102 protein-coding genes and 1 other RNA gene (1 of these 103 running past the window's edge) are annotated in these 115,343 nt (G+C 50.1%); 66 read left to right on the top strand and 37 right to left on the bottom strand.

All coding sequences use genetic code 11. The features are described from left to right. Positions 1 to 302: 302 nt before the first annotated feature. Complete coding sequence (locus tag ACO0LE_RS07180) at positions 303 to 509, bottom strand: hypothetical protein (RefSeq protein WP_422959730.1); 207 nt, start codon at positions 507 to 509, stop codon at positions 303 to 305. After that, on the bottom strand, positions 499 to 810 hold the full coding sequence (locus ACO0LE_RS07175; protein WP_422959729.1) for a hypothetical protein: 312 nt from the start codon (positions 808 to 810) through the stop codon (positions 499 to 501). The genes ACO0LE_RS07180 and ACO0LE_RS07175 overlap by 11 nt, the downstream gene beginning before the upstream one ends. Before the next feature lie 256 nt (positions 811 to 1,066). Here ACO0LE_RS07175 and ACO0LE_RS07170 point away from each other — a divergent pair, with 256 nt between their 5' ends. Continuing rightward, the gene (locus ACO0LE_RS07170; RefSeq protein ID WP_422959728.1) at positions 1,067 to 1,504 is read left to right on the top strand and encodes a plasmid mobilization protein; all 438 of its coding nucleotides are present in this window, start codon (positions 1,067 to 1,069) and stop codon (positions 1,502 to 1,504) included. An 11-nt stretch (positions 1,505 to 1,515) separates the two neighbouring features. Then, complete coding sequence (locus tag ACO0LE_RS07165) at positions 1,516 to 2,877, top strand: hypothetical protein (RefSeq protein WP_422959727.1); 1,362 nt, start codon at positions 1,516 to 1,518, stop codon at positions 2,875 to 2,877. Positions 2,878 to 2,914: 37 nt separating this feature from the next. Here the strand turns inward: ACO0LE_RS07165 and ACO0LE_RS07160 are convergent, their stop codons facing one another. After that, on the bottom strand, positions 2,915 to 3,268 hold the full coding sequence (locus ACO0LE_RS07160; protein WP_422959726.1) for a hypothetical protein: 354 nt from the start codon (positions 3,266 to 3,268) through the stop codon (positions 2,915 to 2,917). Positions 3,269 to 3,349: 81 nt separating this feature from the next. Next, on the bottom strand, positions 3,350 to 4,504 hold the full coding sequence (locus ACO0LE_RS07155) for a site-specific integrase (protein WP_422959725.1): 1,155 nt from the start codon (positions 4,502 to 4,504) through the stop codon (positions 3,350 to 3,352). A 310-nt stretch (positions 4,505 to 4,814) separates the two neighbouring features. Between ACO0LE_RS07155 and ACO0LE_RS07150 the strand changes: the two genes are divergently transcribed. Both ACO0LE_RS07150 and ACO0LE_RS07145 read left to right on the top strand, forming a co-directional pair. Then, positions 4,815 to 5,438, top strand: a complete 624-nt coding sequence (locus ACO0LE_RS07150; protein ID WP_422959724.1) for a LysE family transporter — start codon at positions 4,815 to 4,817, stop codon at positions 5,436 to 5,438. A gap of 181 nt (positions 5,439 to 5,619) precedes the next feature. Then, complete coding sequence (locus ACO0LE_RS07145) at positions 5,620 to 6,795, top strand: acyl-CoA dehydrogenase (RefSeq protein WP_422959723.1); 1,176 nt, start codon at positions 5,620 to 5,622, stop codon at positions 6,793 to 6,795. A gap of 77 nt (positions 6,796 to 6,872) precedes the next feature. Here ACO0LE_RS07145 and ACO0LE_RS07140 read toward each other — a convergent pair whose 3' ends face one another. The 4 genes from ACO0LE_RS07140 to kynB all read right to left on the bottom strand — a co-directional run bounded on the left by ACO0LE_RS07140 (position 6,873) and on the right by kynB (position 12,103). After that, positions 6,873 to 8,702, bottom strand: coding sequence for a diguanylate cyclase (locus ACO0LE_RS07140; protein ID WP_422959722.1), 1,830 nt, complete (start codon positions 8,700 to 8,702; stop codon positions 6,873 to 6,875). 522 nt (positions 8,703 to 9,224) lie between these two features. Next, positions 9,225 to 10,097 (bottom strand): tryptophan 2,3-dioxygenase, encoded by an 873-nt coding sequence (gene kynA, locus ACO0LE_RS07135; RefSeq protein ID WP_422959721.1) that lies wholly within the window; start codon positions 10,095 to 10,097, stop codon positions 9,225 to 9,227. 88 nt (positions 10,098 to 10,185) lie between these two features. After that, a complete protein-coding gene (gene kynU, locus ACO0LE_RS07130; protein ID WP_422959720.1) occupies positions 10,186 to 11,442 on the bottom strand; it encodes a kynureninase in 1,257 nt (418 codons plus the stop codon). A gap of 7 nt (positions 11,443 to 11,449) precedes the next feature. Then, on the bottom strand, positions 11,450 to 12,103 hold the full coding sequence (kynB, locus tag ACO0LE_RS07125) for an arylformamidase (protein ID WP_422959719.1): 654 nt from the start codon (positions 12,101 to 12,103) through the stop codon (positions 11,450 to 11,452). 136 nt (positions 12,104 to 12,239) lie between these two features. On the opposite strand from kynB, the gene ACO0LE_RS07120 reads away from it, so the two are divergent. After that, positions 12,240 to 12,719, top strand: coding sequence for an Lrp/AsnC family transcriptional regulator (locus ACO0LE_RS07120; protein WP_422959718.1), 480 nt, complete (start codon positions 12,240 to 12,242; stop codon positions 12,717 to 12,719). A 116-nt stretch (positions 12,720 to 12,835) separates the two neighbouring features. Here ACO0LE_RS07120 and ACO0LE_RS07115 read toward each other — a convergent pair whose 3' ends face one another. Next, positions 12,836 to 13,297: a rhodanese-like domain-containing protein gene (locus tag ACO0LE_RS07115; protein WP_422959717.1), complete on the bottom strand. Its 462-nt coding sequence runs from the start codon at positions 13,295 to 13,297 to the stop codon at positions 12,836 to 12,838. A gap of 530 nt (positions 13,298 to 13,827) precedes the next feature. On the opposite strand from ACO0LE_RS07115, the gene glnA reads away from it, so the two are divergent. The 6 genes from glnA (at position 13,828) to ACO0LE_RS07085 (ending at position 20,349) form a co-directional block, all read left to right on the top strand. Further along, complete coding sequence (glnA, locus tag ACO0LE_RS07110) at positions 13,828 to 15,243, top strand: type I glutamate--ammonia ligase (protein WP_422955455.1); 1,416 nt, start codon at positions 13,828 to 13,830, stop codon at positions 15,241 to 15,243. A 194-nt stretch (positions 15,244 to 15,437) separates the two neighbouring features. Continuing rightward, the gene (locus ACO0LE_RS07105) at positions 15,438 to 15,938 is read left to right on the top strand and encodes a DUF4124 domain-containing protein (protein WP_422959716.1); all 501 of its coding nucleotides are present in this window, start codon (positions 15,438 to 15,440) and stop codon (positions 15,936 to 15,938) included. 97 nt (positions 15,939 to 16,035) lie between these two features. Beyond that, positions 16,036 to 17,097 (top strand): nitrogen regulation protein NR(II), encoded by a 1,062-nt coding sequence (gene glnL / locus ACO0LE_RS07100; protein ID WP_422959754.1) that lies wholly within the window; start codon positions 16,036 to 16,038, stop codon positions 17,095 to 17,097. An 81-nt stretch (positions 17,098 to 17,178) separates the two neighbouring features. Continuing rightward, on the top strand, positions 17,179 to 18,711 hold the full coding sequence (gene ntrC / locus ACO0LE_RS07095; protein ID WP_422959715.1) for a nitrogen regulation protein NR(I): 1,533 nt from the start codon (positions 17,179 to 17,181) through the stop codon (positions 18,709 to 18,711). Positions 18,712 to 18,805: 94 nt separating this feature from the next. Beyond that, complete coding sequence (locus tag ACO0LE_RS07090) at positions 18,806 to 19,297, top strand: arsinothricin resistance N-acetyltransferase ArsN1 family B (protein WP_422959714.1); 492 nt, start codon at positions 18,806 to 18,808, stop codon at positions 19,295 to 19,297. 224 nt (positions 19,298 to 19,521) lie between these two features. Further along, on the top strand, positions 19,522 to 20,349 hold the full coding sequence (locus ACO0LE_RS07085) for an HDOD domain-containing protein (RefSeq protein ID WP_422959713.1): 828 nt from the start codon (positions 19,522 to 19,524) through the stop codon (positions 20,347 to 20,349). 133 nt (positions 20,350 to 20,482) lie between these two features. On the opposite strand, the gene ACO0LE_RS07080 is transcribed toward ACO0LE_RS07085, so the two are convergent. Next, positions 20,483 to 22,105 (bottom strand): NAD(P)/FAD-dependent oxidoreductase, encoded by a 1,623-nt coding sequence (locus ACO0LE_RS07080; RefSeq protein ID WP_422959712.1) that lies wholly within the window; start codon positions 22,103 to 22,105, stop codon positions 20,483 to 20,485. A 179-nt stretch (positions 22,106 to 22,284) separates the two neighbouring features. Here ACO0LE_RS07080 and ACO0LE_RS07075 point away from each other — a divergent pair, with 179 nt between their 5' ends. After that, complete coding sequence (locus ACO0LE_RS07075; protein WP_422959711.1) at positions 22,285 to 22,926, top strand: glutathione S-transferase family protein; 642 nt, start codon at positions 22,285 to 22,287, stop codon at positions 22,924 to 22,926. A gap of 59 nt (positions 22,927 to 22,985) precedes the next feature. Here the strand turns inward: ACO0LE_RS07075 and rlmF are convergent, their stop codons facing one another. After that, entirely contained in the window at positions 22,986 to 23,975 is a 990-nt protein-coding gene (rlmF, locus tag ACO0LE_RS07070) for a 23S rRNA (adenine(1618)-N(6))-methyltransferase RlmF (RefSeq protein ID WP_422959710.1), read from the bottom strand. 32 nt (positions 23,976 to 24,007) lie between these two features. After that, positions 24,008 to 25,597: a glutamate--cysteine ligase gene (gene gshA, locus ACO0LE_RS07065; protein ID WP_422959709.1), complete on the bottom strand. Its 1,590-nt coding sequence runs from the start codon at positions 25,595 to 25,597 to the stop codon at positions 24,008 to 24,010. A 442-nt stretch (positions 25,598 to 26,039) separates the two neighbouring features. Between gshA and ACO0LE_RS07060 the strand changes: the two genes are divergently transcribed. The 6 genes from ACO0LE_RS07060 to ACO0LE_RS07035 all read left to right on the top strand — a co-directional run bounded on the left by ACO0LE_RS07060 (position 26,040) and on the right by ACO0LE_RS07035 (position 32,569). Next, positions 26,040 to 27,413 carry a PQQ-dependent sugar dehydrogenase gene (locus tag ACO0LE_RS07060; protein WP_422959708.1) on the top strand — a complete coding sequence of 458 codons (1,374 nt, stop codon included), beginning with the start codon at positions 26,040 to 26,042 and terminating at the stop codon, positions 27,411 to 27,413. 734 nt (positions 27,414 to 28,147) lie between these two features. Next, entirely contained in the window at positions 28,148 to 28,549 is a 402-nt protein-coding gene (locus tag ACO0LE_RS07055; protein WP_422959707.1) for a PRC-barrel domain-containing protein, read from the top strand. A 356-nt stretch (positions 28,550 to 28,905) separates the two neighbouring features. Then, positions 28,906 to 30,255, top strand: coding sequence for a DUF3422 family protein (locus ACO0LE_RS07050; RefSeq protein WP_422959706.1), 1,350 nt, complete (start codon positions 28,906 to 28,908; stop codon positions 30,253 to 30,255). A gap of 386 nt (positions 30,256 to 30,641) precedes the next feature. Further along, positions 30,642 to 30,944, top strand: a complete 303-nt coding sequence (locus tag ACO0LE_RS07045) for a DUF2471 family protein (protein ID WP_422959705.1) — start codon at positions 30,642 to 30,644, stop codon at positions 30,942 to 30,944. A gap of 117 nt (positions 30,945 to 31,061) precedes the next feature. Beyond that, positions 31,062 to 31,670, top strand: coding sequence for a type IV toxin-antitoxin system AbiEi family antitoxin domain-containing protein (locus ACO0LE_RS07040; RefSeq protein ID WP_422959704.1), 609 nt, complete (start codon positions 31,062 to 31,064; stop codon positions 31,668 to 31,670). After that, on the top strand, positions 31,667 to 32,569 hold the full coding sequence (locus ACO0LE_RS07035) for a nucleotidyl transferase AbiEii/AbiGii toxin family protein (protein WP_422959703.1): 903 nt from the start codon (positions 31,667 to 31,669) through the stop codon (positions 32,567 to 32,569). The genes ACO0LE_RS07040 and ACO0LE_RS07035 overlap by 4 nt, the downstream gene beginning before the upstream one ends. 53 nt (positions 32,570 to 32,622) lie before the next feature. Here the strand turns inward: ACO0LE_RS07035 and ACO0LE_RS07030 are convergent, their stop codons facing one another. After that, the gene (locus ACO0LE_RS07030) at positions 32,623 to 33,588 is read right to left on the bottom strand and encodes a PD-(D/E)XK nuclease family protein (protein ID WP_422959702.1); all 966 of its coding nucleotides are present in this window, start codon (positions 33,586 to 33,588) and stop codon (positions 32,623 to 32,625) included. Between the two features lie 101 nt (positions 33,589 to 33,689). Between ACO0LE_RS07030 and ACO0LE_RS07025 the strand changes: the two genes are divergently transcribed. The 10 genes from ACO0LE_RS07025 (at position 33,690) to ACO0LE_RS06980 (ending at position 49,909) form a co-directional block, all read left to right on the top strand. Next, on the top strand, positions 33,690 to 34,157 hold the full coding sequence (locus ACO0LE_RS07025) for a hypothetical protein (protein ID WP_422959701.1): 468 nt from the start codon (positions 33,690 to 33,692) through the stop codon (positions 34,155 to 34,157). Positions 34,158 to 34,331: 174 nt separating this feature from the next. Beyond that, the gene (locus ACO0LE_RS07020; protein WP_422959700.1) at positions 34,332 to 35,897 is read left to right on the top strand and encodes a recombinase family protein; all 1,566 of its coding nucleotides are present in this window, start codon (positions 34,332 to 34,334) and stop codon (positions 35,895 to 35,897) included. Beyond that, positions 35,894 to 36,796: a plasmid partitioning protein RepB C-terminal domain-containing protein gene (locus ACO0LE_RS07015; protein ID WP_422959699.1), complete on the top strand. Its 903-nt coding sequence runs from the start codon at positions 35,894 to 35,896 to the stop codon at positions 36,794 to 36,796. The genes ACO0LE_RS07020 and ACO0LE_RS07015 overlap by 4 nt, the downstream gene beginning before the upstream one ends. After that, positions 36,793 to 37,674 carry a plasmid partitioning protein RepB C-terminal domain-containing protein gene (locus ACO0LE_RS07010; protein WP_422959698.1) on the top strand — a complete coding sequence of 294 codons (882 nt, stop codon included), beginning with the start codon at positions 36,793 to 36,795 and terminating at the stop codon, positions 37,672 to 37,674. The genes ACO0LE_RS07015 and ACO0LE_RS07010 overlap by 4 nt, the downstream gene beginning before the upstream one ends. A 514-nt stretch (positions 37,675 to 38,188) precedes the next feature. After that, on the top strand, positions 38,189 to 39,064 hold the full coding sequence (locus ACO0LE_RS07005; protein WP_422959697.1) for a WYL domain-containing protein: 876 nt from the start codon (positions 38,189 to 38,191) through the stop codon (positions 39,062 to 39,064). A 66-nt stretch (positions 39,065 to 39,130) separates the two neighbouring features. Continuing rightward, entirely contained in the window at positions 39,131 to 41,026 is a 1,896-nt protein-coding gene (locus ACO0LE_RS07000; protein WP_422959696.1) for a hypothetical protein, read from the top strand. Continuing rightward, positions 41,023 to 42,558: a hypothetical protein gene (locus ACO0LE_RS06995; protein ID WP_422959695.1), complete on the top strand. Its 1,536-nt coding sequence runs from the start codon at positions 41,023 to 41,025 to the stop codon at positions 42,556 to 42,558. Before ACO0LE_RS07000 ends, ACO0LE_RS06995 begins: the two co-directional genes overlap by 4 nt. Further along, on the top strand, positions 42,552 to 47,963 hold the full coding sequence (locus ACO0LE_RS06990; protein ID WP_422959694.1) for an FtsK/SpoIIIE domain-containing protein: 5,412 nt from the start codon (positions 42,552 to 42,554) through the stop codon (positions 47,961 to 47,963). Before ACO0LE_RS06995 ends, ACO0LE_RS06990 begins: the two co-directional genes overlap by 7 nt. A gap of 41 nt (positions 47,964 to 48,004) precedes the next feature. Then, the gene (locus ACO0LE_RS06985; protein ID WP_422959693.1) at positions 48,005 to 49,045 is read left to right on the top strand and encodes a DUF262 domain-containing protein; all 1,041 of its coding nucleotides are present in this window, start codon (positions 48,005 to 48,007) and stop codon (positions 49,043 to 49,045) included. Between the two features lie 12 nt (positions 49,046 to 49,057). Beyond that, positions 49,058 to 49,909 (top strand): SIR2 family NAD-dependent protein deacylase, encoded by an 852-nt coding sequence (locus tag ACO0LE_RS06980; RefSeq protein WP_422959692.1) that lies wholly within the window; start codon positions 49,058 to 49,060, stop codon positions 49,907 to 49,909. On the opposite strand, the gene ACO0LE_RS06975 is transcribed toward ACO0LE_RS06980, so the two are convergent. From ACO0LE_RS06975 to ACO0LE_RS06955, 5 genes are all read right to left on the bottom strand, one after another. After that, a complete protein-coding gene (locus ACO0LE_RS06975) occupies positions 49,906 to 50,841 on the bottom strand; it encodes a hypothetical protein (RefSeq protein ID WP_422959691.1) in 936 nt (311 codons plus the stop codon). The genes ACO0LE_RS06980 and ACO0LE_RS06975 overlap by 4 nt on opposite strands. 62 nt (positions 50,842 to 50,903) lie before the next feature. Then, positions 50,904 to 51,743, bottom strand: a complete 840-nt coding sequence (locus ACO0LE_RS06970) for a phosphoadenosine phosphosulfate reductase family protein (protein ID WP_422959690.1) — start codon at positions 51,741 to 51,743, stop codon at positions 50,904 to 50,906. Next, a complete protein-coding gene (locus ACO0LE_RS06965; protein WP_422959689.1) occupies positions 51,736 to 55,074 on the bottom strand; it encodes an ATP-binding protein in 3,339 nt (1,112 codons plus the stop codon). Before ACO0LE_RS06965 ends, ACO0LE_RS06970 begins: the two co-directional genes overlap by 8 nt. Continuing rightward, the gene (locus ACO0LE_RS06960) at positions 55,067 to 55,996 is read right to left on the bottom strand and encodes a DUF4007 family protein (protein WP_422959688.1); all 930 of its coding nucleotides are present in this window, start codon (positions 55,994 to 55,996) and stop codon (positions 55,067 to 55,069) included. Before ACO0LE_RS06960 ends, ACO0LE_RS06965 begins: the two co-directional genes overlap by 8 nt. Before the next feature lie 489 nt (positions 55,997 to 56,485). Beyond that, positions 56,486 to 56,821 carry a DNA cytosine methyltransferase gene (locus ACO0LE_RS06955; RefSeq protein ID WP_422959687.1) on the bottom strand — a complete coding sequence of 112 codons (336 nt, stop codon included), beginning with the start codon at positions 56,819 to 56,821 and terminating at the stop codon, positions 56,486 to 56,488. A 122-nt stretch (positions 56,822 to 56,943) separates the two neighbouring features. On the opposite strand from ACO0LE_RS06955, the gene ACO0LE_RS06950 reads away from it, so the two are divergent. Next, positions 56,944 to 57,807, top strand: a complete 864-nt coding sequence (locus tag ACO0LE_RS06950) for a recombinase family protein (RefSeq protein WP_422959686.1) — start codon at positions 56,944 to 56,946, stop codon at positions 57,805 to 57,807. Next, positions 57,804 to 58,229: a LacI family transcriptional regulator gene (locus ACO0LE_RS06945; protein WP_422959685.1), complete on the top strand. Its 426-nt coding sequence runs from the start codon at positions 57,804 to 57,806 to the stop codon at positions 58,227 to 58,229. Before ACO0LE_RS06950 ends, ACO0LE_RS06945 begins: the two co-directional genes overlap by 4 nt. Before the next feature lie 48 nt (positions 58,230 to 58,277). Here the strand turns inward: ACO0LE_RS06945 and ACO0LE_RS06940 are convergent, their stop codons facing one another. The 10 genes from ACO0LE_RS06940 to ACO0LE_RS06895 form a co-directional block, all read right to left on the bottom strand. After that, on the bottom strand, positions 58,278 to 61,151 hold the full coding sequence (locus tag ACO0LE_RS06940; RefSeq protein ID WP_422959684.1) for a UvrD-helicase domain-containing protein: 2,874 nt from the start codon (positions 61,149 to 61,151) through the stop codon (positions 58,278 to 58,280). Positions 61,152 to 61,207: 56 nt separating this feature from the next. Continuing rightward, positions 61,208 to 61,972, bottom strand: a complete 765-nt coding sequence (locus tag ACO0LE_RS06935) for an AAA family ATPase (RefSeq protein WP_422959683.1) — start codon at positions 61,970 to 61,972, stop codon at positions 61,208 to 61,210. 35 nt (positions 61,973 to 62,007) lie between these two features. Then, positions 62,008 to 62,250, bottom strand: a complete 243-nt coding sequence (locus tag ACO0LE_RS06930; RefSeq protein ID WP_422959682.1) for a hypothetical protein — start codon at positions 62,248 to 62,250, stop codon at positions 62,008 to 62,010. Positions 62,251 to 62,263: 13 nt separating this feature from the next. After that, complete coding sequence (locus ACO0LE_RS06925; protein WP_422959681.1) at positions 62,264 to 62,767, bottom strand: RHS repeat domain-containing protein; 504 nt, start codon at positions 62,765 to 62,767, stop codon at positions 62,264 to 62,266. Next, a complete protein-coding gene (locus ACO0LE_RS06920; RefSeq protein WP_422959680.1) occupies positions 62,764 to 63,681 on the bottom strand; it encodes a transglutaminase family protein in 918 nt (305 codons plus the stop codon). Before ACO0LE_RS06920 ends, ACO0LE_RS06925 begins: the two co-directional genes overlap by 4 nt. A 550-nt stretch (positions 63,682 to 64,231) precedes the next feature. Next, positions 64,232 to 64,592, bottom strand: a transfer-messenger RNA (tmRNA) gene (gene ssrA / locus ACO0LE_RS06915). 54 nt (positions 64,593 to 64,646) lie between these two features. Next, positions 64,647 to 65,324 carry an HAD family hydrolase gene (locus ACO0LE_RS06910; RefSeq protein WP_422959679.1) on the bottom strand — a complete coding sequence of 226 codons (678 nt, stop codon included), beginning with the start codon at positions 65,322 to 65,324 and terminating at the stop codon, positions 64,647 to 64,649. A gap of 55 nt (positions 65,325 to 65,379) precedes the next feature. After that, positions 65,380 to 66,084 carry a bifunctional 2-polyprenyl-6-hydroxyphenol methylase/3-demethylubiquinol 3-O-methyltransferase UbiG gene (gene ubiG / locus ACO0LE_RS06905; RefSeq protein WP_422959678.1) on the bottom strand — a complete coding sequence of 235 codons (705 nt, stop codon included), beginning with the start codon at positions 66,082 to 66,084 and terminating at the stop codon, positions 65,380 to 65,382. A gap of 151 nt (positions 66,085 to 66,235) precedes the next feature. After that, positions 66,236 to 66,901 carry an outer membrane protein OmpA gene (gene ompA / locus ACO0LE_RS06900; RefSeq protein WP_422958057.1) on the bottom strand — a complete coding sequence of 222 codons (666 nt, stop codon included), beginning with the start codon at positions 66,899 to 66,901 and terminating at the stop codon, positions 66,236 to 66,238. Positions 66,902 to 67,186: 285 nt separating this feature from the next. Then, positions 67,187 to 67,873, bottom strand: a complete 687-nt coding sequence (locus ACO0LE_RS06895; RefSeq protein ID WP_422959677.1) for an OmpA family protein — start codon at positions 67,871 to 67,873, stop codon at positions 67,187 to 67,189. A gap of 273 nt (positions 67,874 to 68,146) precedes the next feature. Between ACO0LE_RS06895 and gyrA the strand changes: the two genes are divergently transcribed. From gyrA to cysM, 15 genes are all read left to right on the top strand, one after another. After that, positions 68,147 to 70,804: a DNA gyrase subunit A gene (gene gyrA, locus ACO0LE_RS06890; protein WP_422959676.1), complete on the top strand. Its 2,658-nt coding sequence runs from the start codon at positions 68,147 to 68,149 to the stop codon at positions 70,802 to 70,804. 5 nt (positions 70,805 to 70,809) lie between these two features. Further along, positions 70,810 to 71,913, top strand: coding sequence for a 3-phosphoserine/phosphohydroxythreonine transaminase (serC, locus tag ACO0LE_RS06885; RefSeq protein WP_422959675.1), 1,104 nt, complete (start codon positions 70,810 to 70,812; stop codon positions 71,911 to 71,913). Between the two features lie 220 nt (positions 71,914 to 72,133). Beyond that, on the top strand, positions 72,134 to 73,207 hold the full coding sequence (gene pheA, locus ACO0LE_RS06880; protein WP_422958053.1) for a prephenate dehydratase: 1,074 nt from the start codon (positions 72,134 to 72,136) through the stop codon (positions 73,205 to 73,207). Between the two features lie 153 nt (positions 73,208 to 73,360). Further along, the gene (gene hisC, locus ACO0LE_RS06875; protein WP_422959674.1) at positions 73,361 to 74,482 is read left to right on the top strand and encodes a histidinol-phosphate transaminase; all 1,122 of its coding nucleotides are present in this window, start codon (positions 73,361 to 73,363) and stop codon (positions 74,480 to 74,482) included. Positions 74,483 to 74,524: 42 nt separating this feature from the next. Next, positions 74,525 to 75,475, top strand: coding sequence for a prephenate dehydrogenase (locus tag ACO0LE_RS06870; RefSeq protein WP_422959673.1), 951 nt, complete (start codon positions 74,525 to 74,527; stop codon positions 75,473 to 75,475). A gap of 253 nt (positions 75,476 to 75,728) precedes the next feature. Further along, the gene (gene aroA, locus ACO0LE_RS06865; RefSeq protein WP_422959672.1) at positions 75,729 to 77,066 is read left to right on the top strand and encodes a 3-phosphoshikimate 1-carboxyvinyltransferase; all 1,338 of its coding nucleotides are present in this window, start codon (positions 75,729 to 75,731) and stop codon (positions 77,064 to 77,066) included. Next, positions 77,063 to 77,731, top strand: a complete 669-nt coding sequence (gene cmk, locus ACO0LE_RS06860) for a (d)CMP kinase (RefSeq protein WP_422959671.1) — start codon at positions 77,063 to 77,065, stop codon at positions 77,729 to 77,731. The genes aroA and cmk overlap by 4 nt, the downstream gene beginning before the upstream one ends. Before the next feature lie 206 nt (positions 77,732 to 77,937). Further along, positions 77,938 to 79,653, top strand: a complete 1,716-nt coding sequence (gene rpsA, locus ACO0LE_RS06855; protein ID WP_422958048.1) for a 30S ribosomal protein S1 — start codon at positions 77,938 to 77,940, stop codon at positions 79,651 to 79,653. 26 nt (positions 79,654 to 79,679) lie between these two features. Next, positions 79,680 to 79,985: an integration host factor subunit beta gene (locus ACO0LE_RS06850; RefSeq protein ID WP_422959670.1), complete on the top strand. Its 306-nt coding sequence runs from the start codon at positions 79,680 to 79,682 to the stop codon at positions 79,983 to 79,985. Between the two features lie 201 nt (positions 79,986 to 80,186). Further along, a complete protein-coding gene (locus tag ACO0LE_RS06845; protein ID WP_422959669.1) occupies positions 80,187 to 80,501 on the top strand; it encodes a LapA family protein in 315 nt (104 codons plus the stop codon). Between the two features lie 24 nt (positions 80,502 to 80,525). Further along, on the top strand, positions 80,526 to 81,701 hold the full coding sequence (gene lapB / locus ACO0LE_RS06840) for a lipopolysaccharide assembly protein LapB (protein ID WP_422959668.1): 1,176 nt from the start codon (positions 80,526 to 80,528) through the stop codon (positions 81,699 to 81,701). 55 nt (positions 81,702 to 81,756) lie between these two features. Next, positions 81,757 to 83,130 (top strand): UDP-glucose dehydrogenase family protein, encoded by a 1,374-nt coding sequence (locus ACO0LE_RS06835; RefSeq protein ID WP_422959667.1) that lies wholly within the window; start codon positions 81,757 to 81,759, stop codon positions 83,128 to 83,130. A gap of 5 nt (positions 83,131 to 83,135) precedes the next feature. Further along, a complete protein-coding gene (gene rfaE1, locus ACO0LE_RS06830) occupies positions 83,136 to 84,053 on the top strand; it encodes a D-glycero-beta-D-manno-heptose-7-phosphate kinase (RefSeq protein ID WP_422959666.1) in 918 nt (305 codons plus the stop codon). 175 nt (positions 84,054 to 84,228) lie between these two features. Next, positions 84,229 to 84,660, top strand: a complete 432-nt coding sequence (locus ACO0LE_RS06825) for a helix-hairpin-helix domain-containing protein (protein ID WP_422959665.1) — start codon at positions 84,229 to 84,231, stop codon at positions 84,658 to 84,660. A gap of 175 nt (positions 84,661 to 84,835) precedes the next feature. Further along, a complete protein-coding gene (gene cysM, locus ACO0LE_RS06820) occupies positions 84,836 to 85,738 on the top strand; it encodes a cysteine synthase CysM (protein ID WP_422959664.1) in 903 nt (300 codons plus the stop codon). Positions 85,739 to 85,869: 131 nt separating this feature from the next. Here cysM and ACO0LE_RS06815 read toward each other — a convergent pair whose 3' ends face one another. From ACO0LE_RS06815 to ACO0LE_RS06795, 5 genes are all read right to left on the bottom strand, one after another. Continuing rightward, positions 85,870 to 86,178, bottom strand: a complete 309-nt coding sequence (locus ACO0LE_RS06815; RefSeq protein WP_262835522.1) for a hypothetical protein — start codon at positions 86,176 to 86,178, stop codon at positions 85,870 to 85,872. Between the two features lie 291 nt (positions 86,179 to 86,469). After that, positions 86,470 to 87,606 carry a lytic murein transglycosylase B gene (gene mltB, locus ACO0LE_RS06810; protein ID WP_422959663.1) on the bottom strand — a complete coding sequence of 379 codons (1,137 nt, stop codon included), beginning with the start codon at positions 87,604 to 87,606 and terminating at the stop codon, positions 86,470 to 86,472. Between the two features lie 13 nt (positions 87,607 to 87,619). Continuing rightward, positions 87,620 to 89,683 carry a transglutaminase TgpA family protein gene (locus tag ACO0LE_RS06805; RefSeq protein WP_422959662.1) on the bottom strand — a complete coding sequence of 688 codons (2,064 nt, stop codon included), beginning with the start codon at positions 89,681 to 89,683 and terminating at the stop codon, positions 87,620 to 87,622. After that, the gene (locus ACO0LE_RS06800) at positions 89,680 to 90,669 is read right to left on the bottom strand and encodes a DUF58 domain-containing protein (RefSeq protein WP_422959661.1); all 990 of its coding nucleotides are present in this window, start codon (positions 90,667 to 90,669) and stop codon (positions 89,680 to 89,682) included. The genes ACO0LE_RS06805 and ACO0LE_RS06800 overlap by 4 nt, the downstream gene beginning before the upstream one ends. Before the next feature lie 50 nt (positions 90,670 to 90,719). Next, positions 90,720 to 91,640 (bottom strand): AAA family ATPase, encoded by a 921-nt coding sequence (locus ACO0LE_RS06795; RefSeq protein ID WP_422959660.1) that lies wholly within the window; start codon positions 91,638 to 91,640, stop codon positions 90,720 to 90,722. 272 nt (positions 91,641 to 91,912) lie between these two features. Here ACO0LE_RS06795 and ACO0LE_RS06790 point away from each other — a divergent pair, with 272 nt between their 5' ends. The 17 genes from ACO0LE_RS06790 to ACO0LE_RS06710 all read left to right on the top strand — a co-directional run bounded on the left by ACO0LE_RS06790 (position 91,913) and on the right by ACO0LE_RS06710 (position 110,176). Further along, positions 91,913 to 92,851: a histone deacetylase family protein gene (locus ACO0LE_RS06790; protein WP_422959659.1), complete on the top strand. Its 939-nt coding sequence runs from the start codon at positions 91,913 to 91,915 to the stop codon at positions 92,849 to 92,851. A gap of 117 nt (positions 92,852 to 92,968) precedes the next feature. Next, positions 92,969 to 94,672 carry a GspE/PulE family protein gene (locus ACO0LE_RS06785; protein WP_422959658.1) on the top strand — a complete coding sequence of 568 codons (1,704 nt, stop codon included), beginning with the start codon at positions 92,969 to 92,971 and terminating at the stop codon, positions 94,670 to 94,672. 1 nt (position 94,673) lies between these two features. Then, positions 94,674 to 95,903 carry a type II secretion system F family protein gene (locus ACO0LE_RS06780; protein WP_422959657.1) on the top strand — a complete coding sequence of 410 codons (1,230 nt, stop codon included), beginning with the start codon at positions 94,674 to 94,676 and terminating at the stop codon, positions 95,901 to 95,903. Positions 95,904 to 96,231: 328 nt separating this feature from the next. Next, positions 96,232 to 96,717: a type II secretion system protein gene (locus ACO0LE_RS06775; RefSeq protein WP_422959656.1), complete on the top strand. Its 486-nt coding sequence runs from the start codon at positions 96,232 to 96,234 to the stop codon at positions 96,715 to 96,717. 169 nt (positions 96,718 to 96,886) lie between these two features. Beyond that, complete coding sequence (locus ACO0LE_RS06770) at positions 96,887 to 97,318, top strand: type II secretion system protein (protein ID WP_422959655.1); 432 nt, start codon at positions 96,887 to 96,889, stop codon at positions 97,316 to 97,318. A gap of 246 nt (positions 97,319 to 97,564) precedes the next feature. Then, entirely contained in the window at positions 97,565 to 98,056 is a 492-nt protein-coding gene (locus ACO0LE_RS06765) for a pilus assembly FimT family protein (protein ID WP_422959654.1), read from the top strand. Then, positions 98,046 to 98,636 carry a type IV pilus modification PilV family protein gene (locus ACO0LE_RS06760; RefSeq protein ID WP_422959653.1) on the top strand — a complete coding sequence of 197 codons (591 nt, stop codon included), beginning with the start codon at positions 98,046 to 98,048 and terminating at the stop codon, positions 98,634 to 98,636. Before ACO0LE_RS06765 ends, ACO0LE_RS06760 begins: the two co-directional genes overlap by 11 nt. Before the next feature lies 1 nt (position 98,637). Further along, on the top strand, positions 98,638 to 99,486 hold the full coding sequence (locus ACO0LE_RS06755) for a type II secretion system protein (protein WP_422959652.1): 849 nt from the start codon (positions 98,638 to 98,640) through the stop codon (positions 99,484 to 99,486). 58 nt (positions 99,487 to 99,544) lie between these two features. Continuing rightward, a complete protein-coding gene (locus tag ACO0LE_RS06750) occupies positions 99,545 to 100,018 on the top strand; it encodes a hypothetical protein (RefSeq protein ID WP_422959651.1) in 474 nt (157 codons plus the stop codon). A 132-nt stretch (positions 100,019 to 100,150) separates the two neighbouring features. Next, positions 100,151 to 103,330: a DUF6701 domain-containing protein gene (locus ACO0LE_RS06745; protein ID WP_422959650.1), complete on the top strand. Its 3,180-nt coding sequence runs from the start codon at positions 100,151 to 100,153 to the stop codon at positions 103,328 to 103,330. Positions 103,331 to 103,436: 106 nt separating this feature from the next. Continuing rightward, positions 103,437 to 104,387: an agglutinin biogenesis protein MshI gene (locus tag ACO0LE_RS06740; RefSeq protein WP_422959649.1), complete on the top strand. Its 951-nt coding sequence runs from the start codon at positions 103,437 to 103,439 to the stop codon at positions 104,385 to 104,387. After that, positions 104,384 to 105,067, top strand: a complete 684-nt coding sequence (locus tag ACO0LE_RS06735) for a PilN domain-containing protein (protein ID WP_422959648.1) — start codon at positions 104,384 to 104,386, stop codon at positions 105,065 to 105,067. Before ACO0LE_RS06740 ends, ACO0LE_RS06735 begins: the two co-directional genes overlap by 4 nt. Continuing rightward, positions 105,064 to 105,807 carry an MSHA biogenesis protein MshJ gene (locus tag ACO0LE_RS06730; protein ID WP_422959647.1) on the top strand — a complete coding sequence of 248 codons (744 nt, stop codon included), beginning with the start codon at positions 105,064 to 105,066 and terminating at the stop codon, positions 105,805 to 105,807. Before ACO0LE_RS06735 ends, ACO0LE_RS06730 begins: the two co-directional genes overlap by 4 nt. Further along, a complete protein-coding gene (locus tag ACO0LE_RS06725; RefSeq protein ID WP_422959646.1) occupies positions 105,792 to 106,226 on the top strand; it encodes an MSHA biogenesis protein MshK in 435 nt (144 codons plus the stop codon). The genes ACO0LE_RS06730 and ACO0LE_RS06725 overlap by 16 nt, the downstream gene beginning before the upstream one ends. 28 nt (positions 106,227 to 106,254) lie before the next feature. Further along, complete coding sequence (gene mshL, locus ACO0LE_RS06720; protein ID WP_422959645.1) at positions 106,255 to 107,982, top strand: pilus (MSHA type) biogenesis protein MshL; 1,728 nt, start codon at positions 106,255 to 106,257, stop codon at positions 107,980 to 107,982. A 2-nt stretch (positions 107,983 to 107,984) separates the two neighbouring features. Beyond that, on the top strand, positions 107,985 to 108,878 hold the full coding sequence (locus tag ACO0LE_RS06715; RefSeq protein WP_422959644.1) for an ExeA family protein: 894 nt from the start codon (positions 107,985 to 107,987) through the stop codon (positions 108,876 to 108,878). Next, positions 108,875 to 110,176: a tetratricopeptide repeat protein gene (locus ACO0LE_RS06710; RefSeq protein WP_422959643.1), complete on the top strand. Its 1,302-nt coding sequence runs from the start codon at positions 108,875 to 108,877 to the stop codon at positions 110,174 to 110,176. The genes ACO0LE_RS06715 and ACO0LE_RS06710 overlap by 4 nt, the downstream gene beginning before the upstream one ends. Before the next feature lie 74 nt (positions 110,177 to 110,250). Here the strand turns inward: ACO0LE_RS06710 and ACO0LE_RS06705 are convergent, their stop codons facing one another. Then, complete coding sequence (locus ACO0LE_RS06705; protein ID WP_422959642.1) at positions 110,251 to 110,487, bottom strand: DUF2798 domain-containing protein; 237 nt, start codon at positions 110,485 to 110,487, stop codon at positions 110,251 to 110,253. 347 nt (positions 110,488 to 110,834) lie between these two features. Between ACO0LE_RS06705 and ACO0LE_RS06700 the strand changes: the two genes are divergently transcribed. Next, a complete protein-coding gene (locus ACO0LE_RS06700; RefSeq protein ID WP_422959641.1) occupies positions 110,835 to 111,317 on the top strand; it encodes a nuclear transport factor 2 family protein in 483 nt (160 codons plus the stop codon). Positions 111,318 to 111,331: 14 nt separating this feature from the next. Here ACO0LE_RS06700 and ACO0LE_RS06695 read toward each other — a convergent pair whose 3' ends face one another. The 3 genes from ACO0LE_RS06695 to ACO0LE_RS06685 form a co-directional block, all read right to left on the bottom strand. Next, positions 111,332 to 111,829, bottom strand: a complete 498-nt coding sequence (locus tag ACO0LE_RS06695) for a hypothetical protein (RefSeq protein WP_422959640.1) — start codon at positions 111,827 to 111,829, stop codon at positions 111,332 to 111,334. A 77-nt stretch (positions 111,830 to 111,906) separates the two neighbouring features. Beyond that, positions 111,907 to 112,173 carry a DUF2164 domain-containing protein gene (locus ACO0LE_RS06690; RefSeq protein WP_422959639.1) on the bottom strand — a complete coding sequence of 89 codons (267 nt, stop codon included), beginning with the start codon at positions 112,171 to 112,173 and terminating at the stop codon, positions 111,907 to 111,909. A gap of 91 nt (positions 112,174 to 112,264) precedes the next feature. Next, the gene (locus ACO0LE_RS06685) at positions 112,265 to 112,570 is read right to left on the bottom strand and encodes a high-potential iron-sulfur protein (RefSeq protein WP_422959638.1); all 306 of its coding nucleotides are present in this window, start codon (positions 112,568 to 112,570) and stop codon (positions 112,265 to 112,267) included. A gap of 352 nt (positions 112,571 to 112,922) precedes the next feature. Between ACO0LE_RS06685 and ACO0LE_RS06680 the strand changes: the two genes are divergently transcribed. The 3 genes from ACO0LE_RS06680 to ylqF all read left to right on the top strand — a co-directional run. Then, positions 112,923 to 113,501 carry a cysteine hydrolase family protein gene (locus tag ACO0LE_RS06680; RefSeq protein WP_422959637.1) on the top strand — a complete coding sequence of 193 codons (579 nt, stop codon included), beginning with the start codon at positions 112,923 to 112,925 and terminating at the stop codon, positions 113,499 to 113,501. A 41-nt stretch (positions 113,502 to 113,542) separates the two neighbouring features. Further along, positions 113,543 to 113,989: an SRPBCC family protein gene (locus ACO0LE_RS06675; protein WP_422959636.1), complete on the top strand. Its 447-nt coding sequence runs from the start codon at positions 113,543 to 113,545 to the stop codon at positions 113,987 to 113,989. Between the two features lie 427 nt (positions 113,990 to 114,416). Next, positions 114,417 to 115,343, top strand: partial view of a ribosome biogenesis GTPase YlqF gene (gene ylqF, locus ACO0LE_RS06670; protein WP_422959635.1) — the 5' portion only. The gene runs 18 nt beyond the window's last position; the window shows 927 of its 945 coding nt (coding positions 1-927); it begins with the start codon at positions 114,417 to 114,419; its stop codon lies beyond the right edge, outside the window.

Genomic DNA, 115,343 nt, shown 5'->3' with positions numbered 1-115,343 from the left:
GCAGCTTAGTTGCAGAGTAGTGCCCTCATCAATCAAAAATGCATTAGTTAATCGCTAAAGCAACCAGCCTTATATTAAGTCTAGCAAATAAATTTTTCGAAGCAATAGAACAGAAGCACTTAAACGAGTGCATTTTTTCTTTCTGCATTTTTTTCCCCATCCCTGCGGGAGCACCTACTTCATTTATGCGTTGCAAAATAAAGCAGGTCGATGAAATTCACTCTTACAACTGGCGCACGTAGTGGGAACGCTCCGCCGTTCTTCCAATATGTGAGGCCGGGGCCGGCACCAGCCAAGTGCGTTTAGTCAGAGCTATTTACATCAACAGCACCGGGAAGCAGTCTATTTTTTCTCACAACTGATTCAAGAATTATTTTCAGTTCCTGAATCTTTTGAGCATCACTTCCAATAGTAAAAGCTTGAACCAAGTCCCTCAAGTCTGCCACTGAAACAGTCAATTCATCAATTGAAGTGAGTTGGCTTTTGTCGTAGTTGAACTCAACTTTCATTTTTATTGGCATCCATTTTTGAAACATACTTTGATTTTTGGATCAGTGTTTCCTTGATCAATTGCTCTAGATTAGTTCCATTTTTAATCGCATATTCTTCAAGAGCCTTGCAGTTTTCTTCACCAATGAACTTGAAATAGACAGCAGCGCGAGCCTTTTTTTTCTTCTGCACATATTCACTCACTGCATTTCTAACTACCATTCCGAAGTTATCTGACTGCCCCGCAGTGATCAAGTAATCATCAATCCACTGAGCATCTTCGTTGCGAATAAACGCAGTTTTTTTCTTGCAACCCTTCATAAAGTTCCTCCTGTTTTTATGAAGCATATGAAATCAGATAGATAAAACAAGACCCATTCCGAGAGTATCAGCTATCGAGTTTTTTCATAATCGTGGACATTACTTTTTAATTTCGTAAAATTAAGAGTACAGAACAGCAAGACAAACAAACCATACCAGGAGAACCCTGACGGTTCTCCTTTTTATGGATTTGTCTCTTGCTGGGGTTCCCCCAGACCCCTAGTACAAATTACAAAAATAAGAAGGAGAAAATCCCATGAGCAACATTAAAAACATATCGTCAGAAATAAAATTACACCCAGGCCAAGCTGGTTCTGATGATGATTCCAGATTGAAAAGAACCAAAGTTCTTGAAGTAAATTTATCACCATTTGAATATGACAACCTCAAAGACAAGTGGAGAAAAACTAACTTTAATTCAATGGCTAAGTTTGCTAGATATAGATTATTTGGCGGAACTGAACATCAAATTGATTTGCATTTTGAAGAAAAAAGAGATGACAGAATTCTTGCTGCCAAATTTTTATCTGAGTTAAATAGGCAAGGAAAAAATTTGAATCAGATTGCAAAGCAATTAAATTCAAAAACCGATTTCACCAAACAAGAAGTTCAATTAGCACTCAAAGATTTGAATAAGGCTCTTAAAAACATTGAAGAAATCAAGGAAGAATTTTTCAATCACAAGAATAAATAAGAGCGAATTTAGTGATCAACGCCGTTCAAGGACATCGCACGAATTCAATTCAAGAAGCGATTAATTATCTAAAAAGTGACCATGACCACAACGGCGCTTTTAGAAATGTGAAGCCAAGAGACTTTGCAGGCAGTGCCCTTGATTGCGTCTATGCTGCTGAAAGCATCGACAGAAAACACAAGTATGTTTCTGGTTCATTAGCTTTTGAACCAAGTGAACGACCAACTGACAAAGAACTTTTGGCAGTGGTTGAAGCATTCAGAAAAACATTCATGGCAGGTCTAGAACATGGAGTCAACTTTGTTGACTACTGGAATATTCATGAAGATAAAGGCCGTATCGAGTTGAACTACATTATTCCCCTGACTGAATTAACCACTGGCAAAAGAATAAATCCATTTCCACCCGGTAAAGCAAAGGAAGATTTTAAGGATTCTTTTGACGCCTACATTAATCATCAGCTTGGATTTGACCAGGTAGTTCGTGATCCACTTAAAGCAACAAATTCAAAATTTGAAGCCAAGGTTTTACCTCACTCCAAATCAAAACTTGCAGAACAGGTTAGAGCTAACAAGCCAGATAAAGAAAACATTAGTGATAATGTGGCTTATCAAATTCATCAAGGTAAAATTTCCAACAGACAACAATTATGCGATTACTTGGAAAATTTTGGTGAAATCACCAGAGTGAACGATAAGTTCATTTCACTGAAAATTCACGGATCACAAAAAGCCTTTCGTTTAAAAGGTCCAGTTTATGAATATGGTGCTAATTTTCAAAAATTGAAACTTGAGTCTGCTACCAAAGAAGCACCACACAGAAAGAAGCTTAATGATTCTGACTTTCAAAAAGTTCGTGACACTCTCAAAAGATTGACTGATTCAAGAAAGGAATTTCATCAGAAGTTGATCAGTCAGCCTATGGTCGGTAGAAGCAACAAAAATCGTTTGTATGGCGCGAAGTCAATTCCTAAGCAGTCCGCACCAGTCAAAGAAGTTCAGCAGACACCACAGAAGGCCCCTACACAGGTTCAAGCACCATTGGTTAGCACAGTGCCTAAGCAAGTTCCTGAGATCGCTCAGAAGCAGCCTACAGCCGGTCAACCAGGAATGAAGGATTCACCAACTAAAGAAAGTGCTTCCTCTGGACCAACTTCAATGGGTAGCAGTTCAGATTCATCTATTGGAAATCTTCAAGCTCAATTGTCTGATTTGAGAAATCAAATTGCTAATGCCAAAGATCCAGCCAAAGCTGCATCTCTGAAAATTAGAGCTATGAAACTTGAACAGCAGATTGGTGCAGCAGTAGAAGCTGATCGCATTAGAAAACTCAAAGAATCAGAACGATTCAGTGGCATCAAGAAAAAGTATTGAATATTTTCTCAACAAAAAAGCACCCGAAGGTGCTTCTTTATTTTAGTCCTAATTTTTTTTGGCTGACTGATTGAGTAATGCAATTATTAAAATCTTCTTCAGATAAATTTATTCCGTTTAAGAACCATTCTTTTTTCCCATTTTGATATTCAATGGCGGGGCCATCCTCGCGATGCATTTTCCCATTTGTTAACCAATATTTATCACCTTCAGCTAATTCAATAGCTGGTCCATCCTCTCGATGATTTATTCCATTTATCACCCAATGTCTAGTTCCGCCTGCAAATTCAACAGCAGGCCCATCTTCACGATGAATAACACCATTTAAATACCATTTTTTATCACCATTTTTATTTACTACCAACCCATTCTCTATGACTTCATTTTTCATAATATTCTCTCCTTTATTAATAATTTTAATAAATCGAAAATAGAAGTCAAATGGAGAGTGCCAATATCTAATATATTATTATTATGCTTGAGCCCAAAGTTTTGCACCAATGTCACTATGCCTTAAAGTGGCATATCGTTTCAAAGTTCCCAATTCAATATGGCCTGAAATTTTGCTAATTTCAATGTCAGTCAAATTTGTATTCACAAAATACCAGCTAACAGCACAATGCCTTAAATCGTGAATTTTGAAGTTTATAACTTTGGCATTTTTGCAGATGACTTTGAACCGAGCAGCAAGAACAGAACTACTTTTCCAATAGTCACCAAACACCAACGATTGACCATCCTTCTTCAACTTCATAAGCCTGTCTTTAATGAAGTGGTAGAACTCTGGCCTTAGTGGAACCTTCCGATCTTCGGCATTCTTTTTGTCAGCAATTTTTGTGTTCTCTTTGGGAACAAAAATGTATGAGTGACTTGGATTTTTTTCATCCAAATGAATTTCATCCCACTTGATAAGAAGACTTTCACCGGCACGCATACAAGAATAATATTGCCAAAGAATAAGACACCTCAACTCTTCGCGCTTCACATACATTTTTTCTGTAGCAGCCAACAAGCTATCTAATTCACCAGCTTCAAGAATCCGATCCCTTGGAATCCAAGCTTTAGGAGGCGAATTCTCATCAAATGGCTTACGGTCAAACGTGTAATCATGGTGTTTGGCGTGCCACGCCAAAGAGGTTTTGATAGCGTAATAGAGCTTCCTGATAGTGCTTTCGCTGTAGGTCTTTTTGACCATCTCACCAGTTTTCACATCCAAAATTTTATGGCCAGCATAAAGAGGACTAGCTTTCTTTTTAGTCGCTTGATCTGGAACTTTTTGTTCCAGCTTGGTTTTCAAGTAGAGAGCAAACGTTCCAGATTTAAAATTTCCAAGTGGAACTTTTCCAATCTCCAACTTCAATTTTTCAAGGTCATACCGTTTACCATCGGCAACAGTGTTGTGCTTTAAATATTCGGTAAAAATTTGAGCCAAAGTCAGTTTCTTGATTTTGGTGATGTCTACCGATTCACCACGATCAATTTTTGACTTGACTTCACGAATGAATTTTTCAGCTTCTTTTTTGGTCTTGTAGGTCTTGCTTACAGCAACACCAGCTTCGCGCACACGCACCAAGAACGATACATCGCCATTGACGCCAACACGTTCAGTGATCAACTTCCCCGCCATCTTCACCACTCCTTTTAGAACGTCCAAGTTGGAACTTGGAACAAATTTGGAACATTGTGGCTAGAATAGCGTACATCTCCACTGTAAGTGGTTGCTGTATAAGGAGTTTTTCAACTTGTTAGTGTTCCCTCCTAAGCGTGGGATACAAGTTCGATTCTTGTCGGAGGGACCATACAGAAAATAGCTACTCAGTTCTATGCCCCAACACAAGTTTCTTTTTAACTAGACTTTGGATTTCGCTGCAACTCAACAAAATACTAATTTGTGCTAGTCTTTCTGCTCTTAAAGTCAGTCTCTGCAGGAGCGCACTATGTTTGGTATCGTCAGTTACCCCACCTTTGTACTCACGGTTTTATTATTCCTCGCGATACCCGGTCCCGGGCTGCTGGGGATCGTTGCTGCGACAGGGAAAAATGGCCAGCGCGCAGGTTTTGCCAGCACGCTGGGCGTCGTGGTGGGTGACTGGGTGCATATGATGCTGGCTGGGATTGGTGTTGCGGCGCTGTTGCAGGCTAATCCTCTAGTGTTCAAGGCGATTCAGTATCTGGGGGCGGCTTATCTTATCTACATCGGCGTGACTTTACTGCGGTTAAAAGTAGCGGAACCGTCTGCATCAGCGGGACAAAGTGTGGACGAGGGAGCCAGGCATTTCCGGCGCTTGTTTTTGATTACGCTGATGAATCCCAAAGCGATCGTGTTTTATATGGCGTTTTTCCCTTTGTTTATTAATCCTGCCGAACATCATGGCGCCTGGACTTTATTGGCAATGGGTATGACAGTGAGTTGCCTGACGATTCTGTTTTGCTTTGCCGTCGTGCTGCTGGTGAATGTGATCACGACACGTTTGAAGCAGAATGCATGGGTAAGCAGGATCGCACACAAACTTGCTGGCGTGACGCTGATAGGCTTTGGTATTAAATTGTCGACGAATTAAAGAGCCGAAATACCTGTGAGTCAATCTGGGTTGATATGCGACAAATCCAGATGGCAATTAAATCGCTTTCAAGGCAGAAGGTTTAGAATACGTAGCTAGAACGCAGCTAGAAAGTAGCTAGAACGCATCGATGAACGAAGTTAGTTCTGGCATTTTTATATTAATTAAAAGAGAGAGACAAATGGCGAAAGCATCATTTCAGTGGGACGATCCTTTATTGCTGTCATCGCAGTTAAGCGATGAGGAGCGCATGGTGCAGGAAGCGGCGCGGGTGTATTGTGAAGAGAAGCTGGCACCGCGGGTACTGGATGCTTTTCGCCATGAAAAAATGGACGCTTCTATTTTTCCCGAGATGGGTGCATTGGGTTTGCTGGGGCCGACTATTCCGGTGGAGTATGGCGGTGCTGGTCTGAATTATGTTTCTTACGGTTTGATCGCGCGCGAAGTTGAGCGGGTTGATTCCGGTTACCGTTCCATGATGAGCGTTCAGAGTTCTCTGGTGATGGTGCCAATCAACGAGTTTGGTAATGAGGAACAGAAACAAAAATATCTGCCTAAATTGGCGACTGGAGAGTGGATAGGTTGCTTCGGTCTGACTGAACCGAATCACGGTTCTGATCCGGGCAGTATGGAGACGCGGGCGAAGACGGTACCGGGCGGTTATTCGCTGAGCGGCGCAAAAATGTGGATTACCAATAGCCCGATCGCTGATGTATTTGTGGTCTGGGCGAAAACGGATGATGGTCGTATCCGCGGCTTTATTCTGGAAAAAGGCTGGAAGGGTTTATCCGCACCAGCGATTCATGGCAAGGTTGGATTGCGCGCCTCTATCACTGGTGAAATCGTGATGGATGAAGTCTTTGTTCCCGAAGAAAACATGCTGCCGAAAGTCGAGGGATTGAAAGGGCCATTCACCTGCCTGAATTCAGCGCGCTATGGCATCGCCTGGGGGGCACTGGGAGCGGCAGAATTCTGCTGGCATACAGCACGTCAATACACGATGGATCGCATGCAGTTTGGTCGTCCGTTGGCAGCAAATCAGCTAATCCAGAAAAAACTCGCCGACATGCAGACAGAAATTACGATGGCCTTGCAAGGTTGTTTGCGTCTGGGACGAATGAAGGACGAGGGTACGGCGTCAGTCGAAATTACCTCGATCATGAAGCGTAATTCTTGTGGCAAGTCTCTGGATATCGCCCGCATGGCGCGTGATATGTTGGGTGGCAACGGTATCTCGGATGAATACGGCGTCGCGCGTCATCTGGTGAATCTGGAAGTGGTGAATACTTACGAAGGCACACATGATATTCATGCATTGATACTGGGTCGGGCGCAGACGGGGATTGCCGCTTTCTGAATCCGGTGTGAGTTCATGCGATTAAAAACGGGGCGCACATTGTGCGTCCTTTTTTGTGGGTTTTTAAAATAGAGGGTTTAATGTCCGCTTAAGGTTTCGATACGGTTGCGTCCGCGCGATTTGGCCAGATACAGTGCCTGATCTGCAAGCGAGAGCAAAACTTGTGGCGAGGTCTCCTTACTTGGATGTAGTGCGGCGATACCCATGCTGACCGTGACATTGGGGCCGTTCTCGGAGGCGGGATGCGGAATCGCTTCGTCAGCCAGACGCGCTTTGATTCTCTCTGCAAATGCCATTGCATGTGGCAAGTCTGCATCCACCACCAGCACCACAAATTCTTCACCGCCATAACGCGCAATAAAATCACCGCTGCGTTGTGCCGTCTCTTTCAGCAAGGCACCGAATCGTCGCAGACATTCGTCGCCGCTTGCATGACCCGAAATGTCATTAATTAGTTTGAAAAAATCAATATCGATCATGATCGCCGCAAGCGAGTGTTTGCTGCGAGTGGCGCGCAGCCATTCGCTTTCCAGCGTTTCATCGAGTGTACGGCGATTGAACAGACGCGTCAGGGCATCGGTGCGTGAAAGCCAATGCAATTCGTTATTGGCGTGGATCAGTTGTTCGTTCAGACGTTCAGCGCGGTCTTGTTGCAGGCGCAGTTGTATTTCCAGTTCGGAACTGACATCGAGCAGTTTGTCTGCCATGCGATTGACAGAGTACGACAGCATGCCGAGCTCATCACGGGACGGATGTTGCATGCGACGTTTCAGATCGCCGCTGGCAATCATCACCGCGACTTCGGCCATGTGTAGTATCGGGAGAGTAAAGTAACTCGATAGCCAGACAGCGATCGCCGCTGTTACGATAAAAATCGCCAGCATCAATCCCAGCCAGAGATTGCGCTGATCACGCAGCGGTTTATACGCATCCTCCTGATCGATCTTGATGATGATGGTCCAGTTCGGTTGCGCCAGATTATGGGTATATGCCAGTACAGGAACGCCGCGATAATCTTTGCCGCTGAGCAGATGACGTTCTTCTGATGTGCCGGAACGCGGCTCGTGGATGCGGGTCAGCTTGGCGACCGGCACGTCCTCCAGCATGGCAAAACGCAGCGGTGTAATCGGGCGAGGCTCGCCGTTGGCACCCGTTTCGGTGATGATGAGCTCTTCCGAAATCCAGCCAGCGGCGCTGCCGCCTGAGATGACACGTAGCGGCTCCATGCTGGTTAGAATGACCAGAATACCGATGACTCGCCGTCCATCCATTAAAGGGCCGCCCGCCCTGATCAGTCGCCGTCCGTCTGCACCGACGACACTGGCAGTGATCAGTGGGTTGGTGAGTAAGGTGTCACGCGTCGTGACGTCGAGCTCTTGCGACTCCTGGCTGATTGCCGAGACGGAGGTAATCAGCTTGCCGTCTATGCCATACACCAGAACATTGTCGATAAATGACGCGCTGCGTTTAGCATCATTGAGCAGTTGATTGGTTTGCTCAAGGGCATCGCTGCCGCGATGATCGATATAGCTGCTGACGGATTTGCTGAGCTGCGTACGATTGCTCATGAGCTGCAATTCTGAGCGCAAAAAATTATTAAACTCATCAATACGCTGTGCGTGCAGGCGTGCGACGGATGCGAGGTGAGATTCGATGGCAATTTCCATCGAGCGTTGGCTGACAAAGAAAAAGGTTGCGACCGCGGCCAGCATGCACAGAATGGCGACACTCATGACTAATGCCATGAGTTTTTCGCGCAGACCAAACCAGCCGCGTGGAGGCAAGGGTGTCTGATGGGGAGGGATTTCGTCGCTATTGGCCGGATCGATATCGGCAATGGCCGATAGATTGCCCGTCACCATTCCAACATGTGGGGTTGGTTCTTGCTGTCTATCGCGCGTCGCCATGGCATCACCTTGCTAACACTGACCGCTACAATCTATCAGCGGTGCGGTAGGAATCGATATGGAACTGCTTGCTAGGGGTTATTACTAGGTACCTGATGAGGTCATTTACCTGATCAGCTTATATTATTTTGCTGACGCTCAAATCAAGTATGTTGGCAAATAATAAATCAAATTTTAATGAATGTGCGCAATAAATTGTCTTTTAATTCATTAATTTTTTTAATGAACATGACTGTGCTAGAAGCTATTCGCACTTTGCTGAGGGCAGATTGATGCGATATAAGAATGATGAATGAATATACTCCCCATTTTTCTATATCAAACATGTCTTATTGCGCATATTCTATATAGGGATTGAATTAATACTGTATGGGAGTATATTTTATTGGTTTAGCGCGCAATCTTGGATAGGAAGCGCTGCCGATGACCAGAGCCTAGCCATTGGTCACCGGAGTTGTTATGCAGAGGTTTACGCTGTTTTAGTTTTTTAGTTTTTTGGTGTTTTGGTATTTTGGTATTTTTTTACAGAGCCGTACGCAAAGAAAACAGTTCCGGAAATAACACCACATCAAGCATTTTGCGCAGGTAGCTGACACCAGCGGTGCCGCCTGTTCCAGTTTTAAAGCCGATGATGCGTTCAACCGTGGTCACGTGACGGAAGCGCCAGATGCGGAAAGCTGTCTCCATATCCACCAGCTTTTCTGCCAACTCATACAATACCCAATGCTTCTCAGGTGCCTGGTAGACCTGCAACCATGCAGCTTTGACAGACTCATTTGCCACCACGCCTTGAGTCCAGTCCTGATTCAGTCGCGCAGCATCAATCGTGAATCCTTGACGCGCCATGAGCATGATCGCTTCATCATAAATTGATGGTGCCAGCAGAGCTGCGTTCAATGCGGCATGCGCGTCAGGATTGCTTTCGTGGACACTGAGCATGTGTGCGTTTTTATTCCCAAGCAAAAATTCCAGTTCGCGATATTGATGCGACTGGAAGCCGGACGAGTTGCCGAGATACGGGCGAACGGCCGTGTATTCGCTGGGAGTCATCGTTGCCAGCACATCCCAGGCGTGTACGAGCTGATCCATGATGCGAGCAACACGCGACAGCATTTTAAAGGCCGGTGGCAGATCGCCGGCACGCAATTGCGTACGCACGGCATGCAGTTCATGCAGCATCAATTTAATCCAGAGCTCACTGGTTTGATGCTGAATGATGAAGAGCATTTCGTTGTGATTAGGCGAGCGCGGATGCTGTGCATGGAGGATTTGATTCAGCCCGAGATAGTCGCCATAGCTCATGTCGTTGCTGAAATCCATTTTTGCTCCATGCCATGACATAGGACATTTTGCCTGGCTATCGCCATTTTTATTTTGCTGATCTTGCGTGCTCATGATGGTCGCTTAATGACTGTATTTAATAATTGAATGATGGATAATTCGGTGATACGGCAGATATGGGCATTCTCTAACTGGCTGTATTTCAGGTAACCTCATTCCGTTCACCGCTGAGCGAATAGGCTTTGCTGTCGAGGATGTCACGCAAGCCTTCGGCTGCATCCCACACATCGCTGAAGCGGGTGTACAGCGGAGTAAAACCAAAGCGCATGATGGCAGGCTCGCGATAATCGCCAATGATGCCGCGAGCAATCAATGACTGCATCACGGCATAACCATGCGGATGCGTAAAACTGACCTGACTGCCGCGGCGCTCTTGTTCGCGCGGGGTGACTAATTGCAAAGGATGCGAGGCGCAGCGACTTTCCACCAGCTCGATAAACAGATCGGTGAGCGCCAGCGATTTTGTGCGTAGTGCTGCCATCGTTGTCTTGCCAAAAATTTCTAAACCAGATTCCACCATTGCCAGCGAGACGATAGGCTGAGTGCCGCAGAGCGCACGCCGTATGCCGGGTGTGCCGCTAAAGCTAGTCTGCATTTCAAACGGTTTCGCATGCCCCCACCATCCCGACAGCGGATGAGAAAAAACTTCCTGGTGGCGCTTTGGTACCCAGATAAAGGCCGGTGAGCCCGGCCCACCGTTTAGGTATTTATAGGTGCAGCCGACAGCGAAATCGGCTTTGGCGTCATTCAATTGCACCGGCACTGCGCCGGCGGAATGAGCAAGATCCCATAACATCAGCGCGCCTTGCGCGTGAGCATGTGCGGTGATCGTATTCATGTCATGCAGATAGCCGCTACGGTAATTCACATGGGTCAGCATCACCAGAGCAGTGTGTTTATCGATAGCCTTGTGGAGTTCTTCGGGGGTATCGACCAGCCGCAGCTGATAGCCGCGATCCAGCCAGCGCGTCAGTCCTTCTGCCATATAAATATCGGTGGGGAAATTACTGCGCTCCGTGACGATCACTTTTCGTTCTGCACTGGAAGGATGACTGGACTGAATATGCAGAGCCGCCGCGATCGCCTTGAATAAGTTAATCGACGTCGAATCGGTGACGACGACTTCATTCTGGCGTGCGCCGATCAGGGGGGCGAGCAGATTCCCCAATCGTGACGGCAGATCAAACCAGCCCGCGCTATTCCAGCTTTTAATCAGATCCGTCCCCCATTCCTGACGTATCACTTGCTGGGCGCGGCTTGCTGAAGATTTTGGCATGGCACCGAGTGAATTGCCGTCAAGATAAATCACACTGTCAGGCAAATCGAATTCTTGTCTTAGTCCGGCCAGTGCATCTTGTGCATCGAGATTCAGGCAGTGTTGGCGATCAATGGTGGTCATAGAAAAATCAAAGTGGAAGTGAACGGAGAATGGCGCGTACCGGGCTGGCATCGAGTCCGGCGAGTTTCAGCGGCAGGGCAATTAATTCGTAATCGCCAGCGCTGATGTCATCCAGCACAATACCCTCGAGTATTGCCATCTGATGCTGTTTGACAGCCCAGTGGCAATCCATGGTTTTAGAGGTTTGCGGATCGAGTGAGGGACTGTCGATACCGATCAGGCGCACACCATGGGTCGCCAGCAAGGCAATGGTCGCGGGTGCAATGTGCGGGAAATGATCGTCCCACTGATTTTGCGGTGCTCTGAAATAAGTGCGCAACAGAACGCGTACTGGTGTCCCGTTTAACTGGGCAGCAATATGTTCAGGCTCCACTGTCGTTCGGCCTATGCAATGGATCACGCGGCAGGTGCCGACATACGTCGTCAGATCGACCTGATCGATCGCGACACCCGACGCATCGTAATGCGATGGCGCATCACAATGCGCGCCGGTATGGGTGGACATGCTGATTTTGCTGACTTTGACCGGGCAGCCATCTTCAATTTGCCAGGTGGTATCGGACGCATACGCCGTGTCGCCAGGCCAGACCGGCATCCCGCTTCGCATGGTTGGTGTGATGTCCCAGATGTGTGAATCGGGCCTTGCTTCGGTGGCGGACATGAGATTTCCTCGGTGCTGTTGATAAGAATAATTTTATTCTGAAAGGGATGATGAGTTCTTGCAAATTGCAATAGATAATTGTATTTTTGTAGAATAAACTGCGAATAAATTTACAATTATTGATGGAATATGTGAAATGCAATTAGACGCGACCGATATTAAGATTTTGCACCTCCTGCAGAGTGAAGGGCGTATCAGTAATCAGGATCTGGCAGACAAGGTATTTTTGTCGCCGTCGTCTTGCCTGAGACGGGTCAGGATGCTGGAAGATGCCGGCATTATTAGTCGCTACAGCGCGGTACTCGATGCGATAGCGCTGGGTCTGGAAGTTGATGCCTTTGTGCAGGTGACCATGCGGCGCGATGTCGAGCAATGGCATGAGAATTTTTCAGCCGCACTGCAAAGTTGGCCTGAGGTTGTCGGCTCTTACATTATTACTGGTGATGCAAATTATTTATTGCGGGTGAAAGCGCGCAATTTGAAACACTACTCCTCGTTCGTGCTTGAGCGTTTATACAAGACGACCGGCGTTCTGGATATTCGCTCCAATATCGTATTGCAGACCTTGAAAGATACGAATGAGATCGCTATAGGTTTGCTGCAATCTGATAAGTAATTTGAAGGTGGGGGAGTGGGACAGAATCCACAAAGTGGTACCGGTGTTGCGATTGAGCTGTATGCCCGATTACACGTCAAATCACAATCCACACCATAATCCCAGCCAAACCTGAATTAGGCTCCAGCCCATGGAAGATTTTTTTGGCACCAGCCGCCGATGGATTTACGATGGCCATCAGCATCTTTATCCCCCTCAAACCCTTCCAGAATGTCAAAGCAGGCGGTGTAGCCATGCTCCGTTGCGAGCTTGGCAGCATGTCTGGAGCGGACGCCAGAGCGGCATAGAAACAATAAGGTAGCTGTCGTATCAGGAACTACGGCGTGTAATTCGGACATAAAGTCTGGGTTGGGTATGCCGCCGGGATAAGTGCTCCATTGCACCGCTTTGTGCTGTGTTTCAGGCAATACCACTCGCCCCACCCAATCGCGTTCCGCATTGGTGCGGACATCTATCAGTACCACACCAGTGCCCGTTTGTAATAAGGAAAGCGCTTCTTGCGGCGTCACAGCACCCGCATAAGGCAGACCTTGTTCCTGAGCGCGTTGACGGGCAATAGCGATGAGTTGAGTTGTCATAATAAAATGTTGATTGGTGAATGTGAGTCGATTGATTATGCATGATACCCACAATATCCAGCTGCGGAATCTGGCACAAAGAGGTATTTTATTCTCTCTCCGCCTATGCGAATGGTTGTTCCGCATTAAAACCAAATGCACCAAAAAAGACCAATAACACAGTATTTTTCATGAATTGCATCAATTTGGTGCGATAAGGTGAATTTGCATAGAAATGGTGCATTTGCTCGCTTTGTGATTTTTTGACGCACTGTCCCATTAAATTGAAAAGTGTCTAGAAAACAGAGGTTTAGCACTTTTACTCCGAACTTTGCGATTGTGAAGAAGATGGCATGGATTCTGCTATTATCCCCGGTGAGTTTTGCTAATAGCTTGGTGTACTATAGTTATGCGATTTTTTGTCCTGAACGTCAGATAAAGACAGGCAGGGCATGAAGATCAGCTTGGATTCACAGGTTCAGAGCTAAGTTGGTTAGCAGACCGCTCAGCATCTTACGAATTTATTTTTAGCTCTATTTGAGGAGTTTCACATGGCAATGACAGCCGCAGAAGTCTTGAAAATGGCGAAAGACAACGAAGTTAAATTCGTTGATTTCCGCTTTGCTGATACCCGAGGCAAAGAACAGCACGTGACTGTTCCAGTTTCCCAGTTCGGTATGGATAAATTCGAATCTGGCCACGCATTTGACGGCTCGTCTATCGCTGGCTGGAAGGGCATTGAAGCATCTGACATGTTGCTGATCCCAGATCCAAATACCGCCAATATCGATCCATTCATGGAAGAAACCACACTGTTCATGCAGTGCGACGTGATCGAACCGGCCGACGGCAAAGGGTACGACCGTGATCCACGTTCCATCGCCAAACGTGCAGAAGCGTATCTGAAATCCTCAGGCATTGGCGATACCGCTTACTTCGGTCCAGAACCAGAATTCTTCATTTTTGACAGCGTACGCTGGAAAATCGATATGTCTGGCTGCTTCGTAAAGATCGACTCTGAAGAAGCATCCTGGACAACAGGCGAAAAACTCGAAGGCGGCAATACTGGCCATCGTCCAACCGTTAAAGGCGGCTATTTCCCGGTTCCTCCGGTCGACAGCTTCCAGGACATGCGTTCTGAAATGTGCCTGATACTGGAATCTCTGGGTATTCCGGTCGAAGTGCATCACCATGAAGTAGCTGGTGCAGGTCAAAACGAAATCGGTACCAAGTTCTCTACGCTGGTAGAGCGCGCCGACTGGACACAAAACCTGAAATACGTTGTCTGGAACGTGGCGCATACCTACGGCAAAACAGCGACTTTCATGCCCAAACCTATCGTTGGCGACAACGGTTCTGGTATGCACGTGCATCAGTCAATCTGGAAAGATGGCAAAAACCTGTTCGCAGGCGACGGCTATGCCGGTTTGTCTGATTTCGCTCTGTACTACATCGGCGGTATCATCAAGCATGCCCGCGCTTTGAATGCGATCACGAACCCAGGTACTAACTCCTACAAGCGTTTGGTACCAGGTTACGAAGCACCGGTAAAACTGGCTTACTCTGCTAAAAACCGTTCTGCATCGATCCGTATTCCTTACGTTGCGAATCCAAAAGGCCGTCGTGTTGAAGCACGCTTCCCAGATCCTCTGGCGAACCCATATCTGTGCTTCTCCGCATTGATGATGGCTGGTCTGGACGGTGTTCAGAACAAGATTCATCCGGGCGAAGCCGCATCCAAAGATCTGTACCATTTGCCACCAGAAGAAGATGCACTGATCCCAACAGTCTGCCATTCTCTGGAACAAGCTCTGGAAGCGCTGGATAAAGATCGCGAATTCCTGACACGCGGCGGTGTGTTCAGCGACAGCATGATCGATGCCTACATCGAACTGAAAATGCAAGACGTACAGCGCATGCGTATGACGACACATCCTGCTGAATTTGATATGTACTACTCTCTGTAATTTTTAAAAAAAATTCAGAATCCGAAAAACGGGGTAATAGCCCCGTTTTTTTTCGTCTTTTTTATTGTATAAAGACACTTTCCGCTTTCTTGTTACCGATTGTCACATGTAAGTTCCCGATAAGCGTACTTGGCAATTGTGCTATGGGCCTGCTTGGAATACACTAAAGTCGTTAGTGACCAAACTTTGACAAAATGAATCAATTTTTACGTCGTGCAATTTTCGCTGCTGTAGCACTCAGCTCGCTCGCTTCTTCCGCATCGTTCGCGGTAGCTGATGGCGATGTATTTTTGTGTGTTGATGAGAACGGTAAAAAAGAATACAAAAATACTGGTGAGACTAAGGGGTGTAAGCGCGTTGAGCTTCCCGGAATTACGGTGATACCTGCACCAGTCTTGCCAAAAAAATCGGCCTCCAAACCCGCTTCAGCTCCCGCTGATTTTCCTAAAGTAGATGAAGGCACTCAAAAAGCGCGCGATTCAGATCGGCGTCAGATTTTGCAAGATGAATTGAAAACAGAGGAGCAAAAATTAGCGAATCTGAAGAAGGATTACAACAACGGTGAACCAGAGCGACGCGGCGATGAAAAGAACTACGCCAAATATCAAGAACGCACCATAATGATGAAAGATGACATCAGTCGCACCGAAAAAAACATCGAAGCACTGAAACGAGAACTCAGTAATTTGAAATAAATATTCAATGACTGAAAAATCAGCATTTCAGGCATGATGCTTGCGTAACAAGGTCGCACTATGCGGCCTTTTTTTATGGATCATTTTGACTACTCCTATGACATCGTTTGCCGGACTTGATTTGCTGACATCCGCCGTAATTGTGCTGGATGTCGACAGCTGTATCCTGTATGCGAATGCCGCTGCCGAAAGTATGTTGGACAGCTCGGCAAAATCTTTATCTCATTTAAAATTAACTGATCTTTTTCTGAACGGTGAAGAGTTATTAACCGTGTTCGAGCAGGCAGTTGCGCATCAGTTTGCTGATAAGCGGCAAGACCTGACACTGGAGCGTGCAGGTCGTGAACCTTTGCATGTGCACAGTATTGTGACTTCACTGGACAACCCTGCAACGCCAGTATTAATTGAACTGCGTGAGAACGTTCAGCAGCTCAAGCTAGACAGAGAAGAGCGCATGCTCGATCAGAGCAAGGCAAACAAAGAGCTGATACGTAATCTCGCTCATGAGATCAAGAATCCCCTTGGCGGTATCCGCGGCGCAGCCCAATTGTTAGAGCTGGAGTTGCCCGAACGTCAGTTAAAAGAGCTGCGTGAATATACCCAGGTTATTATCAAGGAAGCAGATCGTTTGCAGACTTTGGTAGACCGTTTATTGGCGCCGCATCGGTTGCCACACATCGTCGGCGACGTCAATATTCACGAGGTCTGCGAGCGCGTGCGCAGTCTGATTTTTGCTGAATTTCCTCAAGGCTTGAGTATTAAGCGTGACTACGATTTATCGATACCAGAATTCCGCGGCGACAAAGAACAGTTGATTCAAACGGTGTTAAACATTGCCCATAACGCGGCACAGGCCTTAAGTGAGCGGATTCGACATGGCGATGCTGAGCTGACTTTCCGGTCACGCGTTGTGCGTCAGATCACTTTGGCTAAGGTGCGCTACAGGCTGGCATTAGATTTGCATATCATCGATAACGGACCAGGTATTCCAGCCGAAATTCGCAATCGTATTTTTTATCCTCTGGTATCTGGACGAGATGGCGGTAGCGGTTTAGGACTGACTTTAGCGCAGACTTTCATTGAACAACATATGGGCGTCATTGAGTGCGAAAGTCGGCCGGGATGCACGGATTTCCGCATTTTAATTCCACTACCTTAAAGCAGGTAACTGGACAGCCGGAATATCAAAAGTGTTCCGATCTAATGCTCATTTTTCTTACGCAGGATGTAAAACGATTATATGAAACCAATCTGGATAGTTGACGATGATGATTCCATTCGCTGGGTGCTTGAGAAGGCGCTTGCACGTGAGAATCTCGCGACCAAGAGCTTCACGAACGCACGTGATGCGATGACAGCACTGCAAAGTGATACGCCGCAAGTATTGGTATCTGATATTCGCATGCATGGCGCATCAGGGCTGGAGCTGTTGCAAGTCGTTAAAGCAAAATATCCGGGATTGCCCGTCATCATCATGACGGCATTTTCTGATCTGGAGTCAGCAGTAGCGGCTTTTCAGGGTGGCGCTTTTGAATATTTAGCCAAGCCATTTGATCTGGATAAGGCCGTTGAATTGATCCGCCGTGCGCTGGACGAAAGTCTGCGTGAATCCAATGTTGAACAGAACGTTTCTGAAACGCCGGAGATTCTTGGACAAGCACCGGCGATGCAGGATGTATTCCGCGCTATTGGCCGCTTATCTCAATCGAATGTGACCGTGTTGATCACCGGCGAATCGGGTAGCGGTAAGGAATTAGTCGCACGTGCGCTGCATAAACACAGTCCCAGATCTGCTCAGCCTTTTATCGCCTTAAATACGGCAGCTATTCCTAAGGACTTACTGGAATCGGAATTATTTGGTCACGAGCGCGGCGCGTTCACTGGTGCGCAAGCAACCCGGCGCGGACGCTTTGAGCAGGCCGAGGGTGGCACGCTGTTTCTTGATGAAATTGGCGACATGCCCTTTGATTTGCAGACACGATTATTACGTGTCCTGTCAGATGGACATTTTTATCGTGTAGGTGGTCATCAGCCGATGAAGGCGAATGTGCGCGTGATTGCAGCAACCCATCAGAATCTGGAATCGCGTGTAAAAGATGGATTGTTCCGCGAGGACTTATATCACCGTCTCAACGTGATTCGCTTACGCTTACCTAGCTTGCGTGAGCGCCGTGAAGATATCCCCTTACTGACCAAGTTCTTCCTGGCCCAGAGTGCTAAGCAACTGGGTGTTGAAGTGAAGCGCATGTCAGAAGCGGCGTTGCAGTTTTTATCTGGACTGGAATTCCCCGGCAATGTCCGTCAGTTAGAAAATTTGTGTAACTGGATCACGGTCATGGCACCCGGCCAAACGGTAGAAGTTCCCGATCTGCCTCAGGATCTGATCCCCGCAGCTAGTCAAATCGTATCACTGAGTTCGCCAAGTCAGGCCAGCGATGTGCAGGCACGTCATATGGAAGCGAGTTCAGCAAATCCAGGGACTGTTAACAACGGTCTGAATTTTGCAAACGGCAGTACGCCTGAAGTACAAAGTTCGCATAAAGCGGAAAGCTGGATGAGTTTACTAGAAGCGGAAGCGACTGCGATGCTGACCCAAGGTCAATCTGAGGTGATTGATAAATTAGGAAGAAGCTTTGAGTCCATCGTGATTAAAGCCGCGTTGAAACATACTCATGGCAGAAAAAACGATGCGGCAATCCGGCTGGGAATTGGTCGTAATACGATTACCAGGAAAATTCAGGAGCTCGGCATTGATGGTGCAAAAGACGAATAACGTACTAATCGATGGTTTTTATTTTTAGTCGTAAATAAGTACTCAGGCTGCGGCTGCAGATAATTCGGTAGCCGCAGTTTTTTCTGGAGTGTTGATGATGTCCGGTTTGCGTATGGTCAGTCTTGATGATGCAGAAGCTATCTGTCGTATCTATAACTATTACGTAGCAAATAGCACGATTTCTTTTGAGGAAGAAGAGGTTGGTGTAACAGAGATGACGCGAAGGATTCTGGATGTCACCAATGATTATCCCTGGTTAGTTCTGGAGAGAGAGGGGATGGTGATTGGCTATGCCTATGCAACTAAGTGGAAGCCAAGATCAGCCTATCGATTTTCAGTAGAATGTTCTGTGTATCTGTCGAGTGATGCCGTTGGACAGGGGGCAGGTACTCTCTTATATGAAAGCTTGTTTGAACAGTTAAGCACGCTAGGTGTTCACAGCGTCATCGGTGGTATTGCTCTGCCGAACTCTGCCAGTGTGGCCTTACATGAAAAGCTAGGTTTCTCCAAAGTTGCCCATTTTTCTCAGATTGGATTTAAAAAAGATCGCTGGGTTGATGTCGGTTACTGGCAAAAAGCGCTTTAGTACAAAATATATTTTGTTACGAATGCAATGTTCGTGACATATGTCATAAAAAAATTGTTTTCTTTGATTAAGGTATCAGAGTATTATTTTCCATAGTGAATGCGATCTGTTCCAGCGCTCACTTCCCTTGAAGGATTCTTTCGGTCTTCTTCGTGCATATAAAATCAATTAAGAGCTGTAACAGTATCGATACTGTCGCACATCGTCTTTAAAGGAGATGCTATATGAATTTCGACGCACTTTTCCAGCAACAAAATGCATTGCCAACTATTCCAAAAGTGGTTCAGGAAGTCATCGATAGCTTCAATAACGAAGACGTGTCGATCGATGAGATTGCGAAGAAACTCTCCGCAGATCAGGTGCTTAGTGCCAAATTATTACGGCTGGCAAATTCCTCTTATTATCATGCATCCCGAAGTGTCGGCACCGTTGATGATGCTGTGCTGATGCTGGGTTTTATGACAGTACGTACTCTGGTTGTCAGCAGTGGATTGACCAGTGGTTTTAAAGCGATGCCAGGCGTGGATTTGAAAAAATTCTGGCGTTACAGCCTGCATACTGCGATCATCGCAAAATGGCTGGCGAAACAGTTAAAAAGCAATTCTGATTTTGCTTTTACCGTCGGGATGATGCATGCGATCGGTCAGCTTGTTATGCATGCGGCTATGCCAGAAAATATGCTGCAAATAGATAAAGTGGCGAGTCCATATGATTCGCGCCGTCTGGACGTCGAGCGGACTTCTTTCAACTATAACTTTTCAGATGTCGGTGCCGAGCTGGCAAAACGCTGGCGCTTCCCTGATAATTTTGCCTCAGTCATACTGGCGTTTCCAGAGCCTTTATCGGCAACGGTTTTTGAACCGATGGCTGCGGTGATTCATCTTGCTGCGTGGCGTTCCCGGGCTCTGGAGAATAATTATTCCGACGAAGAGTTGCAAGCTACGTTCCCTGAAGATGTCGCTAAAAAACTCGGCATTTCAGCAACAGTCATGCTCAACGATATGCCGCCAATTGCAGAGCTGAGCGAGGGCATGGAAGATTTAATCGCTTAAGGTATTTACGGAATCTTATTTTCCTTAATCAGTTAAGCGATCTCCGCAAAATTGTAGATAATTGTAGATATCAGACGGTCCGGTAAAGTGAGACGCAAAGACCGGCCCGTTTGATATTTCCGGCAAGGTCAGATTATTTTGCTGGCGGCTGCATGTGATGCTGCATATCCAGCGCAAGCGCTTCAGCGACCCGGATGCCATCAATCGCCGCAGATAAAATACCCCCTGCATAGCCCGCGCCTTCTCCTGCAGGATATAAACCTTTTGTATTCAGGCTCTGTAAAGAGTGATCATCGCGCTTGATACGGATCGGTGATGACGTTCTGGTTTCTACGCCGGTGATCACGGCATCATTCATTGCAAAGCCTTTGATCTGCTTATCGAATTCGGGCAAGGCCTCACGAATTGCCTCAATGGCAAAAGCGGGAAGCGCCTGTGCCAGATCTACCAGCGTAATACCTGGTTTGTAGGAAGGCACAACAGTCCCTAATTCTGTGGATGTTTTTTTCGCTAAAAAATCACCGACCAGCTGACCAGGTGCATTGTAATTTTCACCACCCAATTGATAAGCCAGTGATTCCAGTTTGCGCTGGAAATCAATCCCCGCCAAAGGATGTTCCGGATAATCTGCCGGCGTGATACCAACCACGATGGCGCTATTCGCATTTCGCTCATTACGTGAATATTGGCTCATCCCGTTTGTTACGACACGACCTGGCTCTGAGGTCGCAGCAACGACCGTACCGCCGGGGCACATGCAGAAGCTATAAACGGAGCGTCCGTTACTTGCGTGGTGTACTAACTTGTAATCCGCAGCACCGAGGATTTTATTGCCGGCATTTGGACCGAAGCGCGCTTTATCAATGACCGATTGAGGGTGCTCAATACGGAAGCCAACTGAGAAGGGTTTTGCTTCGACATAAATGCCGCGCTGGTGCACCATCTGGAATGTATCGCGTGCACTATGTCCGACGGCGAGTACCAGATGTCTGGTCGGGATGTATGAGCCATTCTCAAGCTGCACACCTTTTACCTGACCATCCTCGATATCAATATCAGTCACTTTTTGCTGAAAGCGTATTTCGCCGCCAAGCGCTTCAATATTGGCGCGCATTTCCTCAATCATTTTGACCAGACGGAAAGTACCGATATGCGGTTTGCTAACATACATAATTTCTTCAGGCGCACCGGCCTTGACGAATTCTGTGAGGACTTTACGACCATAATGTTTTGGATCTTTGACCTGACTCCATAATTTGCCATCCGAGAAAGTACCGGCACCACCTTCACCGAATTGCACATTCGACTCTGGCTGCAGCTCACGTTTGCGCCACAGACCCCAGGTATCTTTGGTGCGTTCACGTACCTCTTTGCCGCGTTCCAGAACAATAGGTCGAAAGCCCATTTGTGCCAGAATCAGGGCAACAAATAAACCGCAGGGACCAAATCCAATAACGATGGGGCGTAATGCCGGCGGGGCTTCCGCATGAGTGACAAAGCGGTAGCTGGTATCAGGAGTGATCGTGATATTTGACTTATTTTTGATGCTGGTGAGCAGTTGATCGCCTTGCCTGGTCTCTACGTCAATCGTGTAAATTAATACAATCGCAGATTTTTTGCGTGCATCGTAGCTACGTCGAAAAATAATAAAACTGACCAGATCTTCTTCGGCAATGCCGAGTCGCTGCAATATCGCCGCTTGAATAGCGGATTCAGGATGATCAAGAGGGAGTTGTATGTCAGTCAGGCGTAGCATTTACAGTATTCCAGATAAAACAAAAATCAAGGTGATGCCAGCAAGGTAAAATTGCTGACTAATCCAGTATTTTACCCTTAAGCGTCTGCTTCATTAAACCTGATCGATACGCCGCTCAGATCGTCTGGGGGATTGAGATCATTATTGCCGTCGAAAACCACCGAAAGAAAGCAACCTTCATGATTCAACTTTATTACTTTCCAGGCAATGCCAATCTAGCGCCGCATATGATTCTCGAAGAGATGGGCCTGCCTTACGAGCTGGTGTTGGTCGATACCGAGAAGAAAGAGCATCAGGCGGCTGCTTATCTGAAACTGAATCCGACCGGCAAGATACCGGCATTATTGGACGACGGTTTGGTTTTGACAGAAACTGCGGCGATTTGTCTGCATCTTGCCGATAAATACTCTCAGGGCAAGCTCGTACCTTCTTTGGGGACGCCGCAACGCGCGCAGTTGTATCGGTGGCTGATGTATCTGACGAATACCTTGCAGGCCGAGCTGATTACGTATTTTTATCCACACCGACTGGCGACTGACGATGCCGCCATTGCGCAGGTAAAAGCGCATGCAGAGGCGCGTGTTGCTGAGATGATCGATTTGTTAGAAAACAATCTGGCCCTGTCAGGCGGCAACTATTTATTAGGCGAGCAATTCAGCATACTCGATCCTTATTTATTCATGCTGTGCCGTTGGACACGCAATATGCAGAATCCGGCACGAGATCGCGAGCATCTGGGGAAATTTTTGAACCTGCTGGCAGAGCGGCCTTGCGTTCAGCGGACTTTTGACATGGAAGGTCTCACGATGCCGTACTTTTGATACGGACACACTAGCCTGACCGGTGAGTCTCCGAGATTACACCGTTCTGTGAGCCGGACTCAGGCTTTTGACCAGCGTAATTTGCGCCACGCGCCTTGTTGCGCCGGATTCAGAAATGTCCATGCCAGAAAACGACTCTGTTTTTGTCCCTGACTCATCGAGATTGTTTTGCTGTCGTACACGCCCGCTTGCTTTAGGCTCGCCTGAAGGCCAGGCAGGTTTGCTGATTTGGATACCAGCGTAGTGAACCAAAAACTGCGCGTGGCGATCTCTTTGCTCTCTTTTATCATCCGTTGGATAAACGCGGCTTCACCACCAGGACACCACAATTCTGTATCTTGTCCACCAAAATTGAGTGAGCTGTTGTGTTTAGCAGCGTCCTTTCCCAGATTGCTCCACTTGCGTTGAGTACCTTCTGCAGCCTCTTTTGCTGAGCCATGAAATGGCGGATTGCACATGGTCAGGTCGAACCATTCATCCTCCGCAACAACACCTTTAAAAATAGTATTTTTCGATGTTTGATGACGGAGTTGTATCGCTGATTTTGCCTCAGGATTAGCGTCCAGTATTGTCTGCGCATTGCCCAGTGATGCTGCACTGACGTCAGTTCCGACAAATCGCCACTGATATTCCTTGCAGCCGATCAACGGGTAGATGCAATTTGCACCGACCCCGATATCCATGACTTGTATCGAGCCACCTTTGGGAATTTTGCCGCCATTGCTGCTTGCCAGGAGATCAGCCAGATAATGCAGGTAGTCAGCGCGACCTGGTATGGGTGGGCAAAGATGGTTCGCTGGAATATCCCAGGCGGTAATGCCGTAATGTTGTCTGAGTAAAGCGCGATTCAATGCTTTGACCGCGTCGGGATCCGCAAAATCAATACGGTCGTCACCACCGATACTTTTCTGGATAAATTCAGCCAGAGAAGGTTCTGCCGAGATCAACTGACGAAAGTCGTAGCGACCCTGGTGACGATTGCGCGGATGCAGCTTGCCGTCAACATCGGTATGGCGGTCAGGTTTTAATGCAGAAGGTTTCACGGGCATGGCAAACTCAGCTATGTTCGATTGCGTCCGATTTAAGGCGTTGACTTGCACAGACTGCTTGCAAGATAAGCGGCGACATAATCGTCGAAGCTCCCGGTTTGCTCGTGCTCTAACTGCGCCTGTTCCGCCAGCGACTTGGCAGCAAGTTCCTTGAAGGTGTGACTTTCCTCACTGTTTGGCGGATTTGCTTTGAAGTAAGCAGCGTGCTGCTGGCACTGATGCAGACCAAACTGATGGAAAGAGTTGCCATGCTCGCTCATCGCCTGCAATACACGGGCTGATGGTGTCAGCGACGCATCCTGTAGTTTTTGCAGTTGTGTGTGCATACTGCTAGTGTGGCAACTGGTACCATGTTCCTGGTCCAGAAGCTCGGCAATCGGGCGTATTTTTGATAATAAATCCTGTCCCCATACTTGCAAATTAATCGCTTCGCCTTGTCGCAATAAAGACAGGTCAGGACGTCTGCCTTCCTTCACTGTGAGTGCAAAATTGGCAGCCTGCTCCTGGCTTTCTTCCGCTGAAATGGCCGGACTCGCATCTAGTGCGCAAAACAGGAGGAATACATCGAGGAAGCGCGCGGTTTCCAGGCTGATGCCAACCGGCTCAAACGGGTCGACATCCATGCAGCGGACTTCGATGTATTGCACGCCTCTGCCACATAGTGCTTGTATCGGACGCTCGCCGCTCCGTATTACACGTTTAGGACGGATTGTTGAGTAATACTCGTTCTCTATTTGCAGAATATTGGTGCTGAGCTGTATCCATTCACCATCACCGTTCTTGGTACCGTGTGCCGCATACGGAGGATAGGGCTTGCTGACCGCATCCGATAAAGTTTTAACATAACTTTCCAAGCTGTTTTCTTGCGGGCGCAGACCCGATTGCGCATCGTTCTGATAGCCGAGATCGCTCATGCGCAAGCTAGTGGCATATGGCAGATAGAGCGTATCTTCGGACAAACGATCCAGATGATGATCGCGTCCTTGCAGGAAGCAACGTGACAGGGCAGGCGATGCGCCGAACAAATACATCAACAGCCAGCTGTAACGACGGAAATTGCGTATCAGCGCGATATAGCTCTCTGACTGAAACTGCTGTTCAGTGCCCGATACGTCTTCCTCTTGCTTGAGCAAAGACCACAATGTTTCAGGCAGTGAATAATTGTAATGAATACCGGCGATACATTGCATCGCTTTGCCATAGCGCAAGGCAAGGCCGCGACGATATACGTGCTTGAGCATGCCGATATGCGACTTACCATACCAGGCGATTTCAATATCTTTCTCAGCCGGCAAAATACTCGGCATCGATTGACTCCACAGCATTTCGCTACCCAATGCGCTGTAAGCGACCCGGTGAATCGTGTCTAGCTTATTTAAGGTTGTAGCGATATCGCTATCCGTGGGCGTAATGAATTCCAGCAGGGTCTCAGCATAATCGGTCGTGATCTGAGCGTGCGTCAGGGTAGAACCGAGCGCAAGCGGATGCTGAGTCGCTGCCAGCCTGCCTGTCGGATCAACGCGCAGAGTTTCTCGTTCTATGCCGCGTAATCCCTGAACTACCAGCGGACGATGCTTTTCTTGATTCAATAAAGCCAGACGGCGTGTAAATTGAGTATGCAAAATATCCCCTATGTATTTCAATTTGTTATGCAAAACGAGCGTGTGCGAGAGAGTAACCGAAATTGAAAAACGGCGTTTGCGGCAACTTCTTCTTAACCCAGTTTGATTTAGTGATACATCCCAACACGCGGTTATTTTTTGTTATGGCTTTTTTTGGGGGAAACAAGCACTAGGGTAGCGGCTTTTTTTATCTTTATGTTTGATAGCGCACTGAGCTTACGTCGAAATGATCCTAGTCTCATTAAGTGCCCTAATGACTAGTTTTTGTAATGCTGGTTAAGGGCCGCAGGTCAGGTTGTGTTGCCAGTTAGTAGGGATTCATTTATTGCCTAATTTACTATAGAGAGTTTCCACTAAAACATCAATCGTATCCAAGTGAGATTCGACAAGATAAATCAGGTCGGTCCCAGACTGGAATCATTTATCAAGTGACAGGCGCGACGTGAAATTACGGATATTTTTATCATTGAGTCTTGCAGTGATTATTGGCGTCACAACTGCTTCGTGCACGGACGTTCAACCGTTGCCGGTTGGTTCCGGCTTTGGTGTGAATCCGGTATTGCCGTCCCCCCAGAAATTTTTGATCCCAACAGTGAATATTGCGCCTGCTGTGGGATGGCCCAAAGATAGTAAGCCACATGGTGCGCCTGGCCTACATGTAGAAGCCTTTGCACGTGATCTTGATCATCCGCGCTGGATTTTGGTATTACCCAATGGTGACGTGCTAGTCGCGGAAAGCAACGCTCCTCCAAAGCCTGATGATGCAACAGGGATTAAATCTTGGGTAATGGGATTAGTAATGAAACGTGCTGGTGCCGCTGTACCGAGTGCAAACCGCATTACGCTTTTACGAGATACAAATGGTGATGGCATTGCAGATTTTAGGTCAGTCTTGCTCAGCGGTCTTAACTCGCCATTCGGAATGGTTTTGGTAGGCAACAACCTGTATGTCGCCAATTCTGATGCCGTTGTTTATTTCACTTATCAGTCGGGTGGGACCACAATCACGCAACCAGCCCGACGACTCTTGAATCTTCCAGCTGGAAAAATTAATCATCATTGGACAAAAAATCTTATTGCTAATTCAGACTATTCAAAACTCTACGTTACCGTGGGATCGAATAGTAACGTTGCCGAACGCGGCATGGAAGCGGAGTTTGAGCGGGCGTCGATTTGGGAGGTCGATCTTAAGACGGGATCCCATCGTGTATTCGCATCAGGATTACGTAATCCCAATGGACTTGCCTGGGAGCCATTAACCAGAGCCTTGTGGACGGTTGTAAATGAAAGAGATGAGCTAGGAGACGATTTAGTTCCAGACTATATGACCTCGGTTCGTGACGGCGGATTCTATGGGTGGCCATATAGTTATTTTGGTCAGCATATCGATGTACGTGTAATACCGCAGCGACCAGACTTAGTCGCCAGTGCGTTGCGACCGGATTATGCCTTAGGAGCACATACCGCCTCTCTTGGTTTGGCTGCTGCGTCTGGAAATACTTTGCCTACTATATTTTCAGACGGAATGTTCATTGGTCAGCATGGCTCATGGAATCGTAGGCCACATAGCGGCTATAAAGTCATTTTTGTGCCGTTTATAAAAGGTGTCCCGAGCACGCAACCAATTGATGTTTTGACTGGATTTTTAAGTGATAAGGGAACAGCCTATGGACGGCCAGTAGGTGTCGCACTAGATCGTATAGGTGCATTGCTGGTAGCGGATGATGTCGGCAATGTCATTTGGAGAGTGAGTAATGAGACGTTAAGCAGGACTAATAAAACACCGACATCTGTGCATTTTCCGACAGCGAAATAGTTTGGTTTTTTAAGAGTGAAAATCTTGATCACTCTCTACTCAGTATGCGCCTCGTCTTTTAACATTCGCCACTGCGGCAATGTCGACATTAGGTTTGATAGCGCACAGAGTGTTTTGATATTAGTCGTTATTGTCATCAAATCCGTTTTGGTCACTGATTTAAGGTAGATATTTTTAGTCAATTTGAAAAATAAAGCCCATCGAGGTAAGCGTATTTTTCTTTAAATCATTGAATGCCGGACTACCGGCGCTGGCGGTCGGGAAACATACCAGCACCAAATTATTTGTGATGAGTTAACTTAAGTTAGTTTTTTTGTTGAAAAGTTTTGGCATAACATTATTGCTCACTATTCATCAATCCATCGCTAGTAAATTATTCATAGCACCTAATCTATCCTCACAAAGACAATGACGAACTCAAAACCGAAACGTCCTACCTTACATCTACCCCACGAGCGTGACGAGATATCTGATACGCAACCTGTACTGCCAAGACCAAAGATGAAGCAAGCTTATAACGACTTGCAACGAGGTCTTGTCGATACCGATATGCATGGAGAGCGCGGTATTGAAACGATCGTCAGTGTTAAGACGAAAAGCTTCAGGGGAGTGTCGTTCAGAAAATCATGAGTTGCCGAGCGTATGGTAGGCCAGCAAGTGTGTGTGATACCGAACTGACGCGTATTAGTTGTTGAGAGAAGATGAAGTCCGATTGTTAATTATAGGAGTTCGAAATGACTTATGTTGAACGCGATACTTATGGCATGTATAAAGAAAACGGTAAAAAAGGTCCAGGCCCGGAAATTATGGGTGCTGGCACTTTAATCGGCGATCACGTCCATAATCTTGAGGAGGAACATCTTGGTGATATCAAAGAGATTATGCTTGATATGCGGTCAGGAAAAATCGCTTATGCGGTACTTTCTTTCGGTGGGGTTTTTAGTATTGGTGAAAAATTACTTGCAGTTCCCTGGAGTGCATTAAAACTGGATACTGTAAATAAGCAATTTACTTTGAACGTGACTAAAGAGCGATTTGAAAATGCTCCAGGGTTTGATTCAAACGATTGGCCGGATATGGCAGATCAGTCTTGGGCTGATGGAGTACAAAGTTACTATGATGCGAAAAATTCTTAAGAAAAGACGGTCCAGTCAATTTTTTAATTGACGTCGAATTGAAAAAAACAGCCGCAGATGCGGCTGTTTTTTCGTTTGCCATGACTACGCCGTAACCACTCTATAGTTCATTTGCGCTGATGAACATAATGATCGCCCAGCAGATTAGACCGCCATTAAAGGCGACACTTTTTGGTATTCTTCTTTAACCTATATGGCGTTTTCCGTTACCGTAGGACTTGCGTTTGCTTGGTGCGCATGCAAAAAACGTCCCAGGTGCGGCATCTCAGTATTTGTTCTTACAGACGATAGCCGTAATTCGGAGTAAACATGCACAAATGACTAGAAATTGATTTCTCATTGACGGACCCAGCCTTATGACAATCACTTACTCGAGTCTCAACCACGCTCTGCGCGTTCCTCTTGCCGCGGAGATTCATTCGAGGCCATTTTTAAAACTGGAAGCACCTGAGCTGGTCTCCCATTTTGCTGTATATCGCGATAGCGATGAGGTCACATTAAGCTCAATCGCCGCTGAGCAGCATGCAACATTGGCCGCATTGTGCACGCACTTTGGTGTTACGCCGCCTATGCTTGAGTCCAAATATTTTTACTATGATTTTGGTCATTTCCGCTTGAAATGGGAATGCCATACTGAGTTTGCGACTTATACATTCGCTGAGCGGCTAGAGCGCACGTTACCGGTTGCCGAAGCGTTTTCGGCAATGCCGGTATTGCAGTTGCCTGAAGAATGGTTGCTCAGCCTGAAGGGGAAAATCATCGTTGCTGCCCATGTTGTCCTTGACGATAGCGGTGGCAGGACAGAGGCCTTCGCGCAAGGCCTGCAAAGGGTTTTCGAGGGTAATGTACTCGCAGGCAGCTATGTGATGCAGGGCGGCGAGCTATGGACGGATTTCGCGATACAGGCAGACGGTTTCAGCCGGTTTGTGATTCGCGACGTCGGCATGCGTGCTTTGCAGGCAGGACGTCTGGTGCAGCGTGTGCTCGAGATCGAAACCTACAGGATGATGGCGCTGCTGGGGTTGCCCTATGCGCACAGAGCCGCTCCCGCCTTAAATGCGATCGAAAACAAACTGGTTGCACTTGCCGGTGCGATGGTCGAGACCGATGATGCGGCAAGTGCAGAACTATCAGAACACTCCGGCGTATCTGAGCGAGCTTTGCTCGATCAGATCACGCGATTAGCCGCGCGGATAGAAAAACTGTCACTTGATAATAGTTACCGTTTTTCTGCATCTAAAGCCTACGTGCGCCTGGTGCACGCGCGTATCGAAGAGTTACGTGAAGTCCGGATCGAGGGAATTCCCATGGTCGAGGAGTTTATGGACAGACGCCTTACACCCGCAATGAATACCTGCGACGCAATGGCGAGCCGCCAGGAAGCACTGGCACAGCGGATCGCCAACTCGAATGACTTGTTACGAACCCGCGTCGGCATCGTGCAAGAAGCGCAGAACCGCCAGATACTACAATCCATGAACGCCCGCGCCGCACAGCAGTTACATCTGCAACAAGCGGTCGAGGGCCTATCCGTAGCAGCGATTTCGTATTACGTCATCGGCTTATTCAGCTACACAGGCAAAGCTGCGAAAGTATTCGGACTAATCCTCAATACTGATGCTGTCGTCGGGATATTGGTTCCCTTTGTTGCCGCCGGCGTATGGCTGGGACTGCGTCGCATGCATAAGCGTGTGCATAACGTATGAACGCGATTTTTGAATTAATAAAATTGAAGCTGAGCGTTCTGAAAATGCAAAAGCCACTGACAAGTCAGTGGCTTAGCAATAATATTGGTGGAGGTGTCGCCCCTTGTGTCCGCCAGCGTCAGTTCAGCGGTTGAGGAACGCCGCAAATCGGTGCGGAATATTGAGGGTTTCGCGGTTCAAGAGCGTCACGGCTACGATAGTAATGTTATTTTGATATGGCGTTGACGGCAACAATTGGCTGTTGATTCAATTCCGAAAGCGGAACCGAACCCGCGTCCATCTGGGGATATGTTGCTCCATGCAAATGTTCGCGAAAGCACTATATTTTCCATGACTCCTGCAATATACTGGTTATATATACAGTATATCGCGAGGGAGTCATGTCGATGGTGGATGTAACCGAGTTCGATGCGGTGATCGGGAGATTGAAGCCGGTCGTCGCCACATTGGTCGAATCGCATCGCACAGCAGGGCATATGCTAACGTGGCGGCTGTTGCGAAAAATCGAAACTGAGGCATTGGGACAACTGGAAGAGTCAGGGGATTTCAGGCCGGCTTACATCAATATGGTGCGGGCGTCGGCGGTTTTTTGTTATCCGGACAACGATGAGCCAGTGAACTTCGGTGAGTCGAACGGCATCGCCTGTGCTTTTTCGATGATTTTTGAGGCGTACAACCAGTCACATTGATGGAATTTTCACCGAGATCGTGGCCGCTGAAGCTGCCAGGACCTGCCATAATCGCCTGCGATGCATTCGTTCCAATATATCGGTAAATATTGACATTTACCGAGGTTATGTAACATCATGCAGGACATGGACAACACTGCCGCGAGGCTGATCAATCTGGCACGATCCCACGGTTTAATTCGCCCGCGCGATCTGGCGCCATTAGGAATTTCCCGAATATCCCTTTCCCGTGCCGTCCAGCGCGGCGAACTGGAACGTGTCGGGCGGGGGCTCTATGGTCTGCCTGGGCGTGATGTTTCAGCTCATGGATCATTGGCCGAAGTCGCAAGCAGAGTCCCCAAGGGTATCGTCTGCCTCCTCTCGGCGCTACGATTTCACGGCCTGACGACCCAAGCTCCCTTCGAGGTGTGGCTGGCGATCGAAAACAAGGCCATTGCGCCCAAACTCGACTATCCGCGGCTGCGCATCGTACGCTTTTCCGGAGTGGCACTCATCGACGGTATCGAGAACCACATTGTGGATGGCGTAACCATTCGGGTAACGAGCGTCGCTAAAACCGTCGCCGACTGTTTTAAATATCGCAACAAGATAGGTCTTGACGTCGCTCTGGAGGCGTTGCGCGAGGCTTGGCACGAGAAGCGCATGACGAGTGACGACATCTGGCACTACGCCAAGATTTGCCGCGTGGCCAACGTAATGCGCCCATATCTGGAAAGCTTGGCATGAACATCAAAAACATCGGAGCCTCCGTTCGCAGCAGGTTGCTCAACAAGGCACGGGCCGAGAAGCTGGACTTCAATCTGTTGTTGACCCGATACGCGCTGGAACGTCTGCTCTACCGATTGAGCGTCTCCAGTCAGCGTGATCAGTTTCTGCTCAAGGGGGCATTGCTATTCGATCTGTGGTTCGACGTACCACATCGGCCGACCCATGACGCCGATTTTCTTGGTTTCGGTTCGGCCGATATTCCTCATCTGGAAGAGGTCTTCCGAGATATCTGCCGCATCACGGTCGAGGATGGCATCGTCTTCCGGCCGGACTCTGTCAAGGGCGCTGAAATTCGCAAAGAGGCCAATTACGCTGGCGTCCGGATCCTCCTGATGGGCCTGCTAGACAATGCCCGATGTCCGGTTCAGATCGACATCGGGTTTGGTGATGCTGTCGTACCCGGCCCGGAAGATGCGGAATACCCGACTATATTGCATGGCATGCCGGAGCCGCAACTCAGAGTCTATCCACGCTATACCGTGGTCGCAGAAAAATTCGAAGCGCTGACATCGCTTGGAATCTTGAATAGTCGGATGAAGGATTTTTTCGACCTCTGGATATTGGCACGCCATTCGGATTTCGACGGCACTGTGCTGACGCGTGCAGTAGCGGCCACCTTCGAGCGTCGGCAAACTCCCGTGCCGCAAGGCATTCCGATCGGATTGAGTGACGAGTTCGTCAACGATATTCAGAAGGAAAAACAGTGGCAGGCATTCCTGCGCAAAAACGCACTGGACCCAATGTCATTTGGAGCGGTGATTAATGATCTCCGTGAATTTTTATTGCCGGTGCTGGCATCGGTTTCGAGGAGCGGTAGTCACGAAATGAATTGGCGGGCCGGCGAAGGATGGCGGTAATAGGTAGATGAACACTCCCTTCGCGTCGTAAATGCGCAAAGCGTTGGTCGCGTTTAAGTGCCACGCTCGCGCAGCTTATCCATGATCGCGCGACCAAGCTGCAGGGTGTTCCGATTATTTCCCCTGCTGTTGCAGAGATCGATACCGAGGCTCAATGCTGTATTGATGTCGCGCAGAACTGGTTTTGCGGATACCTCTTGTTTCGTGACTTGGTCATAGACCTTGATCGTGCTATTTTCGTAGCGTATTAGTTGAAATTGGTCCGAACCGATAGTTACCAATTGTTCGTCAACGATCTCACTATCTTCCGGATCCACGCCTGCGCGCTCCGGGCTGGCTGACGCTAACATGCCGTTTAAAAATTGGACGAATGCTTTCAACGTATGACGGGTATATTCACTAACTGGTTCAATCTCCGCCGCCGCTTCCCTGCGCAATAAATCTCGCACAAGTTCGGTCACCGATGTGCCTGTCCCGCTGGAAAATCCCGATGTCCAGCGAAGCCATACTTTGCGATGCAAACCAACTGTTGGTAGCGTCAGTCGATCATATTCTTGCTGCAGCCCAGTTGCTCTGCTATCAGGCGTCAAAAATACAGCAGTGATGGGAGTGCCGTCGTCAACCTCTGCCAGAACGCAATTGAACTCGTCGTCGAACTGAGCGTCTTGTGCGGCGCCGGATTTGATTTTGTTTTCAACAATGATTCGATGAAGTTCGCGGCCATCGCCGGCAGGACGAGACTCAAATAATTTGATTTCGACGTCGACCGTGCGATCAATCATATTCAAAGTGTGACGTACCTCAAGGCCAACTTCGGCATTAAGACGCTTGGAAGTAAGTATTGATTGAAAGCGATCTGGCTCCCCACATTCGTTAGCTACCCACTGCAAAAAAGCACGGAGGAAGGATTCTCCCAATCCGTGAGCACGGTTGGGCGTAAGTAGGAAGGCGGTAAACGCGCTGAGATTGGTTTCCGAAATCCGGCCGCGACCTTCTGCAAGGGCAAAAAAGATATTCATGAGGAAGAGATTGTACGGCAGAACTTTGGGAGAAGTGACGTTTGTTGGGTTAGCTCATATTCACGCACGCTTCGTACATGATTTATGTATGGAGAAATCACATGGAGATCAAGCATTGCGTGACCTGCGGTCAGGTATTTCAGCCACGTCCCCAAGTTCCCCAGCAGTGTTACTGCTCGGCAAAAGAATGTCAGCGTGAACGCCGACGGCGTTGGCAGCGTGACAAACTGAAGCACGATCCAGATTATCAAGATAACCAGGCGCGGGCGCAGCAAGCCTGGAGCAATCGCAATTCTAACTACTGGCGCGAATACCGCGAAGCGCACCCGGAGTATGTTGATCGCAATCGCACACAGCAACGCGAGCGCAACCAACGACCCCAAAATGCCGCAATTGCAAAGATGGACGTGTCAATTCCGGTGATTCCCCTGCCGTCTGGCATCTATCGCCTTCACTTGATCGTACCCAACGAAATTGCAAAGATGGACGTGTGGACAGTCGAAATCACGGCGCACGCGTGCCAGTGCGTGCCACACGTCGAAATTGCAAAGAGAGGACGTGTGCCGTGATTCGATGCATCAATGCTACCGTATTGCACATATGCACTCTCGACACGCCAAGCGCGATTTCGAAACGCTGCCATCCTGGTTTATCAACGGAAGGGCGCCTTGACGATCGCCGCCATTTAAAGAAAGGTGAATTTCCGAGAGCCGAAATTCCAATTGATGAGGGCGATCGGGATTATGCAACCAGGCGAACCAAGCGATGTTGGTGTCGTGCAGCCAGCCCTGCTGAGGGCGGTCGAGTACGTTCGGATGTCGACCGAACACCAGCAATACTCCACCGAGAACCAGGCCGACAAGATCCGTGAATACGCTGCTCACCGTGGCATTGAGATCGTTCGCACTTATGCCGACGCCGGCAAGAGCGGTCTGCGCATCGATGGACGCGTATCGCTGCAGCAGCTGCTCAAGGACGTCGAAAGCGGCACGGCGGATTTTTCGATCATTCTGGTCTACGACGTCAGCCGATGGGGACGCTTCCAGGATGCAGACGAGAGCGCGTATTACGAATACCGGTGTCGACGCGCCGGCATCCAGGTTGCCTACTGCGCCGAGCAGTTCGAGAACGACGGGTCGCCGGTATCGACCATCGTCAAAGGTGTCAAGCGCGCAATGGCCGGCGAGTACAGCCGGGAACTATCGGCCAAGGTGTTTGCCGGGCAATGTCGGTTGATCGAACTCGGTTATCGGCAGGGTGGCCCGGCTGGCTACGGTCTGCGCCGCGTATTGATTGACCAGAACGGCTCCATCAAAACCGAACTGACTCGCGGTGAGCACAAGAGCCTGCAAACGGACCGCGTGATTCTGATGCCAGGCCCGGAGGATGAAATCCGCATCGTGAGCCAGATTTACCGCTGGTTTATTGACGACGGTTTGGTCGAGTCAGAAATCGCCGTGCGCTTGAACGCGATGAACGTGCTTACTGATCTGGATCGGGCATGGACCCGTGCCACCGTGCATCAGGTGTTGATCAACGAAAAATACGTCGGCAATAATGTGTACAACCGCATCTCCTTCAAACTCAAAAAGCTGCGGGTGATCAACACGCCCGACATGTGGATCAAGAAGGACGGCGCCTTCGAGCCCATAGTGCCGCCCGACATCTTTTACACGGCGCAGGGAATCATCCGCGCCCGGACCAGGCGCTACACCAATGAAGAACTTGTGGACCGGCTCCGGTCGCTCTACAAAAATCGCGGACTGCTCTCCGGCCTGATCATCAACGAAACGGATGGCATGCCTTCTTCGTCGGTGTATGCCTTTCGCTTCGGCAGTCTGGTCAAAGCCTATCAGATGGTCGGCTTCACTCCGGACCGGGACTATCGCTATCTGGAAGTGAATCGTTTCCTGCGGACTTTGCACCCGGGCATCGTGGCTCAGACCGAGCAGCAAATCGCCGAATTGGGCGGCCGGGTTATGCGCGACCCGGCGACCGACCTGTTACACGTCAACGGCGAATTCAACGTTTCTCTCGTACTCGCGCGTTGCCAGACGCACGACTCTGGCCGGCACCATTGGAAAATCAGATTCGACACCAGCCTCCTGCCCGACATCACCGTGGCCGTGCGGCTCGACCATGACAACAAAAGTGCCCTCGATTACTACCTGTTGCCGCGACTGGATTTCGGACTGCAGCGCCTCAGTCTGGCGGATCAGAACGCGGTTGAACTGGAGAGTTACCGCTTTGACACGCTGGATTACCTGTACGGAATGGCAGAACGCACCCGGCTAAGGAGAATGGCATGACCATAAAACATAAACCAGGCGAGCTGCGTATGATTCCAGTGGACCGCATCGATGTCCACAACCCGCGCGAACGTAACGCAAAGATATTCGACGAAATTGCCGGCAATATCCAGACGATCGGGCTCAAGAAACCAATCACCGTGACTCCGCGCGCAGCGGAGGATGGCACCGAACGGTATTTGCTTGTTTGTGGCGAAGGGCGTCTCAAGACATTTAAGTCGGCGGGAGAAACCACGATCCCGGCGTTGATCGTCGCTGTCAGTGACGAGGACGCATTCATCATGAGCCTCGCGGAAAATATCGCCCGTCGCCAATGTCGGCCCCTCGAAATCCTCGCTGGCATCGTGGCATTGCGAGACCAAGGCTATGATAAGAAAGCGATCGCCGCTAAAACCGGCCTCACGCCGGAGTATGTGTGGGGCATTCTGACATTGCTTCAGCACGGGGAAGAGCGATTGATTGTCGGAGTTGAAAAGGGCAAAATTCCGCTCAATGCGGCCCTGGCGATCGTTGGCGCCGGCGACGACGACAAAGCGGTTCAGACAGCCTTGCAGGATGCCTACGAATCTGGAAAGCTGCGCGGAAAACATCTGCGCGAAGCCCGACGAGTGATCGAACGGCGCCACACCTTGGGGCGCTCCGTGGCGCGCGGCAGATCACGAAAGCCGGTCGACGTGACGCAGTCCAGCCTCGTCAGGACCTATCAGAAGGAAGTCGAACGGCAGCGGTTGATGGTGAAAAAGGCGGAGTTCTCACAACAACGCCTGCTTTTTGTCGTCGGCGCTTTACGCGAACTTCTTGCAGACGAAAACTTTACCAATCTGCTGCGTGCCGAAGGACTCGATACCTTGCCAAAATATCTGGCCGAACGTGTGTGGTCTGGCGGGAGCATGGCATGACAGGTATTACCCTCGGTTTCTCGATGGATGCCTTGTCGGTTCCATTGACGAACATCCTGCCGTCACGAAAAGCGCCGGAAGGACTGGCGACGTCGAGGAAATTCAAGCAAATCCGTTCGTCGATCGAGGAGGTTGGATTGATTGAACCGCTTTCAGTCACCCAGGCGATCAAGAAGTCGTCCCAACACATGCTCCTGGACGGGCATATCCGCCTGATTGTCCTGAGCGATCTGGGCTACGCCGACGCGCCTTGCCTGGTGGCCAAGGACGACGAAGGATATACCTACAACAGCCGGATCAATCGACTGTCGACCATTCAGGAACATTTCATGATTCGGCGCGCGATTGAGCGCGGTGTGTCGCCCGAGCGTCTGGCCAAGGCGCTCAGCGTTGACGTCAGCCATATCATCAAGAAAATGACATTGCTGGATGGAATCTGCCCCGAGGCTGCGGAAATGCTGAAGGACCGGCAGTTTTCAGCAGAGATTTCCCGTGTGCTGCGGAAGATGAAAACCACGCGACAAGTGGAATGTGTCGAGTTGATGGTGTCGGCGAACACCGTGACGACGGCTTACGCCGAAGCCATGCTGGTGGCGACGCCGGCCGAATTGCTGGTCGAAGGCAAAAAGCCGCAGAAAATGACCGGCGTATCGCAGGAGCAGATCGCAAAAATGGAGCGGGAAATGGCAAACCTTCAAGGGCAGTACAAAATGGTCGAACAAACCTACGGGCAGGACGTGTTAAATCTCGTGCTTGCCAAGGGTTACCTGACCAAGCTGCTAGAAAACGGCGCAGTCACTCGATATCTCCGGCAACGTCAGCCGGAAGTCGTGGCCGAGTTCGAATTGATCATCAGGACCACCGCTTTGGATCAGTAGGCTGACCTCCCGTAACCATCGGTGGTAGTTGTCGCTGACCAGGTGGTATTTTTTGATCGGTTGATCCAGTACGTCGAGACCGTCATGGAGGCGCACGGTGCTTGATTTGTATCTGATTGATATCAGTGAATGCGCGCCATAGATTCCAATAGTTCCCCAAGAATGAACGGCGAAATTTGAACATTGAGCCGTTTCACGTTTGGGACTTCTGTTATATACACCCCTGTTTCAATGCGACGCTCGTTGCAACCCTCGATCGGTTCAGGGCACTTAACTTTTAGGCAATTTACCCATTTGCAATTTAACCATCATTGCCGCGCTCGTTGAAGGACGTTGTAATCCAAGCATGCTTCAAAATGGCTTAATACCAACAATTTTCGTGTTGACCATATGTGTAAATTTGATAGGGGATACTCAATCAAAATGATGAGCGTGCTATTCTTTAGCCCATTGAGGCATTAATTGCTATGCGCGAGGGCAGAGAGTTCAGGGGCAGACGTTGGAAGTTCGAGAGATGGAATTGTCACAAATGCAACGGGAGCGGTTGGCCTTCCTAGAGTTGCGCGCATTCTTCACCGGCGAGCTCAGGCGCGCCGATATCGAATCTCGTTTTGGCATCAAGCCTGCCGCGGCTTCGCGTGATCTGAGCATTTATCGGGAAATTGCGCCGAACAATCTCGATTATGACCAAGCGGGGAGATGCTACCGACCGATGGGTGGTTTTGAACCTTTTTTTAAGTTCCACTCCGAGCGTGTTCTTGCATGGCTTTTACAAGGATTTGGCGACGGCTTGGATCTAGGTCTCAAACAGGCCGCACCATGTGAAGGGCCGGGGCAGCTTGTCCGCCCAAACATGGACATTTTGGGGATGGTCACAAGGTCTTTGTGCGCAAGGCGAGCAATTCGTGTCAGCTATTTGTCTTTGTCATCTGGTTCGAAGTGGCGCGAAATTGTGCCGGTTGCCTTGGCCGACAATGGTCTGCGTTGGCACGTTCGCGCCTTTGACCGAGAGCGCCGGCGGTTCGGTGATTTTGTGTTGACCCGCATCGTTAAGGTGCAAGAACTGGACGGTGGAGCCGATGAGAGAGAGCTGCTTGGCGCCGACGACCAGTGGGCGCGGATTGTGGATCTGGAGATTGTTCCCCATCCCGGCGTCAAGCAACCCAAGGCGATTGAGGCTGACTACGGTATGGATGGCGGGGTATTGAAGATCAAGACACGGGCGGCCCTAGCGGGCTACGTCCTGCGGCGTTGGTCCATCGATGCTAGCCCAGACCATCGGCTCGATCCAGCCTCCCACCATCTTTGGCTTCGCAACACGCCAACCCTCTATGGGGTTGAAAGCGCGACGCTTGCGCCTGGAGTTGACCCATTGGGGAGCTTCGCGTGACGCAACATTCAAGCCCAGGCGTCAATAGCTGGACAGACAACTATCCAAATCATGGGGAGTGAGCAATTGACAGAACAAAATACCATTACGAGCGAAGCAGGCGCGCCGCCGTCGAGCGCTTGGGTGCGCTTCTTGCGCACCTACGGACCGACGCCGAACAACCTGACGATGTTCGATGAATACGTGGCCGGGGCCGTGGGCCGCGCCAAAGTGCAGCCCATCGCGCTCAGTACGCCGATGCTCGAGCCGATGAAGGCTCGTATAGCGTCGGGCAAGCCCGGCTCGGTGCTGATCGCGGGCACGGCCGGCGACGGGAAGACCTACCACTGCCGTGCGCTGTGGACGTCCATGGGTGGCGATCCGCGCGCGTGGGCCGCAAAGGGCAACATCAAGGAACATCGTTTGGCAGATGGCCGCTTGGCCGTATTCGTCAAAGACCTCAGCGAGTTCAACGGCCAGGAGAGTGATGCCCCTTTGGCCCGCCTTGAAAAGTCGGTGCTCGGTGGCGACGACTCTGAGATCGTCATCTTGGCCGCCAACCACGGCCAGGTGCTCGACCGGCTTCGCGACTTGGGGCGCAGGCAGGGCCGCAACCATCCGCTTCGCAAGCCGCTGCAGGAATTTTTCTTGCAGGCGGGCCAGGAGCCTGAGCGGCTCGCCGTGTTCGACCTGAGCCGCAGCGTGGGGCGGATGGCTCTGGAGGAGGTGGTCGCGGCCGTCGCCAAGCATGCCGAATGGGAGAACTGCGCCAGGTGCTCATTGAAATCCGGAGACAATATTTGCCCCATTTATGAGAACCGCGAGCGCCTACTCGGAATGGGAGATGGCGCGCAATTGGGACGCCGTCTTGGCGATTTGGTGGAGATCGCCAGACTCAACGGTCTGCATTTGCCCGTCCGCGACTTGCTCGCGCTGTGCGCCAACATGATCTTGGGCCATCGTGACGCCAAGGACGGCTTGATGTCCTGCGCCGAGGTCGCCTGGATCCAGGAGCAAGGAGCAGTGGATCGCGCGAGCGTCTATGGCAATGCGTTCGGTGCCAACTTGCACAAGCGGCGGTTAGCCGACCGCCCGGTGTTCAAGGCGATGGCGGCCTTTGGTGTGGGCGACGAGACCACCAATGGTGTCGACGGCTTGTTGGTCTACGGCAAGGATGACGTGAAGCTCGCACCGGCCTTCGCCCGTTTGATCGGCAGCGATCCAGTCTACGGCGCCACGCCGAGGCTGCTGAGCGCCCAGGATAAGTATCTCGAAGGCGAGGAGACCGCCCGCATCGACGGCGGAGCCGCCGGTTTCATGGACATGTTGCAGGAGCAGCGCCGCCGGCTCTTTTTCACCTTGCCGTCTGATGAAGACGGCTATCCGTTCTGGGCTATGACGGTATTCCGCTTTGCGGGCGAATACTTGGAGATGCGCGCGGCCTTGCTGGACAAGAGGGCTGTCGCCGAGACCATGCGGGGACGGTTGGTGCGCGGCCTCAGCCGCGTGATGACCGGTCTGTTGATCGACAACGTGGATCGCATCTTCGTCGCCAGTTCTGGCGGGTTCACCCAATCGCGCGTCAGCGTGTTATGCGACACTGAGGCCCCGTCGCGGCGCGTCAACGGCGTTGGCATGGCCGTCAAGCTCGACGCGAAGACCGGCCGCCCTTTACTGGACGTGTCGTTGGCCCAAGGTACTGGCAATTCCGTGGCCTTCGATCTCACGCCTGTGCGGTTTGAATTCCTTTCGCGCGTTGCCGAAGGTGCGCTGCCGGGCAGCTTCTCCAACGAGTGCTTGGAGGACATGCTGGCATTCAAGGCCAAGCTGCTGCGCAAGGCAGAGCTCATCCGTGGTCGGAGCCAGCAGGACGAGGACGACGAGGCGGGTGCTGACAGCGGCTCGCTGACTCTCAACTTTATCGACATTGAACAAGGTGGCCACGGGTTCTCTCGGCCCATCACCGTGAGGATTTCGGAATGAGGCAGCGTATTGACATAGACCGGGTCGATTTCGCCGTCGATGAGCACATTTGGGGGCATCGCCTCTATGACGAGCAGTTGCCGCACTTGGCGGTGCTGGAGTTTTTGGGAGTGCTGGGGTCAAATCTTGATAGCCCATTGGTCGCCACGCCCAGCGACAAGGTGCGATATCGTCCTCAGCATCAAATTCGCCTTCGCGGCCTGCTGTTCAACAACCCTTTCGTCGAGACGATCAGTGAACGGTCCATCACCGACGACGAAAAATGGCGCGAATGGAATACGTTGTTTGTTCAAGACGCGACAAAGCTCGGCGACGAAGACATGGGCTACTTGCGCAAGGCGTTTTCCAACTTTGACCACTTCGCCAAAGCCATCGAGCTTCTGCGGTCGTCGGCGTTCGAGACCCGCAGCAACAAGCGTTGGAGTTCCAAGTTTGTCTTTCCCTTTGGCCCCGACGCGATGTTCGAGGACTTGCGGATCGACTCGGGCGGAGCGAGCAACGACCGTCGGTTTTTTGCCCGCAGTGGCGAACTGCTCTATTTGATGCTCAGTCGTGCGGCCCGCGGGCCAGAGCTTGGCGCGCAGCTCTCGCAGCGCCTCTACAACCGGGCGGCTCCGATGAACCGTCTCGTGCGGGCGTTGCAGGGCGAGCCCCAGTTGGCCTCGAATTCGCGCGACGTGGGCTATTTACCCCATGCGTCCCATCCGCGGTTTGATCTGCTATGCGAGGACTGGCTGGCGATCCTTGCCAAGGACATGCCAATCTACGACGCGTTGGAGCACCTAATCACCTCGGCGGGTTTGAACCTCCTGCTGTATTTCCTCGAGCAGGCCAAGGTCCAAGCGGGCGACGCCGAGCCCGTAGAGTTTGTCTGCGAGATCGTCTCCAAGGAACGGACCAAGGTCCGGGCTCTTTCGGGCGACAGCTACCAGCTTAACCAAGGCCTTTCGCTCAAAGCGGTCCGGGCTTCAATTGAGCAAACCCGCCTGCTGCCAGAATGGGAAGCTGCGTCCAAATCGGACTACCCAGATGCCGAGCGTGCCAGCGTCATGCGCGAGCTGTTCCAGTGGCCGTCGAGCGACTCGGACGACGAGACCGACTACACGCGCATGTCTGGCGACAAGCTGATCGAGAAGCTTGTGGATATGGCGCTATCCCGCCACGAGCAGCACGTCGGGAAAATTCACGCATCATGGTCGCGGGCCATTGGGCTCAGCTCGCGGCGCCTTGCACGGCGCACTCGATACGCGCCCAACGACCGGCTCATCAAGACATTGGTGGTGACAATCGTCGATGACCGTATGCAGTTCGACGAGTTCCTGGCCGAGGCCAAGAGGCGTTATGGAATCGTCATTGGCGACGCGGAAGGCTCGCGCCTTGTCGCCGACAAGAAGGTGGACCAAGAGGTGCTCAGCGAGAACCGCGCCAATCTCGAAGCGCGGCTGGTTGGGCTAGGACTAGTGCGTCGGCTATCCGACTCCTGCTCGTTCGTGGAAAACCCATTTGGATTCAAGGGAGAAGAAAATTGCTGACCGATCGGATCATTGGGCGCGTCGGCGCCGACATCCTGGCCAAGCGCATCAATGACGCTCGCCAGGCCGATGGCTCGGCGCAGGATTCGGCGGCGCTGTTCCGCCTCGACAAGCTGTCCGCCTCGCAAGTTGCCTCGGTTGCGCGCGCAGTCCTGGTCAATCACGATCTCGCCGCCCGCGTCGATCTCATGATCCCCGAGACCTTGGTCGTGGGCCAAGGCTTGCCGCTCGATGCGCTTATCCAGCACAACGCAGGCTTCGTGCGCAATAACGCCCAGACGAGCAAGGAGGCGATTCTCACGGCCAACGGCAATGAGCACAACTTGGCCGACACGCTGGGGCACGTCACAGCCTTGGGTGCCAAAGAGCTGCGTGCCGACGAGGAGGCTTGGGTCGATGCTGCATGCCACGTCGCGGGCATGGCGCCGGTTCCCGAAGATCGCCAGGTGTTCCGCTCGGCCCTGAAAGGCTTGATCTTTGCCAACGATCTGTCGCTCGTGCAGCTTGGTGACTTCTGCGCCCACGTCACCGAGGCGATGTCGTCCTCTCGTGGCTTGCCGATTCGTGACGCCATCGGTTGGTCTCTGCCCAAGGTAGGCCTGCCAAGGGACACGTCGTTCTTCGCCAGCGCGAGAACCTATGGCACGTCTTACAAGCCATGGAAGAAGGCCTTCGATAAGCTCTTTGCCCACCGCGCGCCGCTTCTGTTGCGACTGCGGCCAAATGGCCAGCCACTCGACCAAGATGAGATGCGCCAACGCTTGGAGGACAACGCGGCAGACATTTCTGACTCCGCCCGCGTGGCCTTGGAGGCATTCATCAATGCTCCGATAGGCGACTTCCAGAAAGCCGCCGAAGTGGCAGAACTCGAATGGGAAACCGATGGCGTATGTCACATTTTCGACAAGCCTAAGGAGAAGCTCCAGGGCCTGGCGGAGCACACGCTGAAGTTCTTCGAGCACGACTGCGAGGATGCCGAGGCTCTCGACGAGAAGTGGAAGCGCTACCTTGAAGATCTCAAGGCGCGTGAGAAACGCTCCGAGTGGAACGACGACGACAAGGTGTTCTTCGAGCTGCACCGGCGCCATATCGAGCAGTCGCGGCAGCTCCATGCGCGGTGGGAGAAGGCAATCTTCGGCAAGGCCATCGAATGCAACGACTTTTTCGACGGCTTCGCGGGCGTGGCACACCACCTTTTGGCCGGTGCCGGCGACATGGTTGGCGAGCGTTTTTTACGGTTCACCGTTAATAAAGGGCGGACAGAGTGGCGCACGCGCTTCAATTACGACGTGGGATCTTACTTCTCTGTGATGTATCGTGGATTGAGGGAGCTGATGGGATCGAAGGTGATCTGGAAGGTCGAGCGTATGGGGGCCGGCAACCTCCCAGACCCTCTCTTCGACTACGAGAAGTTTTTTGCTAAGGAAAAGGAGCTTCGCGGTCCGACGCTCAAACCTGTTTCGTCTCTGGCCCGGAACGCGGTTCAGATCAAATTCGACGTGGCGCTCGTGCAGCGAGTGGGCGACCGTGAGACCGTCATAGACAAGACGCAGCTCGTGTGGAGCTACCGCCCAGAGTCCATCGGTCTGGCGATGGTGTCCGACATGCGCCGCCTGCTGGAAAAAGGCGCGGTTGGCTGCACAGAAGTTCCGCGCCGATTGGTCAGCAAGAAGGGCGGCGTGCAGAGCGTTTCGTTACGTGACACTGGAACGCTTGAAGCCACGTTCTCGCGCGATGCCGGTTCCTTGATTCCGCCTTCCAACAAATTGCGCAGCCTTCGGGCCGATATTAAGGACCGGATCAAGGAGCTTGCCGCCGAGGGACGATTGACCAAGGAGCAGCGCGACGAGCTGCGTGTGGCTTGGGATGTTTTCGAGGCCGACTACATTGTGGCCATGAAGGACTTCATCGATACGGGCCTGCAGGGCGAGGCCGTCATGCGTCAAGCTGAGTCGTTTGCGGCATTGCTCACCGCCTTGATGGTTCACGCTCGCGGCGACGTATGCCGCGCCAAGCTCGTGGCAGAGGTTCTCTCGATTGGCACAGCCCGCATATCAGGTGAGCAACCGTCGCTCATTATCCCCCCATGGCATCCCGAGCGCATGAAAGCGCTGGCCGTGAAGACGCGCCGCGTTGCGGGTTTGGCGACCCACTTACTAACGAGCGATAGCGTGCTGTTCGGCCATCGTGACATATTCTTCCGGGAGTTCTCCGAGGAGCTCGCTCACCCGTTCTATCCGGAGATCGCCGTGCTGCCGCGTGGCAGCGAGCCGTTGCTTGTCTCCGAGAGCAGCACGGTCAACGGATACAGCCTTTTCGAGAGGCCGGTTCGCGGAGAGGAGGATTCGATGACCGATGTTGATCCAATGGCCGCAGCCAAGCAGGCACGCGAGCTCTTGGAGCGCTACATCGGCCTGCAGCCTCACGAGGCGGCCAATCTTAGCGTATTGCTCTACAACGCCGATGCGGCTGAGCTTCCATTGGCCACCGTGCGCGAGCTCGCCGGCCTGCAAACGGAGGATGATTTCCAATGCAATGTGTCGGTGAGGCACAGCGATCCGGCCAAGCTGCGCCGGGTCTATGCTGAACTGGTCAACAAGGCGGGCGACGATCCCGATCTGCCAGTGGTCAGCGAGACGTCCGACAATTTCATCTCCAAGCTGCGCATTGCCGTGACTCCGGCGTCTGCGACGCCAGGGCCGGGCGAAGGTGGATTCAAGCCCTTTGACGTGGCGTTCCTGCACGACGTGGTGTCGCGCACGGCGGTCGAAGAGTGGCTTCCCGTGGACTGGACCAATGATCGGCCCAGCCTCGAGCATGCCCCCTCGCGCTGGTCCTACCGCAGTGTCTCGGGCGAGAATGAGCTCAAATCAACCACATTTCTGACCTGCCCATGGCAAACGGCCTCGGGGTGGGCCTATGTCGGCGCGGTGGCGGCCGTGCATCGCCAGACCGACGCGCCCGTGGGAGCTCGCTATTTGCCTGCGCGGCGCATCTCCTTGCAGCACGAGGCCCTGGCTTCGACCATGAACGACGCCCACGCGTTGGCCGAGTGGGTCGCCACCTATGATGAGCTGCTCGACAAGCGTCAGTTGCAACACAATGGCATCACGGTCGTGCGATACCGTCGGGCGTCCACCAACGGGCGCAACATGATCGTGAGTTCGACTTCCGAGCTGCGCCTTCTCGGCGTGCTGATCCGTCGGCGCCTTGGCGAACTGAGCCTGTCGCTTGGCGGCAACGAGCTCGACGCGGTCGCCGCGCGGATGAAGAAGGATGCGCTCTCGGTCTCCGGCGACATTGTCTTGCGCGCCGCCAAGCGCGGCGTCTCTGCAGGCGAAATGCTCGGGCTTGTCCTAAGCCGCCATTTGGTCGCCGAAGAATTTACCGCGCAGGCCAGTGTCGGCCAGTCGTTCAGCGTATTCTTCTTGCTCGACGATTATGCCGATTGGCTGGCTCAGCGCGAAAGCCGCATCGCCGACATCCTCGCACTTTGTGTTGAAGAGGTTGATGTCGGGATTCGCTTGCGTATCGCGGTGATCGAATCCAAGTATGTTGCCGCCGATGGCGCCGCCGAGGCGCGGCGCTCGTCGAAGGCACAGCTCATGGCGACACTGACCACGTTCCGCGCTGCATTATTTGGCGACCCAGGTCGCCTTGACCGCGACGTGTGGCTCTCGCGCCTGGCTGACTTGCTGATCGATGCTGAGATTCCACCCGGCCTCTCGGGGCTGTTGGAGCGGGCGCGGGCGAAGCTGCGCGAAGGCGATGTGGACATTGCGCTGCGCGGCTATTCGCATGTCTTCATCCATTCCGCTGAGGCGGGGCAGTCTCACTCAGCATCCGAGCAAATCGAGATCGACAACACCGACGGCGTACAAGCATGGCAGGAGGTTTTTGATCGGCCGGAGTTGCGCAAGCTGGTGGAAGCCTACGCGGCAGGAGTCGGCGCCACCGATGCTCGGGCCTTACTGGGCGGTTCGGAGCCGTGGAAATCAGTCGCGTTCAATCGCCCCGCCGCGCGCGTTGCTTGGCACGCGATGATGGAGCAGCTTGGCCGGCAGCCCTCGCAAGGGCACGAGGCCGTTGTCGCAGTAGGGCCTGCTCAACCTGTTTCGACAAGCCTCCCTGTTGCCGCTCCTATAGATGTGACGCCCGCAATGCCGTTCCTCCAAGCCGAAGCTGCTACCGTTACTCCGGCTCCGGCAGCGTTTGTTGGGCAGCGCCTGTCGGCCTTGATCGTCGCCAAGCAGGCAGGCTTGGCCGTGGCAGACGACGAGCGCGAGGCCTGGGCGCAGGAGACTATGAAGAAACTCAAAGCGGCTTTGAATGGGTACGGATTGCAAGCCGCTGTTTTGGGCACCCGTATGACGCCTAATGGCTGCTTGGTGCGCCTGGCCGGCTCGGACCGTCTCAGGGTCGAGGACATCGAGGCAAAGCGGACTCAACTGCTGACGACTCACGCCATCAATTTGGTGACCGTGCAACCCAAGCCTGGCGAGATCGTGGTGACGATCGCGGGCATAAAGCGGCAGGCGGTGTCGCTGTGGGACTTGTGGGCCAAGCGGCAGCTCAATCGCAACGTCGCTGGCATCAACACCTCATTTGTCCTGGGCCTTCAAGAGATCAATGGCTCATTGCTCTATTTGAACCTTGGCGGCGAGTTTGGCGGGTTGTCATCGCATGAGCCGCATTCGCTGGTGGCCGGAGCCACGGGCAGCGGCAAGTCGGTTCTGATCCAGGCTATTCTTCTCGATATCGCCGCGACCAATCCGAAGGAGCTCGCCCAGATCGTCCTCATTGATCCGAAGATGGGCGTGGACTACGCCGCATTGGAGGATTTGCCACACATGCGCGAAGCCATCGTCACAACCAAGGAGCGTGCGACTGAAGTGTTGGGAGCCCTTGTCGACGAGATGGAGAACAGATACAGGGCGTTCGCCCAAGCGCGAGCACGCGACCTCGCCACGTTTAACGCAAAGGCTGTGCCGGATACTCGGTTGCCCATGGTTTTCCTCGTTCATGACGAGTTCGCCGATTGGATGCTCGACGATGCTTACAAGGGTGCGGTAGGTGCTGCGGTGCAACGACTCGGTGTGAAGGCGCGAGCCGCAGGCATTCACCTGATCTTTGCGGCGCAGCGGCCCGACAAGGATGTGATGCCCATGCAGTTGCGCGAGAACCTGGGTAATCGCCTGATTCTTAAAGTCGCTAGCGAAGCCACGTCGAAGATCGCGCTTGATCGGCCCGGGGCCGAATTGTTGCTGGGACGTGGCCACATGGCTGCCAAGCTCAATGGCGAGCAAGGTCTGGTATTCGCGCAAGCGCCATTTCTGTCGGATGATGACATCGCGTTGGCCGTCGCATCAATTCGAGCCGACGATGCGGGCGTTCAGACCAATTAAATATGCCAATGTCGTGGCGCTAAACAAGGGAGGATCGACAAGTGAAGGTAGAGCAAGAGAGTTGGACGATCAAAGAGCTCGTTAAGAATAAGGATAAGATTGAGTTGACGCCTGTTTGGCAACGCGGTCCTGCGTGGAAACTTCCACGTCAGGTGCTATTGCTTGATTCGATACTGCGCGGAATGGATATCCCCAAGGTCTATCTGCGCAAGCTATCGCATGGAATATTCACTCATGACGCCGTGGATGGGCAACAACGTCTTCGGACAATTTGGATGTTTCACGCGGGTCAGATCGCGTTGACACATCCCGACCCGTTGCCACCTATTGAAGGGGAAGTAGTCGAAGGTAAGAAGTTCAGTCAGCTGAGCAAGAAACTTCGCGACAGGTTTGACGAGTTTAAGGTTTCGATCGGTGAAATTACAGCCTCAAAGACTGACGAGATTCGAAACCTCTTTGCGAGATTGCAGATGGGGGTTTCACTCAATCCGGCTGAGCTGCGTAATGCGATGGATGGTCCGCTTCGATACTCAATTGACTCGACCGCTCGCTTGCATCCGTTCTTTATTGCTTGTCGCATTTCGTCAGATCGCTTTAAGCACCTCGATTATGCGGCTCACTCATATGCAATGGCGGCTTATCATGGGAAGAAGGACATCAAGGCGCCTGACTTGCGTGGCATGATCTCCGAATACGGCGCTGATCGTGGCGACGAAGTTCTTGAGTTGTCCAACAAAGTGGATGAGGCGCTGACAGTGCTTGCTGATATAAATGAGCGACTTGAATATTCGATTACTCAGAAGTGGATATTTGTTGACCTCTCATGGTTGATTATGCAATACCACGCTGAGGGAAAAAATATTGATATCGATAAGCTTGTTCGTCGCTTTACGAGTTTTGAAACCCTGCGCCGTGCATACAATTCCGAGTCAGAAAAACTTTTGCAGCCCGGAGAACATCCTGATGTTTCAGATGCGTTGAGCCAGCATCTTTACGATTACATCGATGCATTTAGAGTCCAGGGCGGGCTTCGCGGAAGTCTGGTGACTCGCAACAAGGCACTTCGTGCGTTCTTTAGGTAATGGAGGCTAACTATGGCATTTGATGTGAAACGGATACCAAATTCCTTAAAGGAAGCATATCGTGACCGGCGCTGCGCCGTACTCGTTGGCGCTGGGGCATCTAAAGGGGCTGGCCTTCCGCTTTGGGGGGAACTTCTTGGCCAACTTGTCGCCACCGCTGAGAACGACGCGCTGATCGACAAAGATCGAGCAGACATGTATCGCGGACTGCTTGCCCGGCCCGACAAGTTTTTGATGGTCGCTGCGGCAATTAAGGCTCAGCTTGGGCCACTCTTTGATGAAACCGTTGAGCGAATTTTTATTAAATCAGGTGCGAAGCCGACAGACCTTCACCATTCGTTAGTCAAGTTGGACAAACTTCCATTTGTCCTCACCATCAACTACGATTCATTGATTGAGGATGCATATGTGGCCGCAGGACAGAAAATCGTCGCAAACTCATTCGTTGATGCGGGCGATGTTCACCGTCGCTTGTCGCGAAGGGAGTTTTTCCTGTTGAAGGCACATGGCGACGCTAACAGGGTTGGCAATGGAATTGTCCTGACGGAGGTGGATTATCGCAGCTTGCTCTATGGAAATCCTGGATACCGTAGTGTGCTTGCTGTGATGTTCACAATGTTTTCAATGGTGTTCGTCGGCGCATCAATGGCGGACCCAGAAATAAATCTTCTTTTGGGATATATTGCGGACGCTTTCTCAAGCACTGCTGGGCCGGTTCATTATGCGCTGCTAGCGGATGAAGATATCACAGAGGCAGAGCGAGAGCGGTGGCTCCGGGATTTCAAAGTCCATATCATCAAGATATCAAAAGCTGACAACTATAAGGAGTTGACTGAGTTTGTTCAGGCGCTTGCAACTGTTTAGTGTTCCGATTCATCGTCGTCATACTCGTGATAGAGATTGTGGTGGAGAGCGAATGAATTCTTTAGATGAAGATTTTTAATATATTCGAGGTTGCAGTTTTTGAGGAATCGATCAAATTCTTCTCCGTTGGCATGCAGCATGGCGTTGAATTCATGTGAGTTAAAGCCAGGGCTGTAACCTCGAAAGATCACTTGTATATACAGGGCCGAGACCCTGCACGCGTGATTCAAAAGCTGAATCAGCTCTTCGCTGTCCTCGTATCCGCCATAGTCGGCGGGTGGACCTATCGGGAAGGTTCCGTGAGCGACATGGTTTCTGAGGTTTCTGACAAGGTGAAGTGCGTAAGTCTGTTTCTGGTCTGCACCTAACTCAATCCCGCTTAGCGCGGCAGAGTGTTCTTTTTTGTATTCATCAAAAAGTTGTGTGAACACGCCGCAGAGGTGGGCAAAGTTTTGTGGCTGGATGGTAAGTCCACTTGTTTTGAAGAGGTCGTCGAGAAGTTCGGCTGCTCGCAGACTGCTCGTCCGCTTCCGTTGCCTTTTTTCAATTCCCATTCGGTCAGCGAATGAAGTGTAGAGGTGGTCAATGAATCGATACGCTTCCTCTAGACCATTGCAAACGAACATGAAACGGGTCAATGCGGTTGCGTGAGCGGTGTAGTGCTTCGAATGTGCATCGATATTGTCAGCGATTGTGCTGCAATAAGTCGCATCGTCGCCGTTGAACTTCCAAGCATCGACCTCAACAGTTTTCAATTGTGCCGCTATGCGAACCCAATCTCCTATTGTTTCGGTCCGAATGGTGGCGGTGCCATGCTCGCTGATATACGTGGACGTGTTTCCGAGATAGTCAGCGGCTAGTCCAAGCTCGGTCAGGTGCTCAGATAATCCTCGAACCTTTGAACAAATATTACATGTCATTGTGGGTTTCATGTGGTCTAGCTTCGAGGATATCTCAGAGTTGTTCTAGGTGCCCGGCGATATTCAAGAAAGAACTATTTATGGCAAACCACGCAGGCACCATTGCCCTCATCCTCTCCGTAGATATCGTCGATGTCCTCGAGGGTTTCGACGGGGCGCAGAGGGTTGATTGGCCTGTTGGCTAAGTCCCTTTGTTTGCGGCGCTCGAAGTCGGTGACGATCTGGATGACGCGGGCGGGCTTCTCCAGCTCGTCTAGCGGCTCGCCTTGGGTCCACGTAAATGGCGAGCCGTGCTCAAGTGCATTCTTCTCGTATTGCTTGGCTTCTTCAAAGGCGTCGGGGTGGCGTTCTTTGAGCCGCACCCATTCAATCTTTTGCTGGAAGAAGCAGAACGTGCATCCGCTGCGAGAACGCCAATCATAATATTTCGGGACGCCCACGCCGGACGATTCCAGGATATCCATCACACTCTTCTTGTCGATCCCGGCTTCGCGAAAAGGAAGACGAACCTTCAAGTTCTCATGTTTGGATGTATAGCCCTCGCGGTATTCTTCGTCGGCACGGATCGCGACGTAAGTCGTTACCGTGTCCCCGGCAGCCAACATCGGCCGTATCCATTGCTCGAATGGCGCAAGCTTCAATTGCCTAGTGCACCAGCGGGTTTGAGCCGATGGTAGGAAATGTTTGTATTCGCGCAACCAGAAATCGAAATCGCGGCGCGGGTTCAGCCTGGCGATAGGTTTGCCAAGGAACCCTTCGAGACGGCCAAGGAACTCATAGACTTCAGGCAGTTCTTTACCGGTATCGGTGAAAAAATATTCAACTTCGAGCTCAGGGTAGTTCTGGCGCACAAAAACGGCCAGGGCTGCGCTGTCCTTGCCGCCGGATATTCCGAGAACATGCTTTTCAGCCATGGGACCTCTCCATTTTTGCGTCGTCTTCAAGAGTCAAACGCATTCCAGCTTTCGCCAGGGCAGCAAGCAATATTTCTGTGCTATGGCCTTCTGCCATCAGGGTCGCCGCTAATCTTTCAGCCATCGAATCAACGGCATCGCGATGCCGATCTGGAATGGAAAACGAGCGAGATACAGTGCGGGTTTGAGCGCCGGCGCCGATGACTACCGCGAAGGCCTCGCTAGTCGGCTTGCGACCTTTGACGGACACGAAGGCTTCGGCCTGTCGGAATCGAAGGGCGGCTTGCGCGATATCCAAAAGAGCGTGGTCGATATCGCGATCGTTCCAGTCGCGCGGAGGCTTATTGGCAGCAAGGCTAAGAATGCCTTCGATGCTTTCTTTGCTTCCATCATGCTTTGCCAATCGCGCGGCGAAAGCATCTTGACGCAGGTCGCCGGTCACGCCATTCAAAACTTCGGCGCGAGCGCGCAAACGATCTAGCTTATCGGCTGGTGCGTCGAGAGCTTCGAGCATAGAAGTCTGTATGCGCGCAAGCAAGTTGTCGTAGGCTCCGGCGATCTCGGCGACAGGGTTCCGAAGAGCGTCGACATACGACCGGCCGCCTTTGTTTTCGAGAAGCGCCGCCAGGTCGATGAACAAGACCTTGTGTGGGTCGCTGGCTTTAAGCAGCGTGTCGCGCACGTCCCGAGCAATGTCGCTGATTGTATGGGTGCGCTGGCTCCATGCGGGCAAGCCAAAGACCAGAGCCACGAGGCTGCGCGCGGCTTCCAATGGATCGCGAGTACTCGCAGACGCGCCTACCTCGGCAAGAATGTCGGAGATGCCGGAAAGGATGTTTGCCTTTTCTTGATCGATCAAAATCCAGCGCATGGAAAAGCGTGATGAATCTTGAAGGTATTCGTCAATGTCCGCATCGGTCACGCGCGGAATGAACATGCCATCCTTATACAAGGCAAGATTGCCTTTATGGGCAAGCAGGAACGCCGTGAAGATCACCGGCATGACACCTCTGCGGACACCATAAGGAGGCGTCGCCCAGAGGCCATGCATTTCAGAGACTCTTACCCTTGTGTTCGAATCGACGAAGAGCTTGCGCGTCTCATTCCAAAGAGGGGTAAAGGTCGGAGCGTGCTGGCCGTCTGGCGGCAAGAGGCGCCACGTTCCATTGGAGTCCTGCCGATGCAGGCCCGTGGTTCGAAGCAGCGTCTCATAGAGACCACGCTCGGCCGGATATCCCGCAACGCCGAGATTCTCTTCCTCTTCATGATCAAGCATGCAGTAGAGCAGGTCGCGGCGAGCTTTGACGCTGTTGCTTGAAGGGCTGTCGCGATTCAATAGCTCGCTCCACAGTTCGGGAGCGGATGGGTAGACGGCGTCGGCCAAGTCCGACGCAACTGGAGATAGTCGCCCGCTGGTGTCAATCTCATCCTCGCCAGCAATCCATCGAGCGTTGGTCACTGCTTCGCGAAGCTGCTCTTCCAGATGCGCGCGAACCGACGAAATTCGAGCTTGGACTTCGCGGCGTGCGACAGGATCGCCATTGAGTTCGTGGCGCGACTGCACAATTTGGAGCGCGAGAAGTTCGAAACCAAGATCTTCGATCTTCGCATGGTTGCGGGGTATGCCAATGACGACAGGCGATGGCTCCATTCTTGAATGCTCATGGCATTTTCGGAGCGCAGCCTTGTTGTTTGTATTCGATCCGGGTAATGCCAGAAGAAATAGGCCGAATTCACCATTGTGGGGCTTGAATTTGGTGGCGATACGTTGGACATCATCCAAACGGCAAAGCGCCATGTTCATCCACCGCATCGTGCCTGTTTCGTGATAATGCCTCTTGGCGATGACCGGATAGAGATTGGTCAGGCTTTCAAGCAAGGAGAAGTCGACGCCAGACATCCCAGCTCGAGCTTGCGAAATGGCGTTGTCGATATCGAAATCGCTGCCTTCGAAGACGGACCACGCGCTGATGTGCTTTTTGAACAGGATCACTCGCCACTTGGAAAGCTGTTCCAGGGCAGCCTCGACCTGATCAAGCGTGTGGTCGTAGAAAAGCGATTTGAGGACGATTGACTCGGCGGCAAGTCCCGACCCATTGCGGAAAAGGTCGATTACGGCAATGTTTTTGATGAGTTCGACGTGCAACGCATCGGTAGTTTTTGCTTCGGTGCGCTCGACCGCCTCCACGGCCTGAGCCCAGCGGTGGCCGTCCGGGGACGAGAGGATCGCAGGCTCCAAGTTGGCGCGCAAATAGTCCCAATAATCGCTAGGGCGATACCAGGACGATTGCAGTTTTGGCGTGGATTCAAGATAGGAGCGGAATCCCGATGGTTCGACCGATGCCAAAAAACCGAATGTGCTGCGTTCATTTTGTCCAAATTGTCGCTTGGAGATCGGGCCAAGCAGCGCGGCCATGGTCGGATGTAGTGGCCAGCAGGCATGCAGGCTGCTGGAGAAGCGATCTCCAACGGCAGGGCGTCGCGCTCGGATGGAATCCGCGATCTCAATGGACGCAGGCATCATCCAGGTGGGAATGACATCGGCACGGATGGCACGCCCAATCAACTCCACAACCTCGTCGCTCGCAGCCACCAACGGAATATCTGAATATCGTCCCTGAACTTTGATCCAGTCGTCGCGTGTTCCAATGCCAAGCCGAGCGGCATATTGGCTGAACGATTGGTGAAGGATGCCAATGACGACAACCTTGCCAGTGGTCCGCGCCGCAGCTTCCGCGAGTTCCTGGAAAAAATATACATCGTCGCCCAGGCCTAGCGCGGAGGCTTCGAGAAACTTGCCCATCTCATCGATGATGATCAGAACGCCATCATTCCTTTTTGCGTCGGCAGCTTCGCAAATGTCGGCGATAAGGGTCGTGGGATTGGTCTTCCGTCCGTCATGTCCAAGCCCCTGCGCTCGACGCAGACCTTTGGCGAGATCAGATATGACGCTCGCGCGTTTGCCAACGATGGGGATGGTCAACCAACCCTTGCGGCAAGGCAGAGCCTGATCAAACGAGGGGATCTCGTCCAGCTTCAAGACATCGCGAGCTTTTGCGCGCAAATGCTTGTCCGATCCAAGCGCGCTCGCGAACGCCACGGCCAGAGACGATTTGCCGCCGCCGAAGGGGCCGGTCCAGGTGAATGCTCGCTGATTGCTCTCCAGCAGTTGCTTGGTCATGCTGCTTAAAACGGTGGTCGCCGTTCCATGGCAGATGTAGCCATCCAACGCGTCGGGGCGGCCAAGATCGATGTCGATGCGTATTGAGCGTTGGTAGTGGCGTGAAACGTGGACGATGTCTGAGAGTTTAATGTCTTGTGCGTCAGGCATAGGCCCTCTCGATCATTCGTTCGCTGAGTTTCTCAGTCTTGTTGATGTTTCGATGGACTTGCCTCAGGCCTGCTGTGTCGGTCCAAGAAAGCGTACCGCGAGTGAGATCCTCAAGCGCCAGAAGACGCTCGGCGATTGAGTCCTCGTCGAGTTTGAATACGCGTCCGGGCGACCCTTCGCCGAATGCGATGGTTTCAAAGGCAAGTGAGCTTAGCCCCGGCGCGGCCGATTCCCAAAAATCCAGAAGCGCGTAGGCGAACATGCCGTCATGCAACGTGGCCTTTGGGCCTCGACGGAAGGCGAAGTGGCCTTTACGTTCTTCAAAGATCAGTCCTAGTTCGCCAAGCATGGGTTCGGCGTAGTCCTCGGGCGAGCCGCCTGCGGACCGTGGAGCATAGCCGCGAAGACATGTTTCGATATCGCGCGACAAGGTCGCGGGAGACAGCTTGCGATTAGGATCCAAGCTTCGCGCATATTCGGCCAATGGCGCTTCTAGATCCTCACGCGAGAATGTTGGAGTGGTCACATGGTTGAAGAGCCACTTCCAAGTGGTCGCCCGATTCCCTTTTCCTGCGAGCCACCAATGCGCATACCAAGCGGTGGTGGGGTTCTCTGAATAGGGGTCCAATCCGCCGTCTTTCAAGATGGCGTTGGCGGCGTTGGTGACTTTGTAGGCGCTGCTCGGCGCACCTTCCTCCGTCATCACGTTGCAGGCCAACGCCCAATGCCGGATCGAAGCGACCATGTTTTTGCCAACACCGAACTCGGCGATCGCATTGTCGTCGGTGAATGTTGATTTCAGGATGACGCCCTCCGACTTCGCTTGGTCAAAGGCTTTTTTAAGCCACATTTGACGAAGCGGAAACGTCTCGTGTCCTGAAAAGTGGGCCTGAACGCCTTTTAATATTGTGTTTTTCCTCATGTGTTTAATTATAACTGGAGACCTTCGCCAGTAGTTCACTTTCCCCTGCCGGTTGCGACGAAAAACTGGAGAGTCTCACCAGTGGGATCATTTCTACAATGTTTGAAGCCGTGTGTAGACATCTGCGCAGATTTCCCACTGTTTGACACTGCCTTGCGTAATTAGGCATTGCATGTGACGAAATACCAACAGGCAATGACTAAAAAATGAATACTGTAGAAATATACAGTATTCGGCTTTGTTGCGTGATTTTTCAAATTTGTCTATTAGATTTTTGAGTTTTATTTGTCAAAAACACAAATAATGGTTGATCATTGGCATTTATGGCGATGCCTTGTGACCAAATGGAATGTGGCGTTAGAGCCTTTTCGAAGGGAGGGGCGCATAGGTATCGGTATACCGCAAGCAACCTTAAGTGTTCTGCAGTCGACCGGAAGGTCGATGACAATGGGCGAGATTCGTGCAGCATTGTCGAGAGATCGTGGCCTGTCAGAGTAAGAATCTTTGAATTCGACGCCCTAACCAACGCATCACCGGCACCGCCATGGAATTGCCGCAGGCTTTGTAGCGTGGGCCATCGGCAGCAGGTTTGCCGCGCACAGGTATCAAGGTATAGTTGTCCGGAAAACCCTGCAGGCGCTCGCATTCCATGGGCGTCAAGCGACGCACTTGCATGCCGGTGGCTACATGCGGCGTGCTGTCCCCGGCTTTGCAATCTCGCATCAGCGTCACCGTGTCGCTCGGCGCTCCTCCCGTTTTGTTGTCCCGTGTGTAGTAGCGCGGCTCGAAAGTGACGCACTGCGCCACGTAGCACGTCTGTTTCATGCCAGGTTGCGCGGCCAGCGCGCCGACAATCTGCCCGTCGCCGCCCATCATCCTGACTTCATCCCTGGTATTTTGAGCGCATCCGGGACAAGATTGCCGCCAGCAAGCGCAAGGGAATGTGGATGGGTGGCGTGCCGCCGCTCGGGTACGACGTCGAGAACCGAAGGCTCGTGGCCAACGAGCGCGAAGCCAAAATCATCCGGCATATTTTCAAGCGATTCGTCGAACTGGGGTCGTCGACGTTGCTGGTAAAGGAATTGCGTCTCGATGGAGTGACCTCTAAAGCCTGGGTCACGCAGGAGGGCAAGGTGCGCGAGGGCAAGCCTATCGACAAGAGTTTGATCTACAAACTGCTCGGCAACCGCACCTATCTCGGCGAGCTGCGGCACAAGGAACAGTGGTATCAGGCGGAGCACCCTCCAATCGTCGACCGCAAGACATGGGACGATGTGCAGTCGATTCTGGCCAGCAATAGCCATGTGCGTGCCAATGCGACTCGGGCGACGGTGCCATTCCTGCTCAAGGGCATCGTATTCGGCAATGACGGGCGCGCATTGTCTCCATGGCATACGACAAAGAAAACCGGACGCCGGTACCGTTACTACATTCCGCAGCGGGACGCGAAAGAACATGCGGGAGCATCGGGTTTGCCGCGCCTGCCGGCAGCCGAACTGGAGTCGGCGGTGCTAGATCAGTTGCGTGCGACGCTGCGCTCGCCAAGCCTGCTGGGGGACGTTGTCGCCCGGGCCGTCGAACTGGATGCCACGCTTGACGAGGCGCTGATCACAGTGGCGATGACGCGGCTCGACCAGATCTGGGATCAGCTATTTCCAGCCGAGCAGATTCGCATCGTGCGGCTGCTGGTGGAAAAGGTGGTGGTTTCGCCGGATGACATCGAACTCAGACTGCATGCGAACGGCATCGAGCGCCTGGCGCTGGAATTACACCCGGAAGCAACCGAGCCGGTTGAGGAGGAAATGGTATGAGCGAAACTCGCATCGACCAGACTGGCGCTCCCGAGGTGATCCCGGATAGCTCCGGCCGACTCACGATCTCGGTCCCGATCCGCATCAAGCGCCGTAGTGGCCGTAAGCTCGTCACGCTGCCCAGTGGTGAAACGGCCAAGCCGCGACCATGGGATTGTGCCGCGACGCCGCTGCAACTTGCGCTTGCTCGCGGGCATCGTTGGCTCGCCATGCTGGATTCCGGCGAGGTCAGGTCGCTGAAGGAACTCGCCGCAAAGGAAGGTGTTGATAACAGCTACGTCAGTCGGATGGTCAACCTGACCACGCTGGCGCCGGACATCGTCAATGCCATTCTCGACAATGCTCTGCCGGATCACATCACTTTGTTCGATCTGGCGGTTGACCCGCCGGCGCTGTGGGACGAGCAACGGCTTCGGTTGTAGGATGTTGTCCCGAGTCACGCATTCGCCAAATATTGCGAGCCGTGCTCACTACGCCACCATCGTCAGAGGCATATCTTTAGATCCGTTGCACTTAGTTGTCGGAAAAGAGGAACATCCAAGAAATGGTCCACGCTTACCAGGTCGAGGAACATAGTAGCCTTGCCCGCATGTCGTACAGATCTCCGGCGGATTGAGCAGGCCTTCGAATGTCACCATTCCCCGATATTTTTTCCCAAGTAGCTCGATGGCAAAAGGAGATGCCTGACCTCGCGAAACGAATAGCGTGACTTCTTCCTTGGCGCGAGTGAGCGCTACATAGAAAAGCCGGCGATCTTCTGCGTATGAGAATGGTTCCCGGTCTGGAAGTACCAATGTCAGCAATGGATCGTCTTCAATGTTGCAGGGAAACCCCTGGAACGGCGCCTGAAGGCTATGGACCAGTACAAAATCGGATTCGAGGCCTTTGGAACTGTGAACTGTATCGAGAGCCGCGTCGACAATCTCTCCGTCTTTCTTTTTCTCCTTGCGGATTATTTTGAGACGCCCCGCAAAGGTAAGATTCCATTCCTTTACCTGCTCATCCGTGATCGCCTCGGTCGTCGTGTACTTATAGCGACCCAGTAACATGACGGAGATCACACGATTTTCAATGGAAGCTTTCTCAGCCAATTCTCCCAATTTCGAAGCGATTTTTTTTCGCTGGTCGTCGAGCCCGTTGAATTCCGTCAGCCGAACCACATCTTTTGTTTTGGGTTGGATGGATTTGACCGATTTCTTTATTTGCGCGCCATTTTCGGAAACGAACATCGCCGCGACGTTGCTGATACCTTGATTGCTCCGGAAGGTGAGGCTCAGGTAATTCGTTGCAGAGCGTCCAAATTCGGTTTCGAATTGACGCATGATCGAGAGATCCGACCCGGCAAAGCCATTAATTGATTGCCAGTCATCACCGACACCAAAAAGAACAGAGTCCGGATGCAGGTCGAGGAGCGCGCGAACCAGATTGGCACGTCCTCGCGAAATGTCCTGAAACTCGTCAACCAGGATGAATTTATATGGCGACGGAAATTCTTTCCTGGATGCCAAGGCCGCCGCTTCGCCAATCATATCGGCGAAATCGATTTTCCGCGTGCGCTTGAGATATTCCTCGTATTTCTCCCATAGCGGGAAAAAAAGCGCCAGAAAACTTTGGGTTCTCAACTGGTTTCGCAATTTCTGCGCTCGCTGGCGTATCGACTCCTCGGTGAGCCCACCCTCCTTGGCGTGGGCAATGAGCGCGCCAGCTAATTTAGTAAATTCCTTGAGTGGATTTCCCTTGAGGGTGTCGGCGATTGCTTCATGCGTCATCGGAGCAAACGGGATGCCGTGCGCATCAAGTGCGGCCTGCAAGTCGGTGAAGATACGACCATTCTTGAAGCCGGCACTGGTGGTTTCAAAACAGAGCGTTCCATATTTTTTGTGGAGCGCGCGCTTCTGTTTTGCGCTTTCGACATACGATTGGCCAAACGGCGAAGTTCCGTCAGGGCGGAGTGCGAAGTGCTCGTGGTAGATAGTTCGCCCGTCCGGCAGAACGTAGCAAAAATCGGGTTCGTATTTGGTCCACCCAAGATGCGTTACATCATGTGGGTAGAATGATTCATAGCGATATTCAATGCCTTGTACGTGTAGCCAGTTCGCGATCGACAATTCCTCGAACGAGCGTACCACTCCGCCGCGCAACGTCGGCACCCCCCAGATTTTCCTATCCTTATCGAATTCACCGACACGTCGAATATAGGTCTCATATGCTTGGACGGAAGTATGCTCCTGCTCAGGTTCAGTGATGCAGAACGCCGCATGATACAAATAGAACAGGGTGCGGTAGCCAGGACTGTCAATCAACAGTGTGTCGAGCAATTTCTGCAGTTCACTACTGTTATTCGTAAGCAAAGACCTTCGCCCAAGCGTATTTTTGATGATTTCGTTGCCCAAGCTGTGAAATGTCTGCGCCTTGATCGGCAGCTTCAGGCGCTTGTCGAGCCGCTCGGAGAGCTCTTTGGCAGCATCGTTGTTGAATGCCAGTGCCAATACTTGTTCCGGCTTGATGTAGCCTTTCTTGATCGCATACCCGACCTTGGCAACAAGCGTAGAGCTTTTTCCGGAACCTGCTGCAGCGACTAGCAGATTCCTGTCCTCGTGAACGATGGATGCAATCTGCTGCTCGTCGGTGAGTTCCGATTTTTCCACGTTTTTGAAAAAATCCGCCCACTGGACTTTCTCGGCATTGATGAACTGGTCGTTGTAATCTTTTATGCCAGCGAAGGGCGATGTCAGTGCGCGTGCAAGTCGGCGATGCGCAGCGTGGGCTGCTGCCTTCTTTTCATGTTGAAAGAGCGGGTGATCGAGAACCGTCGCCAGGGCTGGTAGGACTTCAATATCACCTTGGCATTTCGAGAGAAAGTCATTCCGCAAATATTCCCGTATATACCAACCCCGGCCCAGCAATTCGTTGTAGGCGGCAGACAGGCGATCAAGCGAGGGTACGAGTTTTTCGAATTCAGCGCGGAGTCGCGCGATCTCGGCCTTGATGCGGCGCTCCTCTTCTTCCAGTTTCAGGCGCGCCAGCTCTTCGGCTTCCTTTCGACGAGCCTCGTTCTCCTGTTGTCGGCGAAGCTGCTCGGCTAAATATTGAGCCGTTTTGCCAAGTTCAACGCGTCGGTCTATTGTCAGGCCTTCGAGTCGCCACGGGCCAATCGCGATCATGCTCCAGACGTAGCCATCTTCGACTCGCGCCGACAATATCGCTTGCAGGTCTATGGCTGTTTTCTGCCCGTCGAAAACGAGTGTTGATGTTGGAGCGGAAAGATGGAGTTCCCAATTGGGCGAGCGATTGAAAAAGCGGCCGAAGAAGCCGGGGGAAAATAATTTTGTGTTGTCCGTCAACGTGCGTACCTCAACGATTGCTCCTTTGCTGTTGGGATGCCCCGACAGAAATTATCTTAGCCGTCGCCATGTTTTGACGAGTCGAGAAGTTCATCAAGCATTCGCTTCGGATTCATTACGAAGTCATGCATGACCTGGTAATGCTCCGTTTCTTCAAGGGTAAGACGTTCAATGCCGTGTTCCGAAAAACCATAGATATACGCGTTTGGATACGCCATCAAAATCGGCGAATGAGTTGCAATGATAAATTGAGACTCGTCATTGACAAGTTCATGAATTCTGGCAAGCGTTGCGAGCTGACGTTGCGGGGACAACGCGGCTTCAGGTTCGTCAAGCACGTAGAACCCTTGTCCGCCGAATCGATTCATCAGGAGAGCCCAAAACGATTCCCCATGAGATTGTTCATGTAGTGATTTGCCACCGTAGTAATCAATTATTGGAGGCCCGCCTGGTTCAGCATCTAATCTTTCGATTTCTGTCGCAAGATTAAAGAAACTTTCGGCGCGAAGGAAGAATCCGGTCCGAGGAAATTTGACGCCTTTAGATAGGCGAATAAATTTATGTAACTCCGAATGAGATGCTCGGGTATTAAAACCAAAATTCTTCGTACCGCCTTCAGGATTGAATCCGAATGACACCGCGATGGCTTCCAGAAGAGTGGATTTTCCAGACCCGTTTTCTCCCACAAGGAAGGTGACATTGGGGTGCAGTTCGAGGACGTCCAAATTACGCACTGCAGAAAGCGAAAAAGGGTACCTGTCGAAAGTCGGGATATCATCAACTCTCAAACGAACTTGAGACACATATTGTGTGGAAATCATTTCAGTAAAATGCTTTCCGCACAAGCGCATTTGGCCTAGATTGGGCGGCCATATTTACGGATTTGCATGTCAAACTCTGCCTCCAAATCTGGATACATAGCAAAAATTTTTGTCAATACGTGCTCACTAATTCCTGCAGACGCAGTTGCAATAGCCAACCCAAAATCGCGGCATTCTGTTTCACTGCAATGTTCTTTCAAAAACGGAATTAGGTTATTAATATCCGCTGAACTGCGAAACGCCGTAAGCGCAACGAGTTTGGCTATCTCTTTATCCATGGATCATCCTTTCTTACTTGTGACAGGCTTTTGCTTCCTGGCATGCGGCCATACATTTATTGAAATCTGATGTGTTCGAATCATCCCACCACCCTTTTTTGGGGCGCTCTAAAATTGGGTAGCACTGTTCAACACATGATTGTCCACCTGCATTTGCCGGGGTGCTAGTCGACGGAATGGCGGGGGTATGTTGAATTCCCCACCATACAGCAGTAGCGGCCAATGCCGCTCCGATGGCTTCACATCCACCACCCCAGCAAATGCCGGCAATCACTAGTGGGACGAACTCCCCAGTCGGATCGGTGTATTTTGTTGGTGCGTTGTAGGCGTAGGTGTAGGTATTTATGCCACCCTTAAGTCCGATGGGATCGCTTTCAATATATCGGCCGGTACTCGGATCAAGATCTCGATGGTAGTTGTAAAAAAGACCGGTTTCCTTGTCGTAATAGGTGGCGTGTGCCATCGAACAAAACGCGAAACTCAGCAATACGGCTGAAAGCATTTTAAAAAATTTCATTTTCCCTTTAACCCTCTAACTTTATCGATTTCAACGGGATCGACATACCCAAGTTCTTTCGCCTTCAACGCATATTGTTCAGACAATTTTTGATATTTCTCTTTCCATCCGGCGATGCCTATTCTGCTTTTGATGTGGTACCCATTTGACAGATTGAAATAATTGTCGGCAAATTTCGGGTCGCGCTCGCGTGCGATTTCATAATATGTGATAGCTTTTTCGCCATCTCTTGTTCCAACAATGAATGCGTTCGCGCCCAACATGTCTCCAAGAAACTCTCGATAGGTCATGGTCCTGAGATAACTTCCGCTGGACAGTCCCTTTTCCCCGATAGCGAAGTCCTGGATATACCATTCGTCTTCGAAATATTTTCCGCCGCTGGTCACCTCGATATTTTGCTGTTTGAAGGAAGGATCGACGTAGCGGACGAACAGATGATCTGGCGCATGAACCGGATACACCGGATAGCCCAGGCGTTGAGCAACAGCCATATAGAGCAATGGCATCGTGTAGCAAATGCCCTGTTTCGTATCCAGTATGCCATTCAGAAAATAGTATTCCTTCTTGCGTCGAGCATCTGGTGCATGATCGTAATGAACTCCTTCCATTCGAAAAAGGACCGTATTGAGCACTCGAATTCTTCGTTCCGGGTCTTGCGTGCCATTGGCAAGTTGTCGTGCTTTGTCAGCCAACAAGTCTATTTTTCTCGAATAGGCGGCGACGTCAATATCTGGATAAATTTCCTTGGCGAAGGTCAATGCCGCAATGCCGACGTCGATCTTATTTTCCGGGAGGGCCAATTGCTGCTGTATGTCACGCCCAATTTTCAGGTTGTCGGCACTTGCGGGCGAGCTTCCCCCGGTAAGCATCACGCAAACGAATATTGCCTTGTGGATTGAAAAGCAAAAGCGCACAAACTGCCCTTATTGTAAATTAGCTGCGAAGCGTAGCAGGAAATACACAACGATACAAATTTTGAAAAGGCGGACGAGATACGCCTGTCAATACTGTCAGGTGTGCAATTTTGTTGTCTGTGGTAAATCAATCATTGGAGTGGGCCAATGAAAAGCGCCATGCCACGATTCAGGCGGGGAGGCAGACGCGAATCAAGTCGATGGCTTGCAACGCGCCCACGGCTGGCCGAACCAACGGATTATGATAAATATCAGATGTTCTACCCCTCAAATCAAGACGATTCGCTCTACCAATGCCAGAATGAAACCGGTCGATTCGTCCGCGTGTAAACCATTGATTTATAAGGGGGTGGAAGGCGGCCTTTGCGGACTTTGGGCTTTTTTGGGAAAGGAGAGGTGGAGAGAATATCGGCTTGGAGAGAGCGGAAACCAGCCTCGAGTGCTCATTCCGAGGGTAGCCCGCAGTCCGCAAACACCCGCGCCAGCCCCCGCGAACACGCGGCATTACGCAAATAAAAACGCCAACGGAGACCCGTTGGCGTTGATATATTGGTGGAGACGGCGGGAATCGAACCCGCGTCCAGAAGCACTCTACAGACAGTTCTACATACTTAGTGCTGCCATTTAATTTAATCCAGACGACGCGGACGCACACGCTGCGGCTGGACGAGTCACCTATTATTTAGTCTAAAGCTAAGTAACCCAACTTAAGACGATTCCCTATGAATGACTCTACTGCTGTTGCCAGCCCGCCCTAGGGAAGAGACGGTGTAGAGTTAGCAAGCAATTAAGCTGCTAATGCGTACGAGTTATCGTTTGCAGTTATATAGTTCTGATTGTATTTACGAGGTAGTCAGGCCTCGGTATGCCCTGCGCTGCTTTGCAACCCCTGTCGAAACCAGGTCGTCCCCAAACAGAACGTTATTGTAACGTGTAACTGTGATGTGCGGTAGATATTGATTATTTCAAGGGGTGGTTCGGTGACTATGTTTGGCGCGTATTAGTTCCAGCAGCTCCAGAGGTGAGTCCAGAATTGCATCTGCCTTCCAGTGGGTTGGTTCGGTCGCACCGCAATATCCCCATGCTGCGGCAATGCTGAACATGCCCGCAGCTTGCCCTGCCTGTATGTCGCGCAGGTCGTCGCCTACATACCAGCAATCCTCAGGCTTGATGCCGATTTGCCTGGCGGCCTCGAGTAACGGAGCAGGGTGGGGTTTGGCATGCGGTGTCGTGTCGCCAGAAATGCTACAGGCAGCATTTTGCAAGCCGAGCAAAGGTTGTAACGGCATGGTAAAACGCGTGGCTTTATTGGTCACGATACCCCATGGCAAGCCCAGTTCTTCTATGCCTTGCAAGAGTTGCGGCACATCAGCAAACAGTTGGCTATGCACTGCAATAGCGCTCTCGTAATTTGCCAGAAATTCAATCCGCATCGCTTCATAATCAGGATGCTCGGGTTTGATATCAAAGCCTGCGCCTAGCAAGCCTCTGGCGCCTGCGGAAGCGAAGGGCCGGAGACTGAGATATGGAACTTCAGTCAATTGACGTTTGCTACGCATCAGATTTACCGCTGCGGCAAGATCAGGCGCGGTGTCGGCGAGTGTGCCGTCAAGATCAAATAAAATAGCGCGGGGAGTTTGCATAAGGAATAGATGATGTTTTCCGCAGCGGGAGTCGCTGCGGAAGAGGGTGAGGTAGTTAAACTGGACGAGTGCAGGCGACCAGATAGTTGACGCTGGTATCCTGATTGAGTGAGTAAATTTTCGTCAGGGGGTTATAGCTCATGCCTTTTAAGGCTTCAACCTGCAGGCCAGCGTTGCGGATTGCCTGAGACAATTCTGCCGGTGTGATGAACTTGGCATAATCATGCGTGCCTTTGGGTAGCAGTTGCAAAATGTATTCTGCCCCCAGAATCGCGAATACATAGGACTTCAGGTTACGGTTCAGTGTAGAGAAAAATACATATCCACCGGGTTTGACCATGCGATAGCAGGCCTGAATCACTGAGGCAGGATCAGGCACATGCTCCAGCATTTCCATGCAAGTAACCACGTCGAATTGCTCTGCCTCACGGGCTGCCATATCTTCTGCAGCGATTTTCTCATACCGCACGTTGATGCCAGATTCCAGGCCGTGTAAGTCGGCAACCTTGAGTGCTTTTTCAGAAAGATCGATGCCAGTGACGTTTGCTCCTTTTTTTGCCATGGATTCGGCAAGTATGCCGCCGCCGCATCCGACATCAATTACTGTTTTTCCTGCGAGCAATATGCGGCTGTTGATCCATTCCAGACGCAGTGGATTGATTTCATGCAGTGGGCGGAATTCGGAACTGGGATCCCACCAGCGGTGAGCCAGATCGCTGAATTTTTGAATTTCGGCCGGATCGACGTTAACTGTTGACATAGTTTGGATGCCTGAAGTGAGAGGGTATAAGGCTGTTACGTGTGAAGTTGGCTATTGTAGTCCAACTTGATGAAAGCCTTCAGGACGTGTAAATAATAAAAAACCCCGCCGTAGCGGGGTTTTTGTAATTCACCGCCCGCGGGCGGAAAAATTATTTAACGTTACGTGTACCGACTACTTCGATTTCTACGCGACGGTTTTGAGCACGGCCTTCTGCTGATTTGTTATCAGCAACTGGTTGTTTTTTGCCCTTACCTTCTGTGTAGACACGGTTCGCTTCGATACCAGCGCTAACCAGATAAGCCTTAACAGCTTCTGCACGTTTTACAGACAATTTTTGATTGTAAGCATCAGAGCCGACAGAGTCAGTGTGACCAACAGCGATCACAACTTCCAGGTTTATACCTTTCAGTTTTGATGCCATGTCATCCAATTTTGCTTTTGCTTCTGGTTTCAATACTGCTTTGTCGAAATCAAAGAATGCGTCTGCTGCGAAAGTAACTTTCTCAGATGTTGGTGCTGGTGGAGCAACTGGCTTCGGTGCTGGTGCAGGCGCTACTTCTGGCGCTGGTGCGGGTGCAGCAACTACTGGTGCTGGTTTGACCAATGGAGCGTCGCAACCTGGAACCGCGTCAGCCGGTGTCCAGTAGCCAGTACGCCAGCACAGGCCGAATGGATCACGCACGATGACACCGCGACCATCTTGTACATAAGCGCTGTTTGGAGTGCTTGCTTTGATATCTGTCATATCTTGTGCAGATACTGAAAAAGCGGCTACTGAGGAAGCTGCGATAACGAGTTTTACTAAATTTTTCATATTTCTCCTCTCGGGTGAGATTACCTACCGCAGATGAACTGCGCAATTGACTGCATAAAACTGGATACTACCACGTGCTTGATGACAATACTATTTCATCATCAAATTACCATAGCTGAAATAGCGTTGTAACACCTTACTATTTTGCCATAGGATGTATCACTAAGCTAAGATTGTTAAATCGCCAAAGTAACATTTTGTGAATTTGTCGTGTTTTAGCAACTTGCCATGTTTGAGTGCAAATACTTAAGGTTGTCCTCAATTGCGCGTCATTGACGGAGCGTCTCACTTGGCAAGACCTCGCCCTTCAATCACAACGCGTCTGTTTGGTCCCAGACATTCAGCGAGTTTTACCTGCCCCAGTTTGTCATCGCAGGACATGATTTGCTGAGTTTTACCCATGCCCATCGTGTCTATTGTGGCGTTAATACCTTTGCTGGTCAGATAAGCTGCAACGGCGTCGGCGCGTTTTTCAGAAAGTTTTTGATTATATTGCTGAGTTCCTATGCGGTCGGTATGTCCGGTCACAATCACCAGATCCACTTTGGCACAATTTGCGAGTTTGGGCATGACCTCGGCATCGATTTTTTGCTTGGCTGCGTTACTTAAAATGGTTTTGTTAAATGCAAAAGTTTCATCATTTTGCAATGTGACCGCAAAATCACAACGTTTTGGCGGTGCAGGTTTGGCTGGCGCCGGCAGCACAGGTACTGGCGTAGGAGAGCCAATTGGTGGCGCTGCTGGCGTGACCACTGGTACTGATAAAGGGCCATCGCATCCGGGAATGGAGTCGGCAGGCGTCCAGTGCGCGGTCCGCCAGCACAGTCCGAATGTGCTTCTTGCAACGATGCCGCGACCGTCCTGGACATAGGCGCTATTCGGCGTGGCTGCTTTAATGTCGGTTTGTGCAAGACATGACAGGCTCGTCATGGCAATCAGGCAGGTGGCATATGTTTTAATCGTTGGCATCATTTTTGTCTCCGTGTGGATGAATAATTGTGTATTTGTGATTGTTATGAACTGATTACAACATAAGTCATTCATCACTTGCTGTCATTTGGGCGACACTTGTATGAATATGGGCCAGGCTCAAAAACGGTGTTGCTCATATGACGAGCATGTTAAAATCAGAAGTTCAGCACTAAAAATGCCTATTTTGCATTTCTCTTGGTTTTTTGATGAGAATTTGCATGGTTTTTTTGAATGCATCGTTATTTAACCAAGCTCTAAATTGCCGGCCCGCCAATGGATCAATTCGCTAAAGAAACACTCCCGATTTCCCTTGAAGAAGAAATGCGCAAGAGTTACCTCGATTACGCCATGAGCGTGATTGTTGGCCGTGCCTTGCCGGATGTACGTGATGGCTTGAAGCCTGTGCATAGACGCGTTCTGTTCGCGATGCACGAAATGAACAACGTGTATAACCGCCCGTTCGTCAAATGTGCGCGCGTGGTCGGTGAAGTCATGGGTAAGTATCACCCGCACGGCGACGCGTCGATTTACGACACGCTGGTGCGTATGGCGCAGGATTTTTCTCTGCGCTACACTCTGGTCGACGGTCAGGGTAACTTCGGTTCAGTCGATGGGGATAATGCGGCAGCGATGCGTTATACCGAGTGTCGACTGGACAAGATCGCGAATGAAATTCTCGCCGATATTGAGAAAGAAACTGTCGATTTTGTTCCCAATTACGATGGCAAAGAAAAAGAACCATCCGTCTTGCCTACCCGCATCCCGAATCTGCTGATCAACGGCGCATCGGGTATTGCGGTAGGTATGGCGACCAATATTCCACCACACAATATCACCGAAATCATCAATGGTGCTTTGCATGTTTTGCGTAATCAGGACTGCACAATTGATGAGTTGATCGAAATTATCCCAGCCCCAGATTTTCCTACCGGCGGCATTATTTATGGCGTATCCGGTGTGCGTGACGGTTACCGTACTGGTCGTGGCCGTGTGGTCATGCGTGCCAAGACGCATTTTGAAGAGTTTGGCAAAGAAAACCGCACTGCATTGATCGTCGATGAGCTGCCTTATCAGGTCAACAAGAAATCTCTGCTGGAACGTATCGCCGAGCTGGTGCGCGATAAAAAACTGGATGGTATTTCCGACATCCGTGATGAATCCGATAAGTCCGGTATGCGCGTCGTCATTGAGTTGAAGCGCGGTGAAGTGGCAGAAGTCGTATTGAATAATCTGTACAAGCAAACGCAGCTGCAAGACACTTTTGGTATGAATATGGTGGCGCTGGTGAACGGTCAGCCTAAATTGCTGAACCTGAAGCAGATGCTGGATTGCTTCCTGTCGCATCGTCGCGAAGTGGTTACACGCCGTACGGTATTCGAGTTGCGCAAAGCCCGCGAACGTGGTCATGTTCTGGAAGGCCTCGCGGTTGCATTGGCCAATATTGACGATTTCATTGCCATCATCAAAGCAGCACCGACACCGCCCTTAGCGAAACAAGAATTGATGAATCGCGCATGGGACAGCTCCATGGTGCGTGAGATGTTAATGCGGACTGCGGCAGATAATCCAGCCGGTATCGATGCATTCCGCCCAGAAAATTTGCCTAAGCATTATGGTATTCAAAAGGACGGTTTGTACAAGCTCTCCGACGATCAGGCGCAAGAGATTTTGCAAATGCGTCTGCAACGTTTGACTGGTTTGGAGCAAGACAAGATCGTCAATGAATACAAAGACGTGATGTCCGTGATTGCTGATTTGCTGGATATTTTGTCCAAGCCGGAGCGCGTCACCGTCATCATTACTGACGAATTGACTGCTGCCCGCAACGAGTACGGCGAAGGCAACAAAGACGTTCGTCGTTCCGAAATTACGCACAACGCGACCGATCTCGAAACTGAAGATCTGATTACGCCAGTCGATATGGTCGTGACACTGTCACACACCGGCTATATGAAGTCGCAACCTCTGTCCGAATATCGTGCGCAAAAACGCGGCGGTCGCGGCAAGCAGGCCACAGCAACCAAGGATGACGACTGGATCGAGCAATTATTTGTCGCCAATACGCATGATTACATCCTGTGCTTCTCGAATCGTGGTCGTCTGTACTGGCTAAAAGTCTGGGAAGTGCCGCAAGGCTCACGCAATTCTCGCGGCAAGCCGATTGTGAATATGTTCCCGTTGCAAGACGGTGAAAAAATCACAGTGATCCTGCCATTGTCAGGCGATAACCGCAGCTTCCCTGAAGACCATTACATCTTCATGTCGACCAGCCTTGGTACCGTGAAGAAGACGCCATTGAACGACTTCAGCAATCCACGTAAAGCCGGCATTATCGCGGTGGATCTGGATGATGGCGACTTCCTGATCGGTGCAGCACTTACTGACGGTAAGCACGATGTCATGTTGTTCTCCGACTCCGGTAAGGCAGTGCGCTTTGACGAAAACGATGTACGTCCAATGGGCCGCACGGCACGTGGTGTGCGTGGTATGAATCTCGAAGAAGGTCAGCAAGTGATCGCGCTGCTGGTGGCTGAAAACGAACAGCAATCGGTATTGACTGCGACCGAAAATGGTTTCGGTAAACGGACACCGATTACTGAGTACACCCGTCATGGCCGCGGTACCAAAGGTATGATCGCGATTCAGACGTCTGAACGTAACGGCAAGGTGGTTGCGGCGACGCTAGTGGATAGCAATGATGAGATCATGCTCATCACAACTGGTGGTGTGCTGATACGCACCCGTGTCTCAGAGATTCGTGAGATGGGGCGTGCAACACAAGGCGTTACCTTGATCGCCGTGGAAGATGGGACCAAGCTGTCTGGCTTGCAGCGCATTGTGGAAACGGATGTTGATGAACCGGATGCCGATGCAAGTGCGGATACGGCTGCTGACACCGGCGCTAATGACGAGCCAGCTGCTGCGGAGTAAACTGCATGACGACGATCTACAATTTCTCTGCCGGACCTGCCGTATTGCCTAAAGAAGTATTGCAGCAGGCCGCAGCAGAAATGCTGGACTGGCATGGCAGCGGTATGTCAGTGATGGAAATGAGTCATCGCGGACCGGAATTTATGTCCATCATCGCCGCAGCACAAAGCGATTTGCGCGAGTTGCTGGCGGTACCGGACAATTACAAAATTCTGTTTCTGCAAGGTGGTGGTTTAGGTGAAAACGCCATTGTTCCCATGAATCTGATGGGACGCAAACCGCAACCGGCAAACGCAGATTTCATCCATACCGGATCGTGGACCGCCAAGTCGATTAAAGAAGCGCAAAAATACGGCAAGGTGAATGTCGCCGCCTCCGCCGACGCGAACGGACACACGGCGGTACCGTCGCGTGATAGTTGGACCTTGTCAAAAGATGCCGCTTACGTGCATCTTTGTACGAATGAAACCATTGATGGTGTTGAATACCATTTCGTACCGGATGTCAGTGCCGACACGGGCGACGCGCCTATCGTAGCGGACATGTCCTCGCATATTTTGTCGCGTGTGATTGATGTTGCTAAATACGGTGTGATCTTCGGTGGCGCCCAAAAAAATATTGGTCCTGCCGGGCTGACCATCGTCATCGTGCGAGAGGATTTGCTCGGCCATGCGCTGCCAATTTGTCCCTCAGCCTTCGATTGGAAAATCGTCGCCGACAACGATTCCATGTACAACACGCCGCCAACCTATGCGATTTATATTGCCGGCCTGGTGTTCCAGTGGCTGAAGCGTCAGGGTGGCGTTGCCGCCATAGAGCAGAAAAATATCGCGAAGGCGCAACTACTGTACGACTATCTGGATGTATCGGATTTTTATGTCAACCGGGTTGCTAAGGATTGCCGCTCACGCATGAACGTACCATTTTTCTTGCGTGATGAAAGTTTGAATGCCGAATTTTTAACGCAGGCAAAGCAACACGGCTTGCTGCAATTAAAGGGACATAAATCGGTCGGCGGTATGCGCGCCTCGATTTATAACGCCATGCCGATCGAAGGCGTACAAACCCTCGTTAGTTTTATGAAAGAATTTGCCCGCGCTCATACTTGAGCTGCGAGCGGCCCGATAGCCTCTCCTCTTTAGCCCTTTCTTTGCATGGCACTCACCATCACCTGGAAACCGTGGCGCTAAGGACAACGATCAAAAGTCGGAAGAGAGGCGAGCATCATTACCATCACGCTACGCTAACCGGCGGGAATGCTGTGACTGGTACAAGTGTGATTACGTCGCGACGTTTTCATCAACTCGCTAAACGGTTTTTAGGTTGCTTATGAGCGATAATAAATTACTCCCATTGCGTCAAAGAATCGACGCCATCGATACACAAATCCTGTCTTTACTAAACGAGCGTGCTCGTGTCGCGGAAGAGGTCGGTCATGTCAAGGCCGAGACCAATGCACCGGTGTTTCGTCCGGAACGCGAAGCGCAGGTATTGCGCAGTGTTGCTGAGCGCAATCCGGGGCCGTTAGCGAGCCAGGATATTCAATTGATTTTCCGTGAAATCATGTCAGCTTGCCGTGCGCTTGAGCGCCGCGTTGTGGTAGCTTTTTTAGGGCCAGTCGGTACCTTCAGTGAGCAGGCGGTGTATCAGCAATTTGGACATGCGATTCAGGCTTTGCCATGCGTATCGATTGATGAAGTGTTCCGCGCAACCGAGGCGGGCACTGCTGATTTTGGCGTGGTGCCGATAGAAAATTCAACCGAAGGCGCGATTAACCGTACTCTCGATTTGTTATTGCAAACCAGTCTCGCCATTAGCGGTGAACTCGCGATTGCGGTACAGCATAGTCTGATGACCAAGACCGGCAACATGGATGGTGTGACGCGGATTTGCGCGCACTCACAAGCATTAGCGCAATGTCAGGCCTGGCTGAATCAGCATTATCCGCATATCGAACGACAAGCGATGGCATCCAATGCCGAAGCCGCACGTATGGCCAGTGGCGACGCCACCATGGCTGCGATCGCCAGTGAAATCGCGGGCCAGCAATATCAGCTCGGTGTGGTCAGCGCGCATATTCAGGACGACCCGCACAACCGCACCCGCTTTGCCGTGATCGGACGTCTGCATACAACGCCAAGCGGCAAGGATCAGACCTCTTTGGTGCTGGCAGTGCCGAATAAAGCCGGTGCGGTCTACAACCTGTTAGCACCTTTGTCTAAGCACGGTGTTTCGATGACGCGCTTCGAATCACGCCCGGCACGCACTGGCAACTGGGAATACTATTTTTACGTCGATGTGGAAGGTCATGTACTCGACGATAAAGTCGCAAGGGCGATGTCGGATCTGAATGACAATGCCGCATTCTTTAAAATACTGGGCTCTTATCCTTGCACGATTTAAAGCATAGAAATACATTGAGCTTGCTGTCCGCAGCGTGGGTGCGCCCTTCAAGCCGAAAGTGCTCTGAAACCCGCGCCAATATTGCGTGATGTAATTAAAAATATCATTTGTTTTGTCAATCCAGTCAGATGCTGGACAATTTTTGGAGTCGCTATGTCTATACAATTTGGTCCTGAATTTGGCCCTGCCTATGTTCGCGCAATTGCCCCTTACCAAGGTGGCAAGCCTATCTCTGAAGTCGCGCGCGAATTTGGTCTGGACGAATCAAAAATCGTCAAGCTGGCATCAAATGAAAACCCGCTTGGCGTGCCGCAATCCGCACAGGCAGCGATGCTCAAAGCGGCGACTGATTTGGGGCGTTATCCTGATGCGAATGGATTTGAGTTAAAAGCCACGATCATGGCGAAATACGCTGTGCCGCAGGACTGGATTACTTTAGGTAACGGCAGTAACGACATACTGGAATTAGCTGCGCATTCTTTTGTTGAGCCAGGGCAGTCGGTCGTGTTCGCGCAGTATTCGTTTGCCGTGTATCCATTGGCGACGCAAGCAGTTGGCGGGCGTGCGATTGTGGTCGCAGCGAAAGATTTTGGTCACGATCTGGCGGCAATGGCGGCAGCGATTACTGCGGATACTAAATTGGTTTTTATCGCCAATCCAAACAATCCGACAGGGACGTTTTTGCCAGCGGCGGAGATCGAGACCTTCTTGAAAAAAGTGCCAGCCGATGTGGTCGTGGTACTCGATGAAGCGTATAACGAATTCCTCGCCGCCGACTTGCAATATGACTCGATTGCTTGGGTCAGACAGTTTCCTAACTTGCTGGTATCGCGCACCATGTCCAAGGCCTATGGCCTGGCTGGCTTGCGTATCGGCTTTGGGATCGCACAGCCTGGTATCACGGATTTGTTGAACCGCGTACGTCAACCGTTTAACGTCAATTCTATGGCGCAAGCCGCTGCGATTGCTGCCTTGAATGACGCAGAGTTTTTGCAAAAAAGTGCGAAGCTGAATGCCGATGGATATGCACAGCTGACTACGGCTTTTAAAGAACTGAATCTGACATTCATTCCTTCTTTCGGTAACTTTGTTTTAGTCAAAGTCGGTGACGAAGACAGTGCAGGAGCGCGTATCAATCTCGAACTTCTGAAGCGCGGCATCATCGTGCGTCCGGTTGGCAACTACGGTTTGCCGCAATTTCTGCGCATCTCTATTGGTTTGCCGGAAGAAAATGCTGCTTTCATCTCTGCTTTAAAAGAAATACTGGCAGCCTGATCGCTGGATATTGGTGAGATTGATGATGGCTAATTACAAGCAATGATGGGCGCTGATAAGTTGAAACCGACAGCGCAGCAGCCGATCCAACACCGGCTAAAACGGGTCGCTATCTTCGGCGTTGGCCTGATAGGCGGTTCATTCGCTCTGGCCTTAAAAAAGGCGGGAGCCGTTGAGCACGTGGTCGGCGTCGGCCGCAGTCTGGCCTCACTGCAGCGCGCGCAGCGCCTCGGCATTATCGATGAGATTGCGGATTCTGCTGCCGCTGCGGTGCGTGGTGCAGATCTGGTGCTGATCGCCGCGCCAGTCGCCCAGACGGCGGCAATTTTGTCATCGATTCAGCCGTATTTGCAGCCCGATACCATCGTTACCGATGCGGGTAGTACTAAGTCCGATGTGGTCGAGGCGGCGCGGCGGGTGATGGGCGATCAGCTTGCGCAATTCGTGCCAGCGCATCCGATTGCCGGACGCGAACAAAACGGCCCCGAGGCGGCATTAGTCGATTTGTATGTGGGAAAAAAAGCCGTTATCACGCGCTTGCCTGAGAATACGGATGAGGCAGTCGCCAGAGTCGCGTATGCGTGGCAGCAATGCGGCGCGATTATTCATTACCTGAGTCCGGCGGAGCATGACGCGGTGTTTGCCTCGGTCAGTCATTTGCCGCACTTGCTGGCGTATGCGCTGGTGGATGATATTGCTCGCAAGCCGCATGCCGATACCTTGTTCCAATATGCTGCAAGCGGCTTTCGCGACTTTACCCGGATTGCCGGGTCGTCGCCGGAAATGTGGCGCGACATTACCTTGGCAAACCGCAGTGCGATGTTGCAGGAGCTGGATTCTTATACTGCGCGACTGGCGATTCTGCGGGAGCATCTGGTGAATGCCGATGCGTCTGGCATTGAATCCATTTATAGTCATGCGCAGGCAGCGCGCCATAACTGGATCACGGCAATAGAAGCTGCCGAGAAGCAGAGTAAAGAGGGCGGGGACTGAGCTTGATTCCGATTATGGCGCTATGCATTGAGATAAATACTCCCCCATTTTTTACTTAAAACATGCTTAATCCTGCAATACTGATGTGGACTATAAAAATATACTGATGGGAGTATGCGCCTCTCTTAATGTGATGCGTGCATAACAAATACATAGTCAGTACGCTTTAAGTGCTGATAAATGCGTAACAGACGCGCACTGAATGTGCATGAATACCCGTTCCAACCTTATTTTGTCGATATAAACCATCCGCATGAGCCAACAAGCCAAACACTATCCGCACTACCTCGATTTACATCCTGTGATGCAGGCACAAGGCACAGTGCGTTTGCCGGGATCTAAGAGTATTTCTAACCGGACCTTATTGCTGGCTGCGCTGGCACAAGGAACGACGCAAATCCTTGAGTTGCTGGCGTCTGACGATACCCTGGTCATGCTGAATGCCTTGCAACAATTGGGGGTGAAGTGGACGCAGGACGGCAGGACGCAGAATTACACGGTCACGGGAGCCGATGGCGTGTTGCCGCAACATCAGGCCGATTTATTTATGGGGAATGCGGGTACCGCGATTCGCCCGCTGGTCGCGGCCCTCGCGGTCATTGGTGGCGATTACACCTTACACGGCGTATCGCGTATGCATGAGCGTCCGATCGGTGATCTGGTCGATGCGTTAAATCAAGTTGGTGCGCAGATTGAATACACCGGCAATCCCGGCTTTCCCCCGCTGCACATTCGTCGCGGCCATATTCACGGCCATTGCTTGCAAGTCAAAGGCAATGTTTCCAGTCAGTTTTTGACCGCACTGCTGATGGCTGCGCCGCTGATGGCGCGCGATCATGATGTGACCATTGAAGTGATCGGGGAGTTGATTTCTAAGCCCTACATTGAAATTACCTTGAATCTGATGCAGCGTTTTGGCGTAACTGTGCAACGCGATGGCTGGCAGGCATTTACGATCACGACGGGGCAGCGTTATGTATCACCACAGACGATTCATGTCGAAGGCGATGCGTCGTCGGCATCGTATTTCCTTGCCGCCGGAGCGATCGCCGGCGGGCCAGTGCGGGTCGAAGGTGTTGGCTTGCATAGTATTCAGGGTGATGTTCGTTTCGCCGAAGCATTAGAGAAAATGGGCGCGACGATTACACGTGGCGACAACTGGATAGAGGCCAGGTCGAATGGCGTGCTACAGGCGATCGACATGGATTTCAACCATATTCCTGATGCAGCAATGACGATTGCGGTTGCCGCTTTATATGCTAATGGAACCACGACTTTGCGCAATATTGCCAGCTGGCGCGTCAAGGAAACGGATCGTATCGCCGCCATGGCGAAAGAGTTGCGAAAGCTAGGTGCGATTGTCGAAGAGGGGACAGATTATATGACCGTTACACCGCCCGCCGAGATCCAGCCTGCTACTATTGATACTTACGACGATCACCGCATGGCAATGTGTTTTTCGCTGGCCACCCTTGATGGCGCTGCCCGCCGTGGTGCTGCAATGCGTATCAATGATCCCAAATGCGTAGCGAAAACCTTCCCCGATTATTTCGAGGCGTTTGCCAAAATCAACCACAAGGAATTGTTTTGAGTATGCCGACTGTGCCAGTTATTACGATAGATGGGCCAACTGCCTCAGGTAAAGGCACGGTAGCGCATCGCGTCGCCAAGCAACTGGGGTTTCATTATCTCGATTCAGGCGCTTTATATCGCCTGACGGCCTTATCGGCGCAGCAAAATCACATTGCGCTCGATGATGAAGCGAAGCTGGCTGAGCTGGCAAGAGTGTTGCCTTGTCGTTTTGTGCGTGGCCATGTGTTGCTGGATGAGCAAGATGTGACCGATGCCGTGCGGGCGGAGGCAATCGGTGTCGCTGCCTCCAAGATCGCGGTGTTGCCCGAGGTCCGCAAGGCGCTGGTTGACTTGCAGGTTGCGTTTCGCTATGCCCCGGGACTGGTGGCGGACGGGCGTGATATGGGCACAGTGATCTTCCCCGATGCTACCCAAAAAATTTATCTTACGGCAAGTGTTGAGGCGCGTGCGTCAAGAAGATATAAGCAATTGATTGAAAAGGGTTTTTCTGCTAATATGGAAGACTTGGTAAAGGATTTGACGGAGCGTGATGCGAGAGACAGTGCCCGCACCGCAGCGCCGCTCAAGCCAGCGTCAGGGGCGTATATCCTCGATACCTCAGCAATGGGAGTCGAGCAGGCGGTGCAAATCGTGCTGGATTTATACGCTAAAGCAAGCCGGTAACGCAGTAACTTCACAGGCGAAATGCTAGTGAAAATGTTGCAAGTTGGTTTGTAAATGAATTTGTGAGTTCAATTGATTTCCGGTGCATCCGTCTTCTGGAAATCGATGCTGAAGTTCCTGTGCTGATGCAAAGTCAGTGCGGGTTTGTTTAACCTAACCCAGTGTACACAGCGTTTTTGCCGTGTTCTGGATAACTCGAGTACCTTATGTCTACTGTTTTTATGTCCCAAGATTTTGCTACCGGTGCAGATAGCTTCGCAGCTTTATTCGAAGAATCCCTGTCACGCCAGGATATGCGTTCCGGTGAAGTAATCTCTGCTGAAGTCGTTCGTATCGACCACAACTTCGTGATCGTGAACGCTGGCCTCAAATCTGAAGCCTTTATTCCTGTTGAAGAATTCAAAAACGACCAGGGCGAACTGGAAGTTAACATCGGCGATTTCGTTTCCGTAGCGATTGATTCGCTGGAAAACGGTTTCGGCGACACAATTTTGTCCCGTGACAAAGCTAAACGTCTGGCCTCATGGCTCGCGCTCGAAAAAGCGCTGGAGTCTGGTGAGATGGTTATCGGTACTGTCAATGGCAAAGTCAAAGGTGGTCTGACTGTTCTGACAAACGGCATCCGCGCTTTCCTGCCAGGTTCTTTGGTTGATACACGCCCAGTGAAGGATACAACTCCTTACGAAGGCAAAACCATGGAATTCAAGGTTATCAAGCTCGACCGTAAGCGTAATAACGTTGTATTGTCCCGCCGCGCTGTAGTTGAAGCGTCTATGGGCGAAGAGCGCCAAAAACTGATGGAAACCCTGAAAGAAGGCACAGTGGTTACCGGTATCGTCAAAAATATCACTGACTACGGCGCGTTCGTGGATCTGGGTGGTATTGATGGCCTGTTGCACATCACTGATCTGGCATGGCGTCGTGTACGTCACCCTTCCGAGGTGTTGACAGTCGGTCAGGAAATCACTGCAAAAGTATTGAAATTCGACCAAGAGAAAAATCGTGTTTCCCTGGGCGTAAAACAATTGGGCGACGATCCATGGACAGGTTTGTCCCGTCGTTACCCAGCGAACACACGTCTGTTCGGTAAAGTAACAAACCTGACCGACTACGGCGCATTCGTTGAAGTCGAACAAGGTATCGAAGGTCTGGTTCACGTGTCTGAAATGGATTGGACAAACAAAAACGTGGCACCAAACAAAGTTGTTCAGTTGGGCGACGAAGTTGAAGTCATGGTTCTGGAAATCGACGAAGAACGTCGTCGTATCAGCCTGGGCATGAAACAGTGCAAAGCCAATCCTTGGGATGATTTCGCGATCAATCACAAGAAAGGTGACAAAGTTCGCGGCGCGATCAAGTCCATCACTGATTTCGGCGTATTTATCGGCTTGTCCGGTAACATCGACGGTCTGGTGCATTTGTCTGACCTGTCCTGGAACGAAACAGGCGAAGAAGCAGTTCGTCGCTTCAAGAAAGGTGATGAACTGGAAGCCATCGTATTGGCAATCGACGTTGAGCGTGAACGTGTTTCCCTCGGTGTTAAGCAATTGGAAGGTGACCCATTCAACAACTACTGCGCAATGAATGACAAAGGCGCAATCGTGACTGGTACAGTCAAGTCTGTTGAAGCTAAAGGCGCAGTCATTCAGTTGGCTGATGATGTTGAGGGCTACTTGCGTGCTTCCGAAATCTCCCGTGATCGCGTGGAAGATGCCGGTACACACCTGAAAGTTGGTGACAGCGTTGAAGCCTTGGTATTGAACATTGACCGTAAAGCTCGTGGTATCCAATTGTCTATCAAAGCAAAAGATAGTGCTGAAACACAAGAAGCAATGCAAAAAATGACAACTGACTCCAATGCAGCTTCCGGCACCACAAGCTTGGGCGCATTGTTGAAAGCTAAGCTCGACAACAAAAACTAAGCATCAATTAAGACGCTGAGTTTTAGATGACAAAGTCTGAGTTGATTGCTCGCCTGGCTGAGAGATATCCGCAACTGGTAGCAAAGGATGTGGATGTCGCGGTCAAAACCATCTTGGATGCAATGTCGGATGCGCTGGCAACAGGGCATCGCATTGAAATCCGTGGTTTTGGCAGCTTTGCCTTGAATAGTCGGCCTCCGCGCATTGGACGTAATCCCAAGTCTGGTGACAAAGTGATGGTGCCTGAAAAACGGGTGCCCCATTTCAAACCAGGTAAGGAATTGCGTGAGCGTGTGGATGCAATGGTAGGGCAACCGATACAAGACGATTAGCTTAGTCGTCAGTTCGGCGGCCTGACACTTAAAAAGTATGCAAAAAAGTGAAAACGGTATATCGGCTTGACCGATATACCGTTTTTTTTCACGTACAATTCCGTATGAGTTTAAAGATGCCTCCATGCATGCTTCAGAGCTTGTCGCGCCTCTCTGTGTTACGGTGTCAATAACTCCATAAGAGCTACTTAGGATACTGTTATGAAAATCATTTCTCGCATCATTACTGTGATCTTATTCATCATTTTTTTTGGCTTTGCGATGAAGAACGATCAAATCGTCACCTTGCAATATTTTTTTGGATACCAGCAATCTGCACCTCTAGTTATACTTTTACTAGCTTTCTTTTTGTGCGGCGGTATTCTTGGTGCATTGGCGATGGTCCCTATGGTTTTTCGCCACAAACGTGATATTTCCAAGCATAAAAAAACCATCGCAGAAATAGAAAAAGAGAGACTTGCATCGCAACGTGCAAGCACCGAAGCGCCTCAACCCGATGGCATTCGAAATATCTGATCACCATATAAGCGAAAATAAAAAATGGAATTTGATATCTGGTGGTTGCTAGGCATCCCCTTGTTTTTTTCTCTGGGCTGGATCGCCGCTCGCGTCGATATCCGCCAGTTGATTTCGGAGTCCCGTAGTCTGCCGCGTGGCTACTTCAAAGGATTGAATTTTCTGCTGAATGATCAGCATGATAAAGCGATCGATGCCTTCATCGAAATCGTTAAGCTAGATCCTGAGACAGTTGAATTGCATTTTGCGCTTGGTAATTTGTTTCGCCGTCGTGGTGAAACTGAGCGTGCAATTCGCGTACATCAAAACCTCTTATCTCGCCCCGATTTGCCGCTAGATCAACAGACCCAGGCGATGTTTGAGCTTGGTCAGGATTATCTGAAAGCAGGTCTGCTGGATCGCGCTGAAGAAACTTTTAACCAGCTGGTTGCCGGACAATACGCGATTCAGGCAAGGCGCGCGCTACTAGAAATTTATCAGCGTGAAAAAGAATGGGCGAGGGCGATTGAGGCGGCGTATGCCTTGCAAGAATCTGGTGCTGGCGGACGACAAAAAGAAATCGCCCAGTTTTACTGCGAAATGGCACAGGATGAATTAGTACATACACATCCAGATGCTGCACTGGCGATGCTAGAAAAAGCGCTGGCCGCTGATCGCCATAATGTACGCGCAGCGATCCTGATGGGCGATGTCCATCTGGCAAACGGCGAAATCGAAAAAGCCTTGCTTGCGTGGCGTCGTGTAGAGCAGCAAAGTGTTCCTCATGTTGCGCTTGTCGCACAACGACTGATGGATGGTTATCGTAAGCTGGATCGCCCACAAGAAGGTTTGAATTTACTTAAAGGCTATCTGGCAGAAGCGTCCTCCATTGATTTATTAGAGGTCGTCTTCAAAGCGACTCTGGAGTTGGATACGGTTGATGCAGCGAACCAATTGGTCAGTGACGAATTACGCCGCACGCCAACCTTATTAGGTCTGGATAAGTTGCTCGATGCGCGTCTGATGGTGGCGCCGCCAGAAGTCAGGCCTGAACTGTCCTTAGTCAAAAATCTGGTACATGGTTATGCACAAAAACTTGCACGCTATCAGTGTTCTCATTGCGGTTTTAAAGCACGCCAATTTTACTGGCAATGTCCAGGGTGCAGCCGTTGGGAAACTTATCCACCGCGCCGTACTGAAGAATTAAATGTGATGAATTGAGTTTTTGTACTCATAAAAAATAACGTAAAAATTATCTAGGGATTGTGATCACAACATGAAAATTACAATTATTGGCACGGGTTATGTCGGGCTGGTCACCGGTGGTTGTCTCGCTGAGTTGGGTAATGATGTATTTTGCCTTGACGTCGATCAACGCAAAATCGACATTTTGAATAACGGTGGTATTCCTATTCATGAGCCGGGCCTGGAAGAACTGGTTGCACGTAACCGTGCTGCTGGGCGTATCCAGTTTTCAACTGATGTTGCCGCCAGTGTTGCCCATGGCGATGTCCAGTTCATCGCGGTAGGTACTCCGCCGGACGAAGATGGATCAGCTGACTTGCAATATGTATTGGCCGCAGCTCGTAATATTGGCAAATACATGACGGGTTTTAAAGTCATCGTCGATAAATCAACGGTGCCTGTCGGCACTGCGGATAAAGTGTCTGCTGCGGTCAAAGCAGAATTGTCTGCGCGTAATTCAGATGGGCAATTTTCTGTTGTTTCTAATCCAGAATTCTTGAAAGAGGGCGCTGCTGTAGAAGATTTCATGCGTCCTGACCGGATAGTGATTGGCTGTGACGATACGCCACAAGGCCGTATTGCGCATTCGCAAATGAAAAAACTGTATACCCCTTTCAACCGCAATCACGAACGTACTTTCTGGATGGACGTGCGCTCTGCGGAATTCACCAAATATGCCGCCAACGCAATGCTGGCAACGCGGATTTCGTTCATGAATGAATTAGCGAATCTTGCAGATCATGTTGGTGCTGATATTGAAGCTGTAAGGCATGGCATCGGGTCTGACCCGCGTATTGGACATAGCTTTTTATATGCCGGTTGCGGTTATGGTGGCTCTTGTTTCCCGAAAGACGTACAGGCTTTAGAGCGTACCGCACAGGATTATGGTCTGGACTTATTAGTCTTACAGGCAGTCGAGGCTGTCAACGAACAGCAAAAACTGGTGCTTGGTAAAAAAATAGTGAAGCGCTTCGGCGATGACTTGCGTGGTAAGCATTTTGCGATATGGGGTCTTGCATTTAAACCGAACACAGATGATATGCGCGCTGCATCGTCACGTGTTTTGCTTGGCGAGTTATTGCGTAAAGGCGCCAGTGTCGCAGTGTACGATCCAGTCTCTATGCCAGAGGCAAAGCGTGTATTTGCGCTGGACTTTGCTGATAGTCCAGCATTGCTGGAAAAAATTCGTTTCGCCAGTAACCCTATGGATGCCCTGAATCAGGCAGATGCTTTGGCAATTGTTACTGAGTGGAAGGCATTCCGCAGCCCAGATTTTGATAAAGTGAAATCCTTGTTGAATCATCCGGTTATTTTTGATGGCCGTAACTTATTTGAACCAGCGGTCATGACCGAAATCGGTATTGAATACCACGGCATCGGCCGTTCTGTCCTGACACGCACATGATCCACATGCTTGAATCAAAACGTATTCTGGTCGCTGGCGATGTCATGCTGGACCGCTATTGGTTCGGTGAGGTCAATCGCATTTCTCCGGAAGCACCGGTACCGATTGTCCGGGTAGAGAGGCGCGAAGAACGTCTCGGTGGTGCCGCTAACGTCGCACGTAACGCCGCGGCCTTAGGCTTACACGCTGGCTTGCTGGGTGTGATCGGTGATGATGAGGCTGGTAACAGCGTCGAACACTTGCTGGGGCAATCGGGCATTGATAGTTATTTAAGCCGCGATACGGCGATCTCCACCATTATCAAACTGCGCGTGATTGGACGGCAGCAGCAATTATTGCGAATTGATTTTGAAGAAAAACCGACCGAGCACGTTTTACAAGACAAGCTGTCTCGTTTCAATGCTCTCATTTCTGAGTATGATTTAATCGTCCTATCCGATTATGCAAAAGGTAGTTTGGTGAATGTCGTTGCGATGATTGCAGCGGCTAAGGCAGCAGGCAAGCCTGTCCTGGTGGATCCGAAGGGAAGTGATTTTGCGCGTTATGCAGGAGCGACTATGCTGACGCCGAATAAAGCAGAATTGCGTCAGGTAATCGGCGAATGGACTAGCGAGCCTGAGTTGACAGAAAAAGCGCAAGCCCTCCGCCATCACTTATCTTTAGATGCCCTATTGCTGACTCGCTCAGAAGAGGGAATGAGCCTTTACACAGAGCATGACGTCACTCACGTACCTGCGATGGCGAGAGAAGTCTATGATGTCTCGGGTGCGGGCGATACCGTCATTGCGACGATGGCAGCAAGCCTGGCTTCTGGCTTGAGCATGAAAGATGCGGTCATGTTAGCGAATCGCGCAGGCGGCATTGTTGTTGGTAAGCTCGGTACTGCCACCGTATCGAAGGAAGAATTGTTCGCTACAACATAATCTACTTTGTTAATCAAAGTTAATTTACTGTTAATATTGTTGTCGTTGTCAACCTGAGTATCTTCAGGTCGTTAATTGAAACAGAACGAGGTGGTATTTCGGTCTGATCTTAAAAATCAATTCGACAGCGTCAATAATGAACGCAGTTCAATTCAACTTAATTGGGAGTGCTTACATGTTCAAGAAATTTCTTTTAGCTATCGCCGCAATGATTGTCACGATGGGTTTCGCTTTTGCTGACGTCGATGTGAATAAAGGTGATCAAGCCGCATTGGATGGCATTAAAGGTATCGGGCCAGCAAAATCAAAGGCGATTATCGAGGAGCGCACAAAGGGTGGAAATTTCAAAGATTGGGCTGATTTTGAAAAACGCGTTAAAGGCATCGGTGAAAAGAGCGCACTCAAGTTGTCCGCTGCAGGTTTGACGGTTAATGGTCAGCCTAAAGCAGGAGCAGAAGCAAAACCAGTAGATAAGCCGGTAAAACCAGCTAAGGTTGATAAGGCAGACAAAGCTGCTAGCGCATCGGCAGCTGCATCAATGCCTGCATCTGCGTCAGCTGCCGCTTCCACCGCTAAAGCATCTGCCAAGGCATCTGCATCTAAGTAAGAAGTATCTGGCTGTATCAGCCAAAAAAGGCAAAATCAAACAACCTCTTGGGTATGGAAATACTCAGGAGGTTTTTTTATTTACACGGTAAATTGATCATGCCCTAATTCGGATCCAAGCAGTAAGGCGCTACAGCGTTTAAAATGATGTTTTAAATTTCACACCAACGATCACCATGCCTTATTTGACCATAGAAGATACGATAGGAAATACACCGCTTGTGATGCTGCAAAGAATTCCCAGCGAGGAAATCAAGCGTCGCAACAACATTATCTTGGGTAAATTAGAGGGCAATAATCCTGCCGGATCGGTGAAAGACAGACCTGCATTGTCCATGATCAAGCATGCCGAATTGCGTGGACGTATCAAGCCCGGCGATACCCTGATTGAGGCAACTAGCGGCAATACCGGAATTGCATTAGCCATGGCTGCGGCTATGCGTGGTTATAAGATGGTGTTGTTGATGCCTGAAAATTTAAGTATAGAACGCCGTCAAAGTATGGCCGCATATGGTGCGCAGATTGTCCTGACTCCTAAAACTGGTGGTATGGAGTATGCGCGTGATCTGGCCGAGCAAATGCAAAAAGAAGGTAAGGGAGTGATCCTTGATCAGTTCGCGAATCCAGATAATCCGCTTGCGCATTATGAAACTACTGGCCCTGAAATCTGGCGTGATACAGACGGTCGCATCACGCATTTTGTGAGTGCGATGGGTACGACAGGAACGATCATGGGAGTATCTGCTTATTTGAAAGAGCAAAATCCTGAAATTCGTATTATCGGTGCGCAACCGGAAGACGGTTCCCAGATTCCCGGTATTAGAAAATGGCCAGAAGCGTATTTGCCAAAAATCTATGATAAGGCAAGAGTCGATCAGGAAGAATCAGTCAGTCAGTCGGACGCTGAGCATATGGCGCGTCGTATGGCTGCCGAGGAGGGCATTTTTTGTGGTATTTCTGCGGCAGGTGCCTGTGAGGTGGCATTACGTATTGCTCATACAGTAGAAAATGCAACGATCGTATTTATTGTTTGCGATCGTGGTGATCGTTATTTGTCGACAGGCGTATTTCCTGCCTGAAATAGTATTGTGGATTGAAATGACGCCGCACAATACGTTTTAGATACAAAAATGCCGTAAATGTACTCAGATACATTTACGGCATTCTCAATCAATTTAGTGCTTGACGACAAATTTTTTGTCGAAATTTTTTAGCTATTCGCCGCAGCTTCTTTTGGTTTGAATTGTTTGTCGCTGATACGGAATTTCGCACGACGGTCACCCATCAGTTCACGTAAATCTTTAATGCTAACATCGCTGATTTCGTGCATGCGAATTAACAGGGATGCACCAACTGGCAGACGGCGGTGACGGATTTTACTGATTACTGGCGGAGCTACTTCCAAAGCCCTAGATAAAGCGGCATCATTTTTTAAATGCAACTGTTTAATCAATGTGTCCAACAAATTATTTGGATCGTAGTCGATTTCATCGGATTCAAGCTGTGTCAGATTTGCCATAATTACCTCGCTATTTAGCTTATTGATTCAAAAAAACATTGCTTCAATAAAAGATTAATCAAACGGTAATATTGTATCTTTAAAATAGATTTTTCTTGCCAGAAGAATAGCAAAACATTGTTAAATCTCTTGACACATTGCTTTCTGATAACGTAAATGTATCATTAGATAATATTAATGTAGTTTAAATCATACTATTTGGTAATATTAATTGGAAAAAATATCATTCAGGCGTAGAAAATTCTGTGTGGCAACTGTTAGCTAATTCCGGTGATTTTTATCGACCCTCTCCTATTTTGTACGTGCGGCGGCAATGACTTTGCCCAAATCAATCACCGACATCGCATAAAAATAGCTACGATTATATTGAGTGATGGCAAAAAAATTCTCAGTAGCAAGCCAGTATTCTGTTGGATCATTTCCGTTTTGCAAATCGATCAAACCATAGAGCAAATTGTCGGTCGCATCGGGACTAGCGGTTGTTGCAACCGAGCGTAATTCGTCAAGTTTATAGTTTGCCCGCAGTCCTTGGCCTAATATCGAGCTGAGTTTGCTGATATCTTGTTCATTATCCGGATTAATCACCAGGGTTGCTGGAAATGCCGTCGGTAAATTTTTCTTCCAGCCATGCATAGATAAATAGTGCGCCACACTGCCGATGGCATCGGTTGGTGACGCCAGTAAATCAATTTGCCCGTCGCCATCAAAATCGACAGCAAACTTTCTGATGCTGCTAGGCATAAATTGCGACCAGCCTATTGCCCCCGCATAAGACCCTCTGAACTTAAATGGATCGAGACGCGATTCTCTGGCCATCAACAGCATGTTCTCTAATTCCCCGCGAAAAAATTCCATACGAGTTGCGCGTGTTGGCGTGTCCGGATAGGCAAACGCCAGTGTTGTGAGCGCATCCATCACACGAAAATTGCCGGTATTTTTACCAAACACCGTTTCTACGCCGATCAGACCGACAATGATTTCCGCAGGAACGCCGTATTGGTTTTCTGCCCGGTTCAGCGCATCCGCGTACTTATCCCAAAACGCGATACCAGCATTGATGCGATATGCGTCGACAAAGCGGGCGCGATAGGCTTTCCAATTTTTGGGTTTGCCTGCAGGGGCGGGCTTCATGAGCTGTATTGCTGATTCTACGTATCGAACCTGATCAAATGTCGTAATCAGTTCGGCTTTATCAAAGCCATGTTTCACTACCATCTGATCAATAAAATCTGCAACTTCTTTCCACTGCGCAAAGTGCGTGAACTCCGCACTCTCTTCCTGTTTGGACGCGACTTTTTTTGTTGTCACAGGACTCGATTTTTTTACCGCTGCTGTCGCATAGGAAGCACTTGTTAACGCGATGGTCAGTGCTGCAATGAGGCCAATATACTTGGTTGGAGAATGAGTTGATGCAGATAGTTTGAGCATGGAAATCAATAGGTCAGCGATATTGCTTAAGTAAAGTTTTTAAACGGGAGACGAGGATAGCAGATGGTAACTCGGCTTTACCATATTTTGCTGCTGTGTATAGATTCAAAAAGGTCTTTACCGTACCGTAACTATTATTTGGCATGATCGTTTTTAGCCTTAGCAAATATGCCTGAGGCCCTTCATGAGGCGCTTTACTCCATCCCTTGGACGCCAGTTTCTTACATAACGCAAGATAAATCTCATCCAGCGGTGATAATTGGGTACGGCAACGCATTAATGGTAGCGCATATAGCGCCATCAATAGCGCGCTGATGGCGAAAAATAACACCGTCATTTTCGGCCAATCCAAATCGCCAAGACCAAGAGAGCGCATGAAGTCGAGTTGTTTCGCCTGGTTGTAATTCAGAACCCATTGGTTCCAGGAGTTATTGACGGCATCCCACTGCATGCGCAATCCGGTCAACAGGGAGTTGTTGCCAAGAGCGTTACTGATCGCACCTGTGATGCCGTTGCGGGGAATGGCATCGTTTAAACTTAACATGACCCGATTTGGCGCTACAGCAGCAGTAGGATCCACTCTTATCCAGCCCCTACCTTTTAGCCAGACTTCTGCCCAGGCATGAGCGTCTGATTGCCTGACCTCCATATAGCCATCAATGATGTTCATATCACCACCCTGATACCCGGTCACGACTCGTGCCGGAATATCGATGGCACGCATCAAAACGACAAATGCGCTTGCATAATGTTCACAAAATCCTTCGCGTGATTTAAACAAAAAGTCATCAACACTATTTGTGCCCAATAACGTGGGCTCTAATGTATAAACAAAATTCTCATTGCGAAAATAATTAAGCACTGCCTTGATGACGCTTTCGTCATCTTGAAATTTTTGCCTGAGATCCGCTGCGAACGCTAGTGTGCGCGGATTGAATCCCGCCGGCAGTTCGACTTCAGAGATCAGATCGGCTAGTTCAGATTCTGCTTGCCATTGATAAGCCGGGTAGGACCTGACCTCATAGCGCAGCCGACTATGGATCGCTTGGGATGCGGTCATTTCTTTGTGCTTATTGAGATTGCTGCCAAGGTCTGTCAGGTTTGGCGGTTCGGCAGGCATATCTAGCGCCATAAGCCAGCGCTGATTATTTGGCTCCATGATGATTTCCTGGCGTATCGGTTTGTCAGAAAATGCGATGGCGCTTTTAGCATAGGTAGCACTATTGCCTGACGGCATCTCGCCATGCGTCCAGTTCCTCCCGTCAAAGTGCGTGAGAACGATGGCGCGCCAGTACAGCAGATTTTTAGGTGGTGCTTTGAATGGCGCAAAATCTGGAAATTTGACTCTGAACGCAATATCTTCCGACAAAGCAAGTTTGCTGATATTTCCCGGCGCCATGGAGTCTGATAATCCGGTATGTCCACTTTGTGCATCACCAGGTAATTTCCACAAAGGCCCTTGAATCCTGGGCACCAGATAGAACGCGACAATAGTTAGCGGAATCGCGAGACCTAAAATGGACAAACCTAATTTTAATCTTTTCCACAACGATGGCACTACGCACGTATAGTGAAACGATAATTGCGCCGTAAGTAAAGCGGCTAAGGCACACAATGACATCGCGGCGGTGCCGATCGTTTGTGCGTCAAAAAAATGCGTCAATAGCAGAAAATAACCCAAATAGATGACGACAAATAAATCCCGCTTGGCATGCATTTCCAGTAATTTGCAAACCAGCAGCATCATCAGCATGGTCACGCCGACTTCTTTGCCGAAGAAAGTGCGAAATTGCCAGAACACAGCGCACATCATCATGCCGGCAATCGGGACTAGCACCCATGATGGTGGCAGGCGGCGTCCGGTCAGTGTGACCCAGACTCGCCACGCAAACAGCCCCAGACAACTCGCCGATACCCACCATGCTGCGTGCAAAGTATGTGGCAGCAGCACCAGTAAACATGAGAACATCAGTAGCAAAGTATCAGCCTTGTCACGCGCCAGAGGCAGCTTGCGCCAGCTGGTATGCATGGAGGCGATTCCATTTTTACTCAACATGTTCGGGGTCGATTGGTTCATGAGCGATGCTTATCGGTGAGGTCATGCAAGGCAAGGGCACGCAGACAGTCCTGCAGATGTGCTTGACCTGTCGTGATTGGATAATCTATATTTCCAAGTCGAAATCCGTATGACAAGGCCGACGCATCTGCCTCAAGCACCCAGCTCGTCATTCTGGCAAGTTTTAATTCCAGATCCATTGATCTCGGTAAGCTGGCAAAGTCGAGAATGATATCGCTGGCGGATCCGCCCGAAAATTGCTTCGTCACGAGTTGACCGCCCGATTCCAGATCAAGTTTGGCAATTTGCTTCCACGCCAGATGTTTCATGGCATCGCCGGTCTGGTAGGCGCGTACCCCCGAAAAATCTTCATCTCCGGCGTGGCCTTGACCATCATTTTTTTCGGTACCTTGCTGGGGCAAGGGGGGCGGATTTTGTTCGGGTCGAGGATAGACCAATACCTGTGCATCAGGCAGCCAAGTGCTCCAGGCACGCAATAAACCTAAGGGAAACCAGGTTTGCAGGCGTACCCTGGGGATGGACATGTAACCACGCTCCGCTGTCGGATAACTCAGCGTGACACTGGTGCGACTCTCGTGTGCGACGTCGATGGCGTGATCTGTCGCACCTTTTTGAGAAAAGCCTATCCAGATTGCATAACGATGACGTTTGCGTCGATTGATGATGTGCAGGATAAATTGCGCATCCTCACCGGCAAATACGGGCTGTGCACTCCCGGCAAGTAAATGCAGGTACGCGAGGTTCAAAAAAGCAAAATACGCATTGATCATGCCACACGCAACCAGCACAAAAGTCAGTGCAAAACCCAGACTCAGATTGTAGTTAGTGGAGGCAATGAATAAAACAATCATGAGCAAGCCAAACATCCATCCGGCTTTGCTAGGTAATGTAAACACACGTCGTTGCTTGAGCAGTACCTCACCACTCTCCGGTTTGTGTTCAAGAAAAACCAGTCGACGAAAGCGTTCGCGTATAGAGGTCAGCATAGATTGGCAATAATAACGATGGTGGTCCGTTGACTGTTATTTGGCTATCGTTACACTGCGATGCGCATCATCAGTTGCTGGAGCAATTCGCTGCTTGCATTGGTTTTGCCGCTCACAGATTTGAGTGGCCGTAAGCGATGGGCAATCACTGGTATCAGCACGGCCTGCACATCTTCGGGAATGACATGATCACGTCCCTCCAGGGCAGCCCAGGCGCGGGCCGCTTGTAACAGCGCAATTGCAGCACGCGGGCTCATCCCGTCGGCAAAGGTATCGCTTTGGCGAGTTGCATGCGCCAGAGACTGCACATAGTCAATCAGCGATGGGGAGGTATGAATATGACGCAATAGCTTTTGTGCTTCGACTAATTCCTCCGCTCGCATGACTGCCGGCAGATTTTGTAGCAAAGTCCGGCGATCTTCGCCCATCAGCAAGGCACGTTCTGCTGCAGCGTCTGGGTAGCCAAGGGAAAGGCACATCAGGAAGCGGTCAAGCTGTGACTCCGGTAACGCGAACGTGCCGACTTGATGTGTGGGATTTTGTGTGGCGATCACAAAGAAGGGCGAGGGGAGTGGGCGCGTTTTACCTTCTACGCTGACCTGACGCTCCTCCATTGCCTCTAATAATGCGGATTGAGTTTTTGGTGTGGCACGATTAATTTCATCGGCAAGCAATACTTGGGTAAATACCGGGCCAGGATGGAAAATAAACTGACTTTTTTCCCTGTCAAAAATCGAAATGCCTACTACGTCTGCTGGCAAAAGATCACTGGTAAATTGCAAACGATTAAATTGCAGGCCCAGTGAAATCGCTAGAGCGTGTGCCAGTGTAGTTTTTCCTACACCAGGGACATCTTCGACCAGCAAGTGACCGCCAGCGAGCAGGCAGACTAAGGCCTGACGTATTTGCTGGTCTTTACCAATAATGACTTGATTAACTTGTTTTGCGACAGCGTGAACTTTAGAAAACATGGTGGGCCTGTTAGGTCAGTCGGAGAGGGCATGCAAAGGACAATCTCTCTAGTGTAAACCGAATCAAGGCATTCTGTATTTTTGACGCACCAGCATAAGCGCTAATCAGCATCAAAAACCGTGTCAAAGCCATAGGTGATTTGCAAAAAACACTAAATAGGGCGACACTTATCAATGGAGATGTACTAATTTACCTAGGACGCGTACAAACTTAGCAGATACCTGAATAGGCGTTTGATGAGAAGCGCCAGTCCTGTTACGACAGCATACTAATGACAACCGCGTTTTATACCCACGCTGACTGCAAACGCCACGAGATGGGTTCGTGGCATCCAGAATCACCCGAACGCCTGCAGGCAATTGAGGATCAGTTGATTGCAAGCCGTATCGATAGTTTGCTGGAATTTCGAGAGGCTCCAGCCGCAGATGAAAAAGATTTGGCAAGAGTACATACGCAGGATGCCATTTATCGTATCCGCGAGAACTGCCCCGGGGTCAATTCTGAATACCAGCACTTCCCGCTTGATGCGGACACCATGCTCAATGCTTATACTTGGCGTGCTGCGCTGCGTGCAGCGGGCGCAGCAATCGCGGCCACAGATGCGGTAATCGCCGGTGAATTAGACAATGCTTTTTGCTCGGTTCGTCCACCTGGACATCATGCTACTCCACGTGAAGCCATGGGTTTTTGTATGTTCAATAATGTTGCAGTCGCCGCCAAACATGCGATGGAAGTACATGGGCTTCAGCGAGTCGCCGTCGTCGATTTTGATGTTCACCATGGCAATGGAACTGAAGAGGCTTTTCGTGATGATCCGCGGGTACTCATGGTGAGTTTTTTTCAGCACCCTTTTTATCCCTATACCGGAACAGATCATCCTGCCGCAAACATGGTGAACTTGCCGATTCCAGCGCATAGCTATGGTGATGTTGTGCGCCAGGCCATTACCGAAAAATGGCTCCCGGCCCTACATCAGCATCAACCTGAGATGATTTTTATTTCTGCGGGATTTGATGCGCATAAGGAAGACGATATGGGACAGATGGGATTAGTCGAAGCGGATTACAGCTGGATTACCCGTCAGATCATGATGGTTGCAAAACAATACTCAAGAGGAAGGATCGTGAGCTGTCTTGAAGGAGGCTACAACTTGTCTGCACTCGGTCGCAGCGTTGTTGCACATATTAAAGTGCTAGCCGAATTAGATTGAGACGGTGTCAAAAGACGATTTCTGCATAGTTTATGATGAAAGACTTTGCAAGCATCTCTTTGCTTGTGTAGAGTAAGTCACATTCCACTGCATTGAAGACCCTAGAAAGGAAGACGAATGGCAAGACCAGAGAAAGTCCGTTTAGGGGAAATTTTGCTCCAGCAGAAGTTGATGTCAGAAGAGCAGCTTCAAATAGCATTGACTGAACAAAAACGCAGTGGCAGAAAACTCGGTAAAGTATTTGTAGAAAACGGCTTTGTCACCGAAGATCAAATATCTGGCGCACTGGCGAAGCAGCTAAACATCCAGTACATCAATCTGAAGCAATACAACCTCAGTCCCGGTGTTGTGAAGCTGCTGCCTGAGATTCAGGCCCGTCGATTCAGGGCGCTCGCTCTGGAGAATCAAGGCAGTGCAATACTGGTCGGTATGGCCGATCCTACCGATCTGTTTGCGTATGATGAAATCACTCGCATCGTCAAATCCCCAATTCTGTTAGCTGTCGTCAACGAAACAGAGCTATTGCAAACAATTGATCAGGTATATCGGCGTACTGACGAAATATCGGGATTGGCCAAAGAGCTGGAGCAAGAACTTGGCGATACCAATATTGATTTTGGCATGCTCAGCGTCACGCCGGGGATGGAAGACGCTCCGGTCGTCAAGTTACTGCAGTCAGTTTTTGATGATGCAACTCAGATACGTGCCTCGGATATCCATATAGAACCTCAGGAAAAACGTTTGCAAATACGTTTCCGGATCGACGGTGTCTTGCATCTGCAAACTGAAACCGATATTAAAATCGCTCCATCCATGGTGCTGCGCTTGAAGTTGATGTCCGATATGGATATCTCAGAAAAACGCATACCGCAAGATGGTCGCTTTGTAATCAAAGTAAGACAGCAACAGATTGACGTCCGTATTTCCACGATGCCGACCCAATACGGTGAATCGGTAGTCATGCGGCTGCTGAATCAAAGTGGCGGTACGCTAAATCTGGAACGCATCGGCATGCCCAAGCATATGCTGGCAAGATTTCGTTCTATCATTAATCGGCCCAATGGTCTGGTCTTAGTCACCGGCCCTACCGGTAGCGGTAAAACGACGACTTTATATGGTGCCTTATCTGAATTAAACACAGAGGGACGTAAGCTGATTACGGTGGAAGATCCGGTTGAATATCGCCTCGCAGGCATCAATCAAGTGCAGGTGAATGAGAAAATTGAACTCAGTTTTGCCAGAGTATTGCGTGCCAGCTTACGTCAGGATCCCGATGTGTTACTCGTCGGCGAAATGCGCGATCAGGAAACAGCGCAAATCGGTATGCGCGCTGCGATGACAGGCCATCTGGTATTGTCTACTTTGCATACGAATGACGCCGTCAGCACGCCAATCCGTTTGATGGATATGGGTGTACCACGATTTATGGTCGGCAGTTCTTTGCAGGCAGTCTTGGCGCAAAGGCTGGTCAGGGTTATCTGTGAAAGTTGTAGTGAGCCGACACCGCTCAGCGCTACCGAGAGGGAGTGGCTAAAGCAAGAGCTTCGTGAGCACGTGGATGCATACGCCTACCATAAAGGTCGTGGTTGCAGTCATTGCAATGGCACAGGATATCGTGGCCGGGTTGGTGTTTATGAGTTACTGGAAGTCACCCAAGCCGTAGCGGATGCGGCAAATCACGGGGATCCGGCAAGTTTCATAAAAATCGGCCAGCAACAGATGGCTGGACACACTTTGCGTAAGCATGCAGTAGATTTGGCTATTGCCGGTAAAACGACGATTGCTGAGGCAATGCGCATCAGTAATCAACTAGAGGAATAACATGCCTTTTTTCGCTTACAAAGCCAGAAATGCTCGCGGCGAGCTAGTCGAGGGCGTCTTGGAAAGCGCGGATAGTGGCGCGGTAGCGAGTCAGTTATTTAATAGCGGAATTACACCAATACATATTAATCCCACTAGTCACCCAGCTAAAAGCGGCGAAATGACCTGGTGGAAAAAATTTACCGAGCCCAAAGTATTGTCGCTGGATGTGCAGCTTTTTAGTCGCCAGCTCTATACCTTGCTTAAATCTGGCGTGCCGATCATGCGCGGCCTAGCGGGCTTGCAAGAGTCTGCAATCAACAAATCATTTGCCAGAGTAATTTTGGATCTGCGTGAGTCCTTGGATGGTGGGCGAGAACTCTCTGCCGCGATGCGACGCCATCCGGATATATTTTCGACGTTTTATATCAGTATGGTGCGGGTAGGAGAAATGACGGGGCAACTAGAGGATATTTTTATCCGCCTGTACGCGCATCTTGAGTTTGAAAGAGAGATGAAGGAGCGCGTCAAGTCAGCATTGCGTTATCCGACTTTCGTCATGGTTGCGATGGTACTCGCGATGGCGGTGATTAATATTTTTGTTATTCCTGCATTCGCTAAAGTTTTTGCCGGATTTAATGCAGAATTACCTCTGATGACCAGGATTTTACTAGGCGTTTCGAATTTCACAGTGGAGTATTGGCCCGTCTGTTTATTTGCGCTAGTAGCTTCGATCGTTGCTTTCAAAACGTATGTTGGCACACGTAATGGCCGTTATCAGTGGGATAAAGTGAAATTAAAAATCCCGATTGTTGGCCGCATCATACTCAAAGGAACTCTGGCTCGTTTTGCACGTAGCTTCGCTCTGTCCAGCAAAAGTGGCGTGCCGATTGTGCAAGCACTTAATGTTGTGTCCCAAACGGTCGATAACAGCTATATATCTGTCCGGATAGAGCAAATGCGTGACGGTGTAGAGCGTGGAGAGAGCATTCTACGTACCGCTGTCGTCGCAGGGATTTTTACCCCCATCGTACTACAGATGATCGCAGTGGGTGAGGAGAGTGGCGAGCTGGATGATCTGATGGACGAGATCGCCAGTATGTATGAGCGCGATGTTGAATACGAATTAAAAACCTTGTCCTCTAATATTGAACCGATACTGATTGTCGGGCTAGGTGTTTTGGTGCTGGTGCTCGCTCTGGGTATTTTCTTACCGATTTGGGATCTGGGAAAAGTCGCACTCAAAAAATGAATGTTCCCCTGTACGAACATGCGTGGGAAATTGATGCGTCGTTTTTACGCTAAGACGCGCCAGCGAGGCGAGTGTGAGCTATTGGCAGGAAGGGTACGCCCTGTTGGTGTGATTCTGCTTCAGCCGTAAGAGTGTTGTAATTTAGACAGAGTGTCACTATCAGGCTAGTTGAGCGCTGATCGAATGCCAATCTTTAACAATTGTTTGCTACTATTGCGTTACGGAAATGCTAGTCTGAACTGAACCTGATTTCAGATGCTTTTTATATCTTTACGTATCTCTGTATCTTCTAATAGCATGGTCATTATCCGAATATCTGGAGTACATCATGAATCAAAAAACAGCCCAACGACAACATGGCTTCACGCTGATTGAACTGATTGTCGTTATTACGATCCTCGGCATTTTGGCCGCTTTAGCCTTGCCTAGGTTTGCAGCAATACAGACAGATGCGCGCATCGCCAAGATGAATGGTGCTTTGGGTACAATTAAAGCAGCGGCTGTGTTGGCTCACTCTATTCAGTTGACCCAACAGCTTGCTCCGGGTACATCGGTCGTGATGGAAGGTTCTACCATATTGATGGCGAATGGTTACCCGACCAGTGCGATGACCTCGATTGGTCATGCTGCCGGATTTACGACGGCTGCAGGTGTTGCATTGTCCGATTATGTACCCGTTGCAACATCTGCAACAGTTTTTACTGTAAGTGCTGATGCTACGCATGCTGCTTGCGCGGTAACCTATACCGTACCTACCGGCGCTGGTTTCGCGCCAACATACAGTAACGCAGGTGTCACCGCTGCTAACTGTTAATGTGTAATGAGATCGAGATTTAATCAGTAAATTTATTGCCGGTACGATTTGTAATTGAGTTGCAGTAAGAGTTTATTATTTCTACTCAAAGGCTCTACAAATAGAGTAGGCACGAAACAAACACGAAACAAACATTAGGTAACAGTTCACGTAAAAACAGGAGATGCAAATGAATAAGCAACAATCGGGTTTTACCCTTATTGAGTTGGTCATGGTAATTGTGATTCTTGGCATTTTGGCTGCAACAGCCTTGCCTAAGTTTGTCGATTTGAGATCTGATGCAAATGCATCTGTTGCACAAGGTTATGGCGGTGCCCTTAGTTCTGCCGCAGGTATTAACTATGCCGGCTGCGCAGCCAAAAATTTTACTGTAACAGCGAATGTCTGCGTAAAAGTAGCAAAATGCTCTGATGCAGGCGCTTTACTTAACCCTGCTGTCACGATAACTGTCGGTGCATTGCCAGCACCAACAGTGGCAAAAACTTTGTATATCGTGACTGATACTGCCGCGGCGACAAGTGCTCCTGCTACATGCAATGCTGTCTATGGCGATGGCACTAATGCCGGCGTGACATTTGCCTACTCGATAACTGGTACCTGATTCTGATAGTCTGGTTGCGATATTAATGAGGCGGACATGAATTTTTTCTAGTTCATGTCCGTTATTGTATTGATTTCACTGTCGGGAGCTTATGCCAGTAATATTGGGCTTCCTAAGTGATCACAACGTCATGATATGCACCAATGTTGTATCAATACTGTATCGAGCTAAGCTTTATTCTTACACGTCTGGATTACCGGGCGTCTCATCTGATTCAGACATATCAATTTGGTAAGCGATCTGATTATGCGAACCAACACCATCTGTATTTCATTAAGGGCGACAGCATTTACTTTGATCGAAATGATCATGGTACTGGTATTAATCGGTATTCTCTCCGTAGCAATCATTCCCCGTTTCTCCGATAAAAAAGCCTTCGATGCGCGTGGTTTTTTTGACCAGAGTCAAAGCATGGTGCGCTATGCGCAAAAAGTAGCGATTGCGCAGCGAAAAAATGTATTTGTCCGGATTGATTCCACAGCAGGTCCTATTTGTCTTTTATACGTATCAACGGTCACTTGTTCGTCGGCCACACTTGCCAATGCTGTGTTGAATCCGGCGGATCAAAAAATATTTTCGCAAACACCTCCTAGTGCGATCAGTTTTACCGGCACTGCACTTTTTTCTTTTGATGCGCTTGGTAAACCGAGTTTTTCCAGTGCACTTACTTTAGGCGTAACAGGTGATGGCTCCACACGGACGATGACCATAGAAAGTGACACTGGCTATGTTCACTAAACTTATCATCATTAATCGGCAATCGGGCATATCGCTGATTGAGCTGATCATGTTTATCGTCATCGTCAGCCTGGCCATGGTCGGTATTTTATCTGTGATGAATGTAACGAGTAAGGCCAGTGCCGATCCTATGTTGCGTAAACAAGCGATTGCAATAGGCGAGTCTTTGCTGGAAGAGATCACATTGCAAGCATTTACTTACTGTCTTCCCAATGATGCGAATGCAGGTACCGCAACCAACACGGCGGCTTGTACTGGTGGAGCCCCAAATTCAGAGGATGTGCTACCTGTGACCGCCAGAGTAAGTAATCTTGCAGGTGTTCCTCGCACTGCAAATAATGTGGCGGACTACAACAATCTGGATTTGCCGACGACTATCTATGACATCAGCGGTAACGCGGTTGGCACAACTGGCTATAGCGCCAAAGTCGCAATTACACAGGTGGGGGCCACTGCTTTTACACCTGCCCTCAATAATAATGACGCGCTGCAGATCGATGTGACAGTCAAGGATCCCGCTGCCAATACGATACTGCTAACAGCTTACCGCTTGCGTTATGCACCCCGGGCGGTACCCTGATATGTCTCATCATCCGCTTTTTCAGCATTACCAAAAAGGATTCACCTTAGTTGAAGCCATCATGGTAATGACGATCACCGGCATATTAGCTGCAGGTGTTGCCGTGTTTATACAAAAGCCGGTACAGGGTTATTTCGATTTGGCGAGGCGTACAGAATTGAGTGATATCGCCGACACAGCGGTAAGGCGTATTTCGCGTGACTTGCATCTGGCTTTACCGAATAGCGTCAGAACAGTGGCTGCTGATACCAGCTGCATTGAATTTTTACCGACTAAAACCGGTGGACGCTATCGTGCCGATGTACCGGGTAATGTGGTGGATACGGCCGTGGCAACATCGATTGTAGAGACCATCGGCCCGCTGAGTACCGCACCTGCCGCTGGTGACAGACTAGTCATCTACAATCTCGGCATCACTGGTGCTGATGCTTATAATAGTGATAATTCAGGTGTGGTTGCATCCAGTACGACAAGCGCTACATCGACTCAGATCACCTTGTCACCTTCCAAATTATTTCCGTTTACCTCGCCGGCAAATCGCTTTCATGTCATTTCCGGAACAGAGCAAGCCGTGTTTTATGCATGTAAATTAACAGGCGTAGATGCGGCAGGTAATGGCCTGGGACACTTATATCGTTTTTCCGGTTATGGCATCAATTCTAGTGTTAGTAGCTGTCCGACCGTGACCTCAAGCACTCCTGTATTGGCCGATAATGTAAGCAGTTGTAGTTTTAACTTTGCCTCTGGTGTGACAGCAAGAACCGGTCTGGTCTCGATACGGCTGGGTATCACCAAGAGTAATGAAACCGTCACGCTTTACCATGATGTTCATGTCAGCAATGTTCCCTGAATTTTATTTACTCCGTGACAATGCGAAGTCCGCCTGTTGCGCTAATCGGGCCGATTCTATGAACTCGGTGCGCGCACGTGGTTTCTCCTTGGTGGCTGCGATTTTTTTACTGGTCATATTATCTGCTCTGGGAACATTTATGCTGTCCCTTTCAACCATGGAGCAGACCAGTTCAACGCAGGATTTATTGGGAAGTAAAGCCTATCAGGCGGCAAAAACCGGGATAGAGTGGGGCACTTATCAGATCATGGCACCGGAAAATACAAATCCTGCAACGGCACCATTTACCACTCAGTATGTTTGTCCATCATCACCGACCACTATTTCGACTCTTGCCGGAGGATTATATAAATTTTCTGTTCAGGTGAGCTGCCAGAGCACGAGCCAGCCTGAGGGGGGCAACGTCATTACGGTGTATCAGATTACATCGACCGCGACATTTGGTACATCACCGGCATCAAATTTTGTAGAGCGACAAATTTCTGCCAGTGTGAATACCTGCCGTAAGGTGGCGAATGGTGCAAGTTGTTAAGTTAACCAAGCAGCCTAAGGGGATTGCACTGACTTTACAAAATATAAGGGTCTAACAGATCAGGCAGATTTTTTATATGAACAAGCGGTGTTCAATTGTGTTGCCTTCGTAATGTTATTGGAAGTGAGCGAAATGAAGTCCTTCATCAAGTCAGCCTTTTGTCGATACGGTCTATACCTAATAGGTCTGTTGTTATCGGGCGTTGGTATTTCTACGGCATTTGCTGCCGGAATTGAATTTAATACGACTGGTGGTAACAGCGCCACTAATGGCCTACATATCTACGTTGAAGACACGACGCATATCCAAGTGACCCGTCTCGACGGCACCGGGCAGGTCTACAGTCCGGGTGCTGTGCCGCCGAGTCCCAGTCTGGATAACGGCGTATTTTTGCGAGCAAATGGGAAGGTATATGGGCCTGGCCACAGCGTCACGACTTTTGTGCCAACTGGCGGTATGTTTAATACCTACAGTATTTCGGCAACAACACCACCGAATCCGGCGTCTTTTGGTGTCCAGCAGACGGCAACAGGTAACTTCGGTATTACATCCGGCCCTCAGGTCACCGTGGTTTGGCGTTATACGACGCCACTCGACTTTATGACGGCGGAGGTAACACTGGTTATTCCCGCCGCTTATGCTGTGAGTGCCGCAAATCCGGTGCGTTATTACCATGTATTCGACACCTATTTGGGGGGGAGTGACAACGGTTGTGGAGTGAAGTACGGTGGTGGGGGCGCTTCGGTAGTTATCGGTACTTACCCCCCTCCAGCACCAAGTACGACTTGTGCGTCAAGCACCAGTATTCCGAGTGGCGTAAGCATTGTTGAGTCGTTTCGCGAGCGCAGCGGACTTTCTTTCTCGCATTATTGTGCTTCGGGATGGAGTACTTTTTTTACAGGTAGTACCTGCTCAGTATTGCAAGCCGCCTCAATGAATGACACCATAGCGACGACCTATCAGGATACGGGGATTGGCATCGAATATGATTTCATTGCTCCTGGCACCTATACTTTTAGTTATGACTTTGTGATTGGTTCGCCAGTTGTGCCACCTTATGATCATCTGGAGATTCAGCATGATGGCGTTGGTACCCTATGTCCGGAAAATGTCACTGTGCTGGCATGTAAGACTTCTACTGTGCCATGCAATACCAGTGACTATGTGAGCTCTGGTACTTTGACGGGCAGTCTGACGCTTACCCCTGCAACACCCATTGTAACGGCTACGCCGTCTACATTTACACTGGGTTCAGGAGCGTCTAGTACGACGGTCGCTTTGCAGCCAACAGCACCTGCTGGCGCATACGTCTTAGGTGTCAGCAGCCTAAGCTCACTTCCTCTCAATGGCGTCAAATGTTATAACACTGCAACCAAGATAGCTAGTTGCGCTATTGTTTTTGCGAATACGCCTTGCGTCGCAAATTTTGAATGCATGGAAACTGGCACCGTTGGACCTCCTCCCGTTCAATTGCCCTACAATAATTTGAAGACGAATTCATCGGCAAGGAATCCGCTCTACACCAAGTTAGCAGGAAAAGATTTCAAATTTGATGTGGTTGCCTTGTTAGCTGACGGATCGCAGGCAACCAGTTACACCGCGACTTCGAACGTGGTAGTCGAACTTTTTGATGACACTACACCTCCGGCACTATGCAGTGCCTACAACTCACCTATTGCGAGTCAGCCAATTACGTTTGTTGCCGCCGATGCGGGACGTAAAACTTTGCCAGCGAACTTTAATCTTCCTCAGTCGTATAAAAATTTGCGTTGCCGTATCCGAGATCAGAATATGTCACCGAATATTTATGGGTGTTCGTCGGATAAATTCTCCGTCCGGCCTGTAGCACCGATAATGAACACGACAGCCTTGGCCGTACCGGCCTCAATTAATGATGCAACTGTCATTAAGGCTGGTACGCCCTTTACTTTGGGCGCGACTACCAACCCCGTCGCTGGTTATACTGGCACCTTAGCTCTTGATGTTTCGAAATTGACTGCACAAGATCCGAGTAAAACGACACAACAGATTGGCGGGCAGGTAGGTAATCTTTATCTCGCGAATACAGCGAGCAAATTGACTGTCGCTACAAACGCCATCAGTGTCAGTAATAATGCAAGTTATTCCGAAGTCGGTTACCTGTATGCAGGTATTGGCAGTTTTCGCGATGATAATTTCACGAGTATCGATCTCGAGCCCGCGAATTGTTCTGCCAGTAACACTTGCGATTGCAATACCTCGACGACTAGCGATGCCTATCTTTCCGATGTGATGGATGCGAGCGGACGTTATGGATGCTCGATCGGCAACAAAACAACACAGTCATTTGGGCGATTCATTCCGGATCATTTTTCCATTGTCAAACCGACGACCTTCAACGGATTTTGTACCGCAGGTGGGTTCATTTATATGGATCAGTCTTTTAACCTGACTGCATCCGTAGAGGCGCGTAATTTCAGCAATGCGAAGACCCTGAACTATCAGCAGCTATATGGACACGCCACCGTTACCGGACAGATGCTGGATGGCTCTAATACGGTTGCCATTAATCGCCTGGCGATTGTGGCACCTCCAACCACACCATGGGTGAGTGGTGCCTACTCTTTTGTCGCAAATAAATTTAGTCGACTGGCAGCTCCTGATGGTCCATTTGACGCTTTGTCAATTGGATTAGGCGTCGCTGAAAGTTCAGGCATTGATAATGGACTTGTTCCGCTTTGGGACCGAGACATGGATGCCACCAATCCTACATGCGTCCCTGACCCCGCAGGCACGAGCAGCAACGCAGCCGGTGCCTGTAAAGCTGTCAAAATAGCTAGCACCAAAATGCGTCACGGACGATTGAAATTATCAAACGCATCTGGATCAGAATTGCTTGCCTTGCCTGTTCCGTTAAGACTGGAATACTGGAATGCAGCTTCTGGATGGAATCTGAATACTCTGGATAGCTGCAGTAATATCGCAGCCAGCGATATGGCGTTTGCCTACCCTGCAACGAGTACTAAAACTCAATTGACGGCATGTGAGACGGCAATCACCGTAACTGGTACTGCGCCGAATCAGACTGTTAAATTAAGTGCTCCCGGTGCAGGCAATTTTGGCTGGACAGACTTGACGCTGAATCTGGATAGTAGCGCCGCAGGTAACCGGTGTGTCGCTGTTGGTGTAGCTGGACCGCTTGCAACGACGGCTAATTTCCCCTGGCTTAAATACAATTGGCTGGGTACAGGCGTAGATAATCCAAAATCAAAAGCCAGCTTTGGTATTTACAAGAACGCCAGTGAATTTCTCTATTTGCGTGAAAATCACTGACATCTGTCTGCTTATGATCGTTAGCGCATCATTTTTGCGCATCACTGATTGACACTGGTTCGATATTAACTTAACGTCAAGTGAAACAATTTTTTGGATTCTGTGCATGAGATTTTTTGCAAAAAACAAGAAATATGCAGGATGGATGGCAATCAGTCTGGAGCGTGATTGTGCGCGAGTTGCACACGTGACCAGACCTGCAAATGGTAAGCCGGTGTTAGAGATGCTTACCTCACTTCCTAATGCAGCAAGCCCGACAGAAACGCTGAAGCTCCTCAAAAAACAATTGAATGCGCAAAATTATCGATGCAGTCTGATGCTATCGCAAGGTGAATTTCAGTTGCTCTCGGTTGAGTCGCCGAATGTGCCGCCAGATGAACTTAAAAATGCAATGCGCTGGCGCTTGAAAGATATGCTGGATTATCACATTGACGATGCCACCATTGACGTTCTTGATATTCCGGCAGATAAAGCCATTCAGGGGAGAGCACACTCCATGTATGCGGTCGCTGCCCGCAACCAAATTATTTCTGACCATCAGACAGCTTTTCAGAATGCTGGTATTCCATTGGATGTCATCGATATCACTGACCTCGCACAGCGCAATGTGTCCGTACTGCTAGAACCTGAAGGCAGGGGGCTGGCCTTGTTATCATTTGATGGAAATGGCGGTCTGTTAACAGTCAGCTATGGTGGGGAGTTATATCTGTCTCGTCGAATTGATATCAGTCTCAAGCAGTTGCAGACTAGAGATGCGGACAGCAAAAATGCTATTTATGAGCGGATCGCGCTTGAGTTGCAGCGCTCGCTCGATAATTTTGACCGGCAGCATACTTTTATTACCACGGTCAAACTGGTCTTGGCACCATTAGGCGATGAGATATCGAAAGATTTACAGGCCTACCTTGCCGCCAATATTTATATGGCGGTAGAGGTTTTGAATTTTGCAGATGTGTTGGACATATCGAAAGCGCCGGTGCTGGCGCACCAGGATAGTCAGCAAGCGTTTTTTATGACAATCGGTGCTGCCCTACGTCACGAAGAGACGGTGTTATGAGCCAGCAGATCAATCTCTTTAATCCGATTTTTCTCAAGAAAAATACGTATTTTTCAGCTGCTACCATGCTGCAGACAGCGGGTTTGCTGATGTTAGGCGTGTTCGCCATCACCATCTATACCTCACTACAAACCGCTAGTTTTGTCAAAACGGCAGATATCGTCAATATACAATTACGCGACGCAGAAGCGAAAGTGGGAAAAGTAAGGGCTAATGCTGTCGAGCCACAAAAAAACAGGCAAATCGAAAATTCAATTCTGAAAACAGAAACTGAATTAGCCAGCAAGCAAAAAATTTTGAATTTACTGCAGAAAAGTGATTTTGGTAACACCAAAGGTTATTCAATTTATTTACAGGCATTTGCAAGGCAGATTCCCAACGGTGTCTGGCTCACGGGATTAAGTATTGATGGTGCCGGTAGTGATATCGGGTTGCAGGGAAGGGCGCTTAAACCTGAATTGCTGCCTGTCTATGTCAACAGACTCAAGCAAGAAAATAGCTTGCAAGGAAAAAGCTTTTCTTCTTTACAGATGCAGATGCCATCCGTTGACGCAGATAAGCAAGATGCCGGTGCCACCGCTTTATTAAAATCAAAAACGCAGGTTCCGTTTATCGAGTTCTCGCTAAGATCCTCTGGCAGTACCGATGCAGCAGATGGTGTCGGAGTCAAACTAAAATGAACCAACAATTACGTCAGCAATGGATTAACTTTGCCGCTAAGGTAGACAAACTGAGTTTGCGTGAGCGATGCATTACGTTTGCCGTTTTAGTGATGGCGATCATGCTTGGCGCAAATACCTTTTTTATTGAACCGCAATTCTTAAAACAGAAAACGCTATCAGAAAAAATAAAGCAAGACCAAGCGAAAATCAACGCGATACAAGCAGAGATCTCGCAAAAAATCACAATCAAGCAAGTTGACCCAGATTTAGACAATAAGCAAAGATTGTTCTCCGCCCAGCAGCAGTTAGCAGAACTTGAAAAGCGTATGCAGCATGTGCAAAAAGATCTGATTCCACCAGAAAAGATGGGGACTTTGCTAGAAAATATCTTAAAGCGTAATCAGAAATTGCAGCTCGTATCATTGAAAACGTTGCCCGTATCAAGTGTTGCAGAAGAAGTCGATGTCAACGCCAGAGCGGTAGCGGTTATTAATCCGGCTATTACTCCGGCAGGTGCGCCAGCCAGCGTTGCCGCTGACGGTCTGATTGCCGAAAATGGTGTCATTTATAAACATGGATTTGAGATCGTGGTATCTGGTAATTACCTCGATATGTTGACGTACATGCGTGAGCTTGAGCAAATGCCTGAACAGGTGTACTGGAGTAAGGCAAGGATTCGGGTAGACACCTATCCAACCGCAAGCCTGACGCTGACTTTATTCACCTTGAGTCTGGAAAAGAAATGGCTCAATTTATGATTTACCTTAGCAGGAACTCCGGACATTGCTCCCGTCAGACTTTGATCCCGCCTATTGTGAGCTTGTTTATGGGTTTGTCGTTGTTGAGTCAGCCTGCACTTGTCGCGGCCCAAAGCATCCCGGATCCTACACGGCCACCGGATACCTTGCTGCTACCAGCGACGACGGGTAGCAATGAAATAGCTGCAGGCCCGGTATTGCAATCAGTGTTGATTTCACCCAGTCGCAGGCTGGCGATCATTAGTGGAAAAACCCTTGGGCTGAATGATAAATTCAATGAGCAGACAGTGATCAAAATTAATGAGACGGAAGTTGTTCTGCGCAACGGCAAAGAACTACAGACATTGAAATTATTTCCGGATTTTGAAAAAAAACCTACTCGTGCATCAAATACTCCTCCCGCTAATGCGAAAAAATAATATTGCACGACTTTAAAGGCATATCAGCATGAGAAAAAACTTATTGTCACCTTTGCTAGCGGCATTCCCCGCGGTCTTGCTCGTGTTAACGGGATGCTCGACGCCTGCATCGAAGCAAGAGACGTATGATCTGATTAAGGAAGAAATGCGCAAGGCAGCGATTGTGCCAGTAAAGCCAGCCGCGCCTGAAGCCGTGTCGTTATCATTGTTGCCCGATCTTAAAGTAGATTTGCCATTGGCCAGCAAATCGGCAGAAGAGCGCTTTAATCTGAATTTTATTAATGTCCCAGCGAATCAGTTTTTTATGGGGATTGTGTCCGGAACGCGCTATAACATGCTGGTTCATCCTGATGTTACCGGTACGATATCGGCGAATCTGAAAGACGTCAGTCTGATGGAGACACTGGACGCGATCAGAGAGTTATACGGTTATGAATACAAGGTTGAGGGGACTCGTATTTATATCAAGCCGCTGACTTTACAGACCAGGATTTTTCAGATCAGTTATCTGGCCTCAAGCCGTAAAGGTACATCCGATATCCGCGTCATCTCTGGCTCAGTATCTGACTCCGTGCAGAGCAGTAATAGTTCAACGAATAACGGTGGCCAAAATAATCAGGGCAACAATTCACAGTCGATTAATTCTAGCAAAATCACAACAACTTCCAACAGCGATTTTTGGTCTGAGTTAAAGCTGTCTTTAGACACTATCGTTGGTGCCGGCAAAGAAGGTCGTCAGGTCGTCATCAGTCCTCAATCCGGTGTTGTCGTGATCCGTGCAATGTCCGACGAAATGCGTAATGTCAGTGCCTATCTGAAGGCGACCCAATTGTCGGTTGATCGCCAGGTGATTCTGGAGGCGAAGATACTTGAAGTCGAATTGAATGACCGCTTTCAGTCTGGTATTAACTGGGCGTCATTTGCTTCTTTAAACGCAGCACCAAACAGTCGTGCATCGCTTGGGTTTGTTTCGCCGGGCACCAACCTCAGCACGACAACGGTGGCGGCGACAGATACGGGTTTGACGGCAACCAGCGGCACTGCACTGGGCGCTGTCAGTACCGCTGCAGGCTCCTTATTCGGATTGGCTTTTCAGACCAGTAATTTTGCTGCGCTGCTGTCCTTTTTAGAGTCGCAAGGTAATGTTCATGTCTTGTCCAGCCCCCGAATTGCGACACTGAACAATCAAAAAGCTGTGCTTAAAGTCGGTAAAGACGAATTCTTCGTTACCAAAGTGACCTCTACAGCAGGTACAAGTTCTACTACGGGTTCCTCTGCGCCGACATCCAGTGTCGAGGTGCAACCATTCTTTTCCGGTGTGGCTCTGGACGTGACCCCTCAGATTGATGAAAACGGCAATATTACCTTGCATGTACACCCGTCTGTCAGCAATGTTACGACGGTAGAAAAAACCTTGAATCTCGGAACCTCCGGTACGCTGACATTGCCACTGGCATCAAGTGCCGTATCAGAGACTGATAGTGTCGTGCGCGGACAGGATGGTCGTATCGTTGCGATCGGCGGACTAATGCGCCAGGCGACGACGAATGATCGCTCGCAGATCCCGGGGGCTGGTGATGTGCCACTAGTCGGTGCCTTGTTCCGTAATACGAATCAGGTGGTACAAAAGCGTGAGCTCGTGATATTGATCAAACCGACTATCGTGCAGGGCGACGGCGCATGGGAGCAGGACATTCTGGAAAGTCAAAACCGTATTCAGAATCTGGCACCGCGCGGGAAGATAGAAAAAAATTAGGTATGTACAAGTCTCACTTTGGTTTGCGTGAAGTCCCGTTCAGTATCACGCCGGATACGAGTTATTTCTTTTTATTTGCAACTTTTCAGGCTGCCCTAAATACCCTGTTGATTGCCGCAAAAAATGGTGAAGGCTTTATCAAAATTACTGGTGAGGTCGGTACCGGTAAAACAATGCTGTGCCGTAAATTCATGGCTGTTCTGGGTCCGGATTTTTTCACTGCCTATATCCCTAATCCATTGTTGGATTCGGCTAGCCTGATGCGGGCTGTGGCGGATGAGCTTGGGGCACCCGCAAATCAGGATCCGCATCAGTTACTCAAATCGATCAACCATCGTCTGCTTGATCTTGCCAGACAAGGCAAGCGCGTTTTGTTATGCATTGATGAAGCGCAGGCGCTGCCTCTGGAGACCATGGAAGCCCTGCGTCTGCTGAGTAATCTGGAGACAGAAAAAAGAAAACTGCTACAGATTGTCCTGTTCGGACAGCCCGAGTTAGACGTCAAGCTCGCCCGTAATGATATTCGCCAATTAGCACAACGCATCACTTTCCACTACCATCTAAGCCCCTTGAACAGACAAGAAATCCAGACCTATATTGCTCATCGTCTGGCGGTCGCGGGCTGCCAGCGGAATAATCTGTTCACACCCGTCGCGCTGAGCACGCTGTTTTTGTGTAGTCGTGGTATTCCGCGCTTGCTGAATATACTTGCGAACAAGGCACTGATGCTCAGCTTTGGCGCGGGTAAGCAGCAGGTTGGTCTGCGCCAGGTATTGCTGGCCGCTAATGACACTCTGGGCAGCGTTAGTTTGTTCAGTGTCCGTAATTGGCTTGCTCGTTTCTCGCTAGGACTGGTGGTGCTGGCTTTTATTTCGGTCTGGATCTATTTCAAATGAGTCTGATCAATCAAATGTTGCAGGATCTGGACAAACGCGGTGTTGCGATTAATCCGGTTGAAACTGGTCCTGCAATGGTCCGGGCGATTCCTGACACGTCGTTTGACCGTAGTGGCAGTACCGACCTATTAATGAATATACTGATCGCTAGTGTGATCGTCATCGTTGCCGGTGTGGCCGTCTGGATGAACTGGCAACCTGTAAGATCTATTAGTGGTATCACAGCATCAGCAACGTCAGCGCAAAAAAAATCTGCTGATGTGCCTGTAGTTTCTACTGCTACGCCAGCCACTGCGTCGCTTGCTAAGACGGTCACTTCAGCAGTTACTACAGCGATACCGGCGGGCGCAGATGCTGCTCTTTTAAGTCCGGTAGAAAAGCAGCTCAATACCGATACTTTGCCTCCCTTATCCTCACAATTGCTACATCTGAAAATGAGTTCGGATCTTGATGCCATGGGGCGCTGGGCGATTGCAGAAAAAAATGCCCGTTCTCAAGGGGACGACCGCAATAATCAGCGCCAGCAACAGCAAGCGACCAGATTAGCGCCAAGCAGCGCGTCGGGTAATGCTGACGGACGCACTGCAACTGGCAAAACAAATCTTGCTCCGGCAGCGCCGTCGAACACATCAGCTACAGTATCAATCACATCAACAACGCCTCCCGCTGTATCTGCTGTAAACGCCGTCGCCACGGTAGTGAAAACTGTCAAAGAAATTACACCGCAACAACAAGCAGATAACGAGTACCGGCAAGCCAGAGCCCTTCTGCAACAAGGCCGTAATGCCGATGCGATTGCCAACCTTGAGCAGGTACTGAAATTTGATCCTCAACATGCCGCAGCAAGACAAACCCTGATCAGCATACTGATCGACAGCAAACGTCATGAAGAGGCGATGCGCTGGCTACAAAGTGGCTTGGCGCTCGACAAGAGTCAAGTCAATCTGGCGATGATACTGGCTCGGCTACAAGTTGAAAAAGTGAGTGTCCCATCGGCGATTGAGACTTTGCAGCGTAGTGTCAGTTATGCCGCAGAACGCGCAGATTACCTCGCGTTTCTGGCCGCATTACAGCAGCGTGAGGGACGTCATAAAGAAGCCGCAGAACTCTATTTAAGTGCACTGAAGAAAAATCCACAGAGTGGAATATGGTGGATGGGTTTGGGAATTTCATTACAGGCCGACGGGCGTTCTGGCGAAGCGGCTGACGCGTTCCAGCGGGCAAAGTCAAGCAACAGCCTCAGTCCCGAATTGCAAGCCTATGTAGAGCAAAGAATCGCACAATTACATACGCGCTAGAGCTAGCTGAGCGCTACGCCATGCAGCCTGGTCTTCTGAGTGCGCTTACAACGTTTCGCCCGCAAAAACTGTGGTTAACTATCCGTCGTCAGATATACCACGCACTTACGCACGAGTGGTGCAATCACCAGTACCGTCGGGAACGCAATCGGCCACGTGCTCAAAAAGCTTTTGAGCCAGCGTACAGCGAAATCAGGTGTTATGCCCTGACTGACCACAAGAACTACCGCAGAAATAATTGACACCATAATGATGGACAGCATGCCACCAAATAATATCGGCGCGAAGCGGGCAGGGATACGACCTTTCATGTCAATTTCCTTTGTGCTGAAGGGATGAAGGATCAAGCAAAATAGACCCGTTAATCGTCATCTGAATTACTGATAAATCGCATCTCAGGTCGCATCTCAGATTGATTATGCAACAGCGTATAACTCACCATTTATGAACATTGATCAATTGCTATACTGGTTAGTGTATATTTTAAACTCTACGTATTGCAAGCGTATAAAGCATTAAAAATGCATATACTCCCTTTATTGTCTGCTGATACGAGTCAGCAGACTTTGCCGGCAGAAAGCCGACCGAAAGTGCCGCGATGAACCAACGATGTTCTCATTATTTTCGTATATTTTTTATTGTAGCGAGTTTGTTTGCAATGGCCTCAATTGCCGGTGCAGCGCCTGTGGCAGAACCTGCCCTGTCGCAAGCAGAGCAACCCGCCGAGATAAAGGCGTTGCATGTTTTTCTGGACGAATGGCATGACGACGCCGCGCATTCCCGTCTAGCCTATTTCGACAAGATCGCAAAAAACGGTGTGTACATAGGTACCGATAAAACCGAACGCTGGACTCGCGATGAATTTAAAGCCTGGGGCAAAGTCCATTTCGAACGACCCAGCGCCTGGGCGTTTAAAGCAATCAATCGCCATATTGCCATGTCGTCTGACAAAACCTGGTTCTGGTTCGACGAGCAGTTAGCCACGCAAATGGGCATCTGTCAGGCATCCGGTGTCGTACATAAAACGGACAAAGGATTTGAGATCGAACACTATCAACTATCGATTGCTGTGCCAAATCCACTGGTGAATCAGCTTGTCGACAGTATCAAAAAATTTGAGGCGGATGAGGTTAAAAAGTAATTATTTGTAGTGAGCTATTTTATTTGCTTCGGCTCTATTTTTTCCTCAACATAACTTTTTCCATCGAATAGAAAATGGGTTGCCTCCGAGGACGTAGCACCTCCGGGCAATCCTGTTAATCCGTAGTAGTCGTTGAGCAGAGTTGCTTGATTGATCTCGATGGAATGCGCATGCAAGTGTCCTGCAAAACAATATGTGGCGCCACATTGCCGGAGTATCCAGAACGAGCAGGTATGAACGCCGCAAAGACAGGATTCTGCTGGTTTAACCAAAATACTAGGCTCAGCAGTGGGTGAAAGCCGTACAAAAGAGGCTTCCAACGATTGCCTTAGTGATGCAGCGCATCCATACCTCTCAAATGGTGAATCAAGATGTTCATTAACCAGTGGTACTAAATTAATTGGTAGTTTTATTGGTGCGATAAATTGTGTTTCCATGTTGTATGTTTCTGCTACGCAAACCGAACTTAATACAAGTAATAGAAACATAAAAACGCCAGAGGTCAGACGCATACGGTTCCTAATTGATGATGAATACTCCGGGGAATTATCACTTTTCATTGACGAATGTTTGACTGGGATGGGCTAGTTTACTTGCGCTTGCGATCGAATTTTTGCCAGTATTGAAATTCTTCTTCGTGCACCTCAAAATCTAATTCCTGCACCCGCGCGGCTAGCCGCTGCTGCGCATCGGTTACGGCCTGGTTATAAATAACCGGACCAATTTCTTCCAGAAAATAGCTCAGTAAAGCGCCTGCAGCGAGGTTGCCGATCTTCTCGTCCATGTTTTCCTGAAAGTAACGTTCAATGGAGGAAATTGCTCTGGTGCGGATTTCTTTTGGGATGTCGATGCTCATGATTTGATTGAAAATTGAACTTGCTGATTAAGCGGTTGCAGGTATTTTGTTAGTTGACGCTATGTAAATTGATCGACGGCGTATCCGTGCATCATGCCAAATTATTCCAGGCGCTACACCAGCCTTTTGCAGTGACCAGTTTATCAGGGAAGATAGAGCATGCGCCGCTGGCATCGCTAGATTTGCCCTGATAAAGAGCGCAATTCGCGCATTCTTGTCCTGCGACATAATCAGGAAATTTCTTGCTATCGACCTTGCTCGCATCAGACTTGTAGCCCAAGCCCATTGCCGTTGGATCGCTCTCACTGAGCAGAGTATTTTCTGCGCTAAGCTGAGGACCGACTAATGCGCTACTTGCCAGACTAATCTGGATGATAAATTGGCGGCGGTTGATCATATATTTTTCTGACTTAGTTGGGTGAATTTGAGTGATTTGAGTTTGATCTTGTGAGGTTGAAATATCCACGAATAGATATTTAGTGGGCTAGATTATCGCAAGCCGATTTACACAATTCCGCTATTTTTGTGGGCGCTTAATGTAGTTGGTGCGATGCGCTCCTCTGCTTATGTGCGACCAAATGCTAATCCTCGGACGACTTTAATTTGCTGATGCGATTTGGTGCAGTCATTGTAACGCCTTCGTAACGACGTTTCGACAGTTGCTGAGATGATTAAATATGAATGACGCAAACACATATCCATGTTTTATGATTGTATGAACTTTTAATATTCAGCTGGAGGTATTTTTAATGGCAACGCTTAGAGACGGTAATAAAAGTGTCTTGCTGGTCGTCGATGTGCAGGTTGGTGTGATGAGCGGCGCGTGGGATGCGTCGAGAATTATCAAGAACATTGCACGTACGGTGGAGCGGGCTCGCCTGCAGGAGATTCCGGTAATTTGGGTTCAGCATGCCGACGCGGATCTGCTCTATGACAGTCCGGAATGGCAATGGGTGCCAGAGTTAGTGGCGCTAAAGAATGAATTGCTCATCCACAAGCATTTCAATTCCTCGTTTGAGCAAACCGCGTTAGACGAGGAGCTTGCCAGACTAGGCGTAACGCATATCGTACTCGCCGGGGCATCAAGCAACTGGTGTATTCGCGCCACGGCCTACGGTGCGCTGGAGCGTGGATACGATCTGACTCTCGTCAAGGATGCCCATGCGACCAAAAGCATAGATCTCGATCATGGCACAAAGCTTGAGGCTTCAAGCATCATCAGCGAACTCAATATCGCGATGACCTGGCTGAGCTATCCCGGTCGCGTTAACGGAATTGCGACGGCGGAGGAGATTGATTTCAGTGTGCCTGGTGGTGTTCGTAAGTAAGATTGATCTGGTTATTTTACCTATTGCAAAGGAGGCCTACTATGTCTGACCGTACCATCCAACTGCACCGTGTATTGCGTACTAAACCTGAAAAAGTGTATCGCGCTTTTCTTGAGAGCGGTGCCATAGCAAAGTGGATTCCTCCTTATGGCTTCACCTGCACGGTACATCACATGGATGTCCATGTCGGAGGTACATTCCGTATGTCGTTTCATAACTTTTCTAGCGGAAATAGTCACTCATTTGGCGGCGAGTATCTGGAGTTGGTGCCGAATGAGCGGATTTGCTATACCGATAAATTCGACGATCCTGCTTTGCCGGGTGTGATCGAGGTGACCGTGACGCTCAGGCCTGTGTTGTGCGGGACGGAACTCAGCGTAACTCAGGCGGGTATTCCGGATGTCATACCGCTTGAAATGTGTTACCTCGGTTGGCAGGAATCGCTAGTGCAACTGGCGGCGCTGGTCGAGCCTGATATTCCCGGGTAACGATGAGTCCTGCCTTTTGCCGGGGCGGATTAGTGTGCTCTTAACTTGCCACTAGGATTGATGGCAGGTTGAGACAGAATTTGTACTGGTAAGTTTTTGTCGTTACTGATTGGCACTGATCAGCATCAGATCCTGGTTCGCCTCTGCTAGTCTGGTCTGTCATGGACAGTTCTGATTGAGGCGGGACATAGAATCGCGAATCGGATGTCGCTAAAGTCCAGATTGCAAGGTTTTATCAGATAGACATACTAAAATATACTAGGGTAGAGTATTTTTTTATCACCCCGCAAAACATGCGGGATTGGCACTAAATTAGCCAATACTCCCCTAAAATTGGACTTTTATCGGCTTAATCCAGAAACTTCCGGCTCTTTGGCGACAGACTTCCGTACAATATCGCTTTGTTTTACCAAAAAGAAGAATAAGCATGTCCATACAATGGTTCCCCGGCCACATGAACGCTGCGCGCAAAAAAGCCGCAGAGACCATGGAAAGTACCGATCTGGTGATAGAAGTGCTCGATGCACGTATCCCGCAAGCGAGCTGCAATCCGATGGTTGAGCAGCTGCGCAATTTTCGTCAGCGTCCCTGTCTGAAAATTTTAAATAAAAGCGATCTGGCCGATCCGCATGCGACCAAGGCATGGCTGGATTTTTATAATGCGCAAAAAGGTGTACACGCGGTCGCGCTGAGTTGCAAGAAGCCGTCGGATGTCGCCAAAGTCCCCGGGCTGGCGCTGGCGCTGGCACCTCATAGGGGCGTGCCGACCAAACCTTTGCGTATGATGATCATGGGGATTCCTAACGTCGGTAAATCGACGCTGATGAATGCCTTGCTGAAAAAACGTGTGGCTAATGTGGGTGACGAGCCTGCTGTGACCAAGGTGCAGCAACGTCTGTACCTCGGTAAGAATATGATTCTGGTGGATACGCCTGGTATGTTGTGGCCAAAGATTGCGCATCCTACCGATGGCTTGATGCTGGCGGCGAGTCATGCGGTCGGTGTGAATGCCTTGATCGAAGAAGAGGTTGCGACCTTTTTGGCAGAGCGTTTATTGCTGAATTATTCTAAGTTTCTCACAGCGCGTTATGGTTTTTCTACCGAAGGCATCGATGGCGTCAGCGTGATCGAAGGCGTGGCAAAAAAACGTGCGTATCGACTCAAAGGTGGTGAGTGGGATCTGGAAAAAGCCGCGCATACTTTGCTACTCGATTATCGCAGTGGCGCTCTCGGTCGCGTCAGTCTGGAGACGCCTGCAAGCCGCGAACATCTGCTGGCAACCTATGTGCCGCCAGTATTGCTCGGTCAGGGCAAAACGACCGATGTCTCGCAAGGTGAGCAGGGCGAGCTGGAT

Origin of the sequence: Undibacterium sp. Xuan67W (assembly GCF_049340165.1) — a bacterium.
GTDB lineage: Bacteria > Pseudomonadota > Gammaproteobacteria > Burkholderiales > Burkholderiaceae_D > Undibacterium.
This window is presented reverse-complemented; position numbering and strand designations above follow the sequence as displayed.

What these genes read in the sequence shown, in the direction of transcription:
- ACO0LE_RS07180 (WP_422959730.1), bottom strand. Translation starts at nt 509, where the DNA reads ATGAAAGTTGAGTTCAACTACGACAAAAGCCAACTCACTTCAATTGAT.
- ACO0LE_RS07175 (WP_422959729.1), bottom strand. Translation starts at nt 810, where the DNA reads ATGAAGGGTTGCAAGAAAAAAACTGCGTTTATTCGCAACGAAGATGCT.
- ACO0LE_RS07170 (WP_422959728.1), top strand. Translation starts at nt 1,067, where the DNA reads ATGAGCAACATTAAAAACATATCGTCAGAAATAAAATTACACCCAGGC.
- ACO0LE_RS07160 (WP_422959726.1), bottom strand. Translation starts at nt 3,268, where the DNA reads ATGAAAAATGAAGTCATAGAGAATGGGTTGGTAGTAAATAAAAATGGT.
- ACO0LE_RS07155 (WP_422959725.1), bottom strand. Translation starts at nt 4,504, where the DNA reads ATGGCGGGGAAGTTGATCACTGAACGTGTTGGCGTCAATGGCGATGTA.
- ACO0LE_RS07150 (WP_422959724.1), top strand. Translation starts at nt 4,815, where the DNA reads ATGTTTGGTATCGTCAGTTACCCCACCTTTGTACTCACGGTTTTATTA.
- ACO0LE_RS07145 (WP_422959723.1), top strand. Translation starts at nt 5,620, where the DNA reads ATGGCGAAAGCATCATTTCAGTGGGACGATCCTTTATTGCTGTCATCG.
- ACO0LE_RS07140 (WP_422959722.1), bottom strand. Translation starts at nt 8,702, where the DNA reads ATGGCGACGCGCGATAGACAGCAAGAACCAACCCCACATGTTGGAATG.
- kynA (WP_422959721.1), bottom strand. Translation starts at nt 10,097, where the DNA reads ATGAGCACGCAAGATCAGCAAAATAAAAATGGCGATAGCCAGGCAAAA.
- kynU (WP_422959720.1), bottom strand. Translation starts at nt 11,442, where the DNA reads ATGACCACCATTGATCGCCAACACTGCCTGAATCTCGATGCACAAGAT.
- kynB (WP_422959719.1), bottom strand. Translation starts at nt 12,103, where the DNA reads ATGTCCGCCACCGAAGCAAGGCCCGATTCACACATCTGGGACATCACA.
- ACO0LE_RS07120 (WP_422959718.1), top strand. Translation starts at nt 12,240, where the DNA reads ATGCAATTAGACGCGACCGATATTAAGATTTTGCACCTCCTGCAGAGT.
- ACO0LE_RS07115 (WP_422959717.1), bottom strand. Translation starts at nt 13,297, where the DNA reads ATGACAACTCAACTCATCGCTATTGCCCGTCAACGCGCTCAGGAACAA.
- glnA (WP_422955455.1), top strand. Translation starts at nt 13,828, where the DNA reads ATGGCAATGACAGCCGCAGAAGTCTTGAAAATGGCGAAAGACAACGAA.
- ACO0LE_RS07105 (WP_422959716.1), top strand. Translation starts at nt 15,438, where the DNA reads ATGAATCAATTTTTACGTCGTGCAATTTTCGCTGCTGTAGCACTCAGC.
- glnL (WP_422959754.1), top strand. Translation starts at nt 16,036, where the DNA reads ATGACATCGTTTGCCGGACTTGATTTGCTGACATCCGCCGTAATTGTG.
- ntrC (WP_422959715.1), top strand. Translation starts at nt 17,179, where the DNA reads ATGAAACCAATCTGGATAGTTGACGATGATGATTCCATTCGCTGGGTG.
- ACO0LE_RS07090 (WP_422959714.1), top strand. Translation starts at nt 18,806, where the DNA reads ATGATGTCCGGTTTGCGTATGGTCAGTCTTGATGATGCAGAAGCTATC.
- ACO0LE_RS07085 (WP_422959713.1), top strand. Translation starts at nt 19,522, where the DNA reads ATGAATTTCGACGCACTTTTCCAGCAACAAAATGCATTGCCAACTATT.
- ACO0LE_RS07080 (WP_422959712.1), bottom strand. Translation starts at nt 22,105, where the DNA reads ATGCTACGCCTGACTGACATACAACTCCCTCTTGATCATCCTGAATCC.
- ACO0LE_RS07075 (WP_422959711.1), top strand. Translation starts at nt 22,285, where the DNA reads ATGATTCAACTTTATTACTTTCCAGGCAATGCCAATCTAGCGCCGCAT.
- rlmF (WP_422959710.1), bottom strand. Translation starts at nt 23,975, where the DNA reads ATGCCCGTGAAACCTTCTGCATTAAAACCTGACCGCCATACCGATGTT.
- ACO0LE_RS07055 (WP_422959707.1), top strand. Translation starts at nt 28,148, where the DNA reads ATGACTTATGTTGAACGCGATACTTATGGCATGTATAAAGAAAACGGT.
- ACO0LE_RS07050 (WP_422959706.1), top strand. Translation starts at nt 28,906, where the DNA reads ATGACAATCACTTACTCGAGTCTCAACCACGCTCTGCGCGTTCCTCTT.
- ACO0LE_RS07045 (WP_422959705.1), top strand. Translation starts at nt 30,642, where the DNA reads ATGGTGGATGTAACCGAGTTCGATGCGGTGATCGGGAGATTGAAGCCG.
- ACO0LE_RS07040 (WP_422959704.1), top strand. Translation starts at nt 31,062, where the DNA reads ATGCAGGACATGGACAACACTGCCGCGAGGCTGATCAATCTGGCACGA.
- ACO0LE_RS07035 (WP_422959703.1), top strand. Translation starts at nt 31,667, where the DNA reads ATGAACATCAAAAACATCGGAGCCTCCGTTCGCAGCAGGTTGCTCAAC.
- ACO0LE_RS07030 (WP_422959702.1), bottom strand. Translation starts at nt 33,588, where the DNA reads ATGAATATCTTTTTTGCCCTTGCAGAAGGTCGCGGCCGGATTTCGGAA.
- ACO0LE_RS07025 (WP_422959701.1), top strand. Translation starts at nt 33,690, where the DNA reads ATGGAGATCAAGCATTGCGTGACCTGCGGTCAGGTATTTCAGCCACGT.
- ACO0LE_RS07020 (WP_422959700.1), top strand. Translation starts at nt 34,332, where the DNA reads ATGCAACCAGGCGAACCAAGCGATGTTGGTGTCGTGCAGCCAGCCCTG.
- ACO0LE_RS07015 (WP_422959699.1), top strand. Translation starts at nt 35,894, where the DNA reads ATGACCATAAAACATAAACCAGGCGAGCTGCGTATGATTCCAGTGGAC.
- ACO0LE_RS07010 (WP_422959698.1), top strand. Translation starts at nt 36,793, where the DNA reads ATGACAGGTATTACCCTCGGTTTCTCGATGGATGCCTTGTCGGTTCCA.
- ACO0LE_RS07005 (WP_422959697.1), top strand. Translation starts at nt 38,189, where the DNA reads ATGGAATTGTCACAAATGCAACGGGAGCGGTTGGCCTTCCTAGAGTTG.
- ACO0LE_RS06995 (WP_422959695.1), top strand. Translation starts at nt 41,023, where the DNA reads ATGAGGCAGCGTATTGACATAGACCGGGTCGATTTCGCCGTCGATGAG.
- ACO0LE_RS06980 (WP_422959692.1), top strand. Translation starts at nt 49,058, where the DNA reads ATGGCATTTGATGTGAAACGGATACCAAATTCCTTAAAGGAAGCATAT.
- ACO0LE_RS06975 (WP_422959691.1), bottom strand. Translation starts at nt 50,841, where the DNA reads ATGAAACCCACAATGACATGTAATATTTGTTCAAAGGTTCGAGGATTA.
- ACO0LE_RS06970 (WP_422959690.1), bottom strand. Translation starts at nt 51,743, where the DNA reads ATGGCTGAAAAGCATGTTCTCGGAATATCCGGCGGCAAGGACAGCGCA.
- ACO0LE_RS06965 (WP_422959689.1), bottom strand. Translation starts at nt 55,074, where the DNA reads ATGCCTGACGCACAAGACATTAAACTCTCAGACATCGTCCACGTTTCA.
- ACO0LE_RS06960 (WP_422959688.1), bottom strand. Translation starts at nt 55,996, where the DNA reads ATGAGGAAAAACACAATATTAAAAGGCGTTCAGGCCCACTTTTCAGGA.
- ACO0LE_RS06955 (WP_422959687.1), bottom strand. Translation starts at nt 56,821, where the DNA reads ATGAAACAGACGTGCTACGTGGCGCAGTGCGTCACTTTCGAGCCGCGC.
- ACO0LE_RS06950 (WP_422959686.1), top strand. Translation starts at nt 56,944, where the DNA reads ATGGGTGGCGTGCCGCCGCTCGGGTACGACGTCGAGAACCGAAGGCTC.
- ACO0LE_RS06945 (WP_422959685.1), top strand. Translation starts at nt 57,804, where the DNA reads ATGAGCGAAACTCGCATCGACCAGACTGGCGCTCCCGAGGTGATCCCG.
- ACO0LE_RS06935 (WP_422959683.1), bottom strand. Translation starts at nt 61,972, where the DNA reads ATGATTTCCACACAATATGTGTCTCAAGTTCGTTTGAGAGTTGATGAT.
- ACO0LE_RS06930 (WP_422959682.1), bottom strand. Translation starts at nt 62,250, where the DNA reads ATGGATAAAGAGATAGCCAAACTCGTTGCGCTTACGGCGTTTCGCAGT.
- ACO0LE_RS06925 (WP_422959681.1), bottom strand. Translation starts at nt 62,767, where the DNA reads ATGAAATTTTTTAAAATGCTTTCAGCCGTATTGCTGAGTTTCGCGTTT.
- ACO0LE_RS06910 (WP_422959679.1), bottom strand. Translation starts at nt 65,324, where the DNA reads ATGCAAACTCCCCGCGCTATTTTATTTGATCTTGACGGCACACTCGCC.
- ubiG (WP_422959678.1), bottom strand. Translation starts at nt 66,084, where the DNA reads ATGTCAACAGTTAACGTCGATCCGGCCGAAATTCAAAAATTCAGCGAT.
- ompA (WP_422958057.1), bottom strand. Translation starts at nt 66,901, where the DNA reads ATGAAAAATTTAGTAAAACTCGTTATCGCAGCTTCCTCAGTAGCCGCT.
- ACO0LE_RS06895 (WP_422959677.1), bottom strand. Translation starts at nt 67,873, where the DNA reads ATGATGCCAACGATTAAAACATATGCCACCTGCCTGATTGCCATGACG.
- gyrA (WP_422959676.1), top strand. Translation starts at nt 68,147, where the DNA reads ATGGATCAATTCGCTAAAGAAACACTCCCGATTTCCCTTGAAGAAGAA.
- serC (WP_422959675.1), top strand. Translation starts at nt 70,810, where the DNA reads ATGACGACGATCTACAATTTCTCTGCCGGACCTGCCGTATTGCCTAAA.
- pheA (WP_422958053.1), top strand. Translation starts at nt 72,134, where the DNA reads ATGAGCGATAATAAATTACTCCCATTGCGTCAAAGAATCGACGCCATC.
- hisC (WP_422959674.1), top strand. Translation starts at nt 73,361, where the DNA reads ATGTCTATACAATTTGGTCCTGAATTTGGCCCTGCCTATGTTCGCGCA.
- ACO0LE_RS06870 (WP_422959673.1), top strand. Translation starts at nt 74,525, where the DNA reads ATGATGGGCGCTGATAAGTTGAAACCGACAGCGCAGCAGCCGATCCAA.
- aroA (WP_422959672.1), top strand. Translation starts at nt 75,729, where the DNA reads ATGAGCCAACAAGCCAAACACTATCCGCACTACCTCGATTTACATCCT.
- rpsA (WP_422958048.1), top strand. Translation starts at nt 77,938, where the DNA reads ATGTCTACTGTTTTTATGTCCCAAGATTTTGCTACCGGTGCAGATAGC.
- ACO0LE_RS06850 (WP_422959670.1), top strand. Translation starts at nt 79,680, where the DNA reads ATGACAAAGTCTGAGTTGATTGCTCGCCTGGCTGAGAGATATCCGCAA.
- ACO0LE_RS06845 (WP_422959669.1), top strand. Translation starts at nt 80,187, where the DNA reads ATGAAAATCATTTCTCGCATCATTACTGTGATCTTATTCATCATTTTT.
- lapB (WP_422959668.1), top strand. Translation starts at nt 80,526, where the DNA reads ATGGAATTTGATATCTGGTGGTTGCTAGGCATCCCCTTGTTTTTTTCT.
- ACO0LE_RS06835 (WP_422959667.1), top strand. Translation starts at nt 81,757, where the DNA reads ATGAAAATTACAATTATTGGCACGGGTTATGTCGGGCTGGTCACCGGT.
- rfaE1 (WP_422959666.1), top strand. Translation starts at nt 83,136, where the DNA reads ATGCTTGAATCAAAACGTATTCTGGTCGCTGGCGATGTCATGCTGGAC.
- ACO0LE_RS06825 (WP_422959665.1), top strand. Translation starts at nt 84,229, where the DNA reads ATGTTCAAGAAATTTCTTTTAGCTATCGCCGCAATGATTGTCACGATG.
- cysM (WP_422959664.1), top strand. Translation starts at nt 84,836, where the DNA reads ATGCCTTATTTGACCATAGAAGATACGATAGGAAATACACCGCTTGTG.
- ACO0LE_RS06815 (WP_262835522.1), bottom strand. Translation starts at nt 86,178, where the DNA reads ATGGCAAATCTGACACAGCTTGAATCCGATGAAATCGACTACGATCCA.
- mltB (WP_422959663.1), bottom strand. Translation starts at nt 87,606, where the DNA reads ATGCTCAAACTATCTGCATCAACTCATTCTCCAACCAAGTATATTGGC.
- ACO0LE_RS06805 (WP_422959662.1), bottom strand. Translation starts at nt 89,683, where the DNA reads ATGAACCAATCGACCCCGAACATGTTGAGTAAAAATGGAATCGCCTCC.
- ACO0LE_RS06800 (WP_422959661.1), bottom strand. Translation starts at nt 90,669, where the DNA reads ATGCTGACCTCTATACGCGAACGCTTTCGTCGACTGGTTTTTCTTGAA.
- ACO0LE_RS06795 (WP_422959660.1), bottom strand. Translation starts at nt 91,640, where the DNA reads ATGTTTTCTAAAGTTCACGCTGTCGCAAAACAAGTTAATCAAGTCATT.
- ACO0LE_RS06790 (WP_422959659.1), top strand. Translation starts at nt 91,913, where the DNA reads ATGACAACCGCGTTTTATACCCACGCTGACTGCAAACGCCACGAGATG.
- ACO0LE_RS06785 (WP_422959658.1), top strand. Translation starts at nt 92,969, where the DNA reads ATGGCAAGACCAGAGAAAGTCCGTTTAGGGGAAATTTTGCTCCAGCAG.
- ACO0LE_RS06780 (WP_422959657.1), top strand. Translation starts at nt 94,674, where the DNA reads ATGCCTTTTTTCGCTTACAAAGCCAGAAATGCTCGCGGCGAGCTAGTC.
- ACO0LE_RS06775 (WP_422959656.1), top strand. Translation starts at nt 96,232, where the DNA reads ATGAATCAAAAAACAGCCCAACGACAACATGGCTTCACGCTGATTGAA.
- ACO0LE_RS06770 (WP_422959655.1), top strand. Translation starts at nt 96,887, where the DNA reads ATGAATAAGCAACAATCGGGTTTTACCCTTATTGAGTTGGTCATGGTA.
- ACO0LE_RS06765 (WP_422959654.1), top strand. Translation starts at nt 97,565, where the DNA reads ATGCGAACCAACACCATCTGTATTTCATTAAGGGCGACAGCATTTACT.
- ACO0LE_RS06760 (WP_422959653.1), top strand. Translation starts at nt 98,046, where the DNA reads ATGTTCACTAAACTTATCATCATTAATCGGCAATCGGGCATATCGCTG.
- ACO0LE_RS06755 (WP_422959652.1), top strand. Translation starts at nt 98,638, where the DNA reads ATGTCTCATCATCCGCTTTTTCAGCATTACCAAAAAGGATTCACCTTA.
- ACO0LE_RS06750 (WP_422959651.1), top strand. Translation starts at nt 99,545, where the DNA reads ATGAACTCGGTGCGCGCACGTGGTTTCTCCTTGGTGGCTGCGATTTTT.
- ACO0LE_RS06745 (WP_422959650.1), top strand. Translation starts at nt 100,151, where the DNA reads ATGAAGTCCTTCATCAAGTCAGCCTTTTGTCGATACGGTCTATACCTA.
- ACO0LE_RS06740 (WP_422959649.1), top strand. Translation starts at nt 103,437, where the DNA reads ATGAGATTTTTTGCAAAAAACAAGAAATATGCAGGATGGATGGCAATC.
- ACO0LE_RS06735 (WP_422959648.1), top strand. Translation starts at nt 104,384, where the DNA reads ATGAGCCAGCAGATCAATCTCTTTAATCCGATTTTTCTCAAGAAAAAT.
- ACO0LE_RS06730 (WP_422959647.1), top strand. Translation starts at nt 105,064, where the DNA reads ATGAACCAACAATTACGTCAGCAATGGATTAACTTTGCCGCTAAGGTA.
- ACO0LE_RS06725 (WP_422959646.1), top strand. Translation starts at nt 105,792, where the DNA reads ATGGCTCAATTTATGATTTACCTTAGCAGGAACTCCGGACATTGCTCC.
- mshL (WP_422959645.1), top strand. Translation starts at nt 106,255, where the DNA reads ATGAGAAAAAACTTATTGTCACCTTTGCTAGCGGCATTCCCCGCGGTC.
- ACO0LE_RS06715 (WP_422959644.1), top strand. Translation starts at nt 107,985, where the DNA reads ATGTACAAGTCTCACTTTGGTTTGCGTGAAGTCCCGTTCAGTATCACG.
- ACO0LE_RS06710 (WP_422959643.1), top strand. Translation starts at nt 108,875, where the DNA reads ATGAGTCTGATCAATCAAATGTTGCAGGATCTGGACAAACGCGGTGTT.
- ACO0LE_RS06705 (WP_422959642.1), bottom strand. Translation starts at nt 110,487, where the DNA reads ATGAAAGGTCGTATCCCTGCCCGCTTCGCGCCGATATTATTTGGTGGC.
- ACO0LE_RS06700 (WP_422959641.1), top strand. Translation starts at nt 110,835, where the DNA reads ATGGCCTCAATTGCCGGTGCAGCGCCTGTGGCAGAACCTGCCCTGTCG.
- ACO0LE_RS06695 (WP_422959640.1), bottom strand. Translation starts at nt 111,829, where the DNA reads ATGCGTCTGACCTCTGGCGTTTTTATGTTTCTATTACTTGTATTAAGT.
- ACO0LE_RS06690 (WP_422959639.1), bottom strand. Translation starts at nt 112,173, where the DNA reads ATGAGCATCGACATCCCAAAAGAAATCCGCACCAGAGCAATTTCCTCC.
- ACO0LE_RS06685 (WP_422959638.1), bottom strand. Translation starts at nt 112,570, where the DNA reads ATGATCAACCGCCGCCAATTTATCATCCAGATTAGTCTGGCAAGTAGC.
- ACO0LE_RS06680 (WP_422959637.1), top strand. Translation starts at nt 112,923, where the DNA reads ATGGCAACGCTTAGAGACGGTAATAAAAGTGTCTTGCTGGTCGTCGAT.
- ACO0LE_RS06675 (WP_422959636.1), top strand. Translation starts at nt 113,543, where the DNA reads ATGTCTGACCGTACCATCCAACTGCACCGTGTATTGCGTACTAAACCT.